General features: G+C 50.6%; 99 protein-coding genes (1 of these 99 cut by a window edge). 20 read left to right on the top strand and 79 right to left on the bottom strand.

Going from position 1 to position 115,343, the window contains the following annotated elements:
* Nucleotides 1-267 precede the first annotated feature (267 nt).
* From I2D94_RS02990 to srtB, 5 genes are all read right to left on the bottom strand, one after another.
* On the bottom strand, nt 268-2,391 hold the full coding sequence (locus tag I2D94_RS02990; RefSeq protein WP_195395562.1) for an AAA family ATPase: 2,124 nt from the start codon (nt 2,389-2,391) through the stop codon (nt 268-270).
* Between the two features lie 10 nt (nt 2,392-2,401).
* The gene (locus tag I2D94_RS02985; RefSeq protein WP_195395561.1) at nt 2,402-2,986 is read right to left on the bottom strand and encodes a hypothetical protein; all 585 of its coding nucleotides are present in this window, start codon (nt 2,984-2,986) and stop codon (nt 2,402-2,404) included.
* Between the two features lie 8 nt (nt 2,987-2,994).
* Nucleotides 2,995-3,945, bottom strand: a complete 951-nt coding sequence (locus I2D94_RS02980) for a hypothetical protein (RefSeq protein ID WP_072685082.1) — start codon at nt 3,943-3,945, stop codon at nt 2,995-2,997.
* A 247-nt stretch (nt 3,946-4,192) separates the two neighbouring features.
* Entirely contained in the window at nt 4,193-5,458 is a 1,266-nt protein-coding gene (locus I2D94_RS02975) for a hypothetical protein (RefSeq protein ID WP_195395560.1), read from the bottom strand.
* 224 nt (nt 5,459-5,682) lie between these two features.
* Complete coding sequence (gene srtB, locus I2D94_RS02970) at nt 5,683-6,456, bottom strand: class B sortase (protein WP_072685084.1); 774 nt, start codon at nt 6,454-6,456, stop codon at nt 5,683-5,685.
* 129 nt (nt 6,457-6,585) lie between these two features.
* Here srtB and I2D94_RS02965 point away from each other — a divergent pair, with 129 nt between their 5' ends.
* Nucleotides 6,586-7,131, top strand: a complete 546-nt coding sequence (locus tag I2D94_RS02965) for a signal peptidase I (RefSeq protein ID WP_159432814.1) — start codon at nt 6,586-6,588, stop codon at nt 7,129-7,131.
* Between the two features lie 174 nt (nt 7,132-7,305).
* Here the strand turns inward: I2D94_RS02965 and I2D94_RS02960 are convergent, their stop codons facing one another.
* From I2D94_RS02960 to I2D94_RS02935, 6 genes are all read right to left on the bottom strand, one after another.
* Nucleotides 7,306-8,265 carry a MucBP domain-containing protein gene (locus I2D94_RS02960; RefSeq protein ID WP_195395559.1) on the bottom strand — a complete coding sequence of 320 codons (960 nt, stop codon included), beginning with the start codon at nt 8,263-8,265 and terminating at the stop codon, nt 7,306-7,308.
* 1 nt (nt 8,266) lies between these two features.
* Nucleotides 8,267-9,037, bottom strand: a complete 771-nt coding sequence (locus I2D94_RS02955; protein WP_195395558.1) for a hypothetical protein — start codon at nt 9,035-9,037, stop codon at nt 8,267-8,269.
* 13 nt (nt 9,038-9,050) lie between these two features.
* Nucleotides 9,051-9,767, bottom strand: coding sequence for a hypothetical protein (locus I2D94_RS02950; RefSeq protein ID WP_195395557.1), 717 nt, complete (start codon nt 9,765-9,767; stop codon nt 9,051-9,053).
* A 3-nt stretch (nt 9,768-9,770) separates the two neighbouring features.
* Nucleotides 9,771-10,283: a hypothetical protein gene (locus tag I2D94_RS02945; protein WP_195395556.1), complete on the bottom strand. Its 513-nt coding sequence runs from the start codon at nt 10,281-10,283 to the stop codon at nt 9,771-9,773.
* A gap of 12 nt (nt 10,284-10,295) precedes the next feature.
* Complete coding sequence (locus tag I2D94_RS02940) at nt 10,296-15,467, bottom strand: Cna B-type domain-containing protein (protein ID WP_195395555.1); 5,172 nt, start codon at nt 15,465-15,467, stop codon at nt 10,296-10,298.
* 385 nt (nt 15,468-15,852) lie between these two features.
* Entirely contained in the window at nt 15,853-16,659 is an 807-nt protein-coding gene (locus I2D94_RS02935) for a hypothetical protein (RefSeq protein ID WP_072685091.1), read from the bottom strand.
* 170 nt (nt 16,660-16,829) lie between these two features.
* On the opposite strand from I2D94_RS02935, the gene I2D94_RS02930 reads away from it, so the two are divergent.
* The 4 genes from I2D94_RS02930 (at nt 16,830) to I2D94_RS02915 (ending at nt 24,798) form a co-directional block, all read left to right on the top strand.
* Nucleotides 16,830-17,168 carry a PadR family transcriptional regulator gene (locus tag I2D94_RS02930; protein ID WP_072685092.1) on the top strand — a complete coding sequence of 113 codons (339 nt, stop codon included), beginning with the start codon at nt 16,830-16,832 and terminating at the stop codon, nt 17,166-17,168.
* Nucleotides 17,146-18,804 (top strand): DUF1700 domain-containing protein, encoded by a 1,659-nt coding sequence (locus tag I2D94_RS02925; protein WP_072685093.1) that lies wholly within the window; start codon nt 17,146-17,148, stop codon nt 18,802-18,804. The genes I2D94_RS02930 and I2D94_RS02925 overlap by 23 nt, the downstream gene beginning before the upstream one ends.
* Before the next feature lie 113 nt (nt 18,805-18,917).
* On the top strand, nt 18,918-21,587 hold the full coding sequence (locus tag I2D94_RS02920; protein ID WP_195395554.1) for a PD-(D/E)XK nuclease family protein: 2,670 nt from the start codon (nt 18,918-18,920) through the stop codon (nt 21,585-21,587).
* Nucleotides 21,568-24,798 carry an exodeoxyribonuclease V subunit beta gene (locus I2D94_RS02915; protein WP_195395553.1) on the top strand — a complete coding sequence of 1,077 codons (3,231 nt, stop codon included), beginning with the start codon at nt 21,568-21,570 and terminating at the stop codon, nt 24,796-24,798. Before I2D94_RS02920 ends, I2D94_RS02915 begins: the two co-directional genes overlap by 20 nt.
* A gap of 570 nt (nt 24,799-25,368) precedes the next feature.
* Here I2D94_RS02915 and I2D94_RS02910 read toward each other — a convergent pair.
* From I2D94_RS02910 to I2D94_RS02740, 35 genes are all read right to left on the bottom strand, one after another.
* Nucleotides 25,369-26,412 (bottom strand): transaldolase family protein, encoded by a 1,044-nt coding sequence (locus I2D94_RS02910; protein ID WP_072685096.1) that lies wholly within the window; start codon nt 26,410-26,412, stop codon nt 25,369-25,371.
* Nucleotides 26,413-26,417: 5 nt separating this feature from the next.
* On the bottom strand, nt 26,418-27,080 hold the full coding sequence (locus I2D94_RS02905; protein ID WP_195395552.1) for an aspartate/glutamate racemase family protein: 663 nt from the start codon (nt 27,078-27,080) through the stop codon (nt 26,418-26,420).
* Complete coding sequence (locus I2D94_RS02900) at nt 27,077-27,952, bottom strand: ketose-bisphosphate aldolase (RefSeq protein WP_195395551.1); 876 nt, start codon at nt 27,950-27,952, stop codon at nt 27,077-27,079. The genes I2D94_RS02905 and I2D94_RS02900 overlap by 4 nt, the downstream gene beginning before the upstream one ends.
* Nucleotides 27,953-27,974: 22 nt before the next feature.
* Nucleotides 27,975-29,066, bottom strand: a complete 1,092-nt coding sequence (locus I2D94_RS02895; protein ID WP_195395550.1) for a PTS fructose transporter subunit IIC — start codon at nt 29,064-29,066, stop codon at nt 27,975-27,977.
* A 150-nt stretch (nt 29,067-29,216) separates the two neighbouring features.
* Nucleotides 29,217-29,534, bottom strand: coding sequence for a PTS fructose transporter subunit IIB (locus tag I2D94_RS02890; protein ID WP_072685100.1), 318 nt, complete (start codon nt 29,532-29,534; stop codon nt 29,217-29,219).
* Nucleotides 29,531-29,992: a PTS sugar transporter subunit IIA gene (locus I2D94_RS02885; protein WP_195395549.1), complete on the bottom strand. Its 462-nt coding sequence runs from the start codon at nt 29,990-29,992 to the stop codon at nt 29,531-29,533. The genes I2D94_RS02890 and I2D94_RS02885 overlap by 4 nt, the downstream gene beginning before the upstream one ends.
* Nucleotides 29,993-30,006: 14 nt before the next feature.
* A complete protein-coding gene (locus I2D94_RS02880; protein ID WP_072685102.1) occupies nt 30,007-31,527 on the bottom strand; it encodes a PRD domain-containing protein in 1,521 nt (506 codons plus the stop codon).
* Between the two features lie 292 nt (nt 31,528-31,819).
* A complete protein-coding gene (locus I2D94_RS02875; protein WP_195395548.1) occupies nt 31,820-32,443 on the bottom strand; it encodes a DUF4230 domain-containing protein in 624 nt (207 codons plus the stop codon).
* 198 nt (nt 32,444-32,641) lie between these two features.
* Nucleotides 32,642-33,598, bottom strand: a complete 957-nt coding sequence (locus I2D94_RS02870) for a ribose-phosphate pyrophosphokinase (RefSeq protein WP_006058059.1) — start codon at nt 33,596-33,598, stop codon at nt 32,642-32,644.
* 11 nt (nt 33,599-33,609) lie between these two features.
* Nucleotides 33,610-34,977 carry a bifunctional UDP-N-acetylglucosamine diphosphorylase/glucosamine-1-phosphate N-acetyltransferase GlmU gene (glmU, locus tag I2D94_RS02865; protein ID WP_195395547.1) on the bottom strand — a complete coding sequence of 456 codons (1,368 nt, stop codon included), beginning with the start codon at nt 34,975-34,977 and terminating at the stop codon, nt 33,610-33,612.
* A gap of 290 nt (nt 34,978-35,267) precedes the next feature.
* Nucleotides 35,268-35,960, bottom strand: coding sequence for a ChbG/HpnK family deacetylase (locus I2D94_RS02860; protein WP_195395546.1), 693 nt, complete (start codon nt 35,958-35,960; stop codon nt 35,268-35,270).
* 8 nt (nt 35,961-35,968) lie between these two features.
* Nucleotides 35,969-36,277: a PTS lactose/cellobiose transporter subunit IIA gene (locus I2D94_RS02855; protein WP_195395545.1), complete on the bottom strand. Its 309-nt coding sequence runs from the start codon at nt 36,275-36,277 to the stop codon at nt 35,969-35,971.
* Entirely contained in the window at nt 36,277-36,576 is a 300-nt protein-coding gene (locus I2D94_RS02850; protein ID WP_195395544.1) for a PTS sugar transporter subunit IIB, read from the bottom strand. The genes I2D94_RS02855 and I2D94_RS02850 overlap by 1 nt, the downstream gene beginning before the upstream one ends.
* Nucleotides 36,577-36,593: 17 nt before the next feature.
* Nucleotides 36,594-38,042 (bottom strand): glycoside hydrolase family 1 protein, encoded by a 1,449-nt coding sequence (locus tag I2D94_RS02845; RefSeq protein ID WP_195395543.1) that lies wholly within the window; start codon nt 38,040-38,042, stop codon nt 36,594-36,596.
* A gap of 1 nt (nt 38,043) precedes the next feature.
* Nucleotides 38,044-39,510: a sulfatase-like hydrolase/transferase gene (locus I2D94_RS02840; RefSeq protein ID WP_195395542.1), complete on the bottom strand. Its 1,467-nt coding sequence runs from the start codon at nt 39,508-39,510 to the stop codon at nt 38,044-38,046.
* 44 nt (nt 39,511-39,554) lie between these two features.
* Entirely contained in the window at nt 39,555-40,838 is a 1,284-nt protein-coding gene (locus tag I2D94_RS02835; RefSeq protein ID WP_195395541.1) for a PTS sugar transporter subunit IIC, read from the bottom strand.
* Between the two features lie 90 nt (nt 40,839-40,928).
* Nucleotides 40,929-41,819, bottom strand: a complete 891-nt coding sequence (locus I2D94_RS02830) for a PTS sugar transporter subunit IIB (protein WP_195395540.1) — start codon at nt 41,817-41,819, stop codon at nt 40,929-40,931.
* A complete protein-coding gene (locus I2D94_RS02825; RefSeq protein ID WP_195395539.1) occupies nt 41,795-43,660 on the bottom strand; it encodes a transcription antiterminator in 1,866 nt (621 codons plus the stop codon). Before I2D94_RS02825 ends, I2D94_RS02830 begins: the two co-directional genes overlap by 25 nt.
* 168 nt (nt 43,661-43,828) lie before the next feature.
* Nucleotides 43,829-44,701: a 4-(cytidine 5'-diphospho)-2-C-methyl-D-erythritol kinase gene (locus I2D94_RS02820; protein ID WP_195395538.1), complete on the bottom strand. Its 873-nt coding sequence runs from the start codon at nt 44,699-44,701 to the stop codon at nt 43,829-43,831.
* Nucleotides 44,673-45,548 carry a 16S rRNA (adenine(1518)-N(6)/adenine(1519)-N(6))-dimethyltransferase RsmA gene (rsmA, locus tag I2D94_RS02815; protein ID WP_072685106.1) on the bottom strand — a complete coding sequence of 292 codons (876 nt, stop codon included), beginning with the start codon at nt 45,546-45,548 and terminating at the stop codon, nt 44,673-44,675. Before rsmA ends, I2D94_RS02820 begins: the two co-directional genes overlap by 29 nt.
* Nucleotides 45,541-46,089 carry a ribonuclease M5 gene (gene rnmV, locus I2D94_RS02810; RefSeq protein ID WP_072685107.1) on the bottom strand — a complete coding sequence of 183 codons (549 nt, stop codon included), beginning with the start codon at nt 46,087-46,089 and terminating at the stop codon, nt 45,541-45,543. The genes rsmA and rnmV overlap by 8 nt, the downstream gene beginning before the upstream one ends.
* Before the next feature lie 209 nt (nt 46,090-46,298).
* Nucleotides 46,299-47,057 carry a response regulator gene (locus I2D94_RS02805; protein ID WP_072685108.1) on the bottom strand — a complete coding sequence of 253 codons (759 nt, stop codon included), beginning with the start codon at nt 47,055-47,057 and terminating at the stop codon, nt 46,299-46,301.
* Nucleotides 47,050-48,732, bottom strand: a complete 1,683-nt coding sequence (locus tag I2D94_RS02800) for a sensor histidine kinase (RefSeq protein ID WP_072685109.1) — start codon at nt 48,730-48,732, stop codon at nt 47,050-47,052. Before I2D94_RS02800 ends, I2D94_RS02805 begins: the two co-directional genes overlap by 8 nt.
* A 39-nt stretch (nt 48,733-48,771) precedes the next feature.
* Nucleotides 48,772-50,427, bottom strand: a complete 1,656-nt coding sequence (locus tag I2D94_RS02795) for an iron ABC transporter permease (RefSeq protein ID WP_072685110.1) — start codon at nt 50,425-50,427, stop codon at nt 48,772-48,774.
* A 3-nt stretch (nt 50,428-50,430) separates the two neighbouring features.
* Entirely contained in the window at nt 50,431-51,516 is a 1,086-nt protein-coding gene (locus tag I2D94_RS02790; protein WP_072685111.1) for an ABC transporter ATP-binding protein, read from the bottom strand.
* 81 nt (nt 51,517-51,597) lie between these two features.
* A complete protein-coding gene (locus I2D94_RS02785) occupies nt 51,598-52,644 on the bottom strand; it encodes an extracellular solute-binding protein (RefSeq protein WP_072685112.1) in 1,047 nt (348 codons plus the stop codon).
* A gap of 281 nt (nt 52,645-52,925) precedes the next feature.
* Nucleotides 52,926-54,167 carry a hypothetical protein gene (locus I2D94_RS02780; protein ID WP_195395537.1) on the bottom strand — a complete coding sequence of 414 codons (1,242 nt, stop codon included), beginning with the start codon at nt 54,165-54,167 and terminating at the stop codon, nt 52,926-52,928.
* On the bottom strand, nt 54,154-55,011 hold the full coding sequence (locus tag I2D94_RS02775; RefSeq protein WP_195395536.1) for an ATP-binding cassette domain-containing protein: 858 nt from the start codon (nt 55,009-55,011) through the stop codon (nt 54,154-54,156). Before I2D94_RS02775 ends, I2D94_RS02780 begins: the two co-directional genes overlap by 14 nt.
* The gene (locus I2D94_RS02770; RefSeq protein WP_195395535.1) at nt 55,008-55,406 is read right to left on the bottom strand and encodes a GntR family transcriptional regulator; all 399 of its coding nucleotides are present in this window, start codon (nt 55,404-55,406) and stop codon (nt 55,008-55,010) included. The genes I2D94_RS02775 and I2D94_RS02770 overlap by 4 nt, the downstream gene beginning before the upstream one ends.
* Nucleotides 55,407-55,718: 312 nt before the next feature.
* Nucleotides 55,719-56,537 (bottom strand): hypothetical protein, encoded by an 819-nt coding sequence (locus tag I2D94_RS02765; RefSeq protein WP_195395534.1) that lies wholly within the window; start codon nt 56,535-56,537, stop codon nt 55,719-55,721.
* A gap of 45 nt (nt 56,538-56,582) precedes the next feature.
* Nucleotides 56,583-57,371 carry a TatD family hydrolase gene (locus I2D94_RS02760; RefSeq protein ID WP_072685117.1) on the bottom strand — a complete coding sequence of 263 codons (789 nt, stop codon included), beginning with the start codon at nt 57,369-57,371 and terminating at the stop codon, nt 56,583-56,585.
* Nucleotides 57,356-57,778, bottom strand: a complete 423-nt coding sequence (locus I2D94_RS02755; protein ID WP_072685118.1) for an RDD family protein — start codon at nt 57,776-57,778, stop codon at nt 57,356-57,358. The genes I2D94_RS02760 and I2D94_RS02755 overlap by 16 nt, the downstream gene beginning before the upstream one ends.
* Nucleotides 57,779-57,788: 10 nt before the next feature.
* Complete coding sequence (gene mnmE, locus I2D94_RS02750; RefSeq protein WP_195395533.1) at nt 57,789-59,132, bottom strand: tRNA uridine-5-carboxymethylaminomethyl(34) synthesis GTPase MnmE; 1,344 nt, start codon at nt 59,130-59,132, stop codon at nt 57,789-57,791.
* Between the two features lie 582 nt (nt 59,133-59,714).
* Nucleotides 59,715-61,064, bottom strand: coding sequence for a glycoside hydrolase family 1 protein (locus I2D94_RS02745; protein ID WP_295769670.1), 1,350 nt, complete (start codon nt 61,062-61,064; stop codon nt 59,715-59,717).
* Between the two features lie 255 nt (nt 61,065-61,319).
* Complete coding sequence (locus I2D94_RS02740) at nt 61,320-62,114, bottom strand: IclR family transcriptional regulator (RefSeq protein ID WP_195395532.1); 795 nt, start codon at nt 62,112-62,114, stop codon at nt 61,320-61,322.
* Between the two features lie 144 nt (nt 62,115-62,258).
* On the opposite strand from I2D94_RS02740, the gene I2D94_RS02735 reads away from it, so the two are divergent.
* The gene (locus I2D94_RS02735; protein ID WP_195395531.1) at nt 62,259-63,488 is read left to right on the top strand and encodes a M20 family metallo-hydrolase; all 1,230 of its coding nucleotides are present in this window, start codon (nt 62,259-62,261) and stop codon (nt 63,486-63,488) included.
* Nucleotides 63,489-63,846: 358 nt separating this feature from the next.
* On the opposite strand, the gene I2D94_RS02730 is transcribed toward I2D94_RS02735, so the two are convergent.
* The 6 genes from I2D94_RS02730 to I2D94_RS02705 all read right to left on the bottom strand — a co-directional run bounded on the left by I2D94_RS02730 (nt 63,847) and on the right by I2D94_RS02705 (nt 68,394).
* On the bottom strand, nt 63,847-65,496 hold the full coding sequence (locus I2D94_RS02730) for an FAD-dependent oxidoreductase (RefSeq protein ID WP_195395530.1): 1,650 nt from the start codon (nt 65,494-65,496) through the stop codon (nt 63,847-63,849).
* Nucleotides 65,493-66,374, bottom strand: coding sequence for a MerR family transcriptional regulator (locus I2D94_RS02725; protein WP_195395529.1), 882 nt, complete (start codon nt 66,372-66,374; stop codon nt 65,493-65,495). Before I2D94_RS02725 ends, I2D94_RS02730 begins: the two co-directional genes overlap by 4 nt.
* Nucleotides 66,375-66,456: 82 nt before the next feature.
* Nucleotides 66,457-67,095: a hypothetical protein gene (locus I2D94_RS02720; RefSeq protein ID WP_195395528.1), complete on the bottom strand. Its 639-nt coding sequence runs from the start codon at nt 67,093-67,095 to the stop codon at nt 66,457-66,459.
* On the bottom strand, nt 67,088-67,744 hold the full coding sequence (locus I2D94_RS02715; RefSeq protein WP_195395527.1) for a hypothetical protein: 657 nt from the start codon (nt 67,742-67,744) through the stop codon (nt 67,088-67,090). The genes I2D94_RS02720 and I2D94_RS02715 overlap by 8 nt, the downstream gene beginning before the upstream one ends.
* A gap of 15 nt (nt 67,745-67,759) precedes the next feature.
* Entirely contained in the window at nt 67,760-68,134 is a 375-nt protein-coding gene (locus I2D94_RS02710) for a hypothetical protein (RefSeq protein WP_195395526.1), read from the bottom strand.
* Nucleotides 68,135-68,208: 74 nt separating this feature from the next.
* On the bottom strand, nt 68,209-68,394 hold the full coding sequence (locus I2D94_RS02705) for a hypothetical protein (protein ID WP_195395525.1): 186 nt from the start codon (nt 68,392-68,394) through the stop codon (nt 68,209-68,211).
* A gap of 183 nt (nt 68,395-68,577) precedes the next feature.
* On the opposite strand from I2D94_RS02705, the gene I2D94_RS02700 reads away from it, so the two are divergent.
* Both I2D94_RS02700 and I2D94_RS02695 read left to right on the top strand, forming a co-directional pair.
* A complete protein-coding gene (locus tag I2D94_RS02700; protein ID WP_195395524.1) occupies nt 68,578-70,002 on the top strand; it encodes a DEAD/DEAH box helicase in 1,425 nt (474 codons plus the stop codon).
* Nucleotides 70,003-70,143: 141 nt separating this feature from the next.
* On the top strand, nt 70,144-70,617 hold the full coding sequence (locus tag I2D94_RS02695; protein ID WP_195395523.1) for a hypothetical protein: 474 nt from the start codon (nt 70,144-70,146) through the stop codon (nt 70,615-70,617).
* Nucleotides 70,618-71,053: 436 nt separating this feature from the next.
* On the opposite strand, the gene I2D94_RS02690 is transcribed toward I2D94_RS02695, so the two are convergent.
* A complete protein-coding gene (locus tag I2D94_RS02690) occupies nt 71,054-72,508 on the bottom strand; it encodes a sodium-dependent transporter (RefSeq protein ID WP_195395522.1) in 1,455 nt (484 codons plus the stop codon).
* 231 nt (nt 72,509-72,739) lie between these two features.
* Between I2D94_RS02690 and I2D94_RS02685 the strand changes: the two genes are divergently transcribed.
* Both I2D94_RS02685 and I2D94_RS02680 read left to right on the top strand, forming a co-directional pair.
* On the top strand, nt 72,740-73,561 hold the full coding sequence (locus I2D94_RS02685; RefSeq protein WP_229056728.1) for a histidinol-phosphatase: 822 nt from the start codon (nt 72,740-72,742) through the stop codon (nt 73,559-73,561).
* Between the two features lie 194 nt (nt 73,562-73,755).
* Nucleotides 73,756-74,634 carry a VIT1/CCC1 transporter family protein gene (locus I2D94_RS02680; RefSeq protein ID WP_195395520.1) on the top strand — a complete coding sequence of 293 codons (879 nt, stop codon included), beginning with the start codon at nt 73,756-73,758 and terminating at the stop codon, nt 74,632-74,634.
* 407 nt (nt 74,635-75,041) lie between these two features.
* Here the strand turns inward: I2D94_RS02680 and I2D94_RS02675 are convergent, their stop codons facing one another.
* The 9 genes from I2D94_RS02675 to tdh all read right to left on the bottom strand — a co-directional run bounded on the left by I2D94_RS02675 (nt 75,042) and on the right by tdh (nt 87,775).
* Entirely contained in the window at nt 75,042-76,121 is a 1,080-nt protein-coding gene (locus I2D94_RS02675; RefSeq protein ID WP_195395519.1) for a hypothetical protein, read from the bottom strand.
* Nucleotides 76,122-76,225: 104 nt separating this feature from the next.
* Entirely contained in the window at nt 76,226-77,419 is a 1,194-nt protein-coding gene (locus tag I2D94_RS02670; RefSeq protein WP_195395518.1) for a hypothetical protein, read from the bottom strand.
* Nucleotides 77,420-77,610: 191 nt separating this feature from the next.
* Nucleotides 77,611-79,467 (bottom strand): ABC transporter ATP-binding protein, encoded by a 1,857-nt coding sequence (locus I2D94_RS02665; protein ID WP_195395517.1) that lies wholly within the window; start codon nt 79,465-79,467, stop codon nt 77,611-77,613.
* Nucleotides 79,433-81,253, bottom strand: coding sequence for an ABC transporter ATP-binding protein (locus I2D94_RS02660; RefSeq protein ID WP_195395516.1), 1,821 nt, complete (start codon nt 81,251-81,253; stop codon nt 79,433-79,435). The genes I2D94_RS02665 and I2D94_RS02660 overlap by 35 nt, the downstream gene beginning before the upstream one ends.
* Nucleotides 81,254-81,356: 103 nt before the next feature.
* On the bottom strand, nt 81,357-82,343 hold the full coding sequence (locus I2D94_RS02655) for a sensor histidine kinase (RefSeq protein ID WP_229056727.1): 987 nt from the start codon (nt 82,341-82,343) through the stop codon (nt 81,357-81,359).
* Nucleotides 82,340-83,011 carry a LytTR family DNA-binding domain-containing protein gene (locus I2D94_RS02650; RefSeq protein ID WP_195395515.1) on the bottom strand — a complete coding sequence of 224 codons (672 nt, stop codon included), beginning with the start codon at nt 83,009-83,011 and terminating at the stop codon, nt 82,340-82,342. The genes I2D94_RS02655 and I2D94_RS02650 overlap by 4 nt, the downstream gene beginning before the upstream one ends.
* A gap of 572 nt (nt 83,012-83,583) precedes the next feature.
* Nucleotides 83,584-85,311, bottom strand: a complete 1,728-nt coding sequence (locus tag I2D94_RS02645) for an FAD-binding protein (RefSeq protein WP_195395514.1) — start codon at nt 85,309-85,311, stop codon at nt 83,584-83,586.
* A gap of 224 nt (nt 85,312-85,535) precedes the next feature.
* The gene (locus tag I2D94_RS02640; RefSeq protein WP_195395513.1) at nt 85,536-86,729 is read right to left on the bottom strand and encodes a glycine C-acetyltransferase; all 1,194 of its coding nucleotides are present in this window, start codon (nt 86,727-86,729) and stop codon (nt 85,536-85,538) included.
* On the bottom strand, nt 86,726-87,775 hold the full coding sequence (gene tdh, locus I2D94_RS02635) for an L-threonine 3-dehydrogenase (protein WP_370544603.1): 1,050 nt from the start codon (nt 87,773-87,775) through the stop codon (nt 86,726-86,728). Before tdh ends, I2D94_RS02640 begins: the two co-directional genes overlap by 4 nt.
* 273 nt (nt 87,776-88,048) lie before the next feature.
* Between tdh and I2D94_RS02630 the strand changes: the two genes are divergently transcribed.
* Complete coding sequence (locus I2D94_RS02630; RefSeq protein ID WP_195395511.1) at nt 88,049-89,605, top strand: polysaccharide deacetylase family protein; 1,557 nt, start codon at nt 88,049-88,051, stop codon at nt 89,603-89,605.
* A gap of 160 nt (nt 89,606-89,765) precedes the next feature.
* Here I2D94_RS02630 and I2D94_RS02625 read toward each other — a convergent pair whose 3' ends face one another.
* From I2D94_RS02625 to rsmG, 4 genes are all read right to left on the bottom strand, one after another.
* On the bottom strand, nt 89,766-90,641 hold the full coding sequence (locus I2D94_RS02625) for a ParB/RepB/Spo0J family partition protein (RefSeq protein ID WP_072685142.1): 876 nt from the start codon (nt 90,639-90,641) through the stop codon (nt 89,766-89,768).
* On the bottom strand, nt 90,628-91,422 hold the full coding sequence (locus tag I2D94_RS02620; RefSeq protein WP_072685143.1) for a ParA family protein: 795 nt from the start codon (nt 91,420-91,422) through the stop codon (nt 90,628-90,630). The genes I2D94_RS02625 and I2D94_RS02620 overlap by 14 nt, the downstream gene beginning before the upstream one ends.
* Nucleotides 91,423-91,596: 174 nt before the next feature.
* Nucleotides 91,597-92,373 carry a nucleoid occlusion protein gene (noc, locus tag I2D94_RS02615; RefSeq protein ID WP_072685144.1) on the bottom strand — a complete coding sequence of 259 codons (777 nt, stop codon included), beginning with the start codon at nt 92,371-92,373 and terminating at the stop codon, nt 91,597-91,599.
* A gap of 12 nt (nt 92,374-92,385) precedes the next feature.
* Nucleotides 92,386-93,087, bottom strand: a complete 702-nt coding sequence (gene rsmG, locus I2D94_RS02610; protein WP_195395510.1) for a 16S rRNA (guanine(527)-N(7))-methyltransferase RsmG — start codon at nt 93,085-93,087, stop codon at nt 92,386-92,388.
* A gap of 471 nt (nt 93,088-93,558) precedes the next feature.
* On the opposite strand from rsmG, the gene I2D94_RS02605 reads away from it, so the two are divergent.
* Complete coding sequence (locus tag I2D94_RS02605) at nt 93,559-94,449, top strand: HAD-IIB family hydrolase (RefSeq protein WP_195395509.1); 891 nt, start codon at nt 93,559-93,561, stop codon at nt 94,447-94,449.
* A 109-nt stretch (nt 94,450-94,558) separates the two neighbouring features.
* Nucleotides 94,559-95,170, top strand: coding sequence for a hypothetical protein (locus I2D94_RS02600; protein ID WP_195395508.1), 612 nt, complete (start codon nt 94,559-94,561; stop codon nt 95,168-95,170).
* Nucleotides 95,171-95,773: 603 nt separating this feature from the next.
* Here the strand turns inward: I2D94_RS02600 and I2D94_RS02595 are convergent.
* Nucleotides 95,774-97,048, bottom strand: a complete 1,275-nt coding sequence (locus I2D94_RS02595) for a hypothetical protein (protein ID WP_195395507.1) — start codon at nt 97,046-97,048, stop codon at nt 95,774-95,776.
* Nucleotides 97,049-97,177: 129 nt separating this feature from the next.
* The gene (locus I2D94_RS02590; RefSeq protein ID WP_072685149.1) at nt 97,178-97,588 is read right to left on the bottom strand and encodes a hypothetical protein; all 411 of its coding nucleotides are present in this window, start codon (nt 97,586-97,588) and stop codon (nt 97,178-97,180) included.
* Nucleotides 97,589-98,024: 436 nt separating this feature from the next.
* On the opposite strand from I2D94_RS02590, the gene I2D94_RS02585 reads away from it, so the two are divergent.
* The 3 genes from I2D94_RS02585 (at nt 98,025) to I2D94_RS02575 (ending at nt 100,006) form a co-directional block, all read left to right on the top strand.
* Nucleotides 98,025-98,435 (top strand): hypothetical protein, encoded by a 411-nt coding sequence (locus tag I2D94_RS02585; RefSeq protein WP_195395506.1) that lies wholly within the window; start codon nt 98,025-98,027, stop codon nt 98,433-98,435.
* Nucleotides 98,436-98,481: 46 nt separating this feature from the next.
* On the top strand, nt 98,482-99,060 hold the full coding sequence (locus I2D94_RS02580; RefSeq protein WP_195395505.1) for a hypothetical protein: 579 nt from the start codon (nt 98,482-98,484) through the stop codon (nt 99,058-99,060).
* Between the two features lie 130 nt (nt 99,061-99,190).
* Nucleotides 99,191-100,006, top strand: coding sequence for an alpha/beta fold hydrolase (locus tag I2D94_RS02575; protein WP_195395504.1), 816 nt, complete (start codon nt 99,191-99,193; stop codon nt 100,004-100,006).
* A 160-nt stretch (nt 100,007-100,166) separates the two neighbouring features.
* Here the strand turns inward: I2D94_RS02575 and I2D94_RS02570 are convergent, their stop codons facing one another.
* Nucleotides 100,167-102,194 (bottom strand): alginate lyase family protein, encoded by a 2,028-nt coding sequence (locus I2D94_RS02570; protein WP_195395503.1) that lies wholly within the window; start codon nt 102,192-102,194, stop codon nt 100,167-100,169.
* A 10-nt stretch (nt 102,195-102,204) separates the two neighbouring features.
* Nucleotides 102,205-103,377, bottom strand: a complete 1,173-nt coding sequence (locus tag I2D94_RS02565; RefSeq protein ID WP_195395502.1) for a glycoside hydrolase family 88 protein — start codon at nt 103,375-103,377, stop codon at nt 102,205-102,207.
* Between the two features lie 110 nt (nt 103,378-103,487).
* On the opposite strand from I2D94_RS02565, the gene I2D94_RS02560 reads away from it, so the two are divergent.
* Entirely contained in the window at nt 103,488-104,246 is a 759-nt protein-coding gene (locus tag I2D94_RS02560; RefSeq protein WP_195395501.1) for an AraC family transcriptional regulator, read from the top strand.
* Nucleotides 104,247-104,268: 22 nt separating this feature from the next.
* Here the strand turns inward: I2D94_RS02560 and I2D94_RS02555 are convergent, their stop codons facing one another.
* The 3 genes from I2D94_RS02555 to I2D94_RS02545 all read right to left on the bottom strand — a co-directional run bounded on the left by I2D94_RS02555 (nt 104,269) and on the right by I2D94_RS02545 (nt 105,407).
* The gene (locus I2D94_RS02555) at nt 104,269-104,583 is read right to left on the bottom strand and encodes a TIGR04076 family protein (protein WP_195395500.1); all 315 of its coding nucleotides are present in this window, start codon (nt 104,581-104,583) and stop codon (nt 104,269-104,271) included.
* 315 nt (nt 104,584-104,898) lie between these two features.
* The gene (locus I2D94_RS02550) at nt 104,899-105,165 is read right to left on the bottom strand and encodes a hypothetical protein (protein ID WP_072685154.1); all 267 of its coding nucleotides are present in this window, start codon (nt 105,163-105,165) and stop codon (nt 104,899-104,901) included.
* Nucleotides 105,166-105,167: 2 nt separating this feature from the next.
* A complete protein-coding gene (locus tag I2D94_RS02545; protein ID WP_072685155.1) occupies nt 105,168-105,407 on the bottom strand; it encodes a helix-turn-helix transcriptional regulator in 240 nt (79 codons plus the stop codon).
* A gap of 109 nt (nt 105,408-105,516) precedes the next feature.
* On the opposite strand from I2D94_RS02545, the gene I2D94_RS02540 reads away from it, so the two are divergent.
* The 3 genes from I2D94_RS02540 to I2D94_RS02530 all read left to right on the top strand — a co-directional run bounded on the left by I2D94_RS02540 (nt 105,517) and on the right by I2D94_RS02530 (nt 107,845).
* Nucleotides 105,517-105,753: a RodZ family helix-turn-helix domain-containing protein gene (locus I2D94_RS02540; protein ID WP_072685156.1), complete on the top strand. Its 237-nt coding sequence runs from the start codon at nt 105,517-105,519 to the stop codon at nt 105,751-105,753.
* A 434-nt stretch (nt 105,754-106,187) separates the two neighbouring features.
* The gene (locus I2D94_RS02535) at nt 106,188-107,393 is read left to right on the top strand and encodes a helix-turn-helix domain-containing protein (protein WP_195395499.1); all 1,206 of its coding nucleotides are present in this window, start codon (nt 106,188-106,190) and stop codon (nt 107,391-107,393) included.
* 32 nt (nt 107,394-107,425) lie between these two features.
* On the top strand, nt 107,426-107,845 hold the full coding sequence (locus I2D94_RS02530; protein ID WP_072685158.1) for a hypothetical protein: 420 nt from the start codon (nt 107,426-107,428) through the stop codon (nt 107,843-107,845).
* Between the two features lie 345 nt (nt 107,846-108,190).
* On the opposite strand, the gene I2D94_RS02525 is transcribed toward I2D94_RS02530, so the two are convergent.
* The 6 genes from I2D94_RS02525 to mnmG all read right to left on the bottom strand — a co-directional run.
* Nucleotides 108,191-108,547 (bottom strand): FMN-binding protein, encoded by a 357-nt coding sequence (locus tag I2D94_RS02525; protein ID WP_195395498.1) that lies wholly within the window; start codon nt 108,545-108,547, stop codon nt 108,191-108,193.
* 132 nt (nt 108,548-108,679) lie between these two features.
* The gene (locus tag I2D94_RS02520) at nt 108,680-109,726 is read right to left on the bottom strand and encodes a ribonucleotide-diphosphate reductase subunit beta (protein ID WP_195395497.1); all 1,047 of its coding nucleotides are present in this window, start codon (nt 109,724-109,726) and stop codon (nt 108,680-108,682) included.
* 153 nt (nt 109,727-109,879) lie between these two features.
* Nucleotides 109,880-112,405 (bottom strand): ribonucleoside-diphosphate reductase subunit alpha, encoded by a 2,526-nt coding sequence (locus I2D94_RS02515; RefSeq protein WP_195395496.1) that lies wholly within the window; start codon nt 112,403-112,405, stop codon nt 109,880-109,882.
* Nucleotides 112,406-113,062: 657 nt separating this feature from the next.
* Complete coding sequence (locus I2D94_RS02510) at nt 113,063-114,271, bottom strand: glycoside hydrolase family 10 protein (RefSeq protein ID WP_195395495.1); 1,209 nt, start codon at nt 114,269-114,271, stop codon at nt 113,063-113,065.
* Nucleotides 114,272-114,328: 57 nt separating this feature from the next.
* Nucleotides 114,329-114,958 carry a hypothetical protein gene (locus tag I2D94_RS02505; protein WP_195395494.1) on the bottom strand — a complete coding sequence of 210 codons (630 nt, stop codon included), beginning with the start codon at nt 114,956-114,958 and terminating at the stop codon, nt 114,329-114,331.
* Nucleotides 114,955-115,343 carry the 3' end of a tRNA uridine-5-carboxymethylaminomethyl(34) synthesis enzyme MnmG gene (gene mnmG / locus I2D94_RS02500; protein ID WP_195395493.1) on the bottom strand. It continues 1,480 nt past the right edge of the window, so only the last 389 of its 1,869 coding nucleotides appear in the window; the start codon falls outside the window, past its right edge; its stop codon occupies nt 114,955-114,957. The genes I2D94_RS02505 and mnmG overlap by 4 nt, the downstream gene beginning before the upstream one ends.

The following is a 115,343-nucleotide window of genomic DNA, read 5'->3' as shown; positions in this document are numbered from 1 at the left end:
TCTTAGACGGTCGCTTTCCGCTTGTCAAGAAACTCAGGGATGTCGGCCGCAATCAATTTTGTTCATTTGCGAAACTTTCCAGTTTCTCAAGGAAACAGCGGCAGACGATCAAACCCTTTCCCCTCCCTTCCGCGCTTGCCACAATTTCTGATTTTAAACCTTGGCCCGCAGCGTTCAACGAAAAAGCTGCCGCAGAGGACAGCTTGTTTTAGTCTTGGAGACTTCGCTGATTTATCATCTTTCTCACCGCTGTTCATAGACCCGCATTCATGCGGACAGTTCGAGATCGAAATCTTCCCGAAGCAACAGATCCATTCGTGCCTGCGGGTCGCTGAGAATGCGGCGGGATTGGTTCAGGATCGCTTTTTCCACCGTGTTGCGGGCCAGACGGCCGTTGCCGCTGCGGGCGGCGGAATTCATCTGGACGGCGTTGAAATAAATCGTCAGATCATTCAGACAGCTCTCGTCGATCACATAATCTTTGCCCTGCGCCAGCGAAACAGCGATCTGCGTCAGTTCGCTGCCGGTGTAGTCGGCAAAATTCAGAATATTCGGGAACCGGGATTTCAAGCCGGAATTGGCGTTGAGGAATTCTTCCATCTCACGGCTGTAACCCGCGAGAATGACGATCAGATCGTCGCGGTGATCTTCCATGCCCTTAACCAGCGTATCGACGGCTTCCAGACCGAAGCTGTCGTCCTTGCCGCGGACTAACGAATAGGCTTCGTCGATAAACAGCACGCCGCCCAGCGCGGATTCGATGATCTGCTGGGTCAAAGGCGCGGTATGGCCGACATAGCGGCCGACCAGATCGCTGCGGCTGACCTCGATCAGCTGCCCCTGCGTTAACAAGCCGAGCGCCTTAAACAGCCGGGCGACCAGCCGGGCCATCGTCGTCTTGCCTGTCCCCGGATTGCCGGTAAAGATCATGTGGCGGGACAGCGGGGCGGCTTTTAACCCTTGTTTCTGCCGCAGCTGCGTCACTTTGTAATGTTCTTCCATCGACCGCAGCGTGTCCTTGACTTCCTGCAGACCGACGATCGCGTCCATTTCCTTGCGGATCGCGTCAAGATCGTCCTTTTCCAGCCGGATCAGATCCGAAATCGCCAACCGCTGGCCGTTCACTTCAAACACCCATTCCTGTCCCGCTTCTGCGCGGACCTTTAAAACCGGCTCCGGCTGCTTCAGGCACAGCTCGTTTAAGGCTGCGTTCAGCTGACGCACATCTTTTTCCAGAGCCAGTGCCCCGGCAGAGGTTTCCAGAACCGCCAGCCGTTTCTGCGCCGCATCGTCGTCCAACAGGAGCGTCACGTTCAGCTGTTTCTTCGCGGTCTGCACGCTTTCGTTTAATAACCGCTGATAAATCGTCAGCAGCACCTCCTGACTTAACGGCTGGGTTGCCGGCTGATCAAGAATCTGTTCCACCATCGAATTCGGGAAGTTCTGCATCAGTGCCTTGCGTGAAGTCGTCAGAAAGACGATATATTTGTTCGTCAGCTTCAAAGTGGACACCGTCTGCGTCACTAACGAGCTGCCGGCTTCCACCAGCTGTTTTCCTTTATTCAAAACGTAGCGCTTGTTTAACGTCACTTCTTCATTTTGACACAGCTTCATCAGCTGGTTGAGAAACGGCGGATACAGCGCTTCCGCCTGTTCGATCACGATCACTTCCGCCGGTGCGCAGGATGCCGCGTAAATGTCCTGAATGAAGACTTTTTCCTGATCGCTGCCGGCATAATGCGAGCCGTTGATCGTCACGACCTCCGCACTGGCCAGCCAGTGTTTTTCCGCCAGAATGTTGATCATCGTGGCCAGGGCCAGATGCCGGCCGCTGCCGGCCGGGCCGCTGATCACAAATACATTGCGCATCTGGTCCTCCGGCTGCCCGCTGGCCAACGGGCGGAAAAAAGCCCGCGCCAAATCCGCCAGAAACGGTTCCTGACCTAAAACGACGGTCTCCGTCTGTTTTGCGGCTTCCTGCATTCCATTCAGCACAGCCCGCAGATCCTGAGCCTGCCGCTTCTGATGATTCTCGACGTCGACCGAAATCCCGAAATCCTTCTGCACCTCGGCCTGCAGCTTCGCAAAATCCTGATCGGTAAACCCCAGATCGCGGGATTGATCGCGCAGGGCCTCTGCTTGTTTCTGTAAATCCTCGCTCTGCTGATGCAGGATCGCGTTGAGCTGATCGACGGCGTTTTCCGTCGTGCTCAGCGTATCCTCCGCTTGTTTCTGATGTGCCTGTGCCTGATCCAGACCCGTCTGCACTTCATTCTGACTTTTTTTAACCTGTTCAAGATAGTCTTCGGCCGAAACGGTATTCAGCCGGTGACCGCGGAACATCGAATTCATCAGCTGTTCCAGATCTTTTTTTTCATTATCCTTCGCCATGGATTATCCTCTAATAGACTTTCAGCGCGGCCGCAAGCCGGTCGCTGATCTCTTCCATCATCAAATCGCGGGACTGCTTCAACGCGCGCGCGACGAGCTTCAGGCCGTCGTAATAGCCCTCGTCATATTTATTGCTTCGCTGACGGGAATTCTGTTGGTAATATTTGCGGATTTCCTCGTCGACGATCTTTTCATACATCATCATATCATTCTGGTTGATCGCCATGCGGCGCAGATAGCGCTGAAGTGCATCCTGATGCCCATCGCGGTAATAGCCGCGCTGACGCGGAGGATACACGACGTTTTCCAGCATCTCCCGCACATACTCATAGCGCGTGCGGTAACGGCCGTGACGGCGATGCACGGCGGCGCTGACCGGACGTTTGCGGGTCCGGCTGCCGCTGAGACCCTTTTGAATCTCGCCGCTGATCAGATCGCTCATCGTATCGTAGCCCTGTTTGCGGGCTTCCTCATTGATCGTGTCGCGCACCATCTGTCCGAAATCGGCGAGGTTGGTATTCATGAAATCTTTATCATTGAAGTGTTTATCAAACAAATCATCTAAATAATCGGTGTTTTTACGTTTCTGACTCATGGATTCACCTACTTTCTGACGCCGGAGAGCGTGCCTTCCTGAACCAGACCATCTTTTTTCAACAGGGCTTCCAGCGTGGTCATGTCAGCGGATAAACTCATCAAATCGTCTTCCGCCATCGTCGCGCTGATCGTCTTCATCGCTTCGTTGATCAGAATGATCGTCTTGTTCAGGCGATCCTCCGCTTCATGGAAATCTTCATGATTGGACGCAGACTGGCCGATGTTCTTGTAATTTTCCAGAATGTCCAGCAGAATCGGCAGATAGTATTGATAGAGCTTGTCGAGCTTATCTTTATTCTCCGGGAATTTTTCCTCAGCGATCGCCAGATGTTTCAACAGCGCGCAGGTCTGGTACAGGCCGTTAGTGATGGACTCGTTAGCAATCTCGGTATTCAGAGCGTTGATTTTTTCAATATAGGCTTCCGCCCGATCCAATTCCGGCTGGGCCGGCTCTGCCTGCGGCAAATCGGCTTCTTCCGCCGGGACTTCTGGTTTCTGATCAGCCGTGGTCTGCGGTTTTTCTTCCGTCTGCGGCTGTTTGGCGAACTCCACCAGTAAGCGCAGAATCTCGTTATACAACCGCGGATAGCGTTCGCCGAACTCGTCGAGCGTGCCGATGCAGTCGTCGTCCTTCAGCAGGACCAGATTGCGCAGTCCGGTGTATTCCGCCTTTTCCGGCCGCAGGCTGATTTCTTCCAGCAGCGGCAGCTTTTCATGCGTGCGGAAATAGCGGCTCAGCGCTTCGTTGACCAGATCGCTCTGCCGGCCGGACAGACGCGTGCGGCTTTGTCCGGAAGAAGAACGCCGGCGGATTGTCTGCCGCTCCTCATTATTCTTTGTCACTGATTTATAAATGATGAAAAAGATGATCAGCGGAAAAAGCAGGCCGCTGAAGATCCCGCCAAATCCAAAGATAATCATAAAAAACAACACCGGAAATATCCAGGAATTTCTCATTTTGTTCCCCCTTGCTCAAGTTCTGGAGCGCTAGTCTGATTTTATAAACTCGCGTTTATTATACCATGATTTAAAACGTGTGCGCGGGAAATCGTTCACGCTTATGACGCTTCAAACCGCACTCAAGACAAAGATTTGAAAAGCGGCCTGAAACAGGCCGCCCGCAAATCTCAATCACCGATGAAATAAAGCTGAAATCCATCTATATCCTCCGGATTCCTGTTTTACCCCATTCCGGGAGTTCTTTCTATAACGTTGCCAGCCAGTCGCCGATCTCACGGATCAGCTGTTCTCCGGCGCCCTTTTCAAACGGACTGCTCATCGCTTCGTAGAACTGCTGGTCATAGGCGTTTTCATCCGCCATATACAGCGAATAGCCGTTGGTGTAGCCGATGAATTCCGCGTTCCAGCGCGCCTTCACCGGATTGCTCAGCTTGCTGAAAAGCTCGACCGGCACGGTGATCAGCTTGACGGAAGGCAGCTGAATGCAGGAAATTGACAGCGGGATCTCGCGCAGACCGGAAGCGTTGCGGCAGGACAGTAAATTATTCTCTGCACCTTCTTTCAGCGATTCCAATAAACGCAGTGCTTTGGCATCAGCGCCTTCCCTGCGTGCCTGTTTGACCTGTGCGCTCAGCGTCCTTACTTTTTCTTCCGCGACTTCAACCGAATCGAGGACCTTGGCCTTAACCATGAAGGTTTTCTGATGAACCTCAAGCGTCAGATTCGCGCCCGGGGACAGCGGCTCCGGCTGGTTCAGCAGCGTTTTCAGCTGATCGGCCGCCAGCTGCGCCATTCGCTCCATTTCCGCAAAGCTGGATTCCCGGCGGGTAAACCGTGTGCTCATATCGCCGCAGCTGCCGTTGACGAAGGCGACCATCTCCGCATCCGCGAAGCAGCTTTCCAACGCGCCCGGAAAGTCTGCGCTCAACATCAGATTTTCACCGTTGAGCACCGTCGGATGACAGGCCATGCGCGTCCACAGACAGCGTTTCTTATCCTGCGTGATCAGTTCCAGAACAAACGCGTCCTGATCGCTTGGCAGCGTTGGATCATGCCGGTCGGTCCCCAACCCGCTGACGGTACCGCGCAGAATCCGCCACGCAAACGGTTGTTTCTGCGTCCGCAGCCGCTCGACACCCGCCGCAATCCGCCGGGCGGTTTCCGTTACATAACAGGCGTTATACTCGCCGAAAACAGGTTCCAGTCCCTTTAGAATTCCCTGATCGCAGCGCACCGTGCCGCAGGGGCCGGAATGCGTATGCGTCGAAGAAAGGATCAGATGCGGCGCATGAATCCCCGTTAATTCCGCAATCTGTTGGTAAAGCATGGCGTCCGCCGCACACCAGTCGATCTGGATCCACAGCGTCTCCTGTTCCCCGCTGAACAAAAGCAAACGGGCATACAGCGGATCATGGGCAGTCTGTGCCCAGCGGATCTTGCCGAAGCCGGAAAGCCGGACCGGCAGCGCCGGGGTGACGTCGATTTTTTCAAAGCTGACCTGCATTGTCATATCAAAGTTTCCTCCCTTTTCCTTAGTCTATCATGGAGGCGCAAACCTGTCGAATAAATTATTCACAAATCATATATAATTATAGAATTTATTATTTTCTCCTGATAAATCTTTCCTCAATGTCCACAAGACGTGTTAAACGCGAGCACAGGTTTCAAGGATTTCCACGAAGCTCCGGTTTCACGATGCGGTAAAAAAAAGCAGAGCTGGATCGCCCTGCTTTCTCATGAATTATGCGGCTGGACAGACTCCAGCCGGGCATGAACGACAAACCGGCGCTCCCCGTTATCCGAACAGGTCGACAACGTCAGAACCGAATCCGCCCGGGTTGCTTCCACATCGGTTTTGTATAACGCCCGTTCATGAAAGCCCTGGATGAACTCCGCGTAGGTTTCATCGTGACCAAAGCCGATCGTATAGACGTTAAACGCGTCCGGCTGCGCATATTCAACGGAAAATATCCGATATCTCCGTGTTTCCGCAGGCAGGCTGATCGTAATCTCTCCGCCGAATTGGGAATAGAAATCCGCATTGGCATACTGCTTCAAGCTGCCGAACATACTTCCGTCGTTCATACTGTGACCATAGAGAATCGTATGCAGGTCGTTAAAGTCCGGCTGATTCTCCCATTCCATGAAAATCGCTCCATACCGGCTGACGCGGTCATCCCAGGTATGGCGCAGATAATATGTATCATCAGAGCCTTGAACGATCGGATAATCAATAACTTCCAATCCGGCAATGCGGATCCAGCCGACCACATGCTTTGACACGCAGCGCAGTCCGGCAAAATCCACAGAAAAGTCCGCAGCATCTTCAGAACCCGCCGGCTGCGCGCTCACATAGCGGCTGACAGCCTCTTCCCGGGCTTTCTGATGATTCCGGCTTTCCTCAATATAACGGCTAAATTGAAAAGCGCAGTAAACCAACACGCCGATGCAGACAGCCATACCGGCAAAGATCAAACGCTCCTGTCCGGTTTTTTTTCGTTGCTTCATCCTGCTCCCCCCTTTCTGTCTGAAGCGCTGACAACGCTCACTGACGTTTTCCTCGCTTCCCTCTGTCTTTTAATTTGACACTGCCCGTCAAATCGCTTTACAATGAAGATAAACGTTAGGAGTCTGAATATGAAAATACAACCGCAAATCAAAACGGATTTATCCTCGCCAGGACAGCGCCGGCTGAGCGTTGTCTATCATGGCGCCGGTCTGATTCTGATTTCAGTTTCACTGTTTCTGATTTTATTTTTGACCCTGCCCCCGCTTTCCGGGCTTCATCTTTACGCCATAACCAGCGGCAGTATGGAACCGGGTATTCCCACCGGCAGTCTGGTCTGCGCAAAATCGGCGGATCCCGCTGCCGTTTCCAGCGGCGAGGTCATCGTTTTCCGCGCAGGCGCGGCTTCATCCTCCGTCGTCACCCACCGGGTCGTGGAAAATCAATCGGAACATTCACAGTTGATCACAAAGGGCGACGCCAATCAGGCGGAAGACCGCGAACCGGTCGCGTATGCCCGCTTCATTGGCAAAGTCGTCGCGGTCTTTCCCGGGCTGGGCCCTCTGGCTTTGTTTTTATCCAGTCCTTCCGGCAAATTCATCATGCTTGCGCTGTTGGCGGCCGCCGCCCTTCTGATGTTTCTGGGCGATCAGCTGAAAAAGCCTACCCGGTCTTAGCAAGTTCATATTTCCATTCCTCTTAATCAGTCAGACAACAGAAGGACACCCTGCGATGTCCTTCTGTTTTTACTTCTGTTGTCCGTATCGTTTTTTCAGAATGGACCCGCCGGAATCCTTTCCATTTTAAATCATTCTGACGAGGAAATAAATCCGGACCGACTCTTTTCTCCTTTATTCCTCGCTGTCAGCTTCTTTTTCCTTCTTCATAACCACGATAATCAATCCGATCACAGCGATCAGGGCAATGATACCGCCGATCATGAAGAGATTCATTCCGCCTGCCGCCTGGCCGCCGGTTTGCGGCGTTACCGGTTCTTCCACCGTTTCCTGCTGCGGAACTTCCTGGCCGCCGTCCGTCGGGGTGTTGTTATCTTCTACAACTTCTACCGGCTGCTCCTGTTGGCCGTTATTGACCGGCGGCTGCGGATTGTTGACCTGAACCCCGATTGTATTCGTCACTTCTTCCGTGCGCGTTACGGTCTCCACGTTCGTGTTGGTCGTCGTGCGGACGGCGGAGGCTTCGTAGATAAACGTAAATTCATTCTCCGCGCTCTCCGCAGCCAGACGCGTGTTCTGAATCAGCTGCTGGCAAGCCGGCGTCGGCACATAGCCGTCGATGTTCAGCATGGCTGCCGAAATCGGATCGCCGATCGTGCCATAGAATGTCTGGGAAGCGGCCAGCGTCTGTCCTTCGGCGTCTTCGTAATGAATCGTGTAAGCCACCAGATTCCCCGGTACGCTGTACGCCACAACGTAGCTGGCGTCGCCTTTTACCGTAATGACTTCATTGTTTTCCACGACGGCGTCGCGCCCGCTCAGGCGGTAGCCGCGGACATGATATCGACCATCCGCGTGCGTCACCGCGCCTTCAGTTTGAACATTCAGCTGCACGGCGTCGCCATAATGCAGTCCGGAAATCGTCACTTCATGATCCGTTGCGGTTGCCTGAACCGGATTGCCGTTGACCGTCACCGCATCAGCCATGATTTCAGTAAAGGCTCCGGAACCGGAGGACAGCGTAAGCGAATAGCCATAGCCCTGATTTTCTTCCGCCCTCAGCGCCGCAGCCTGACTGGCGATCAACGAGCATAACGTCAGGAATGTGACAAGCGCCCGCATCATTTTCTTCATCTTACCGTTCCTCCTTTGCTTTTCTGCGTTTATAGATTCCGATCAGCACGATCAGCACGATCACCGCGCCAACGGCCAGTGCGCCGAGCAGCGGCAGCGAGCTTCCATCGGAAGTCAGCGGGGAAACAATCGTTTTCACCACGGTATTCACGATCGTGTTCGTTTTAGTTTCATTGACCGTTACGGTCGTCTCGGCAATCTCTGCCGCGAAGTACAGCGACAAGGCCGCTGATTTGCGCTGATAGGCGTTTAACAGCGTTTCCCCATCCAGTCCCAAGGTTAACGTTACTCTGGCCTGTTCGCCATCCGCCAGCGTATCCAGATACAGATAATCGCTGCCCAGCGTCGGATTGATCTGATTTAAGCCCGCGCCGCCTTCCGTGCTTTCCCCGCCGACTGAGCGGCTGTCGTACAGCACCTGGGTCACAGCTGAAGCACCCGGTTCCGTATAGGTTAACTGATAGGTATACGCGCCATCGGCCGCATCCGCTTCTTCAAAAATATCCAGAATATTGTTCTGAATGTACCAGTCTGCTTTTTCCCCGCAGACATTCTTCAGTGTAATCTCAATGCTGACAGTATCGCCCGGCTGCAGATCGCTGAAGGAGTCAGCGAAATCCGCGGCGGTATAATTGGCTTTCATCTTTTGCCCGTCAAACGCGACCTGCCATTGATCCGATCCAGTCTGACTTTCTGCGGATACCGGCGTTGCCAGCGTGATCAGAAATCCGGCGGCGATCAGAAAGCTCATGGCTTTTTTCATCATCTTCATGTTAACTTTCCTCCTATTCCGCCAAACTCAAAGTTCCATCATCCGCAATGTTGACCTTCACGCCCCAGGCGCTTAAGATCGCGTCCTGTGCGTTATTGATCTGCACGGCGTCCACTTCGGCGATCAGCTGAAGCTGCACGCTGTCCGCATCGTAATCATAAGAAGACACGACCGATCCATTTTCCGATCCGGTGTGGGTCAGGATTGAAGCGACTTTCGGATCGACGGAGATTTCTGTATTGAACATCACCGTTTCCGAAGCTTTTACAATGTGTTTTCCATAGAGAACAACCTGTTCTTTGTTTCCGGAGGCAGGAGCAACAATCCAGTCGGTATCCTTCAGCGACAGCCGAATCAGCGCCGGATCCAGTTCCGTTTCCGGAATCTCGGTCACCGTCGTCGATCCATCTTCGTTTTTGACCACTTTGACCCAGCGCCGGGTCACGATGACGCGGATATATTCCTCGACCTCGCCGGTATTCACAGCGCTGAGTTCTTCGGTGTAATTCTTGCCGGGAATGACGTTTTCCTTAAACGTATTCGTCAACAGTTCGCCTTCGTTGGGGATCAGCACGCCGTTTTCCACAAGCCCGACCGTTAGTTCGCTGGTCGCGATTTCAGCCGTATATTCTTCATTGCGGGCTGCCGGAACTGCCCGGGCCGCACCGACGCCCAGGGCGATGACCAGCACGGCCGCGCAGGCGATCAGACCATATTTTATTTTACGCACCGCTTATTCCCCCTTTTCCATTCCATGGGACCAGCTCAGGTTCCAATCCGGATGATCGCCGTCATAGAGCGCCTGAACGCTTTCATGAACGACGACGATCTGGAAATCCTGCGTCAGGCTTCCGGCCTTCGTTTCGTCGACATCCACCTGAACGATCGTGGTGCTCGCTTGCGGCTTCAGCACTTCTGTATAAATCCAGCAGTTTTCCGCTTCCTCCCAAACCCAGCCGGCGCCGGCAGTGATCTTGACATCCAGATTGTCCAGCGCAGGATAGAAAATCTGCAGCCGGACAAACGCTTCCGACGTTCCGGTATTTTTAATTTGAATCTGTTTATCCAATCCGTTTAAGATCTCGATGATCTCCGTATGGGAAGGCTCCAGCGCAACCGGAGCGGTGCCGGCAGCCGTCGTATAATCCGTGAAATAAGCCAGCGACGGATTGACGGCGAAGCCCAGAACGAGTGCCATGATCAAGGCGATTGCTCCGTAGGGCTTTTTCCAGAAATTCTTTTTCATTGGTACTCCTCCTTATTCAGCCTTCTCGTAAACCGGCGTGACTTCGATCTTTCCGTTGTCAACGGCATACTTGTTGATCACGCCGCTGCCGCTGTTCTGATTTTCGTTGAAATCGTTGACGGCCGTCACCTTCAAGCCCAGCCGGCGTCCGTTTTCATCACTCATCAATGTAACGCCTTCCGGCATCTGATCCGCCGACGCGCTCCAGAGCGAGACCGGCAGCTGGAAGGTATCCGCCCCTGCGGCATCATAGACGCTGCCGCTGTAAATTTCTTTCACTGTATAGTTCAGTCCGTAAGGGAGATCGTTGATTTCCACGGTTTCAGAACCTGCGCCGTTAAAAGTGAGCGCGACGATGTTGTTATAGGCTCCTGCCGGATTGTTTTCATCTTCCGGTGTGCCGGTGATTTCAAAGACGAAGGTTGCGCCTTTGTACGTTTCGCTGTAACGCTGCAGCTGTTTCTCAATCGCCAGGTTGACCTTGGCAATGTTTGTGTAGGCAATCTCGATCGCGTTGTTCATCACGACGCCGGAGGCCGTGCGGTCTTCCGTGAAGACCTCGTCAATGTAGACAAGGTAATCGCCTTTGGCTTCTTCGATGGAATATTCCGTTCCCTGCGTAAGACCTGTTAACGTAAACTGCTCGCCGCCTTTTAAGACGATCGTCAGGTTTTCCGAATCGTAGACCGGCTTCAGCTTGCCTTTCTGGCCGTCGGCCGACGTGATATAATAGGACAACTTGTTTTTTGTCGGACCCAGCTTGACTGTAAATTCAAACACCGCGTCGGAAGGCTGCGGCTCGATCACCGTTTTTCCAACAGAGAGGGTATAGTTTTTGACCTGCGCATCCTTGCGGTTATCCAGTTTGACCTGATAGAAATTTTCAACTTCGAATTCGCCGTTGAACGGTGCGTCGGCCTTGACCTTTTCGCTGATGATCGCCGAGTATCCGTCGATTCCCGCTTCCACGATCGTCCAGTCATGGCCAGGTTCCAGATTCGTCCAGATATAATTCCAGTTATTGTCCTCGGACAGGATGACCGAGGCGTCTTTGCGGGTCGTTTCATCGATCGATACGCCATCGCGCATGAGGTAGACCAGCACCTGATCCGGATGTTCTTTTAACGGTTTGCCATTGGCGTCAGTCCAGGTCTTGATCACCTGCAATGCCTCGGTATCGGAGCCGATCTGTAAATGACCGTTGTTGGCGATCGCGAAGCCCGGGCCGCCGCCCCGGTTTCCGGTCACGACGACGCCGTGCGCTTCGGCCGCTTCTTTAGCCCATTGTCGGGTCTGCTCGGAAGCCTGGCTGATCATCGAAAAGGAATTTGACGTATACTGGTAAGCGCTGCGGTCGAGCACTTCATCCGGATTGCTGCTGCGGACAAATGTGATCTCGCCGCCGCCCGGCGCAACGTCGGAAACGTAAACTCGATTGCCGTCCCGGCCGCTGTTGTGATAAATATCTGTGGTTCTGTAATTGTTCTTATCTTTGTTGTCGATGATCAGTGCGCCGTTGATCTCAAAGATCGCCGTTTCCCCAGTCGGGCAGGTATACAGCGCGCCATAGTGCGCATAACCGCTGGTCGAGCGGTTGCCGCTCGCATACAGGTTCTTCATTTCTACCGAAGCGTTCTGCTGGATCGAGATCGCACCGCCGCTGACATACATGGAATTGGCCGTGGATTCATTGTCGGTAAAGGTCGCAAGATAGATCTTGCCCTGCGACGAATATTCGTAACAAATACCGCCGCCTTCGCTGACGCTGGTATTCTGGGTAACAAGCGTCCGGCCGTCATACAGACCGAAGTTCACCGTTCCTTTATCGCTTACGTTGACGCCGCCGCCATAAACCGCGGAATGGTTGCCGATAATCGTACCACCGTCAAAGTTAACGACCGCCTTATATCCCTGGACATAAACGCCGCCGCCCAGCTTTGTCGCATGATTGCCGCGGATTGTACCGCCGGTCATGTTCAGCAGGCCCTGATTCACGATAATTCCGCCGCCGTAGTCCGCTACGCCGTTTTCAATCAACGTCGTTCCGGTGATGTTCAATTTGGCGTTGCTGCCGACCGAAATCAGCGAATTCCGGCTTTCAATGCTGGCGCCGTCCAGATGCGCGCCGTCCAGCGTCACTTCGCCTTTGATCTCAAGCAAAGAGGAGTCGTGGTGCTCGCTGCAGCGGACCAGCGTCAGTCCGCGCTGATTCAGAATTTCCTCATCGGCCGCCGTGACCGTGACGGTAGTGCAGACATAAATTTTATTCAGTCCCTGATCCTGCGCTGCCTGCGCCGCTTCCGCCAACGTCCGGGTTACCTGATCGTTTTCGCCGGTATGGAAGGTTTCGTCGGCTGCTAAATAAATTCGCTTCGGTACTTCCACCAGACTGTAATAGCCCTGATACATGTCCTTTAAATTTTTCTGCGTATAGAGGTTCAGCGTATAGATCGCGTCTTCCGTTTCCGTTTTCAAGGCCGATTCCGCGATGTTGATGGTCGCTTTGGCGGACGCGGTGTTCGCCGCCAGAATTTCAGAGGAAGCGCCGACAGCGCCGGCCTGACTGTTGACCATTGTATCGTGCGGCGTAAAGTTCTTGTAGATCCGCGTGCCGTCGTTCAAGTTCAGAACGGCTCCGGAGACCGGCGCCAGATACAGGCCGCCGCCAACGCCTTGATACGTCTTGTTCGCGGTATTGCCGGTAATGATCACATCCGCCAGCGTCGTCGTTTTGATCTTATTGAGATAAATCCCGCCGCCGTTATTTTCCGCCGTGTTGTTTTCAATCCGGCCGCTGATCTCGACGTGAATCTCGTTGGCGCCGCTGGCATTCAACGAGAGCGCGCCGCCATTGTATTTGGCACTGTTGTTGATCGCCGTGATGTTCTCGAATTGAAGATTCCGGTTATTCGGGATGGCGTTGATTAATACGGCGCCGCCGCCGTTGGTTGCGAACTTCGATGTCGCGGTCGACTGGTTCCCGTCAAAGAGCGTGTTCTGGAACAGGCAGTCTGCCGTCGGTTTATTCAGATAAATCGCACCGCCGCTGGACGCGGAATTTTGTTTGAATTCGGAATCCTTCACTACCAGACTGCTCTCGGTTACGTAGACCGTACCATTGCCTGAGGTCATATTGTCGTTGATTTTAACGTTTGTTAACGTCACCGGAATTTTCTCGGCAGAGATCGCTGCGCCATAGCTGCTCAAGGCTTGCGAACCGGTGATTGTCGTGCCGGCAATCTTCAGCGAAGCGTCAGCGTTTGTCTGTCCCTGGATACTCAGCGCACCGCCGTTGCCTCTGTTGGCCAGCGGTTTATTGTTTGCAAACTGCCCGCCGTTGATCGTGACGTTGAAGGTCGGGTTGGAGTTGGCGTTATTGATTGTGGCGTAGAGCGCGCCGCCGTTAGACAGATACCGGTTATCGGCAAACTCGCAATTTTCAACTGTCAGATCAATCGTTCTGCCAGCGGCCTGACCGTCGATGATCAGGGCTGCTGCGCCGCCATACTGCGCCAGATTTCCCCTGAACGTTGAATTGGTCAATGAGAACGCCAGCGTTTGATCGGCGTCGTCGGAGATCATGGCGACCGCGCCGCCGTAAACGACGTCACTCACCATTCCTTTGGCTGCGCCGTCAAACGTACAGGCGTCCACGGTCAGATTTCCGTTAACCACCAGCACCATGCCGCCTGCGGATTTTCGGTTGCTGTTGATCAAGATTGTTTCTTCGTTGTCAATGTTGTATCCGCCCAGAAATGTAACGTTCGTTACCGATACATCGGCTTCGTTGGCGGTAATCAGACGGTAAACATCCGCCGCCTCCATCGTTCCGTTTTCAATTTTCAGGGAACCGCTGCCGACGGTGATCGCCGATGCGCCGTTTGTCGTCCAGGTCTTTTCGTTCAAATGAATCGTCAGCTGCGCAAATTTCGCCTTCGGTACGGTCACGCTTTCGGCAACGTCAGTTTGAAGCTCGATCACCGGATTGGCATCGTTTGCCTGCGCGGCGGCGTTGATGGCCGCCTGCAGCGTCGCGTAAACGTTATCGTTATACCCGGCTGCCGCCTTCGTCGTCATCGTGATGACATAGGTGGAAAAGCTTTCTGTTTCAAAGGTAATTTCAGTAGTTTTGGCATTTTGCGCAGAGGCGACGACTTCAGCCGCCGCGTCGTCCGGCACGTGCACAACCTGCACTTCCGACTCCTGAGCAACTTCTGAAAGGGTTTCCGTCAGCGGCGCTTTCAAGCTGATATTGACGGAAACACCGCTGTCCGGCTCCACTTCTTCCCCACTGTTCACCGCGTAAAATGTAAGATCATAAGCGGCCAGAGCGACGAGGAGCTGCGTTTCATCCAGCGCGTCTTCAACCTGATCGGCCACGGCTTCCAGTGCCTCCGGCTGCGTAATCTTTTCAGCCTGCAGCCGGACTTCTTCACTAAATGCGCCTTCCGGTGCGGATACCGTGATGATTGCGTCTTCCGTTTCAGCGGTATAGACGGCGGCAGGCATGCGGGTTTCCTCTTTTTCCAGTGCTACGACGACAGTGACATCGTCTTGCGCTGAGGCAATGGAATATTGCACGGCTACTTTTTCAGCGCCGTCTGTTTCTGTTTCATCCGCCGTATTCATCGGCTCTGTCAGTTCATCGTTCACCATGACGCTGACGATCTGATATCCCTGAGCCGGTTCAACCGTGAAGACAGCTTCGTCTTCCGCATTCATGCCGGATGGGCCTTCGATCATTGCCGCTGCTTCCGGCTCGATCACATAGGTGATCTTGTAATCGAATGTTTGTGAATTTTCAAGATCGGGATTCAGGATTTCATCGCCCGCCGGCGTCGAAGTCGGCGTGACTTCCGGGGTGGCTTCCGGCGTCGAAGTCGGCGTTGTTGCCGGGGTGGCCTCCGGAGTCGAGGTCGGCATGACTTCCGGGGTTGCCGTAGGCGCGACTTCCGGGGTCGGCGTCGGCGAATTCACCGGATCAGCCGTCGCCGGAGTGTTCCCGGCTTCCGATTCCTGATCATTATTCTGACCCTCCCGCATTTCCGTATTCCCTTCGCCCGGCTGTTTCGGCTCAGCGCCTTCCGCCATGACGGACTGATAGTTTATTGCGGTCAGAGCCAACATCATGGCTACGCCGGTTTTCAACAGCTTATTCATCAGATTTTGTAGACTTCTTTGCATTTTCCTGCTCCTCTCAGAATATTTGAAACTTTTATACCGTGGAATCCGAATCCTTTGCACTCAGGATACCGGTCCTGGCGGATTCTTCTCTGTCAGTCCGTTACGGAAGTTCATCCTGGACCTCTGCGCGGACTGCCGCAGCGTCATTTTTTGATCAGATTTCCCGGGAAGGGGAAAGATCATTCGGTTTAAGAACCAGAATACCCGTTCTTTTTGCACTCGATGCACCTCCTGATGGTTATATCCTATCAAAGCGAGGTTATTTTTTGGTTAGATTTTCTACTTATTCCGGATTTTTTAAGCGATTGCTCAATGAAAAATGCCGAAACACAAAAAAAAGACAGTCATGAGTGATTTTCCCATGACTGCCGCTTGATTTACTGGATTAGATGCTTCTCCACAGTTCGCTGTAAGAGATGAACGGGATTTCGTCAGCGTTGATCTTCGCCTGATTGCGCTGTTTCTTGATGTTGCCTTCATGAACGTTCTGAAGCATGTCTTTATTGACCATGTACTGAACGTAAACCACTTTTTTCAACAAGAACCAACGAACAACCAGCGAATAGATCGCCGCTTCTTTGTCTTCCGCTTCGTGCAGCTCGGTTTCCGCATTTTCCCTGACGGCTTCCGCTTCGTCCAGCGCATCCTTCTTCAGCTGTTCATAGTTGGAGAAACGGCTGCGGTCCGCTTCCCGCTGCAGTGCGCCGGCCTTGACGCTGAACAGCTTGCGGAACGTCGCCAGAACGCCGTCGACACTCTCGGCGGTCACTGCGACCAGCTCGTTCTTGCAGTCGGCCAGGAAGCTGTATGGCTCCGTCAGCGTATAATAGAGACCCTTGGCATACAGATAGCTGCGGTCGCTGTGCTTGACTAAGATCAGCGCGCGTTCGGCATCGTCCTGCTTGCCATAAACGATGATCGGGCAGATCACCGGATGCCCCTGCAGCTTAAATGCATCTTTATACCGGATGATCTGATTGGAAATCACCTGCCGGTTGATATCGGCGCGCAGATTCACGCAGATCTTCAAATCATGATTTTCTTCAAACAGTGCGTGCAGGATATCCTTCATCGGCTGATCTTCGGAAGAATCAATGACTTCCAGGTAATCTTCCAGGTAGCCGTTGAACTCGCACAGCTCTCCTTCTTTTCTGACATCTTTAATTTCTTCTAAGATTTGATAAATTGCCATTTCGTTTGGTCCCCCTGTTTCGTTTCTTCTATATCTGTTTTATCACAATCAGGCAATAAAAAAAAGTAAAATTTGTCCCCAAGCCGTAAAAACTGGCAAAATTATCTTGTTTAGCTACTTGACAATGCAAAGTAGTGGGTTTAGCATGGTAATCAGAAGGAAGGATCGCCATGAACGCACAATTTAAAAAAGGCGTGCTCGATCTGGTCGTCATGGTTGTCGTCAGTCAGCACGACATCTATGGCTACGAATTGGTCAAGCGGGTCTGCGAAGTCGTCGAAGTCAACGAAGGCACGATTTATCCGCTGCTCAAGCGGATGACCAACGAAAAGTATTTCGAAACCTACCTGGTGGAATCTACCGAAGGACCGCCGCGCAAGTATTACCGCATCACCGCGCTGGGATTGACAACGATGAATCAGCTCAAAACGGAATGGCTGGCATTTTCCAAGCAATTAAATCTATTCCTGGAAGGGGGAAATCACGATGACCAAGAAGGAATTTCTTGATAAATTAGAACACAAGCTGCATCTGCTGAAACGCGATGAAATCCAGGATATTCTGGACGAGTATTCCGGGTATATCGACAACAAGCTGCAGGAAGGCAAAACCGAGGATGAAGCGGTCGCCGACTTCGGCAACCTCGACGATCTGGCGCGGGAAATTCTCAGCGCGTACAAAATCAACGAAAAGTACACCCGCGATTCAAGCCGGGATATCATCGACAATGTGGTGGACGTGATGACCCAGGGGATCGACTCCGTGGTCAGCTACTTCGCCGGACACTTCAACACCCTCAGCGTCGAGGCCATGATCCGGCTGATCGCGCTGGTATTGATCGCACTGGTGATCGTCGGTTTGATGAAAATCCCGTTTTCCCTGCTGGAAGCCCTGATCGTCAGTCTTCTGCGCGCCATCCTGCCGGGCTTTTTAGCGGCAGCTTTGAACTTCTTCGTTCGTCTGGCGATCAACCTGATTTATCTCTGCCTGGTCGTCCTGCTGATGGCGAGCTTTATTTCTCAGGGTTTGGAAAACAAGCCGGTCACCCTTCGGGATTTGTTTGAAAAACCGCTCCGGTTCAATTTCGGCAGGCGCCATGACGACGCCTGCTCTCCCCAAAGCGGCGTCCCGCAAACTGTAAATTCAAATCTTGCGAAGACGGAAAACGAAGCAGCGCAGCAGCGCAAAGAGGAAGAAGCCTTTGCCCAGGCGGAAACGGCGGCGAAGACGGAAGAGCAGATCGCAGCGGAAATCGACGAGGCGTTCAGTCAGGAATTCGACGAACCGCGGATTCTGGAAGATCCGATCGATCCGCTGATTCAGCCGCGCGGCCGTTACCCTTATTATAATAATGAGGAAAAAACGGCTGAAAAGCAGGGCTGGGGGATTGGAAAAATTGCCGCCCGGCTGATGATCGGGATCGTCCAGCTGATCACGCTGATGATTCTGATTCCGCTGGGACTGGGCGAGTTTGCGTTCTGCTTTGCCTTCGGCTTGTTGGTTTTCCTGTTATTTCAAGGCGCGAAGCTGTGGGGCCTCATGTTGATCTGTCTGGGTTTGATCGGGATTTTCCAGACGGCGGTCGCCGCCTTGTGGCGGATCGTGCATCCGGCGACGAAAAAACGGCCGCTGTTGATCGCGCTGATCATCAGCGTGGTGATCACAGGCATTGGCGTCCCCTTGACGATGGTCGAATTCTCCAGTTTTAAAGAGGTTCCGATCCGCCAGGATTTCCCGGAATTGTTTCAGCCGCAAATCATCCATCTGATGGAAACGGATGATCTGGACAGAGTTTATTTATCGTTTGCTTTTGACGAGATCGTTTTCCGCGAGAATCCAAAGCTGGGCTACGGCAGTTTGCAGCTGATCCTGCCGCCGGGCGAGTATGAACCACGCTATAACGACCAGCTTAATCCGCCGAATTACGAATATGTTAAAACCGTCAATATCGTTGCGATTCACGGCAGTTCGGACAAATTCCGCACGGCGCTGAAGATTCTTCTGCGGGGCATGCGGGAAGGAAAAACATATACAATGGACGACGATGGCATGCGATCGGCCCCATTGATCGTTGAAGCTTCGCATCCGACGCTTGAAAAACTGGCGATGGACGAGAATCAGACACTTTTGTTGATTAATCGCTGACAGACGAACCTGAAATTCGTCTGTTTTTGCGTTTTCAGGCAAGTTCTGGCTTTTGCCGCGGACGGGCTTCTATGATAAAATGAAGCATATTGAAAACAGCGGAGGCGATCATCATGAAAATTCCAAATTTACTGGCGCCGGGGTATTTGCACAGCCTGTTGATCAAAGCGAAGATTCAGGAACAGAACGGGCGGTTTCTGACGCATTATGCCCTCGGGACGGTATCCGGACTGATCCGTGCGCAGGCGATGGCAAATGAAAACGCGACGCGGGACAGTCTGATGGCGTCGATGCGGATTCAGGGGGCAGAGAGCGTTTGCCGGGTCTATCGCAAAATGGTGCGTTATCCTGATTTTCATCGCCAGCTGATTGCGTTTCGGCGACTGATGCAGGATTACGGGCTGACGTTGGCTGAGCTGCCGGAAAAGAGCGAAGGGCAGCGGGAATTGAAGGCGTTATTGGCCTTGATCGCCGATCTTCCTTTTACACATTTGCAGGAAGAACGTTTTCTCGCCGAAACCCAGACGCTCGATTTCAGCGGGGCCGAGTGCACGCCCGGCTGGATCGAGGATCTGCATCAGCAGCGTTTACTTGATGCTTTGAAGGCGCAGGGGCTGCGGTTCAAGCCGCTGAAGCAGGCGCAGCCGCGGACAACGCGGTTTTACAAGGCGCTGAATTCCCGGCAGGAAGCAGAGGGGCTGGCCCAGCTTTTGCTGCGCGAGCAATGGAAGCCGGAGGAAGTCATGATCATTCTGTGCAACAGTCAGCGCGACGGCGGGCTGGTCCGCTCCGTACTGACCCGTTACCAGCTGCCGGCGGCCCAGGTTGCTTATCAGAAACCATCGAAAATCCTGCGCTGCTTTGACGCTTTGGTGTCGCTGACCCGCGCGCCGTCAATCGCGGCGGTTCTGACAACGCTGCAGCTGAAAACCTATCCGACGTTGATTTCCGAGGCGTATGTTCAGTATCTGACACAGTTTGTTTTTGACCTGAACGATCTGTGCAAGCCGGTTTTCACGCATGTACAGCAGGCGCTGGAAAGCAACACACTGCTCAATATCATTGAAAAAGAAAATCTGCTGCGGCTGGAATCGCAGGCTCAGAGCGTGCATGAACAGCTGCTTCCCTGGCTGCTTCCGCTGCTGGAGGATGTCCCGCTGAGCGAAAAGCTCACCCGCTGCTATGAACTGCTTCGTCAGCATTCTTGCTTAAATGACGAATTGGAACGGCGGGCGTTATTAAATCTGAAGACCACGCTGGAGGATTGCTGGGATCTGCTGGAACAGCCGGGAGCTCTCGACATGTTCATGGCGCTGCTTGCGCAGAAAAAGCTGGAAATCAGCGAAGAAGTCGACGGCCGAATCGCGATCACCGATCTGAAGCATCCGCTTCCCTGCCGGCCGCTGACAATTCTTTTCGGCGCGGATCAGAATAGTTTCCCGGGAAATATCGCAGCCACCGGGATCTTTGACGAGGATTATCTGAAGACCACTTCGATGCCATCCCAGGCTGAGCGCTACGATCATTACACTCGCCAGCTGGAATGGATCTACACCAGCGCATCCCACTGCCTGATCTATTCTTACGCTGCCGGCAACTACGAAGGCAAGAGCTGGGACGTCGCGTTTGAAATTGAACAGCGCGCGGCCACCCGCGCCGTGCTGTGGCCGCTGGTTCAAAACGAGGTCTATTCCGATCAGCGGCATCAGCTATCGCCGGATACCGCCCGCCGTCTGTTTGCCCCGGATCATGTGCTGCGCGGCAGTATTTCTTCCTTTGAAACTTATTTCCAATGTCCTTATGCCTACTTCCTCAAAAGCGGTCTGCGCTTATCCAGAGGCAGTTTGACAACGGTAGATGCCGCCATAACCGGTACGATCCAGCACGCGCTGCTGGAACAGGGTATCCGGTCTCAGGGCAAGGCTTACGCCAGCCTCAGCGAAACAGAAATAAACGCGATCCTGAATCCTTATTTCCAGCAGCTCGACGCTCTGTTTCCTGATCAACATGCCGAAATCGACCAGATTCAGCGGCGGATGCAGCTGAATTTAAAGCAGCTGCTTCAGGCGCTGGCCGCCATGGAGGAAAACACTTCGTTTGCACCCGCCTTTCAGGAACTCCGCTTTGAAGAAGATCTGCTTGAAACCGGCGGCGTCACCGTGCGCTTAAATGGAATTATCGACCGCATTGACACCTGCCTCAACGACTTGCGGATTCTGGATTACAAAAGCTCCGCCAAAACACTCAGCGAAGCCAGGGTCAAAGCCGGACTCCAGCTGCAGCTGTTAACCTACCTGATCATTGCCGTCCGCAAGCTCGGGCTGCAACCGGCCGGCGCGTATTACTGTTCCTTAAAAAATGAAACGATCAGCGTCAGCGAAGCTTCGCTGAACGGCCGGCGTATGGAAATTGAAGACGTTGACCGCGATGAATGGATGAGCGAATTGCAAAGCAGCCATCAGCTCAAGGGCTGGACGATGAAGGAGTGCGAAGGTTTGGATTACGACGGCACGCACGTACAGGGACTAACCTGTAAAGACGGTCAGGTCAAAGTCCGAAGCCTGAAAGACTTCGACAATGTCCAGGCACTGATTCTGGAACTTTACCAGCTGTTGGTCCAACAGCTCAGCGCAGGCCGGATAGAGCTGGATCCGGTTGAAGGCGCATGTTTATTCTGTGATTTCAAACCTGTCTGCCGGCTGCGCAAAGCGCCGAAAAAACCGGCGGCGCTGGTTGGCAAAGAAGAAGGAAAGGAGGTGCGGGATGGCGATTCAATGGAGTGAGGAACAGCTCAAGGCGATTCATACGACCGATCATAACATTCTGGTTTCTGCTTCAGCCGGAGCGGGCAAGACAACCGTCCTGGTCGCGCGGTTAATGAAACGGATGCTCGAAGACCACATCAGCATCGACCGCATCGTCGCGATGACCTTCACCGAAGCAGCAGCCAGCGAAATGAAAAAACGACTGCTGCAAAGTCTGAACGACAAGCTGCAGGAACCCGATCTGGACGAAGAGGAAGCGCAATATTGCCGCCAGCAGCTGATCCTGCTGCAAAGCGCGCATATCAGCACGATTCACTCGTTCTGTCTGTCGATCATTCAAGCCGACTACGCCCTGATCGGACTAAACCCGGCCCGCATCCAGCGGATTTTTGACGATGCGGCAGTAGCGCAGATGAAGGAGCAGGCGTTTACCCACGCCTGCCGGAAGCAGATGGCGCAGGATCCCGCGCAGTTTACGACACTGCTGCAAACATTTTCCAGCCGCAGTGAGGATGTATCCGAGCTGAAGAAAGCGGTGCTGACGATCGCGGCCAAAGCGTCCGGGTCGCAGGATCCGCAAGCCTGGATCCGAACAGCAGCGGAAGCTTACGCGCCGATCGCCCGTCTCGATCAGCTGCCTTCCCCGGCAAAAGAAGCTTTCTTTGAAAGCTGCGCCGTAGAAGCGGGACGGCTGGAAGACTGCGCCGTCCAGATGCAGCGGATATTATTCGACGCGTATCCCGACAAAGAAAAGCAGGCCAACGAGGTTCTTCTATTCCTCGGCAAGCTGGCGCCGGCGATTCAAGCTGCGAAAAATTACGATTACCGGGAATACCGCCGCGCGTTGTTCGGCGCGATCCAGACCAAGATCAGTACGCTGAAAGACGCGCTGGATTTCAACGCGCTGCGCAAACAGCTCAACGCGCTGGCAAAGGATCTTGTCAGCCGGACCTATACCGAGGAAACCCTGCTTTCCGACCTGACATTGACCTATGCGATCATGAAGCCGTTAACGGCGCTGACGCTCGACTACCTTGCGCTGTATGCACAGCTGAAGGAAGCGCAGGAAGGGATCGACTTCGATGATATGGAACATTTCGCCTATCAGATTTTAACCGCGGAAAACAATCTGGCCGCGAAGCGGTATCAGGAGCGCTTTGATGAAATCATGGTCGACGAATTCCAGGATTCCAATGATCTGCAGAATGCGATCATCAATCTGATTTCCCGCGGCGCAAACGTCTTCCGCGTCGGCGACGTCAAGCAGTCGATTTACCGGTTCCGCGGCGGAAAGCCGCAGATCATGCGCAATTTGATGAACGACGCCCGGCCGGAAAATTGTTTTATTCACCTTTCCAGCAATTACCGTTCCAAGCAGATGATCGTCGATTTCAACAATGATCTGTTTCTGCGGCTGATGAACATTCCCGGCTGTTCCGATCAATACACCGATCACGACTGCGTAAAAACCGGCGCTCCGGCTCAGAAGCAGGACAACTATCCGGTTGAATTCCATGCGCTGATGACCAAAGCGCTGAAGGATCAGGATGAGGGGGCGGAAAATCTCGCCGCCAATCAGATCAAAGCGCAGTACATCGCCCAACAGATCTTAACGATGCACGAAACCTCAGACTTCCGGCAATGGAAAGATTACGTCGTGCTCGTGCGTTCCCATGCGGTTAAATCCCATTTGAAGCAAGCTTTCGATCAGGCAGGCATTCCTTATTACATCGACGCGAAAGCAGGGTTCTATCAATCGGAAGCAATGCAGATTCTGCTTTCCTGGTTTCGAATTCTGATCAATCCGGCCGATAATTTATCGTTAACCGCCGTGTTATCCTCTGACTTTTATCAGGCGGATGACGAGGAATTGGCACGTCTGGCAATGAAGCGGGAGCGCCGGCCGATCTTCGATATCCTGAAAGAAGAACATCATCCGCTGGTCGCTGACCGGCAGCGGTTAAACGACATCGCACAAAAGCTGGGATTGTGCGCTTTGCTTGACGCGCTGTTTCAGATTCATCACTTTTATGAAGAGCATTGTACCGCTCAGCAGCGGACCAACTGTGACCTGCTTCGCCAGAAAGCGGAACAATACAGCGCCGAGCATTCCGATTCGCTGACCGGCTTTCTCGCGATGATCGACCAGGTGAGCGAGGAAAAAACCTCCGAAGCCATTCCCGTTGGCAATGAGGACGACGTTGTCAAAGTGATGACCATTCACCAATCCAAAGGTCTTCAGTTTCCTGTCGTCTTTTACTGGGCGAGCAGCCGGATCGACATTATGGATAAAAAAGAAACGTGCATTGCGGATGCGGATCTGGGGATCGGCCTGCCGGCGCTGGAGCTGCCATGGCGGTTTAAGCGGCCGACCGCGATCCGGCAGGCGATCGAATATAAAATCACGCTGGAAGAATTGGAAGAAAATATCCGGATTCTCTACGTCGCCCTGACCCGGGCGCAGAATCAGATGATTCTGGTCGATACGATCAAAGGCGAGCTGCCGCATAAACCGGTAACGATGAACACGCTGCTGGAACGCAAAGGGACGACGGACCTGATTTTATCCGCGATGTGCGAAAGTAACTCCAGCTTCTGGAAAGTCCGGACGATTGAAGATCGCTGGGAGGTCCAGCAGCTTCAGCACCGCCGCAAAGCGGTCATCTCCCTGCCGCGCTATACGGAAGAAAAGCCCTTACCGGTCACCCTGACGCCGTCGGAAACAGAACAGACCGCATATATTCCTGCGCTGTTTCCAAAAAGTAAAGCTGTCCGGCCAGCTCAGCGGGGCATCCAGCTGCATGAAGCGGTGGAACACCTGCCGGAAGGAGATTGGACGGAAAGTCAGATCCGCGGCCTGCTTCCGGAAATAAGACGTTCTGACATCCTTCTTTTGCTTCAGCTGAACAAACAGCCGTTATTTCAGCACTGTCAAACAATGTCCGTTGAAAAGGAATTCTCCTTCGCCGTCCTTTCCGGCAACGAATTAATTCAGGGGCAGATGGACTATGTCGCACAGGATGAAAATGAAGTTATACTGATTGATTTCAAGAGTGATCGTCATGCCCAGGCCGACCAGTTAAAAATGTTGTATGCCCGGCAGATTTCAATTTATCTGCGCTGTCTGCGCGAAATGATTCCGGACAAAAGAATCCGCGCCTATCTGTACTCATTTGATCTTGATCAGTTCATCGAAATGACGCCTGAAGCTGAATTGGCAGCTGCGTAAAAACCGAACCCAAAGAAAAAGCGATCTGATCATCCAGCTTCGCTTTTTTTCATCTTCTTAAAATTAAACTCATGGGAACAAATCACAATTTTTCCCAATTCACTCCATGACGCTCAATGCTTAAGGATCGTTTCCTCCCGGGTCGTTTAAGCTGAAAGAATACCAGCCTTCACCCTGCGGATCATCAAAAATACTCTTTTATCAGAGCCACATTGATCATAAAAATAAATTATACCATGAAATGGTAACTGTTTTTTAATTTTAAATGATCACTGAGAAATTCATTGTTTATCGTTGATTTTTAATCCAAGCATTCATAAAAAAGCCAAATAGTATATCACTTTTTCTAATTCGTGCACGTTTTTGAATGATAACTCTGAATTTCATCGTTTATCGCCGATTTTCAAGATTATCATTCAAAATTAAGCGCAAAAATAAAAGCTAATATTATAACATATTTTTAATTCTTCGCACGATTTTGAACGATTGCGCTGAAATTCGTCGTTGATCGTTGATTTCCGGGGGAATCATTCAAAAAACCCTGACTGTTTTCAGCCAGGGATAATCAAATTAGCCGATTAAACTGTCAATCAAGGACTGCGCCTGTTTCCACGCCGATTCAAATGACGAACGGAACAGGACGACCGGTCCGAAAGCTTCGTATTCCGAAGGTTCGATCGCATGCAGGCAATAACTCTTACGGAAATCCGGGAGCTTCTCAAGCAGCTCATCCAGCACGGCGGGCGGCGTTGGCTGGGCAAACCGCTCGATCACCGGCGGATTCTGATCTATCAACTGATCGGCAGTCCCCTTCCAGTTGATCGTAACGCAAGCCTGAGCGCCTACCATCTCTGTGAAATGATGCAGTCCCCGCGCACCGCCGCCGATGAAGCCGACATCCGGATATTGGGTCCGGGTCATCGCATAGGTCTTTTTCGTAGCCGCAATACCGGCCTGAAACAACACATCTGAGGCGATGGCGACCTCCGTTTCCTGTACTGTTTTATACAGATATTCGTCCAGAATTCCCGTGATGTGCGAGTAATAGATTGGTGCCTTCCTGACGCAATGGCTTGTCGCTTCCGCATATACCCGACCGACATCCATGGCCTGACGAACCGACATCACCTCCGTCGCATTGATCGGTACGCCCTGAGCCGCCAGAATACTGATGGCTTTTAACCCTTCTTCCGTAACAGGAATCTTAATCATAATATTCTCGCCCGCTTCCCGATTGAACAACCCGGTCTTTACAATCGAATCGCAATCCTCATGGAACGGATCCCCCTGAATACTGACATATCCCCATCGCCCCTGCGACTGTTGATAAAGCGGTAAAAAGAGTTTGGCGATGCGGCCGACCAGCTCCCGCTGCACGGCGATCAAAATCTGATCCCGGGCGACGCCTTGATCCCGCAGCCGCATTATTAACTGTTGGATTTCCGGCAGCTCGCTTTCCCGCTGCATCATCTTCCAGACATACGCCGGATTCTGCGTACAGCCGCACGCCCCTTCCGCCAAGGCCCGCTTCGCCTCTTCCTGCGTCACATTATTGATCCAGAACCGCGTCGGCGTCAGTTCATTCACTCTGTGAAAATAAGTTTTTTCTTCCATGGACTTCACTCTTTCTCCTGCAGCATCGACCAGGCGCGCTCGATGCCTGAGCGCGGGCTGGTCAGCACTGGTATGGTCATTTCATTTAAATAAGGAAGCAAGGTGATCATGCTGCCCTGCGCCAGCACAACGACGTCGTTTTCTGCCGCTGCCCGCTGAATCATCGCCAGAACAATCCGGTTATGCTTATCCACATCCTTTTCTTTCATCAGAATGTCCAGCGCTTCCGCCGCCAGATATTCCTGCACGGCCACTTCCTTGCCCAGCCGTTGGGCAGTCGTCCGGATCAGATCGCAGCTGGGTTTTACCGTCGACGCCACCGTCGCGATTACGCCGATCCGCGCACCCAGACTCACTGCCTTTTCCGCCATCGGTTCGTCGACTCTCAGCGTGGGAATCGCCGTACACCGGCTGGCAATCGCAAAGGCTTCCCCGACCGAGGAACACTGATTGAAGATCAAATCAACACCTAATGATTCCGCCGACTGAACATAACGGCACATCCGGCTGATCACAGCCGGGGTGATCCCGGTGTTCCGCTTGACCTCCGCTAACAAACTATCGTCGATGATGTTGATGATTTCCACCTCCGGCATGATCTCTTGACACAAGGCTGTCAGATCCTGCAGCGACACGGCGCTGGTATGGATGATCGCCATCTTTTTCATAGAAATTTCTCCCAATAAGCAGACGCTTTGCCGACGCTGCCGAACAGCTCCATCTTGTGCCGGATGACCGCGCGCGCCGCTTCAAAACCCTTCGGCATCAAGGTTGAGAACTTGAATTCGCCGGTTTCATTCATGATTTCGTTCAGTTTCCGTGAATAGGCTGCCTTGTAATCGCTGGCAATGTTGACCTTGCGGATACCGATCTGACATGCCTGACGGATTTCCTCATCCGGATTATCTGAACCACCGTGCAGCACCAACGGCACCGGACTGACCTGTTTCAATTCTTTCAACAAGTCCAGCTGCAGTTTCGGCACGAAGCCTTCCGGATATAAGCCATGCGAAGTCCCGATCGCGACCGCCAGACTGTCGACGCCGGTTTTCGCTGTGAAATCAATGACTTCTTCTGGCCGGGTGTAGATGATATGATCGACTCCCCCTTCATCGGAATAGTTCATAATCCCGATCGTTCCGACTTCCCCTTCGACGGAAACGCCGACTAGATGGGCGAGATCGACAACCGCTTTCGTCTGGCGGATATTCTCCTCATACGGCAGCTCGGAACCGTCGAACATAACGGAAGTGAATCCGGCCTGAATCGCCCGCAGAATATCCTGCAGCGTGCGGCCGTGATCCAGATGCAGCACAAACGGAATCGGACTTTCCAACAGCCGCGTGCGGACATAGCTGTAAAATTCAGGGCCGCAGAAGTCAAGCTCATTGACGGCGATCGCGATGATCGTCGGCGCTTTCTGCGCTTCTGCTTCTTCCATGACGCAGCGGAAATTCGCGACCTCGGTAACATTGAAGGCGCCGGCCGCGAAGTGATGTTCTTCTGCGACGGCTAAAAATTCCTGCATGTTCATTAACATGATAAATCCCTCCTGTTTCTGATCAAAACGTGATGTTGACTTCGGCGACTTCGCCGTCGTCAGCCTGCGTATAATCAATGCCGTAAGCTTCCTGACTCGGTGTTAAACGACGCTTGAGAACAAACAATGCGACGCCCATGATGATGCTGCCAATCGCTAAAGCCGCGACGAATCCCAACGGGTTAGTGAAAGTTGGAATAACGAACCAGCCGCCATGGGCAACCGGACTCTCGACGCCCCATACCATGCACAGACCACCCGCAATCGAACCGCCCAGAACACTGGACAGCACCACCCGCCACAGATCGTTCATCGCCAACGGAATAACGCATTCGGTAATCATACATACCCCCATCGGGAAGCAGGCCTTCAGATTTTCCTTTTCATCATTCGTATAAATCGGCTTGCGGAAAATCTTCGCTAATCCCCAGGCGATCAGCACGCCCATCGGCGGAATCATGCACGCGACCATGTGGCACGCCTTCGGCCCATAAATTCCATCCGCCAACATCGCTGTCGTATATAAGGAAACCGTCTTGTTGACCGGACCGCCGAAGTCGAACGCCGAACCGGCCGACATGACGAAGCCGTAGACAAACTTGGAACCGGTTGACAGATTCGCCAGAAACTGCGTCATCGCCTCCATGAAATACGCGATCGGCGTCCCCAGCACCGTAAACATCAGCACGCCGCAGATCAGCGAAGCGAAGAACGGAATGATCAGAATTGGCATCAGGCCCTTCATCGAATCCGGCAGATGAATATATTTTTTCATGGCGTTGACGACATATCCGACTAAAAACGCGCCGACCAATCCGCCTAAGAAGCCTGCCTTGATTTCCGCGCTCACCAAACCGACGACCAGCCCCGGCGCAATGCCCGGCTTATCCGCGATGGAATAGGATATCGCGGCGCAGATGACCGGAATGATCATCGTGGACATCCCCAGATTGCCGACCTTGTAGATGATGTATGCGAAACTGCCGACGGCGTCCTTGACATTCGGACCGCCGAGAATGACGCCCAACGCCTGGCACAGCCCGGCGCCGACGACGACCGGAACCATAAACGAAATCCCGGTCATGATGTGTTTCTTGATGATTTTCCAATTCATTAAACTCTCCCTCTTTTCTTTTTAAGCTGGTTTGTTTTCAGACAAGGCCGGACCACCGTGAAGTCCGTTACGCCAATCGCTTCATGATCCTGTGGGGGACAAGTGTTCTTGTCCCGGACTTTTCACGGCGATGATCCGCCGCCATAGATCTCAGCGATGGTTTTTCAACGTCGCTTCGATCTTCTTTAAAAAGCCTTCCGTGTTGCGCATGACGTCTTCCGTCCGGCAGCGCACGACCGGTTTGCCTTTAAAGCGTTCTTCCCCGGTAATCTTGACGTCAACCGCTAGCAGCACGACGTCGGCCTCTGCAATTTCCTGCGCCGTCAGCTCGTCTTCCGCGCCGATCGACCCCTGCGTTTCAATCCGGCAAGGATAGCCGCAGACTTTCGCCGCTTCGATAATTTTCTTCTTGGTGATGTAAGTGTGCGCGATCCCTGTTGGACAGGCTGTAATTCCGACGATCTTCATTCCGATTCCTCCTTTCTTAAAACAGTGACGATTTCCTCAACCGTCCGGGCGTGATGGAGCGTGTCGATCACGTCCTTATCCAATAACAGCTGGGCGACATGGGACAGAAGCATGATATGCTGCGACATATCCACATCGCGAATCGCAAACATAATAATGCAGCGAACCGGTTTGTCGTCAAACGTTTCCCAGCTGACGTCGGCACGGGTGCGTCCGATCGCAATGACGCTGCGGTTCACGACAGCGGAACGGCCATGAGGAATCGCGATCCCCTCGCCGATTCCCGTCACGCCTTCCGCTTCGCGGTGAACCAGCTCGTCGATGAACGGCTGTTCCTCCCGGATCGCGCCGTTTTCATAAAGCATGCGCGTCATCTGCGTGAACACTTCCTCCTTGGTTCTGGCTTCCAGTTCCAGATTGACGTTTTCTTCCATTAATACTTCTCTGATATCCAACATAAGAGTCCCTTTCTTTATCCGTTCAGCAAGCGCCGGACTTCCTCGATATCCTTGGGATCCAGCAGCGCGGATACCGTCACGCTCGGACAGGAAATTTCAAAATCAATACCGACGGTCGTTAAGATGAAATCCAGATCGGCTGCCTTTCGGTGCTTCAGCTGCCGCAGCGAGATCACATCGACGATCTCCAATTCCGGAAAGACGGTCGCTACCCGTTTCTTCAACAAATGTGAGGTGCCGATACCGGTCGAACATACTAACAGTACCCGCTGGCGCGGTGTCTTCGGCTCCAGCGCCAGCTGGAAATACAGGCAGAGATAACACAGCTCATCCTCAGAAATAAAATGTTTTGGATAATACTTTTGCTTAAGCTCCAGCACCGCGGTTTTCACCTGCGCGTACATCTGCGGAAATTCCGCGATCGTCTTCTCTTTTAACAGACAGACGATCCGGACGTTGTACTGAATTCGCGTGATCATCGAATTGATATGCAGAAGCAGGCTGTAAAACAGATTCGCGTCCTGTGAAAACTGAACCTGCGTTTCCGCTTCCATCCGCTGAATCAGTTCCTCGCAGAACGCAAGAACTTCCGGCTGGGAGCATTGCAGCGTCTGACCGATCACTTCCCGCTGCGGCAGCTCACCGACCCCGCAGCCCATAAAATGGGTGTAAATATATAACAGCTCGTTAGGGGGAAACGTAATCTGTACTGCTTGCGAGAAATTCTGGATGCATGCGGCAATCTTTTCATAAATCAGCGGATTGATCAGCTTCGGATTCATCACGCCGCCGGGATTGATGTAGCGCCGGCGGCGCATCCGTTCCATCGCGATCAGGATGTGCGTAACAATATTGATATAGTAAATATCGCCGAGAATCACACCGATCGCTTCCTCGATCTCACCCACGCACTGTTCTACCTGACGCAGCGATTGAGCGCCGTAGATTCCGCTCAGCACCATCCGGTTTTCCTCGTTCAGGCGTGTTGGCAGTCCGCTTGGCGGCAGCAGTTGGAAATGGCGGCTTTGGTTCAGCACCTCCGTAACTTCATTGCGGATCGTCAACTCGCCTCCGGTGATGTACGTTCCCTCGCGCGTGCGGTTCAGCGTCAGTCCGGCTTCGCGGATCCGCTGCTCAATGGCGGCCAGATCGTTCACAATCGAACTGCTTCCGACATAATACGCTTCCGAAAGGCTGCGGATTGTCGTGGGCTGAGGCGCGTTGAGAAGCAAACCCAGATAAATCCGGCGTCGCCGGTCTTCCACGGAATCTCCCGAGCTCAGCCGATCCCCGCCGTAAATCCAGCGGTTCAGTCGGCCGCGATCCGCATTGCCGCAGTCCAGCACAATTCCCTGACTGCTGCGTAAGAGCGTATATCCCAGCGACAACCCCAGAATTTCAATGCGCTTGAAATCCCGTTGGATCGTTTTGATCGAACACCCAAAGCGCCGGGCCAGTTCCGGATTCCGCAGCGGTTCCGTCTGCCCCGCCAACAATCTCAAAATCTGAATTTGGCGTTCATTGAGATCTTCCATAGGCATTTCCTTTCTTCGGTTTCATCATAATCAAAGTCCAAACAAGAAACCATACCAAAACATGTCGCGGTTTCCCGGACAATTTTGGTGCTTCTTCGACGTTAAACTTCATCATGACACGGAAACTGCCGTGAAAAAAGTGGTAATTTTTTTCCATAACCAGAAACGTCCTTCGTGTTTATGCACTCTTTCAAAAGCGAAATTCAAACAAAAAAAAGGTTCCCCACTTCACAGGGAAACCTTGCTTCTTTTTATCTTTACCCTTTTGGATGCCGCTATTTGAAGCTGTACCTTACGCCGCTTTCGCTTCCTGAACCTGAATCGTATATTCCGGATTGGCCGTTGTCAACAGCTGGCTGATCACCTCGCCTGCTTTTTTTCGCGCTTCCTCAAGCAGACCGCCGTCAATCACCTTGTCTTCCATGACGATTTTCTGCTGCTTCGAGAATGCGGCGTAATCCGAAATACTGATCGGATTGAAGAGATTGTTGGATTCATCGTAGACCTCAATGCTCGCCTCGTCGACCTCATGGCTTAAAATCTGAGCCGGCGGCAGTGTGATCGTGATTGTCTTGTCCACAACTTCGATCTGAACGTCGTCCAGCCGCACCCCGGCTGTAATTTTACCGTCATACGCCAAAATAAAGCTGGCTTTGGTCAGCGGAATCGTCCAGCCGTTGAGATCAGCGTTTTTTTCAAATTTGCCCATATTCGTGTAATGATATTCCACCGTTGTCAGCTGACTGACGGAACGCAGCTGCTGAAACAAGGTGTCGCTGGTCACCGTCGTCTTGCCGGAATGACTGCGCTGCGCCAGCAGGACGCCGCCTAAGAAGCAAACTGCCCCCAGAATCAAAGCGACGATGGTGATGCTGATCATCTTGCGGATGATCGACTGATTTTGTTTTTTACTCATGAACCTGCCTCCAGCCCGGAATCGACAACCTGCGTCGAACTCTGTCGGTTTCTGTCGCTTTCATTATACCACGTCCGCTTTCCTCACGCTGACGCTTTTGCGTTTGACCAAAGAAAAAACGGGCGTTTCCTGAACCCGCGGCCCCGTTTTGCACAAGGGCGCGTCGTTTTCGGAAATTCCCGTTTTTGAGAAATCAGTTTAGTCGTTGAACAGATCGTAAACGGCGCTGACCGGATTCTTCAGCTGGATCGCTTCGATCGTCTTCGCCAGCATGTAGCCGACGGACAGCAGCGTGATCTTATCCGTGCCGTTCTTCTTTTCTTCGCTTAACGGAATCGTGTTGGTGATGACCATTTCCTTAATGTAGGAATTCTGAATCCGTTCGATCGCCGGTCCGCTTAACAAACCGTGCGTGCAGGCGAAGTAAATTTCCTTCGCGCCTTTTTCCTTCAGGATGTTGACGCCGGCAATCAGCGTGCCGCAGGTATCCGCCATATCGTCGACGATGATCGCGGTCTTGCCTTCAACCTCGCCGATCACGTTCATCGCTTCCGCGACATTCGGTTTCGGCCGACGCTTGTCAATAATTGCCATCGGCGCGTTCAGGCAGTCGGCCAGACGGCGCGCCCGAGTGGTTCCGCCATGGTCCGGCGAAACGACGACGACATTCTCCAGATTCTTGGAACGGAAATACTGGCCGATCATCGAAACGGCGCTCAGATCGTCGATTGGAATATTGAAGAAGCCCTGAATCTGGGTCGCATGCAGGTCAATCGTCACGACGCGGTTCGCCCCAGCAGTCTGAAGCAGATCCGCAACCAGCTTCGCGGTGATCGGCTGGCGCGCACGCGCTTTGCGGTCCTGGCGCGCATACCCGTAATACGGCATGATGACGGTGATTTCCCCTGAGCTGGCGCGCTTGCAGGCGTCGATCGCGATCAGCACTTCCATCAGACGGTCGGAAACCGGCGAACATGTCGACTGGACGATATAAACGGAACGGCCGCGAACTGTTTCCTCCGGCTCCACCATAATTTCTCCATCGGCAAAATGCTTAACAGAAATCTTTCCCATTGGTAAGCCCAGGTATTCTACGATTTCCTGAGCCAGTTCAACACTGCTGGACAGTGCGAAGACAATTGCATTCTCGATCATGTTTTCTCCTTTTATTTTTTCTCTTTGTTTTTGTAGATAAGACCATAACCCGGCTTGTTTTCCTGGCGTACGCGACCGATGGCCATATCCCCATCCGGCACATCCTGAGTCGCAGTCGATCCCGCAGCGACGACGGCATTTTCGCCGACCGTCACCGGCGCGATCAAATTGACGTTGCTGCCAATGAAGGCTCCGTCCTTGACAACTGTGTGGAACTTGTTTTTCCCGTCGTAGTTGACGGTGATGACGCCGCAGCCAATGTTGACTTTCGATCCGATCTCGCTGTCGCCCAGATACGTCAGATGCGCACAGCGGCTGTCGAAGCCGAACTTGGTGTTTTTGAATTCGACGAAATTGCCAATCCGGTTCTTACTGTCAACCTCGCAGTTCATCCGCAGATGAGCGTAAGGACCAATTTTAACTTCGTCATGAACGATGCTGTCGGTAATGCGCGAGCTGTCGACCGTGCAGTTCTTTCCGATCACGGCGTTAACCAGAAACGACTGCGGAAGGATTGTCGTCCCGTCGTTGATCACAGTGTTGCCTTCCAGATAGACGTTCGGATACAATGTGACGTCTTTGCCCAAGACGACGTCCGGTCCGATATACGTGCTGTCCGGATTGATCAGCGTGACGCCTTCCTCCATCCAATGCTCGTTGATCCGCTTCTGCATCCAGCGGGTTGCCTGCGCCAGCTCTTTTTTGTCATTGACGCCGCTGGCTTCAAAGCTGTCTTCCACAATCTTGGCCTTCACGCCTAACCCATGGCGGTTGAAAATTTCAACTAAATCCGTAATGTAATACTCCTGCTGCGCGTTGTCATTACGGATTTCTTTGAGATGCTCAAACAAAGCCTGATTGTCGAAGCAATAGATGCCGGTGTTGATTTCCGTGATTTTCCGCTGTTCCTCTGTGCAGTCTTTGAATTCCACGATCTTCTCAATCATGCCTTCAGCGTTGCGGATAATCCGGCCGTACTGTTTCGGATCGTCCAGCACTGCCGTTAACACGACCATGCCGCACTGATCCAGGGCGTCCAGCATCCCCTGATAGGTTGCGCTTTGAATGCAGGGACAATCCCCATTGACGACTAAGGTTTTTCCTTCTGCCTGGCTTAGAATCGGCGCCGCCTGCATGACCGCGTGGCCGGTTCCCAACTGAGGGGATTGAAGCACAAACTCACACTGCCCGCTCATTGCAGCTTCCACCTGTTCGTGGCCAAAACCAACAACGGTTACAATCTTATCGACCTGAATTTTTTTCAGATTGTCAAGGATATGCCCCAGCATCGGTTTCTGGCAGACCGGGTGCATCACCTTCGGCAGCTCAGAGTGCATGCGTGTACCCTTGCCCGCCGCCATAATAATTGCAGATTTCATTATCCATCGTCCTCCATAGTCTATTTTACTCAAACTCGCCCTTTAAAAAAAGCCTAAAGTGATGTTTTTTCCCTGGATTTCCTGTTTTTTACAGTTATTCCCAGCCTGTTTCCTTAATTCCAGTCTCCGGTTTCTGAATGAAGGGGCTTACATTGTGCTTTAGAGATCTTTCCTGGCTGAAAGGATACCTGAAAATCGTTCAGGTAAATCGATCTGATACGAAAAAGAACGCAGCGAAATCCTGCATCCTTTTTGTCTGTTTTATGATAGCCATTGGATCTATCCCGGCCTTAATAATGCGCAAGATCAATACCCTGCTTCGAAATGAAGGACTGGACTTCCGATGAGCAGAGAACATCCAGTTCCTGCAGCCGCTGCCAGTTGTACGAGCTTTCACGGTATAACTTCAGATCGCAGAAACCGGGATGTGTCATGATCTCGATATCTTCATTCAAATGCTCAGACAAGATCTGGATTAGAGTTTCGCGTGTTGCGGATGGTCCAAAAAATCCCGTAACGAATCGATAGGCGCTTCCCCGGCGGACAGGCAATTCATATTCCTGTGCCAGTTTCTGCGTGATCCGCAGCATCGCCTCGTTCATATCATGCACGCTGTGATGAGAATCCAGATGCGTGGGTTGGGTATTGAAGACGTCGATAAACCGATCGATCTGCGCTTTCCACTCCGTGTAGACTTCATGTTCATCCAGGGGCTGGGACACAATATCCGCCCGCGAAAGAAATCTGCCCTCGGCATCGGTAAAACTCGCTCCACCTGTCAAACTGGTCCCCAAGGTTAGTGTCAAATGCACGCCAAGTCTCAATTTAGGACAAGTCCTCGCAAGCTCCCGCGTCGTCTCGAGATCCGGCATATTGCACAGAACAGTCGTTGAGCGGATAATCCCCTGACGAACGCCTTCAACAATCCCCGCGCTGACAGCCGGCGTATAGCCGAAATCATCAGCGTTTATAACTAATTTCATTTTGCCGCCTATTCCATCTTTTGATAGACCGCAACGAATTCCTCAGCCAGGATTCCAAACGCTTCCGCACTCATCAGCTGGTCTTCCGCATGCATCAATAACAACGTGAACGGAATCGGCTCGCCGTTCGCTTCCTGCTGGATCAAAGAAGCATGGGCATGATGACCCTCGATAAAAATTTCCTGACCCTGTTTAATCAAGGCTTCCGCTTCTTCAAAACGCCCGGCTTTCGCCGCATGAATCGCTTCTATATAGGAAGACCGGGCGGTACCAACCGCGCTGATAATCTGGAAACTAATCAGTTCTAAGCCTTCCATTAGTCTTTTAATACCTCTTTTACCCGTTTGATGACCGCTTTGCCATCCATCATGCCGTAAGCGCGCATTTCAATTGCTTCCACCGGACAGCTGACCTGCTGACGGACTTTTTCGACATTAAACCGCACCTGCGGACCCAGTAAAACAATATCCGCGTCCTCGCCGCGAACCTTAGCCTCCGCCACCGGATAAGCTGCGATATCACATGCATAATTTTCTGCTTCAGCGGCAGCTTGCATTTTCTTAACTAGCGCGCTTGTGCTCATCCCAGCCGCGCATAACAAAACAATTTTTCGCATTATTTTCTCCTTTCACCCTAATCTAAATCTTCGCCTTGTGTGGCAATGACTTTTTTGTACCAGTCAAAACTATCTTTTTTTATCCGTTTCAGCGTACCCTGCCCCTCGTTATCCTTGTCTACATAAATGAATCCGTATCGTTTTTCCATTTCGCCGGTCGATGCGCTGACCAGGTCAATACATCCCCACGGTGTGTAGCCGATCAAATCGACGCCGTCCTCCAGTGCCTGCTGCATCTGCTGAATATGCTCGCGCAGATAAGCGATGCGGTAAGGATCATGAATTTTTCCATCTTCGCTGATCTTATCCACCGCGCCCAGCCCGTTTTCTACGATCATCAGCGGAATATGATATCGTCCGTAAATTTCGTTCAGATACCACCGCAGACCTTTCGGATCGATCTGCCAGCCCCAGTCGGAAGTCTGAAGATAAGGATTCCGAACACCGCTCATCATATTCCCGGCGCTTTGCGCATGTTCCGAATCGCTCGAAGCACAGCTGCTCATGTAATAGCTGAAGCTGTAAAAATCCACATGTCCTTGCTTGAGCAGCGCGGCATCTTCTTTTTCCTGATGAATTTCGATTCCGTTTTCTTGAAAGAATCGACGGGCAAAATGCGGATATTCGCCACGAACCTGAACATCACCGCAGAAATAATTACTCATTTGCATCCGTTTCTGCGCCGCTAACAGATCCTCCGGCTGACAGGTCAGTGGATAACAGGCATTGCCGGCGATCATACAGCCGATCTGGTTGTCGGGATTGATCTCATGCGCTAAAATCACAGCCTTCGCACTGGCGACAAACTGATGATGCAGCGCCTGAAAGCGAGCGGAGCGGACTACTTTGGATTCCTCCCCGGCGCCAAACATTAAGCTGTCCGCTTCCGGCAGAATTCCGCCGCCCATATATCCGCCAAAGCTGCTGGCTAAGATATTGATCTCGTTGAAGGTCAGCCAGTAACTAACCAGATCGCGATATTCTGTAAACACGGTACGGCAATAATTCAGAAAGAAATCAATACACTGTCGGTTTGTCCAGCCGCCATATCGCTCCGCCAGTGCAAACGGCATCTCATAATGACTCAGCGTGACCAGCGGTTCAATTCCATGTTTATGACATTCCTCAAATACACGTCGGTAAAATTCCAGTCCTTCCGGATTCGGAGTACTTTCATCCCCTTGAGGATAAATCCGGGTCCAGTTAATCGACATCCGGTAGACCTTGAATCCCATTTCGGCAAACAGAGCGATATCTTCCTTGTAATGATGATAGAAATCAATGGCTTCATGGGATGGGTAATGAACCCCCGGTTCTATGTTGCGGGTAACTCTGCGTGGCGATTGCCGATTGCCGGAAGTCATATGATCGGCACAGCTTTCGCCCTTGCCCCCAACATTCCATGCCCCCTCGCATTGGTTTGCGGCGGTGGCCCCACCCCATAAAAAGTTCTTTGGAAAACTCATCTTATCTCTTATCCTTTCTGTTCGGTACATAATCCGCAGTGCTCATCATAAATATCAAAGCCTTTCGCTCGAATTCAAGGATCACTTTTGAATACTTCGGATCATGAATCACATTATTCAATTCCATCGGATCTTTTTGTAAATCATAAAGTTCATCCTCTTCATACAATCGTTTTACATATTTATAGTGTTGATTTCTCAACATCAGTGCTTTGGTGTGTTCAGGTCCTTCACTGGCTTGAGTGGAGAGCCGCGGCCAATACTGCGATTGTGGGCCATGTCCCTTTTCCATACATTGTTCTTCACCATGGATCCGCCCGCCTTCGCAATGAACTTCGCTGCGGTGCGTATCACATCCCCGCAATACCGGAACCAATGATTTGCCAAATTGCGTATAATTCAAATCAATGCCCGTTAACTCCGCCACGGTCGCAGTCAGATCTGTCAACTCCGCCAAAGCCGGCGTAATCCGCGGCTTGCTTTCCAGGCTTTGCGCGGGACGGATGATCAGCGGCACATGGCATACCGGATCATCAAAACAATTCTGCACTTTTTCCGCAATGCCATAATCCCCGGTGTAGTCACCATGATCACTGAATACAAAGATATTTGTCTGCGCATCTAAACCAGTTTCGGTCAGCTTGGCTTTCAACTTGCCGAACAGTGCGTCAAACTTAGCGGTCATATCCAGATAGGTTGCCCGCAGTTCATTCCAGCGTTCCTCATCCCACTGCCCAAGCTGCTGCTTCTCATGAATTCCCTGAAGCATGCTTGGTTTTCCGTGTGTTTTTGATAAATCCGGCCGTCTTGGACTTAACGCTCTGCGATCCGTTAGCCCATAGAAAGGACGGGCGCAGCCATATGGCGGATGTGGAAAGCCCAGACTGACATACAGGAAAAATGGTTTCCTGTTATCCTCTGTACGCTTCCGTTCCAGATATTTTAAGGCATACGCAACAATCAGATCATCCATTGATTCCATACCCGGTTTCCCGGTGACATCCCCCATATAAAACGAATAATAACCATCAGTTGAAAAATCCGCGCTTTTTTTATTTGATTCTTGTGTTTTCATATGCTTGGCATATTGACGCAAGATCTCCGGGTCCATCCCGGAAAAGTATTCATCGCAATACACTGTTTTGTCGCGGTCGGAGGGAATCACATCATTGCGGCCGCACCAGATCACCTCATAGCCATTTTCTTTCATGATCCGCAGCAGGTTCGGTTCGTCTTCATTCTGTAAAAAATGCATCGTCCGATGACCCAGCGTATGCGGATACAAGCCGCTTAAAAAACTGCAGCGAGACGGAACACAAACTGGATTCTGGCAGAAAGCGTTGGAAAATGAAACGCCTTCCTGAGCCAAGGCATCCAAATGGGGTGTGTGCGAAGCGGGATTGCCTAAGTGATGCAATGTGTCAGCACGCATCTGATCGGCCGCGAAATAAACAATATTCTGTTCCATAATTTCTCCTTTATCCCTCTGTTGGTTTGGTTATTCCAACTTTTTTATTCCGCTGCTTCTGATTCTTTTTCCTGAGCCAGCGCCCGTTTATCAGCAACCAGGAAGAACGGGTAGTATAATGCCATATTGATCACAATCAGGACTAAACCCCAGACAAAGCCTGTCCAGTGAGCGTTCAGCAAAGCCATGCCGATCGGGCTAGGAATAAACATATTGCTCGATGCACCAGTAGGCCAGGCAACCAGTCCGATCGTCATGACCAGGCGGGTCAGCAACACGCTGATGACCGGGGATAAAATGAAGGGAATGCCCAGAATGACATTCATAATCATCGGTGTTCCGAACATCATCGGTTCAGTAATATTAAATAACGAGGTTGGCAAGGCAATTTTAGCCAGAGCTTTGAATTGCTTCGACTTGGCGATGAACATCAGTAAGTTCAAGGCTAACAAGCCGATCCCAGCACAGACAGCACTGCCATAGGCCCATTCTGGATAGGGAGCCGGCAAACCCGCCGCAAAGGCTGACTGATTGGCCGCCGTGGCTGCAGCCATAATCGGATACATCGCGCTGTTGACAAGCATGCCGCCGTGAATACCGAACAGCCAGAATATTTTAATCATCACCATGTAGATCAGCAAGCCGCCAAAGCCGCCGCCCACCTTCATTAATGGTGCCTGCAAAATCCCGTAGATCAACGCTTGTGCTGTTCCAAAGGAAGTCAACGACATCCCATATCGTATCGCTAAAAAAACAATAAAGGTTGCGCCGCCCGGAAGCATGTTCTCAAACATAGAAGCAACATTTGACGGAACGGAATCAGGCATTTTTATTTTCCAGCCGCGGTCTAAAAAGAAAACGTATAACCGTGCTGACAGTAAGCCAACAATAATCGCCAGGAAAATGCCTTGGGAACCGACCGCACTCAATGAAATCGCATTCTGAACCGTAGTTACCAGTCGTTCCCCGGTAGCAGGGTCAACCGCTGTGCTCGAGGCTGTGAGCGGTGTAAGAATCATAAACGAGCCGAAAGCAATGATTCCTGCCGCAAAGCCATCGCGGTTAAAGCTTTTTGCCAGGCAATAGGCCATCGCAAACACTACGTAAATCGCCATCAGATCGGATGTAATGGATACCGGAATAGAAAGTAATGTTCCTAATCCGCTGGTTGCCAGAAAAGTCTGCCAGGCGCCGATCGGGATCGATTTAATTAAATTGAAAAGCGATCCGGCGATTGAAACTGCCGCGATGCTCATAAAGCCATCCATCAGCACCTTCATGTATCTTTTCTGAGTGAAGCCGACAATTTTTTCTAAAAATTTGTCCATGTGAGGTTCCCCTTTCTTTCTGGCTTCACTTTATCGCATTTCCGCGGTGCTTTCATTATCATTACAAGCTCATTTTTGAAGGCCTTATTGCTAAAGAAAGAGACTAAGTACCATTCTCAAGATAAAAAACAGACAAATAACAAGGCTGATATATAACGTATCAGTCAAGCTAAAAGGAATATAACGAGAATCGAGGTCTATCGGAATTAACCGGCGCATGCCTTGATCCAGAATCATTGCCAGGCAGCAGATCGCAAATAAAAACGGACACATTCTTAAACTCAAAGCCTCGATGGGAATCCAGGCCAGATTATTGCGGAAAAGCAGGGTTACAGTTTCATTTCCCGCATCATTTACTGGTAGAAGCATAAAACAGCTGACGACACATAAGACAACACAAGCCATTGGCTGCCGATTTAATTTTAAGGCGTAATGATAGCCAATCGAAAAAATAAGATAAAACCCGATCATTTTCATCAGTGCCAGATTTAACCATTCGATCGGTTTCCAATCCATAACCGTTTTTAGTCCCCAGACAATTCCAGCTAAAACCAATATAAGGACCATATCTTTCAAACTCGATTTTATAATATCCATGAAAATCACAGGTGTGAACTTAACTTTAGGTGTTGCCTCACTGCGTCTTATTTTGCAAGATCCGCGATGGTACTTCATTATTTTTTCTATCACCCCAGAAATATTTTCTTGTGTCAGGGCTTCTTCATCCACATGCTCAATCGGAATTGCCAGATTATCCGCAATCGCACGGATCTGCGGATAAAAAACCTGTGCCTGTGGCGCAACTAAAATCAAATCACATTGTTTTGCCTTATCTTCCAGATTAAAAATACCTGTCGCTTCTATATGGTCTTTATAACCTTGTAATAAAAGCTGTTGCTGAAGGCGTTTTGCGAGGACATTGGTCGTAATGCCGCCGACACAAACCAACAGGACATTTATTGCAGAAATCGATTCAGACATGCCAACGCCTCCTCTTTACTAAGACAGGCTAAAAGTTCCCGGACAGATCCAGGATCGCTGACAAGCTGCGCGATTCCATCGTTGAGATGCTGGGATTGAGATGTTTCTTGTTTCGGAAGAATCATCAAAAGAATCATTCTGACACGTGTTTTTTTCCACAGAATCGATTTTTTCAGTGTCATCAGTGCCAGGCATGGATTTTTTGCATCATAGTCAAAGGGATGCGGCAGGGCCGTTTCCAAACCGATTTCCGTCGCGCTCAGCGCTTCCCGCTTCATGACCTGTTCCAGCGGATTGACAGCCAGGTTGGCCTCGGCGGCAGCGGCATTGCATAAAAAAGTTAAAGCTTCTTCTTTATCTTTCATTTCCATATTTAAGAATATCAAAGACACCTGGATTGGCACATAAGCAGTTTCGGCGGACTCGGCTGTGATATAGGGACTCACTTTTCTCAAACTGGTTTCATCCATAGTCAGATCAACATACACAATCGGGATGGACAATGATTCATTAATGGGAACCGTACTGAGAATACAGGAAAAGACCTCCGGATCTAAGGTTTTCAAATCAAAGAGTGATACCAATGTCATATTCTCTTCCTGGTATTGATAACGCTGCATCATTTTATACTGAATCAAACGGGCAGTCCCTCTCCCGGAAGCGCAGACAATCGCTATTTTCCGGGACCGGACAAAATTTTTCTTTTTTTCAAGGGCTAACGCAAAATGCAGCGCAAGAAATCCAGCTTCATTTTCATCCATAGACAAATGATATTGATTTTCAAGAACTTCTGCGGCACATAACGCAAGCTCATAGCCAGGACTCATGTCCCGCTTGATCTGACTCAACAGCGGATTGCTTTGCGGCAGATTATAGCGCAGTCTTGTCATCATCGGCTGAAAATGCAATGCTAAGACCGTTTTGAGATCCGCATCCTCCCGGAAATCAATCTGTTTTACCTGCCAAATCCGCTTGATTACCTCTTCAACACACTCCCAGACTTCCTGAGAAATATTCTGATCATTTTCAATAATCCGTTTACCGAGCAAATGCATCATGATATACTGAGTTTCATTCATCTCTACATGGATTGAAAATTCTTCTTCAAAACAGGCAACGATTTCCTGGGCCGCTTGCCATTCTCGCTCCATCCCTTCGGTTTGTTCCAAAAGCAGGGGCTGCGGGACTTGATTTCCGCCTACGATCCGGCGCAGGGCAATAACGCAGTGGTAACTCAAATTATAAAAATTGATGTCGTTGAGATGAAGCTGATATTTTTTCATAACCTGCCATAGAATTCGCTGCACTTGTTCAACAATCACGTCATCCTTCGGTTTATTGACTTTTTTCGCATAGTGATGAGCGAAGCACAAGCGTTTTGCGACTTCGTTCCCGATTAACATAATCCCGTATTTAGGACGGCTTACAACCTGCAGACCATATTCCTGCGCTGTTAATTTAATCTGTTTCATCAACCGGTCGATCGTCGCGCGGCTGACATACAGTTGCGCTGCGAGGTCTTCGATTCGCACATAATCTTTTTTCTGAATCAGCGTTGTCAGAATCGCATCTATTCGCATTTGATTTTCATCAGCCATTTCAGGTTCGATCAGATTCAGCTGGGTGAATAAGTCCAGCCGGTCTACGATCAGCTGAACTTTTCCTAATCGGCAAATCCAATGAAAACCATAATCCCGCTGCTCGGCTTCATGGGAATGAATCAACCGCTGAATTTCCTGCGGACTGATATTTAATTCTTTTGCCAGCTTCCGGATATTCACAGCCTGTTCCGTTCTGCTCATCCGATGAATCATTTCTATCCATAATTTCTCTGAATCCATCCTCAATCCACCCCTTTTGTTTCATTTTAGCATACTTTTTCTCGGCAGCAGAGGACAAAAAGAAAAGCAGATTTGAAAATCCGCATCACTCCTGTTTATTTCCTTTTCCAACTTCTGTGATCAATCATACATAGTTCGGTAATAAACAATCATTCTTTTCTTTTGAATTTACCTGTCATAACGCTTGTATGGAAATTCTTCCTGCGGCCGCAGCTCCGTCTTACGGATAAACGCCGCTTTCTTCCGCATTGCCGCCGCTCCTTTTTCCAACAGCTCCAAATCCCGCGTCAGCGCGAACACCGTCGATCCGCTGCCCGACATCAGCGCCCCGTCGAAGCCCAGCGCCAACAGCTCCTGCTTGATCGTCGCGATCTGCGGCACCAGCTTAAACGCGCTCTGTTCCAGCGTGTTGCCCAGCGATTGAAGCACACCGTCATAGTCGTTGCCGATCAACGCTTCGCGCATCCTGCGGCAGTCAGGATGTTCGGCACAGCTGAAATCGAGCGTTTCAAAGGCCACCTTCGTGGACACGCCCTTATATGGTTTCACTAACAAGAGATAAAACGGCGTATGCACGCGGAAATGTTCCAGATTCTCGCCGATGCCCGTCACAAACGCCGGGCGGCTGCGCAGGCAGAACGGCACGTCCGCTCCAACCTTCTTGGCGATTTCCACCATCTTGTCATTATCCATTCCCAGCTGAAGCATCTTGTTCAGCGCCCGGATCGCCGCCGCACCATCCGTGCTGCCCCCGGCCATGCCGGCCTGCGTCGGAATGTGCTTCTGCAGCGTGATCTCAAAGTTCTCCTTGAAACCATATTCCTCACGAAGCAGCTCGATCGCTTTCACAATCGTATTCCGCCGGTCTAACGGAAGATAGGGCACATTGCTTTGTAAACGCAGCTCGTCGCTGAATTCAAAGTTCAGCGTATCGTAGAGATTCACTGGGGCCATGATCATTTCCAGTTCATGATACCCATCCTCTCGCCGGCGCACGACGTCCAGGCAGAGGTTAATTTTCGCGTAAGCTCTTTGTTTCATACGTCACCTCATACAGATCGAGAAATTGATCCAGCGTCATCGTTTCCGCCCGCAGCGAAGGTTGTAAGCCAGCTTCCTTCAACAGTCGGGCAGCTTCATCCTTATCCTGCAGATATTCGCGGAAGTTGTTGTAAAGCGTCTTGCGGCGCTGTTTGAAGCACCCTTTGACCAGCGCGAAGAACTGTGCTTCATCCCGTGCTGCACGCTGGGGCAGTTTGCGGGTAAACTGCACGACGGCCGAGTCCACCGCCGGGCGGGGATTGAAAATCGTCTTGGGAATCTTCATCACTGTCTGAACCTGATACTGATACTGCACGATCACGCTCAGTGCATTGTAATCCTTCGTCGAAACCGCGGCGGTGAAGCGGTCGGCGACTTCCTTCTGCATCATCACGGTGATCACCGGGATATCCGCCTTACTTTCAAAGATTTTAAATAAGATGGGAGTCGTAATATAATACGGTAAATTGGCGCAGACCAGAACCTGATCCGACTGCGTTTTCAGCTTCGCCACCGTCGCATTCAGGTCTGCTTCCAGAAAGTCCTGATGTTTGACCTCAACGTTCGGGTAATCGGAAAGCGTATCGGCCAGCACCTCGATCAGGCGGTCGTCGATCTCAAACGCCAGCACCTGTCCGGCCACTCTCGCTAACTGTTCCGTCAGAGCGCCGATCCCCGGACCAATCTCGATCACGGCGCTGCGCGCATCCGCCTGGGATAACCGCGCGATCTTTTCCACGATTCCCGGTTCGATAATAAAGTTCTGACCAAAATTCTTTTTTGCGTACAGGTCATATTTCGCTAAGATTTCATTCGTTCTGGCCATTGTAGCAATGGGCTTATTCACCGGCGTCCCTCCGTTCTTCCAACATCGCTTTTGTGATTTTCAGCATATTCAGACGCTTCCACAACGTCTTGGCATTGGCTTCACCGACATGCCATCGGTTTCCAACTTCCCTGCGCCGCAGAGCGCTGTCCGGCAGGCCGGTTAATCCCAGCTCTACAAACTCCGACCAGCTCAGCGTATTTTCCCCATCCGCTTCATAAGTCAGGCAATGCTCCAAAGCGGCCAGAATTTCCTGTTTCCCGGCATGTTCCACACCGACCTTCCGTTTTCCGCGCACGATTTCCCACGCCTTACCCGAGGGCAGAAAAGCATTCTTGCAGCCGGGAACCGCATTGTTGATGCGCTGGCGAATCTGATCGCCCGGGGTATCCGGATCGGTAAAGATGATCACGCCGCGGGTCGTTGCCCACTGGCGGATCTGTTCCAGCGTCGCTTCACTCAGACCGGTGCCGCTGGTTTCCAGCGTGTCCACATCCAGCCAGCGTTTTAAATTAGCCGTATCTTTTTTTCCTTCAACGACGATAATTTCCTTGATCTTCATATCTGTTCCTCATTCCGATCTTTATTTTATCATAGTCTGGGATAACCACCAAATCAAGAATCAAAAGTCATTCCGTTTTTCCCAGATGATAAAGAAATACCCGCTATTTATTTGATATTTCTCAGTTTTAAGTTCAAATTCTTGCGTCATCAAAAAAACCGCCTGAACTATCGGCGGTTTTAAAGTATGATTATTTATTAATCAAATGTCTACGGATGATTCTTCTTATATTGCGTTGGCGAAACACCAATTAATCGTGTAAAGACTTGGAAGAAATATTTATAATCATTAAACCCAACTTGCTCGGCAACCTCATAAATTTTATCTTTTCCTTCAAGAATCCGCAAACAAGCTTGAGCGATGCGATAATGAATGAGGTAGCGATGCAATGTCAGACCGGTTTCCTGACGGAATAACCGATTAAGATAATCAGCAGAGACACCCATGCGTTCTGCTACTTCCTCATCCCGCAGACGCGATGCAAAATGATCCTGAATCCATTGAGCAGCTCGACAAACATAATCTGAACACCCCTCTGGAATCGTCATCAGTTCAAGTACAGACTGAGGCAGCGAAGCTCCTGTTTCCGTCTGTTTTTTATGGATCCGATCTATCAGTTTGATCAGAACGCTCTCCAGTTCTTTCCTGTTGAATGGCTTTAAAAGATATTCTGCAACCTGTAACGAAATCGCCTCCTGCGCATAACTGAATTCTCCATATCCTGTTAAAATCACAGCTTCATATTGTTCTTGTTCTTTTGATAAACGCAACATTTCCAATCCATCCATCACCGGCATCTTTAAATCTGTAAAAACAATGTCAGGATGATACTGATAAATCTTTTCCAATCCCTCTTTTCCATTCCGTGCCTCGGCGCATATCTGACAACCTAAACGGGAAAAATCCAAAGATTGACGAAAACCCTGACGCAAAATAATTTCATCCTCTACGATTAAAATTTTAATCATCCTTTTTTCCTCCCACTGCACGCATGGTCATTGTTATCGTTGTTCCTTCATGCAGCCGACTGTCGACCTGTACTCCGCAGCCGTTTCCAAAATGCAGTCGAATTCGTTTGTGACTGTTCATAATTCCGATATGTCGGTAATCCTCATGCAGCGAATCAAGATTTTCACGAATTCGCATAAGCTGGGCAGCGTCCATGCCTTCGCCATTATCTTTAACGATGACTTGTAATTTTTCCGCTTTTTGTACGATCTGAATATCCAGATGAAATGGTCTATCCTGAACAAATCCATGGGACAAGCTGTTTTCAATCATGGGCTGGATCACCATCTTTGGAATCCTCAGATTCGAGTGGATTGGAGCTTGAATTGTATAAAGGAACGAATCGCCAAGACGGATTTTCTGCAGCTGCAGATAGTCCTCAATATAGGCAAGGTCCTGATCCAGATCAACCATAGAATCCTCGGAGGCATCAAGCGAGTAGCGTAGTAATTTCGATAATCTGACAATCATATCTTCCGCTTTATCCTGATCAAACATAATCATATATTTAATCGTATCAAGCGTATTGAAAATAAAGTGAGGATTAAATTGAGATTGCAGCTGTCTGATTTGTGCAATCCGCGTCTGCTTCTGCAATTCATCATTTTGATCAATCAACTGCTTAACCTCATCAAGAATGCGATTATACTGTTGAGCGATCGGACGCATTTCATTTTCCTCTACCGGCAGATATTCCAGTTTGCCACTTTGCGCGTAATTTTGCAAAGAAAGGAAGAGGTTATCAACACTCCTCAGACTCGTCCGCGCCGTCATCCGACTGATCTTATTGATGAATATCGCACATAACGCAAATACCAGTAAGTATACAATTAATTCCATCCGCATTAAAGCATAAACGGATTCCAGCGGTTTAAGGATGCAGAGCGATAACCCAAACAGAGGAAGCTCAATCTGTTGTTTAAGCATTGTCTGTCCCTGTATTTGCACCAACTTCCAGAAGAGTGGTTTTTCATCCAATCGCTGATAGGGGATGAATTTCTGATCTTCGCTGAGCAGGACACGCTTGCTTCGATTAATTAAGACAAAATCGGAACTGACACGACTTAAAATTGAACTCAGCTGCCTCTGTGTGAAGTGATAAAACAGATATCCCAAAGTTTGTTCATCATCCCTGATACTGCAAGCCAGTGTAAAAACAATCGGATCCGTCGTCATCATTCCGGAATTCGTTGTACTTCCAATAATCCCTGAATGTTCATCAATTTCATAGTGCAGGACGGGATTTCCCCGATTATCCGGGATCGGTGATTTGTGAGTCGCAAGCACTTGCCCATCCCGACTTTCCAGATCAAAATAGGCCTCAAGCGGAAGACGGTTACGCAGAGAATATAAAATCTGATATACTTCGATAGCATCTTTTCCTTCTTTTAAAAAAGATCGGATATGGGGTTCCTTGCGGATGTCTTCCATTCCCTGACGGTAAGCCTGAAAATTCTCTGTAAGTTGTTCTGAAGCCTGTCTGGCTTCGTCAGCTGTCTGATTTGTCATCAGAAAAATCAACAGAAAAGGAGTGAAAACCAACAGGCAGAATCCCGATATTGCCACCGGGATCAAAATGGATCTAACCAGCTTCTGTTGAATCACTTTATGATAAGGAAAGCAGATTTCTTCCATACAGCTCCTCCTTACTATGTTTTCATTATATCAAATCATTTACAGTTCAATCTCACGCTTACCGGTAATTTTAAACACCAGCAGTAAAACAACAATAGTGGAAGAAATCAAAATTGTAGAAAGCGCGCTGGCAACACCGTAATTACCACGAATAACTTCCGTATAAATCGCAATGGTCATCGTTTTTGTTCCGCCTACATATAACATAATTGATGCACTCAGCTCACTGATGATGGATACCCAGCTCATCAGCGCACCAGACATAACACCGGAGAACATCATGGGCAGCGTAACCTTGATAAAAGTTTCAAATCGGTTGGCACCTAAACTTTGCGAAGCTTCTTCAACATTCAAATTAATCTGATGAAGAATCGCACTGCTGGAACGGATTGTATAAGGCAGTCGCCGAATGACGTAGGCTGCGATAATAATCATTGCGGATCCGCTGAGTAAAAAAGGTTTTTTGTTAAAGGCCAGAAGCAAGGCAATGCCCATAACAGAACCCGGTATAATATACGGGAACATTGTAATTGTATCCAATACTTTTGTCAGTTTGCTTTTGCGGCGTACGGAAGTATAGGCAATCAGCACACCCATAATCACAATCAGAATGATCGCGGCTGTAGAGAATACATAAGTATTGCGGATCGCATTTCCCATCGACGAGAATGCTTTACGGTAACTGTTGAACGAATATCCTTCCACGAATAACATGCCGTTGGTATTCTGGAAAGAATTGACCAATACAACAAAGATCGGAAGGACTGCCAGAAAAGCACATAAGTAGGCAAACAAATGTGACAGGACATTCTTTATTCCACGAGCAGGGCGAGGCTCAATCGGACGCAGCGCCGACATCTCTATTGTCTTTCGGTTGGAAATATACTGTTGGAGCAGGAAAATGATTGTCGTAAAAATAACGATAATCACGCTGATTGCGGCCGCAAATGCTTTATCCCTTCCCATTTCGCCAACAAACGAATTATAGATTAAAACCGGCAGTGTACGATAACCTTCTCCAATCAGCATCGGTGTTCCGAAATCCGCCAGCACCCGCATAAACACAAGTAAGCCTGATGCCAGCATCGTCGGCAAAATCAGCGGAATAACAATCTGAAATATTTTCCGGATCCCAACACATCCCAGACTTTCAGCGGCTTCATTTAAGGAATTATCCATATTTTTTAAAGCCCCCGTTACATACAAATAAACCAGCGGAATCATTTTGATCGTAAATACCAGCAGGATTCCTGAAAAACCATAAATACCCGGCAGCGTCACATGAAAGAATTGATTGAATACCTTTGTTACAACTCCGGCCCGCCCCAGCAAGACGATCCAGGCATAGGCGCCAATGAAAGGAGGGGACAGGACAGAGATGATCATTGCGATATCCAGCGCGCCTTTAAATCGAATCTTGACCGTGCGTGTAATGTAAGCCAGTGCCGAACCAAAGATCACTGTTAACAGGGTTACGGTCGTTGTAACCTTGGCACTGTTGATTATTGTATTTGTATAGTAACTTTTTGAAAAAAACTTTTGGAATGCTGCCAATGAAAAAACACCCGTATCAAAGTCATAAATGCTGCCAATAAAAATACGGGAAATTGGATAAATGAAGAAAAACGCAAAATAGGCGAAGCAAAGTAATGTGATCAGCGTCCAGCCGTCAATTTTCCATTTCCGGGTGCGCATATTCTACACCGCTTCTTTCATTAAGGAAAGTTCAGTTTCCTGATCAAAGATATTGACATGGTGAGGATCAAACGCAAGCCGGACATCTTCGCCAATTTCGTGGATCTTCTCACGCGCATCTTTCGATACCTCTATCACCTGTTGGTTGGGTAATTGGATATCGTATTTCATTGTCGTCCCTAAAAATGTCCGATCCATTATCGTCCCTTTAACTCCGCTATTACTGAAATCCATTTCATTAGGACGCACACAAACTCGAACGGATTGCGCTTCTTTGCAGGCATCAATCAGACGATTAGTCGCAAGAATTTCGCCATCTTCCAACATTACCTGTTTTTCATTCTGCCGTATCACGATTTTTCCATTCAATAAATTACTTTGTCCGATAAACGTCGCGACGAATAAATTCTTCGGATGGGCATAAATTTCTACAGGTGTGCCAATTTGCTGGATAACGCCGTGCTTCATGACCGCAATGCGATCTGACATGGACAAAGCTTCTTCTTGATCATGTGTAACATAAATCGTCGTAATTTTATATTGATGTTGAATTTCCTTGATTGCTGAGCGCATCTCAATCCGCAGCTTGGCGTCCAGATTGGACAGTGGTTCGTCCATTAACAGGACATCCGGTTGGATGACAATCGCTCTTGCCAGCGCAATTCGTTGCTGCTGACCGCCAGACATATTCGAAGGCATCCGGTCTTTCAAATCCGAAATTTGCACGACGTTTAACATTTCGTCCACCCTTCGGGACAGCTCTGGTTCTTTCACTTTTCTTTGTTTTAAGCCATATCCTACATTCTTCCCCGCGCTCATGTGCGGAAAGATTGCATAGTTCTGGAAAACCATCCCAATATTGCGCGTATGCGGTGGGAGATCGTTAATTCGCTTATCATTAAAGTAAAAATCTCCGCCTTCAATAGTATTAAACCCGGCGATCATCCGGAGCAAGGTTGTTTTGCCGCAGCCGCTGGATCCCAGCAGTGTAAAAAATTCGCCTTCTTTGACATGCAGGCAGAGGTCAGGAATGATTGTTTTATCGCCGAAACGTTTTACAGCATGTTCGATATTTATAGCTACACTCATCGTTGTTCTCCTTATTTAAAATAAGGAATTGAACTCCCATTCGATTCCTTATTTCCCATCGGTAATGATTCAAGGTCTTGATTATTCAAAAATAGAAGTATATAAATCAGTATATCGTTCAACAATTTTTTCTTTTGCTTCAGAAGACCACTGACTGGTAATTTTAATTGTTTTTACTTTCGTGATATCCTGCTTGTAATCTGCCAGTTTCACACCTGGACGAACCGCATTGGCCCCTGTTACTTCTGTCCCCATTAATGACTGACCATATTCACTGGACATAAAATCAACAAACAGCTTGGCATTTTCCATGTTCTTTGCGCCTTTGATTACTGCGACGCAGCTCATTTTAGGAACAACGCCTTCTTCCATATAAACAACACCGATATTGTCAATTCCCTGCGATAAATAGGTCTGTGCCGGTGTATCCCAGGTTAATCCTACAGCGTATTCGCCAGAGACTACACCTTTATGAATGGTTCCGGAACTATCAATAATTTTTCCATCCAGCTGGGTTAAAAATTGTTCAACATAATCCCAGCCTTCCTGTGATTCTACCAATTCATCATTAGTCGAGCCTTTTCCCATCGCAAGAAGCATGTTTTCCAGATGATTGTAAGCAGAAGATGAGTTTGCGGAATTCCCCATGGCAATCTTACCTTTGAGCTCCGGATTCAACAGATCGGCATAGCCTTTGATTTCAAAGCTGACCAGATTCTTATTATAAAGAATAACTGGAACATTGTAGTCAACAATCGTAGCATAACCGGTTGCATTCTTGAAATCGCCCATATCCTTGTCATTTTCAGAAATATATTCTTCAAAATAACTGGTATCGCTGACGACGTAATATTCGCCAAGCCATGTCACATCGGCATAGGGATTATCTTTTTCCGCCTGAATACGGGAATAGATTTCGCCTGAACTCGCTGTTACCGTTTCTACTTCAATTCCATATTTCTCTTCGAAAGCTGGAATCATGACATCCAGATTATCCTGAGCGGTTGGTGTGTATAAAACCAGTTTATTACTTTTGGTTTCACCGGTGTTTGGATTATCAGTCTTGGGAGTAGAACTACATCCGCCTAATACAAGTAGAGCACATAGAATCGCAATCAGTTTTTTCATATTTCCTCCTTTACGTTCCTTTGACTTCATTTTATGTGAAATGTAAGCGCTTTACCATGTGGAAAAACAGTCATTTTATCCTAAAATTCCGACTTTCACCTTGAATTCTCTCTCAATCTCCGTCAAACCTGATCTGAAAATCTCCGATCAGAAAAACCGTAAGACTGTTTCCTTATTCGTGATGTTCCAAAAAGAGGAAAATAGATGCTGAACAAACAAAAGAAGTTTCCCGGGATTTTTGATCCGCAGAAAACTTCTTCACTTTAAAAACTTCGGCAAAACTAAAGCGCACCCCGTCTGGCCTGAATTCCAAGCCATCTTCCAATCAGAATCAGACTGATAAGCAACAAGCCTGTCCAGAACCAGCCCGAATGCAAAAATAACAGGGCTCCCGCCGATGCCCCAGCCGCACCGAGGTTGACCGCAAAGAATCCGAAGAAATAACAGATCGATCCCTTATCCAGGTCATATTCAGACCCAAACGTCAAACTATACGCGACAAACGCCAGTGTGGCGCAAAGCGAAATCCCGACGGCCTTCCAGGTCAGCGGCAGAGCCAGGCTGCCGAAGGGAATGAACAGCTGCGTTCCCAGGATGATCAGATCCATAATCCACAGACTTCCAAGCACGAAGCCCTGCGCGATCAGCTGACCTGCCAGCCTTTTTTTCCGCGAGGCCGGGATCAGGTTCAACGCATAACCTCCGCTTTGAAACTTTTTCGTCAGCTGCCAGCTGGCCGCAAAGTCGCCGACAAAGAACACCAGATAGACATAGCTTCCGTTCAGAAAGATCAGGAAGAGCAAGGCCACCAAGAGTTGAAGACCCTGATCCCGGGTGCGCCGGCGTTGATTTTTGCCATGCAGCCTGATTTCCGCCAAATCCAGAATCCCGCGCAGTGGTTCAGAAATACCCGGAAATTCCAGCTTGTCGAAGGAATCCTGCTTCTCTTTTCCCATCAATTCGATGCGGGTTAATCCGATTGTCAGAGCCAGCACGACCGCCGCAGCCAGGATTAACGATAAAGACAACGCTTTATTACTGATTTCCAGCGCACCGATGACAACGATTAAAATAAGCGCATTGTAAATCATCGCGGTTTTCCAGGTACTGAGCGCTTGTTTTTCTTTCTCCCAACGCAGGACAATCCAGCCATACATCGCCCAGAAAACAACGGCGATCCACGCCAAGACACCGGTCAATCCCGGACGGCGCATATTCATCACCAGACCGCAGCCGCCGACTAAGCCGATCCAGGTCATCGTTACTGTAACAAGCAGAATGATCTTGCGATCCCGGTTGGAAAGCGGCAGCGTCTCCAGCATCCTTCCGCTGGCTTCCTCCTCGCCATCACGCCAGTCCAGCATTTTATTGGTAAAAATGATCGCGCCGAACAACAACGGAAACAGGGCAAGCGCAACACTCCCCGAAGTCAGAATCAGGGAGAAGATGACCATCCCCAACAGACCGCCGTTGCATTGAAACCAATACCCCCAGGCCAGATACAGCCGATCAGAATTCTTCATACGTCAGATCCTGCGCCAACATGATTTCTTCCAGTGTCGCGGGGGTAAAGACTACCGGAAGATGCCGCAGCTGCGCCGCCTGGGTACACATGCCTTCCCAACCGGTCTCCGTCGGTTTCGGTTTCAGCACAAAATCCTTCATTTCCTTCGGCATTTTTCCTTCGCAGCGGAAATGCTGCCAATTCTCCATCAAAATTTCCCTGGACGCGGAGAACTTCACATGGCCGTTTTCCAGACAGGTCACATAATCCGCGATTTTATCCAGATCCGCTGTATTGTGCGTGGAAAATAATAACGAATGATCCTCCTGCTGCATGAACTCATATAACAGATCCAGCACTTCCCGCCGCGACACCGGATCAAGATTCGCCGTCGGCTCATCCAGAATCATCAGCTTGGGATGATGCGATAAAGCGAAGATAATCGAAAGCTTCACTTTCATCCCCGCTGAGAATTCGCCGAACGGTTTGCCTAACGGCAAGCGGAACCGGTTGAGCAGCGTATGATACAGAACTTCGTCAAACTGATCGTAAAACGGTCCGATCCGGCGCATCAGCTTCATCGCATGGTAGGAATCCGGAAATACAAACCGGTCGCTGACTACGCCCAGCTGATTTTTAATCTGCCGCTCGTTCTGATCCATCCGCATCCCCAGCAGCGCGCAATGCTGAGCACGTGCGGGCGTACTGTCCAGCAACGCTTCAATCAGCGTCGTTTTTCCCGCTCCATTGCGGCCGATCAAGCCCATGACATAACCGCATGGCAAGTCAAAATGATCAATGAAAAGATCAAAGTCCGGATAATGCACCCGCAGATTCTCTGCGGAAATCGCGTTTTCAGTCATAACTTCTCCCTCTTTTCCTGAATGACAGTTTTTTGTGCCTGATCAAACAAGGTCTGGATCTGCGGCAGCGTAAGTCCCAGCTTCAATCCCTTATCCAGTGTCGCCTGGAATTCTTCGATCAGCTGTGCTCCCGCCTGTTCCTGTACCCGTTGAACATCCAGCGGACAAACGAAACAGCCCTTGCCCTGACGTGTCTCAATCATCCCCGCTTGTTCCAAATCATCATACGCCCGCTTTACGGTGATGATCGCCACCTGCAGCTGTTTCGCCAGCTGGCGGATCGAAGGCAGCTGATCCTGCGGACGCAGCTGTCCCTGACAAATTGCCGATCGAATCGCGTTTTCGATCTGCAGATAATTCGGATCATTTGAGCTGGAATTCAGAAATATGCGCATCGTTCTTCCTCCACTGTTATTATAGAATAGACACAGTTGATTTGCAATAGACACCCCAGAATATCGGCTTGAAAATTCAACGGTATTCCCCCTGATGCAAATCTTTCTTCTGTATTCAACTTAATTCCTTTTAACAAAATTCCTTAAAATTCCCATTGCTTCATACAAAAGTATAAAATAAGGATAATGAAGAAGGAAAATAAAAATCGCTTTGCAAAAAATAAAAAAGACATCCTGCCCCGCAGAATGCCCTCGTTCTCTTATGCCTGGTTTGATTTTATTTAGCCGCGCCCGCGCCTGCCTTCAACGCTCTCAGTTGAAGCGGCAGCCGTTGGCCCGTTTGCGGCCGAAGTCCACGATCGAAACTTTGACGTTGGAGCGTTTCCCGTTGCGCACGCTTGGATAATATTCTGATCCGGTGAACAGGTCGATCGTCGATCCCTGCACCGCGCCGCCCCGGTCGGCCACCACTGCCAGGAAAGGTTCTCCCGGCGTCAGCCCCTGACCGTTGAACTTGTGATCGCTGATTTCCACTAACGTGCATAACGGCAGCGTTGAGGATGCGGCGATCAGATAATAGCCGTCGTAAGTAATCCCGTCTTTCCATGTACCGTCAGACTGACGCACCCCGGTCGTGCTGATCGCGATGCCGGCCGGCGTTCCCCCGCCGCACCCGACGCAATCCGCCCCATAGGAAGTCACGCGGCTGGAATAGAAATACGCTTCCTCCTTGACCTCGGAGCCATAGCTCATAACGATCGGCCGAGCTTCGATGACTTCTGTGGAATAGGGTACCAGGACACGCGACAACAAGTTGCCCTCCTGGTCGTAGGTCATTTCATAGGTATCGTTTTGAACCTTCGGACTTCCGTCGTCCGTTTTGGAGATCATCCAGGAAACGCCGTTTTCCGGAATTTCCTCGGGATGGACAAATACGGTATCCTGCGCTTCCAGAAACGTCGTGATCGTCTCCTGCGCTGTCCGGTACGGAAGCGGTTCTTCGCTCGCGGCTCGCGAATAACTAAAGGTCTGCAGGATCAGTGGTGTCTTGACTTCTTCCGGGATCATGATCAATGCGGTCATGCCCAGACCCAAGCATACTAAAATTCCAAAAAGCACTGCTTTTTTCATTTTATTTTCCTCCTTTCACCAGAGATCGTAGACTCTTCTCTTATTTCAGAGTTCGTCTTGCGGGTGGAATAAAGCTTGATAGTTATCCCAAAGACTCTGTTTCAACGTTTCTTCCTCCATTCCGCGCAATTCCAGAATGGTTTTCGCGGTCAGCGGAAGATACATCGGCTCGTTCCGTTTTCCCCGATAAGGAACGGGCGTCAGATAAGGACAATCGGTTTCAATCTGCAAATGTGCCAGATCCACGTCCGCCGCCACCTCTTTCGGGGTCTTGGCGTTTTTGAACGTGACCGGTCCGCCCAGACCGATCGTATAGCCAAGCTTGACGAATTCTCTGGCCATTTCCCGGCTGGAGCTGAAACAATGGATAATCCCGCGGCGGGCAGCGGGATGCTCGCGCAGAAGGGTCAGCGTATCGTTGATCGCATCGCGGCTGTGGACCAGAATCGGTTTATTGACCCGGTTCGCCAGCTCGATCTGACGGATAAACGCCGCCTGCTGCTGAGGATGATTGTCTTTATCCCAATAATAGTCCAGGCCGATCTCACCGACGGCCGTGACATTCTCATTATAGACCAGAGTTTCGAGTTTATGCCAGTCTTCTTCCGTAAAATCGCGCAAATCACTGGGATGAAAGCCCACCGCGACGTCAAAACGCGCGTCTTCGGCCTTCATTTTCAAGGCGGCTTCCGCTTCTTCCAGCCGGCAGCAGACGATCATCATCCGCGCGACGCCGGCATCCAGCGCCCGCTGGCGAACATCCTGAGCCTCGCCAATCAGATCCGCACAGGTCAGATGACAGTGCGAATCAATCCAGCCTAAAGCTTTTCCCATACCGAGGTGCCTGCCATCCGGTCATGCAGCGAGCTGTGCTGATCGGAATACGCGAGAATCGCGGAGAACAAACCCAGAATCCAGATCTGCAGCGAGAACGCCTTCATCACCCCGCGGATCAGGCAGTCGCCGAAGGACAGCGAACCCTGTTCCTTCTCGACTTCCAGCTTCATGATCAGCTTGCCAACGGTACCGCCGGCGAAGTAAACCATCGCCGCCTCATACAAAGCATAGACAATCACGAACAAAAACGATGTCGAAAACAGGAATCGGAAATGATGGAGAAACGGCAGCCAGCTTAAAATCCAGCGGATTAAGGAGAACGCCATTTCGATAATGCCGACCGGAATTCCGATCAACAGACTGTCGATAATCAAAGCGATAACACGGTTGATAAATAATTTCATGAATGATTCCTCACTTTCCTAAACAAAACTTGGAGAACAGCGCATCCAGCAGGTCTTCCCGGCTGGCTTCACCGACGATTTCTTTGAGCGCCATATAGGCGGCCTGCAGGTCGATTGTCACTAAATCCAGTTCCGCGCCTTCCTGCAGCGCGTTGACGGCCTGCGCCATGGACTGACGGGCCTGACGGGCCAGCGCGATCTGGCGCTCATTCGCCAGCGACGGCAGCTCCAGCATCGCGTGATGGTGTTCGTAGCGTTGGTTGATCTGTTCGATCAACGGTTCAATCTGATTCTGCGCGGCACAGATGGAAATTGTACCCGAACGATCCTCCGCCTGCGGCGCGAGATCTTTTTTATTAACAACGACGATCCGGTTGCGGCCCTCGGTCAGATCCAGCAGGCGGCGGTCCTCGTCGTCCTGCGGGCGGCTGGCGTCCAGCACGATCAGGATCAGCTCCGCTTCCTCCAGCGCCTTCATCGAGCGCTCGATGCCGATCTGTTCCACACGGTCCTCGGTTTGGTGAATTCCGGCGGTGTCGATCAGATGAAGCGTGACGTTGCGCAGATGGATTTCCCCTTCAACCAGGTCGCGGGTCGTCCCGGCGATCTCAGTCACAATCGCCTTGTCTTCCTCCAACAGGGCGTTGAGCAGACTCGACTTGCCGACGTTTGGCTTGCCCAGAATGACCGTCTTTACGCCTTTTTTCATGATGCGGCCGCTCTCGGCGCGCTGCAGGATTTCATCCATCCGGATTAACCAGGACCGCGCCTGGGGCAGAACGCTTTCCCAGGTTAATTGTTCGGCATCCTCGTATTCCGGATAGTCGATATTGACCTCGATGTTGGCGATGATATTGAGCAGCGCTTCGCTCAGCGGCTCGATCAGACGGCGGATACTGCCGCGGATGCCCTGAATCGCCAGCTGCGCCTGTTGGGAAGAATCGGCGTCGATCATATCCATGACCGCTTCGGCCTGCGTCAGATCAATGCGGCCGTTTAAGAAGGCCCGGCGGGTGAACTCACCCGGCTCAGCCAGCCGTGCACCCTCCGCCAGTACCAGCGCCAGAATCCGCCGGGTAATGTAGCGTCCGCCATGCCCGCTGATTTCCACAACGTCTTCGCGTGTAAAGGTTTTCGGTGCACGGAAAACCGTCAGCAGCACCTCGTCGACAGCTTCCTTACTGATGGGATCAATGATATAGCCATACCGGACGGTATGTGTCGGCTGATCGTCCACCCGGCGGCTGAACAGTCGTCCGGCAATCGCCAGACTGTCCGGGCCGCTGATCCGGATCACCGAAATCGCGCCGTCCTGCAATGCGGTAGAGATCGCCGCTATCGTATCGTTCAGCATTCTCTCACCTCCGAAATGTTCATGGTACAGTTTACCATATTTTTTGGATTTGCCTAGTGAAATCCTTCAATCTCCCTTTAAAATAAGGGATTCTTAAGATCTTTTGGAAATTATTTCCGACGATTTAAGAACTTTTTAAGATTCCATTCCCTCTTTGTCCGGCTGAGTCTGAAGACCAAAATATTCACTTTTTACAAAACAATGGGGGCGAATCGTCATTCCCTGAAATCCTTCTGTTTGAAAAGACGCCGCGCCGTTTCCGCACAACACCGGGGATGTTTCTTCCTTCTGTGCAAAAGAAAACGGTCAATCCCCTGCCGTCTCAGGTACTGACCGTTTTGAATGACGTGAAATGATTTTCAGGCAGAGCGCCGGCCATTTTCAGAGTCCTTCGCCACGCTTGCCTGATACTGCCCGAAATCCTTTACGGCTTCTGGCATCCGCCTGATTTCTCAAGGTGCCCGGAAATGAGCTGGGTCTAATCCGTCTTGGACAGCGCCGCAAACCCATTGCTTTCTGAATCCGCACGCCGATCCCTGCAAATAGCCGGTTGCTTGCCGCTGGACACGGCGAATTGCAGCGTTAATCCCGGTCGCTGTGAGCGATAAAGTCGCGGTACCAAAACCAGCTTTTCTTTGGAATCCGCTTCAGATCGTGATCAAAATCGACATAGACCAGACCATACCGCTTTTTATAACCGTTAATCCAGCTGTACACATCGACGTTGCTCCAGGCATAATAGCCGATCACATTGCAGCCTTCCTCCCGGGCCTTCAACATCCAATGGAAAACATTTTTCATGAAATCGATTCGCTTGTCATCGTGGATCTCACCGTTTTCATCAACTTCGTCGTACAGCGCGCAGCCGTTTTCCGTGATGAATACCGGAATATCGCCATACCGCTTTTGAATCCCCTTAAGCATGTCATAGACCGTTTTATGATAGATTTCCCGGCCCCATTCATCCCGCGGCAGAGAGAAATCATAATCGCTTTCAAACCAGTTTTTGACAACCAGTCTTTCCAGCACTTCGCCTTTTCCTTCATAATCGCGGTAATAGTTCGTTTCGCCGCTGACATACGGCTTAACCAGCGTCCGGGTATAACAGTTCTGACCCAGAAAGTCAATCGTGTTCTCGCTGAGAAGTTTCAGGTCTTCCGCTTTAACAAAGCTCAGATCAATGCCCGCTTCCTCTAACAAACCGGGTAAATCTTCCGGGAAATGTCCCAGAATCGCCGGATCGGTCACCCACAGATTTTTAAACAGGTCGCCGCGATGACGGGCAATCCGATATTCCTCGGTGTCCAGCAGCGTCTGAACGGTATTGGTCGTATGCACTATGCCGATTTTAGAGTTCAGCTTCCGTTTTCTGAATTCCGCAACCGCCCGGGCATGCGCGATCACCAGATTGTAGCCGACGTGGCAAAGCTCCTGCACGCTGTGATGATTCGGCGGATACTTTCCCTGCAGATAAGCACAGTTCGCATTGTGCGTTATTTCGTTGATCGTGACGTAATACGGAATGGAATCGCCGAACAGATCGAAAACCATCCCGGCATAGCGGGCGAAATAGGCCGGGAACTGATCGTTGAGATATCCGCCTTCCGCCTCGATCCATTGCGGAATATCGTAGTGCAGCAGTGTCACATTGGCGGCAATGCCGTGCTTGCGGCATTCTTCCAGCACGCTGCGGTAAAACGCCACGCCTTGAGGATTGATCTGCCAATTTGACGACGGGATGATCCGGCTCCAGGACAGGGAGAAACGGAAGGTGTTCTGATTTCCCTTTGCCAGCAGTTCGATGTCTTCCTTATAGCGATGATAAAAATCATTGGCGACGTCGCCGGTGATGCCTTTGGGATTTTTATCCGGATCGTGGACAAACGCGTCCCAGTTGCTTTCCCCTTTTCCTCCTTCGTTCCGCGCCTTCACATTGATAGGCCGCAGTTGCGGATCCCCACAGAAAATCTTCTTTTTTCATGATTACCTCCATTACCGCGCATAATGCGGTTGCAAATATTGCATGAAAGCAAGCTAAGTGGCTTTGCTTTCCCACTTTCTGCTCCTGTTTATTCTTTGCCCCGCCTGTTGGGCTGGCTTAAACACAAGACTTTGAATTGATGTTTCATTCGAATCTGACGGTTTTTCTTTCTTTTCCTTTTATAAAAGAAAGCTCATCCTTATGGATTAAAATAACGAATCAACTTCCTGTTGCGAGAGATGAGCAGCGATCGCCTGACACGCAGCGAGCAGCTCCAGCAAAACGTCTTCCTGCTTCATCCGTAACAGCGGTGTCGGCGCCACCGTGCTCAGCGTCCCCGCCAGATGCTGCCTCGCCGTGATGATCGGTACGCCCACAGCGCTCATGCCGATATCGGTTTCCTCATTGACCGTCGCATAGCCCTGACGGACTATCTTCTCGATTTCCTGCCGGAAAACCGCGCGGTCCGTGATTGTATTCGGCACAATCGCTCTGAGATCCAGCGCCGAAACCAGAAGATTCCGTTCCGCTTCCGCCAGCGATGCGACGTACAGCTTGCCGGACACTGAAGCGTGCAGCGGAATATCTGCCCCCATTTTAGGACTGTAAGTATAAAACGTTTGGGTTGGTTCCACGACGTCTACCGTATAGATCCGGTTGTGCAGAACAATCTGAAGCCAGATATTCATCTGATGCTTTGCCGCGATGCGATCCATATATGGAAACGCACAGGTCCTGAGATAACGGACATAACCTTCGCTGACCCGATTGGCCTTCATCAGAAATTCATAACCGAGGAAAAAGCGGTTGTTCTTCTCACTCTTGATCAGATAACCGTTATTCAGCAGCGTCATCACCAGACCCCGCACCGTGCCGACGTTCAGATTCAACATTTCACTTAATTCTGTCAACGTCAATCCGTTGGCGGATTGATCAATGCACTGAATGATGCTCAGCGCCCGTTCAACGGACTGAATCGTCTTGCCATTCTCCTGATTCATAACACACCTCATCTTCAAATCTTTATCCTTGTTCCAGGGCTGATAAACGACATTGACTTTCCCTGGGCTTATCGTTATAATAAAACCAAAAGTTGATATTGTCAATTTTTTCTTGACATTATCATAAAAACAGGAGGTTTATCTATGGCTGATCGATTCCGTATTCAAAACAATCTGGAAACACTCCGTGATTTCAGCGCACCGGGCGAGGAAGGGACGACCCGGCTGAGCTATACCCCGGCTTACCTGCAGGCCGTCGATTATCTGAAAAAAGAAATGGAAGCTGCCGGATTGCGGACCTGGGAAGATGGCGTCGGCAACGTCTATGGCGAATTGAAGGGAACCGATGAAACCGCCCCGGTAATTCTCTCCGGTTCCCATCTCGATACCGTCCGCTGTTCCGGTTATTTCGACGGTCAGGCCGGCATCGTCTGTGCTTTGGAAGCCGCAAGAATGTTGAAGGAAAGCGGAAAACCGTTAAGAAGCTCCTTTCAGGTTCTGGCGACAATCATGGAGGAAGGCGCCCGGTTCCCGAATCTGACCGGCAGCCGCTATATCGCCGGTGAAAATGGCGAAGCTCAGCTGGATACCTTGCGGGATCAGGATGGCGTTACACTGCGGGAAGCAATCCGGCAATGCGGCTTTTCAGGCAATCTGGAAATGACTTGCAGAAAAGCGGATTCGATCAAGGCATTTTTGGAGCTGCATCTCGAACAGGGAATTCGATTGGAAAGCACGCACACCGATCTGGGCATCGTGGAAACGATCTATGGCTGCCGCTGGTTCACAGTCGCGGTGAACGGTGCGACTTCTCACCCTTCTACTCCGATGAATTTAAGAAAAGATGCGGGCATCGCCGCCTGCACCTTGATCAGCGAACTGGCCGCGCTGGTTGAAGAACATTATCCAAACCGGGCGACGGTCACCTTCGGAAAATTTGAAAATCATCCAAACGAGATCAATGCCGTGCCCGGACGCACTGTGTTCTCCGTTGATTTCCGCAGTGGAAAACCGGAAATTCTAAATGAACTGGAAGCTTTGTTAAAAGAGAAGCTCAAAGCGATGGAATCCCGGTTCCGCGTTAAAACGGAGCTGACGCTGTATTCGGACGTTCCGCCGACGCCTTGCTGCGCAGAATTTTCAAAGATCTTGGAAGAACAGGCGGCAGCCCTGCATTTCAGCACGCTCAGGATGGATTCCGGAGCAGGCCATGACGCGATGATCTTCGCCAAACATTGGCCTGCGGCCATGATCTTTGTGCCGAGCCATAACGGACTGACCCACTGCCCGAAAGAATGGACAGACTATGGAAATCTGGCCAAAGGAGCCGATGTTCTCTGTGCCGCTATACGTCAGATCGACAAGCTGGATTAATCGCATCCGTAAGCTTCAAAACAGGATGCCGGCTTGATCACAACCCTCTCCGCTCCCGATTTTACCGGTTGGATTTCTCACGGAATCCAACTTTTTTTCAGCGATTTCCGCTTATACGCAGCTGGCTGTGGGCACTGATGTCCCCCGGGTTTTCTTTTCGGCCGCAAAAAGATCGCAGCTTGCCCAACCTGAGGGACATGGGATATCCGATCAGATCAACATCAGCCTGTTTGATCTGATCGGAATGGGAAACGCAAGGAAAGCAAGAGAGAGCGTTTAGACAAACAAAATTCACGGAAAGATAAAATAAAAACTGGAATCACATGGACTCCAGTTCGTTTAATCATTGGGATTGCACTTATTTTTTCAGCAGTTCGCTGACCGCTTCGCCGACAAACTTGCCAGTGTTGACGGAATAGCCCATCGTGTTGCCTGGAAGCAGGAACATGTAGCTGTCGCCGTAAACCGTGCAGGAATCGGTGCCCGCCGAATACAGACCGGTGATGACCTGATCGTTCTGATCGAGCACTTCCAGATTGGAATTGACCTTGATGCCGCCCAGCGTGCCATAGCTGGATGGATAATACTGCGCCGCATAGAACGGAGCGGTCGTGATCGGCTTGAGATACGCCGCACCCTTGCCTAACGGATCGTAACCGTCGGCGCACAGCTGATTGTATTCCTCAACCGTTGCCGCCAGGCCCTGCGGATCAATGCCCATCTTGTTCGCCAGTTCTTCCAACGTATCAGCTTTGACGATCGCCGTGTAACCGGATTCTTCCATCGTCTTGAAGTTCGCGTCAAATTGTGTGAAGTCGTCGGTATTCCAGACCCGGCTGGTGAAATCGACATGATTCGCCTCAACATAGCTCTGTTTGATCGCCTCATCGAGAATCATGAAGCCGGTGTTGCCTGTCTGATTGCGCAGCGAGTTGCCGGTATAGGTCGTGTTCTGCACCTGTTCCTCGTTGAAGAACCGCTTGCCTTGTTGATTGACCATCAGGTTCGGCTGCTGCATGACAAGCTTGATATCGTTGGTATAAGCTCCGGTCGAGCCTGGCTGGAAGATATCGAAGATCATTTCCTCGATCATCTCCGATTGCTTCACGCCGGCATTCCACGCCATCTGGATGCCGTCGCCTTCATGTCCCGGGAAGCGCATGCCGAAGAAGTCCTGATCGAGATTCAAAGCGAATTGTTCCTTAACCCATTCTTCGTTGTTGCCAAAGCCGCCGGTGGCGATCAAGGCCGCATTGCACAGGAAATGATAGCCTTGCTTGCCATCCGTGCTGACGGCGCAGACGCCGCTGACCTTGCCGTTTTCCGTTTCCAGACGGCAGGCCGGGGTTTCCAGGTAGAACTCCACGCCCAGTTCGCGGGCCCGAGCTTCCAGATGATCGGTCATGGTCTTCGCCTGACCGCCGCCGATCACACCCGTTTCTGATTTGACAATGTGCCAGGTCGGATAGGATTTTTCAAAATAACGCGCGGCTTCTTCAAATTCGACGCCCATTGATTCGATCCATTCCAGCGTTTCCTTCGATTCCTCGAAGTACCGGCGCATCAGCACGCAGTCGGTGCGGTAGTGCGTGTACTCCGTGAACATGTTGTACATCGCGTCCAGATCCAGTTCTTCTCCCTGCGCTTTCTGCAGCTCAGTGCCGATCGCGAGGATGCCCATGCCGAATTTTGCACAGCCTCCGGTCGCGCCGGTTTTCTCTACCACAGCGACGGACAGGCCGTTTTCCGCAGCTTTCACGGCGGCGCACAGGCCGGCCGGCCCGGCTCCGACAATCACGAAATCCACGGTTTTCTCTGTGATCGCATCTGCGGACAGCGCGGTATATGGCGCATCTAACGCAGCGGCGATGGTGTCCCCCGTGACTTCCGGCGATGGTGTCGATGTTGTGTTTTCATTGGTGCTGCAAGCCCCCAGCAACCCCAGTGCGCCCATGCCCGCGGCCGCGGCCAGGGAGCTTTTCAGAAACTCTCTGCGAGATAAGTTCATCTCTGATTCCCTCCTAACGTTTCTGGAACCATTTTAGGGTATACAGGTACTGTACAGGCAAGTGATATTTTTAACAATCCTGAAACGGAACGTAACATTTGTGATATTCGATCGTCTTGCCCTCCTGGGTGTGGACCAGAATCAGACTGGTGCTGACAAACGAGTGCACCGTCTTGCCGGAGGCGATCACCTCGTCCCGAAACGCCAGCGCTTTTTCGATCAGCTGCCCCGGCATCGCGTCCCATTCGCAGCACACGCAGCGAACCGCTGCTTTTGAGGCTTGCAGCTTGCGCATTTTCGGATGCAATGGAATCCCTGCCGCCCGCATTGGCTTCGATGATCCCCAGACTGGTGACTGAATGCCAGCCGGAAGGTCCTTCGATCAGATCGGCATGAACACTGGTCAGAGGCATTGCCGCGATCAGCGCTTTGAGCGCCGACAGATCGGCAGCCGTCATCTTTGCGAAAGCATCCGCGCTCAGAACATAATAATCCGGACATTCCTCAATCACCGTGCGCGGGAATTGGCACTCCCGGAGAACCCGCTGGTATTTTCGCAGCTCTTCCCGCTGACGCATCAGCCGTTCAATCTGCACATCCAGTTCCTGTTCGCGTTTCGTGATCTGAGCCTGAATTTCCGGCAGCGTCAGTTGGGCTTTTTTGACAAAGGTATGCAATGTTTCATCCAGCGAAAACGACATCGACGCATAACGTCTTAAATAGAACAGCTGAAAGATATCGTCGACGCTGTACCAGCGGAAATCATGTTCGTCCCGACGCGGATGAATCAACCCTTTCTCTTCATAAAAGCGAATGGCTCCGCGCGTATTATCAAACAAATCGGAAACTTCCTTGATCGTAAACCAACCGTTTTTCACGACGATCACCTCGTTTTGATTGTATCATGAAAAGGCTTGAAAAAGGCGTTATAAAGCAGTGATTAAGTTGGGCGCTGGTTTTTTACGGCTTTGGGTTTGCGGAGAAGTCCAGTCCCAGCCAGGGAAGCTCCGCCAGCCAGATCAGATTGAGCAGATCGAAAAAGCTAAGCATCCATTCGCCGTTTAATTCAGGATAAAAAACGAATAGCCCATAAACGCTGACGATCGCCAGCTTGACCGCAACAAATCCCCAGCGGATCTTTTTTGCCTTGTTTATATACAACGCCGCCAATCCTGCTTGAAAAAGAAACGCGGCGGACTGCGCAAGTCCGATCGGCAATGCAAGGCCCAGCATTCTCTTCAAAAATTTCAGAATCAGCGTATGTGGAATTCCGGGGATCTCCAGCAGCAGCGACGCCGCAAAATAACCGTCATCCAGCGGCATCAGCGTCATTAAAAACAGGAGAACTGCCAGTCCTGAAGCAAAGCTTGCGATGTGGTATTTTGCATCGCTGATCCAGAATAAATAAAGGCCCACGATCATCAACCCGACCGAAATCATGATAAAAGAAATCCCCGGCTGAACCCACGGCTCGCCATAGAATCGCAGGGAATGAAGTTCCGGCCCCCAGCTCAGCCAATAGCCCAGCGACAGCGACAAATAGATCAGAAGCCAGCTGCCCGCCCGGTATAAGATCATTCTGTATCGCGAATTATTCATCTGTTGATCCCTTTTCTGCTTTCAAACTCCGCTTTGCGGGAGTGTCCACCCAAATCCACGGAATTTCCGCCAGTCTGACCAGCGTCAGCATGCTGAAGAAGCTGAGCATCCAGGTTTCAAGGACATTGTAAAAACAGAACAGCGCATAACCGCTGATCACCGCCAGCCGGGATGCGATACATCCCCAATGGAGCTTTTTAATATATTTGAAACTCAGCACGATCAAAACAATCTGAAGTAAAAATAGAATTCCTGTGACCGCTGAAATGGGGATGATAAGACCGGTAATCACTTTAATGATCTTTAAAATTATCAAATAAGGAAGTGCTGGTAAGGTACAGATCAGAAGAATACCTAATAATCCATCATCGTAGACTGCTACCGCTAATAAAACAAGCTCCAATACCAATCCCGCAGCGAATCCTGCCAAAGCGTGTATGGAATCGCTGAGGATAAATAAGACCGCTCCCAGAATCGACATTCCTATAAGAATAAGGAGCGTCGGCATTCCCGGAATGATGCGGACATCTCCATAAAAGTGGAAAAATCGACATCCCCCATTAAAATGCCAGCAGCCCAGCACGAGGGATAAATAGATTAGCAGCCAACTACAAATGCGGCATAAAATTGTCGGTCCTTGTGAGTTCATTTTTACTTCCCACTTTCATTTTTCAATCCAGCGCTGTATCCCCTGAATGATTTGTTCCGCAATGAGAATTTCGATCAGAACTTCCAGAACATAAGGATATAACGTAAGCATTCCGCCATGGATCGTACCGATCGCAAATACATTCGCCAGAATCGTCATGCGAACCGCCGTCCAGCTCCAATGAACTTGTTTTCTGACAATCAAAACAGACAAAAGAATTCCGCAGAGCATACAAGTCAGAATGAAAGAAAGGTAGACATCAGTCCAATGCGCACGACTTTGAGAAATAAACAGATATCGCATGCTTAACGGTGAGAGGAAAGCAAGGATACTGGGAAAATCAGATTCGTTAGCCCATTCCATTGCCCTGATCAAAACAAGCGTCGTCATAATCCCCGCCACGGCTGTCCGCAACTGAAAAAACGGAAGTTTCTTTCTGAATAAGAAAACAAAGATCCCGGCGGTCAATCTGCGGTCAAAACGGTAAAGACCAATGCAGGGGAAGGCTTTTGCAGCATCGGTGAGAAAGGACTTGTTCCTAAAATTTTCTGATACTGCGATGCATATCCCCACCAGACGACGCAGACGCCGGCCAGGATCACAGAAAATAAAATGGCTGACGAAATAATCCGGTCTTTCCGCTGTTTCATTCGATATCACCCCAGATTCTTCCTTTTTTCATTGTAGCATGGCCGCTCATCAGAAAACCTTACGATAACATTACATTTGTAGACCTGATTGAATCCTTGTGTTTTTAGTCTTCTGCTGATATGCTGAGAGCCAGACTTATTGATCTTATTCTTTATTATAAGAAATGACAGGAGGTTCTCCCGATGAATAGCAACAACGTATTTGAACTACTGGAAGCCGATTTGCGTCAGGCGGTTGAAGCGCTGCACTACACGCAACCCACCCCGGTTCAGGAACAGGTGATTCCCGCTTTTCTTCAGGGACGGGATTGTCTGGTCCAGGCGAAGACCGGCTCAGGAAAAACCGCAGCCTACGCCCTCCCGGTTTGCCAACAATGTCATTTTGAAGACCGGCTTCCGCAGGCGTTAATCCTCGCTCCGACGCGTGAGCTGGCTGATCAGATCACTCAGGAAATCCAGAATTTCAGTTTGTTCCGACGTCTGACGTGTGTACGGCTGGTTGGCCGGCAGCCGATGAAAAGTCAGAAATACCAGCTGAAGCAGCGAGTTCAAATTGTCGTCGGTACCCCGGGCCGGGTGTGGGATCATATAGAACAGGGAACGCTCGATCTCTCTCAGCTGAAAATGGTCGTTCTGGATGAAGCGGATCAGATGTTCTCGCTGGGGCTGACAGAAACCGTTCATCAGATTTTAGAAAAGCTTCCTTTCCCCATTCAAACTTGTTTGTTTTCCGCAACCCTAAGTCCGGAAATTTTACAGTTGGCGGAAATCACGGTTCACGATCCTTTGATGATCCAGATTGATTCGCCTCGCCAGACAAATCAGAATATCCGCCTGACCTCGTTGACGGTTTCCAACACTGAAAAACTCACGGGTCTGCTTCATGTCTTCTCCACAATCCAGACACCCTCCGCGATTGTTTTCTGCGACCGGCAGGTGATGGCGGAAGAAGTCGCAGAACAGCTCAAGAAAAAAGGGGTTTGTGCGGATGCCCTGCACGGCGGGATGGAACAGGATCAACGGTTTGCCGTGCTGAAACAATTTCGTCAGGGACAGCTGCGGATTTTATGCGCGACTGACGTAGCGGCGCGGGGTCTGGATATCGACGGTTTATCGCTGATCGTGCATTGGGATCTGCCATTGAATCTGGAATCCTTCATTCACCGCTGCGGGCGCTGCGGACGGATTGATCAGCCGGGTACCTCGGTTGCCCTCCTCACGCCCAATCAGCAGAACCGCTACTCGTCCTTCCTGGAAACGTTGGAAATTCAGGATGAAACTTTCGAACTGGATCCGTTGGATGATCACTCAGGATTAGCGCATTGGAAAACAAAGAATCAAAGCCAGCCGGAGAAAGCGGCTGAACTGAAACAAAACAAAGCGACGATCTTAATCCGGGCCGGCCGGCAGCATAAGCTGCGCCCTGGTGATTTTGTCGGCGCTTTATGCAGCGTGGGGTATCGTGCAGAACAGATCGGAACGATCGAAGTACAGGAACGGGTGACCTTTATTACGCTGATTCAAGCCGATCCACAGCCGTTAATCCGAGCGGGAGAGCTTTCTGTCAAAGGCAAGCTCCGCCGGGTTGAGCGCGCCCGTTCTCTCTAATCAAACGAAGTTCATTTATGCCAAATTCTTAAAACAGAAGTTTTTGTATTGGCTTACGTTAAACACAGAACTTCTGTTTTTTGTTGATATGAAAGATGGTATAATTTCTCCATCAATGAGAACTGGATAGGGAGTAGGAACATGCTTACGAGTGAAGAAGAACTCTGGAAACAAGCCATGCAGTTGATTATTCCTGCAGCGCCGGCTTTGCTGACCTTTGTCATGGTATGGATTATTGAGATCATTTTGCTTAATAAAAAAATTATCGGATGGGGACAAGAAAAGAAAATTGAAAAAGCAAAACAATCAGGGCAGGTTGTTGACGCAACGATAACAGGCAGTCAAAAAAGCTACTATTATGCGGATGGTAGTGGAATCGAAGCTGTGCGGTATGCGTATTCAATAAAGGGCAGACGAAAGAGAACTAAAATAGTCCAATTTCGAGTAGATGGAAGAACTACTTTTCCAGAAACAATCAAAATTTACTATCTGGGAAAGAGAATCTATACAGATTACGACAATCCAAAAGGAATTCCCAACTTTCTGTTCGTGGCCTTGCCTTTTATAATGGCCATGTTGGTTTTAATTTTGACTCAGCCTGAACTCATAGGCTGATCTTCAAATATTCATCAAAACAAAACAGAAAACATAAGATAACTCGCCACTGAGCTTGAAAGGAAAATCTGGGATAGATATTGGTTGTATTTTTTCGATCAAGAGAAATAAAAATCCACAAAAAATATCTTTATGCGGACATTGGGAAGCGGTCGTTGGAAATTATTTTCTTACTCAGGCAGGCAATCCCAAAGCATTTTTCCGTGAGTCATTTCGTGAAGTATTGCCGGCTGGACAAAGAATAAACTGGCTGGAAAAGGAAAGAGAAATTGAATTTTAGAAAACATGGAATCAGTTCAGTCCCATATTCCGGCGTGAGTCTCGATTCCCGCGAAGTCTGGCTGTTCCAAATGAAAAGAACGTCCGCAAAGCACAAAGAAAACCCCCGTCCAAAATCAACTCCCTGATAGAAGAGTCAATTAGACGAGGGTTTTTATTACGATTTACGCTGACTCAGCCAGGCGCTCAGCGGGAACATCATGATGCCGGCCACGATGATTAACGGCAGCCAGAACTGCGCGAAACCGGTGAACTTGGCATAGTAGCCCTGGAAAAAGATGAAGATGACAATGCACGGCAGACCCCAGCGCAGATAACCGCGGATCTTCTCTGGAAAGCGCAGCCCTTTTCCGGCGTTCGCTTCCTCGATGAACGCATCCCAGCCCCAGCCGCATTTCCGCGTACAGAACATCAGGTAGATCAACGAACCCAACGGCAGAATGTTGCTGGAAACGATGAAATCCTCCAGATCCTGAATCGTGCTGCCGGCGCCCAACGGCTGGAAGCCGCTCCACAGATTGAAGCCCAGCGCGCAAGGCAGTGATAAGACCAGAAGCAGAATAATATTCATCCCTACCGACATCTTCCGCGACATCCCTGAATCCATCGCGAAGGCCACGATATTTTCAAATACCGCGATGATCGTCGTCAGCGCGGCAAACGACAGGAAGATGAAGAACAACGTTCCCCAGATCTGCCCGCCAGGCATCGAGTTAAAGATATTCGGCAGCGTGATGAACACCAGTCCCGGTCCGGAATCGACAGGAATGTTGTAAGCCGCTGCGGCCGGAAAAATGATCAGTCCGGAAAGCAGCGCAACCACGGTATCCAGCGCCATGATATTTAAGCTCTCGCCGAACAGGCTGCGTTCTTTACCGATGTAGCTGCCAAAGATCGCCAGCGATCCCATACCGATCGACAACGTGAAGAATGCCTGACTCATCGCCGCGAAAATGACGTTGCTGATGCCCGCCTCCAGCATCCGGTTAAAATCCGGAATCAGATAAAACTTTAATCCTTCGATCGCATTCGGCAAGGTCAGCGAACGAACGCACAGCACGATCATGATCAGAAACAGGCAGGACATCATGACCTTGGATACCCGTTCCACACCGTTCTTCAAGCCTAACCGGCAGACCAGAAATCCCAGCAGGACCGCCAGCACCATAAAACCGATCTGCTGCGCCGGGGATTTCAACATGGCGTCAAACACCCCGGACACGTCCGCTGCTTCCAAACCGTTCAGACTGCCGGAACTCATTTTAACCACATAGTTCATCATCCAGCCGCCGACCACCGTATAGAACATCATCAGAATGTAATTGCCGCTGACCGCCATGGCTTTAAACCCATGCCAGCGCGTCCCTTTCGGCTCCAGCACGTCGAAGGAATGCGAAACTGATTTTCGCGACGCCCGGCCGACAGAAAATTCCATGACCATAATCGGCAACCCCAGCAGGATCAGGAAAAACAAATAGATTAAGACAAACGCACCGCCGCCATATTGGCCCGTGATGAACGGAAACCGCCAGACATTGCCCAGACCGACCGCGCAGCCAGCCGATATTAAAATAAATCCCAGCCGGGAAGATAACTTTTCTCTTTCTTTCATGGTTGATAAAATCCCCTTTTTCTCCGCTATTGTATCATAGAATACAGGCGCTGTCTTTAGCCAAAATAACCCGGAACTCCCGGATTCTGATCGCATTCTCCGCTGAATCAGCCTGCTTTTCAAAGTTCGGGATCAACCGCTGCCGCGGAATAGGAAATAGGATTGCTTTGATGCCGGACATCCGTTACACTGAACTTAACCTGCACGATGCCGGTCAAAGGAGAACTTACCATGCAGAAATTCAATTTGCACACGCACACCTTCCGCTGTGGTCATGCCAGCGGCACTGATGATCAGATGGTGCTCAGCGCGATCGAGACTGGTTTTGAGCTGCTCGGTTTCAGCGATCACATGCCCTATCCCGAGCTGCATCTGCCAACCTGCCGCATGGCCTATGACCAGCGTCAGGAATACGTTGATTCCATGATCAAGTTAAAAGTCAAATATCAGGATCGGATCACGCTGCGGTTTGGTTATGAAGCGGAGTATCTTGAGGATCATCAGGAACTGTTGGAACAACTCCACGGTGAAGTCGATTATCTGATTCTCGGTCAACATTTCAAAGCGATCGAAACGAATCCAGCTTATGAGCTGGTCTATGATTACGACGCCTATAATAATGATGAAGACGTGCTGTTCTATGCCGATCAAATTGAAAAAGCCGTAGCGACCGGCTGGTTCAGTCTGATTGCCCATCCGGATTACTTCATGCTTGGCCGCCGCACCTTCACCCCCGCCTGCGCGGAAGCGGCCAAGCGGATCTGCACGGTCAGCGCAAGGATGGGGATTCCGTTGGAAATCAACCTGAACGGCGTACATTACGGCCAGCATGAATACCGGATCAGCACGACTGATCCAGCATCCACGGAAACGACCTGCGCCTATCCGTTCCGGAAGTTCTGGGAGATCGCCGCCGCCATGCGGTGTCCGGTATGTTATGGATGGGATGCGCATGCACCGCTGGTACTTCAGGATTTCAGCCGGGTTGCGATGGCGGAAAAGCTGCTTGAAGGACTGCCGCTGAACTTTATCGACTGCTCGCCGGTTGATTGATTCTCCCCTGACTGCCGCTCTGATTTTCGTTTTCTGCCCTTGCCGCAGCCGCTTATTTTAAGCTGGGAGAACTTCCGCGGTGTTTTCGCTTTTGTTTGCCGGATATCCGCCTGTCCGCCTGTTTCTTTTCCATTCCATTTTGAATTCTTCCGTCAAATAGTGTAATATGAAGTACAGAATAGGGGGTAAACCACATGAATGAATGTTCCGGAGCTGCCCTGAAAACCCTGATTCGGATGCAGCAGAATGAAATTGACGAATATCATATCTATCAAAAAATCGCAGCGACGGTCAAGTCGGAGGAAGACCGCAAGATCCTGCTTCAAATTGCCCAGGAAGAAGCCTCGCATGGCAAGCTGTGGGGAAAATATACCGGCTTGCAGCCCAAGCCGAACACCGGCAAAGTGTTCTGGTACAGCCTGCTTTCTAAAATCTTTGGCTATACCTTCGCTCTGAAACTGATGGAAAACGGCGAGGACAAGGCGGATAAAGCCTATACGAGCTTAATTCAGGAAATCCCGGAAGCCGAGAAAATCGCCGAGGATGAAGAACGGCATGAACAAGCCTTGCTGGCGATGCTTGACGAGGAACGCCTGCAGTTTGTCGGTTCGATGGTGCTGGGCATGAACGACGCCTTAGTCGAGCTGACCGGAACGCTGGCCGGCCTGACCTTCGCCCTGCAGAACAACCGGCTTGTCGCTCTGTCCGGTCTGATCACCGGCGTTTCCGCGACCTTCTCGATGACCGCTTCGGCCTATCTCTCAGCCAAGAGTGACAATGACCCGCAGGCTGTCAAATCATGTCTGTATACCGGCGTCATGTATATGATCACCGTCGCTTTGATGAGCCTGCCGTATTTACTGCTTCCGGCGGAAGCCTACATCCCGGCGCTGATCGCGCTGCTAGTCACAGTGACGCTGATTATTCTGGTGTTCAATTATTATATCTCTGTCGCCAAGGACTACAATTTCAAGCAGCGGTTTCTTGAGATGTTTGTGATTTCCGGCTCGGTCGCCGTGATTTCCTTTCTGGTCGGTCTGGCGATCAAAGCCTGGCTGGGCATCGACATTTGACCGCAGACATCACAAGTTCCTTTTCCTGCCAACCAACCGGGTTAAACACAAGCCCGGTTTTTCTTTTTCCCTCTGTCTCTGCTTTTTCCGGCCTACGCCTTATAATGAGGACAGGAACACTGATCAATATATAAACAACATCCACCCCGGGATCCAGGGAGGGAGAATGAAGAATGAACCCTCTTTTCTTTAGAAGGATGATTCATGCCTGATCAACGGTTTATCCTGTGTGTCAAAAAAGGCTGCGCCGTCAGTGGGGGTGGAAAAGCAGTGCAACGCGGGAGAGGGAATTCAGATCTTTCCTTGCACTGCTTTTTTTAAAATCATGTTTTTCACTGCACCTCAGACTAACTCGTTTTAACAAAAAAAAGCAAGGCGGAATTTTAATCCATCCTTGCTTTTTCTGTTTATTTTCCAATCTGGTTCGCGTAGAAATCGACCAGCTGTGTCCGCATCTGTGCTACGACCTCTTTCGCCCAGGCATAGTCCTTTTTCTTTTCCTTACTGCCGACGGCGTTTGCGAAGCGTTCCGCCAGATCCTGACCTTCATAGAACGGAACCGCAACGTCGACCACCTTCCGCTCCGGTGTTTCTTCGAGAACCGCGTCGCTGCTCAGCTTGGTGATCAGCACGGTCTGATCCTGAAGGTTGAAATAGCTTTCCGGTTTCAGCGTATCCTTGTTGTACTGCTGGACGATGAAGACCGGCAGCGATACCGTTTCTTTTCCCTTTTTGTTAAAGCTCAGGGAAACGACATACCCATCGCCGTTGAGCGTCAGTCCGTCGATGGACTGGAATGTGCGTTCAATACCGGACGGGAAGGACGTCTGCTTGAGATACGCGACCGTCACCTTCAGATTTTCGATCTGCTTGCTTTTGGCGTCCAGATCGCTGAATAAAGCGGGACTCGGTACGCGGTAATCCTGAAGCATTTCGCCGACCGCGGCAGTTTCGTCGTAAACCCAGCGCGTCATCTGATCCGCGATTGTCCGCTGATCTTCGCCTTCTGTGCGTCCGATCAAATTGTTCATATTGACTAAAGACACTGTTCCGTTAGTCCAGATCTGATGTTCTTTTAACTGTTCCGCGTTCCAGCTGCCCTTGCTTGTGGTCAGCGGTTTGGCACTCATCGCTTCCGCAGTAAACAGCTGGAAAATAGACAGCCCCGGATTCATTTTGGTTCCGGCCAGGATGACCGTGCCTTTCAGACCGGCCTTCTTCGCTTCCTCGCACGCGTCCATCGTACAGCCGTCCAGTGTTTCCTCGCTGATCGACAGCCGGACGGTTTCCGAAGCGATCCGGATTGGCGCGGTCTGCGTGATCTGCAGCTTCGCCGACGCCAGGTCAATTCCCGGCAGTTCGTTGTTGATCACTTGTTCCTCGGGTGCCGGAAGCATGCCGTCCTCGGTGGGCTGCGGCTTCTCCTTATTCTGACAACCGCTGATCAACAAGATCAGCACCAAAGCTGCTGCGACTGTTTTTTTCATTTCCTGCACCTCGTTTCCGCTTTTATTATAAAGGATAACGTTAAGGAATATCTTAAATTTTACTTACGACTTATGAAATTTTTATTAGTAAATTCTGGCTGCGCTCAGCGGAAGCGGAAGAACTCCTGCACGCGGCGGGCATAATGACCCAGCACGATCAGATGATGATTCCCGATCGGCTCGCGCAGCAGCGTGTCCAGTCCCTGCGGCAGGGAAACCCGGATCTGTGTGCGGCACAGGTGTTTTTCGTTCAGATTTTCGACAATTTCGCCATCCTGGACAAAGTAACGGTCCATCAGCGCGGAACACTTGAAGACCGTCGCGTCGCCTTCTCTTAAATGGCCGGCCAGCGCAACGCCCAGATCGGATTCAAAGTGCGTCATCAGCCGGAAAGCGCTCGGCATGGTCAGCGGCAGCGTGCAGTGCGCGAAGATGATCTGTTTCTGATGGGAGAGAATCCGCGACGGATTGCACATGAAGACCGGCTGATCCGTCAGCTTGCCGATCAGCGTCATCGCGATCAACGACGGCATATCGCCTTCGCAGCCGCCATAAACGCCCTCGGCGTTGAGAATTGCCAAGGCAAGACAGCCGGTGCTCTTGACCGGACCTAACAGATCGAAGCAGCGAACCGTGACTCCGGCCAGCTGATATTTCTGACAGATCCGCTTGAGCGCGCCGTAGATTTCCAGTGATTTCTGCATTTCCGCTTCCGGCCATGGCTGTTGCCGCAGCTGCCGGGTATATTCGTTTTCTTCCACTTGATGTTTTTCAATCTCCGCAAAGAATTCCTCCATCGAAATCGTAACGAGTTCGATACCGGTTTTCTCCCGGACGGCCTGGGCGTCTACATGACTGGAGATCAGCCAGTCTGAAGGTTCGCCGACGCTGCCCAAGCGCAGCCCCTGCAGCTCCCGCTTGACTTTGAACACCTGAACCAGATCCGCTAACCGGGCTGCGGTATCGTCCAGATCCCCATGCAGGATTTCCGCCTGCACGCCCTTCTGGCGCAGATAGGACAGGATTTCCATCGACGCCGCCAGCGAATTATTTTCGCCGGAGGTCAACAGGAAAACAGGTGCCTTTAAATACGGCTCCAGCTTGAGGAAGCGGCCCTCCGTTCCGCCCCCACCCACAAACACAACGGTCATCGCTTCGTCTTTCAAGGCTTCCGCCGGCACGATTTCCAATGTGTGGCCGCAGCGTTTGGATAGTTCCTGCAGATAGTTCCGGTTCAGCACATCGCGGTCTTCCATATCCGCGTTCATACTTTGTAAATAGCCAATTCCAATCTTCATGATAACCCTTCTTTCTTTAGTTTCATTGTAACCTTACCCCGGCTAAAAAACAATCAATCTGCCAGACTTCATCCTCTGCTTTCCCACTTTACCCACTCTTTTACCACTTTTCGTCAGGATAAGAAAAAGACCGGGAAAGCGAACAGTTTCTCTTCGCTTTTCCGATCCGTAAGGCGTGGCCTGCCTTCCGTTTATGCTTGCGATCCAATCATTTCCAGCGTCTGCGGAGGATGCCGGTAATATTGCGCCTGCGCTTCCCACAGTTCCTGATACAAGCCCGGCTGCCCGGCCAGCTGATCATGGGTTCCGCGCTGGACGATCTGTCCGTGGTCGAACACGACGATTTCATCACAGAACTTACAGCTGCTCATGCGGTGTGAAATAAAGATCGAAGTCTTATCCTTCACCAGTTCGTTAAAATTTTCATAGATTTCCGCTTCTGCCAGGGGATCCAGCGCCGCCGTCGGTTCGTCGAGAATCACGATAGGCGCGTCTTTATACAGCGCCCGGGCGATCGCGGCTTTCTGAGCTTCCCCACCGCTGAGCAGGATGCCTTCACCATTCTCTTTACCCAGCAGCGTCTTCAATCCCTTTTCCATACCCGCGACTCTGGCGCTCAGTCCGACTTCCTCCAGCACCTGCATTGCTTTCTGTTCATCGACATGGGCCGAAGCCGCCAGATTTTCGCCCAGCGGCATTTCCATCAGCTTGAAATCCTGGAAAACGACGGAGAAGATCTGAACGTATTCTTCAAACGCGTATTTCCGGATATCAATCCCATTCAGCAGGATTCTTCCCTCTGTCGGTTCCGCCAGCCGGCACATCAGCTTGATGAACGTCGTTTTCCCTGCGCCGTTGCGCCCGACGACCGCAAAGTGTTTCTTCAGTTCCAGATCAAAGGAGATATCCTTCAGCGCGTTTTCACTCTGGCCCGGATAGCGGTAAGAAACATGATCGAAGGTCAGATGATATTCGCCGTCATCCCGTTTCTCCACCGGCAGCGTCCCTTCATAGCTCATATTCGGACGTTGGATGAAGGCTTCATAGCTGTTGAGGTATTCGTAACGGTAGGCGATGTTGTTATAGCTGGCCGCCAGTGTGACTAACGAGGTCGTGAAGCGCAGAATCGCGTTGGCGTACAACATGACCTCGCCGATGCCGATGGTACCCTGCATCGCGATGATGCCGATGACCAGATAGGTCATCCCGGAAGCCAGCTGCGTCAGAAAGGTGATGACGCCGTTGATCTTGCCGTTGGTTGTGCCCCAGGCAATATAAAGCCGGGAGCTTATCAGCGTCTTGTCAAAGAGTTCCATCAGGAAATCCTTCATTTGATATAACCGGATATCCTTGCCATTTTGAATACTCATTCCCAGATTGCCGATATACCCGCACATCGCGTTGTTATGGACGTTATCCCGTTTCATTTTCTGAAGCAGTCTTCCCGCTTTCGCGCTCAATCGTGATCCGATCACAATGACCACCACATATACAACGAAAAGGAAAATTAAACAGCCTATCGGCAGCCAATAATCCTGCGCCCGCGTAAAAATCTGAAATAACAAAACAGCGACAAAGGCCAAAGAATAAAGCATGGAGAAGAACATCGTCAGAAATTGAAGCAGATCACGAAGCTGTTCCCCCGTACCGCCACCGCCGTTACTGCCTTGATCCGCCTTGCGGATTTCGTCGATCGTTTCTGCTTTTTCCAATTCTTCATATTCAATCTGATAGGCTTTTTCAAGAACACGCTGACGGATTTTGTATTTTGACAGATCGCGCAGCTTAAGAAAACGTTGATTCAAAGCCTTACTGCTCAACCCCAGAATAACGCTGAAACCGATCATCCAGTAAACGTTCTGCATTGCCTGCGGAAATTGACCGGTGATCAGGAAATTTAAAATCTGAGCGGAGAAGTAAATCGGCAGAAAGGGCACGGCCGCCGTAATCGCAGCGGTCAGGATTAGATAGGCGATCACATGGGGTTCGCTCTTCTGCATCATCCGGATGAATTTACAGGTTTCCTGCCAGGCTGTTTTCAAACTCATAGACTTCCCCTCCTTCCTGATAATATTGGCTTTGAACTTCAAACATCCTGGCATATTTGCCTTTCCGCTTCATCAATTCCTCGTGGGTGCCATCTTCCACAATCATCCCGTGTTCAAGAAACAGGATCCGATCGCAGAACTGGGTAGAGGACAGACGATGGGATATAAACAACGCCGTGTGGTCTTCGACCAGATTGTTCACCATTTTATACATCTCACTTTCAGCGATCGCATCCAGCGCGGCGGTCGGTTCATCGAGGATCAGCATCTTCGCTTCCTTATATAAAGCCCGTGCCAGAATCAGCCGCTGAACCTCGCCTCCGGAAAGTTGAATTCCGTCTGTGTTCAGATCTTTTCCAAGATAGGTTTTTTCCTGCAGCGGCAGACGACTGACCTTCTCCCAGAGATTCGCCCGCTTCAATACCTCGACCACTTTTTCGCAATCCGTGTTTTCCAGATTTTTGCCGGAGATGTTTTCAGCGATCGTCACCGACATGATCATCGCATCCTGAAACACCACCGCCAGTTGTTTTTGGAACGCTTCCCGGTTGTTCTCCATTAGCTCCCGGCCATTCAGTAAAATCCGGCCGCTGTCCGGCCGATACAGGCCGCACAACAGCTTGACCAGCGTCGTTTTGCCAGCCCCGTTAATTCCTACCAGCGCAACTTTCTGCCCCGCTGGGATCGTCAGATTAAAATCATCCAGAACCTTGCGTTGTTTGTCATATTGAAACGATACATGATCAAAGGTAATGGCCATGGATTCCGATGCATCCTGAGGTTCCGCATGTTTTGCATGAACCACTTCCGATTCCGTATAATCGCGGTAATAACCAATCCGCATCAGATCGTTGCTCAACAACGATATCATTTCGCTGATTGTGGAAAACCATGTGGAAAAGCCGCTGATCACGCCTAACAGAAAGACAAATTGCGCGATGCTCATACCGTGCATCAGACTCAGAATCAGCCAGCTGTAAGCCGCCAGATCCCGGACCGCCTGAATGAAAATACCCGCCATGTCATAAATAAAATAAGCGCTCCGGACCTTTCCTTCAATCTTTTCCAGCCGGCGGATCAGGCTTCGATAGAATTCAGCCATCCAGTTTCGCATTCCATATAAGCGGATATCCTTCCCCGTTGCCACATTGTAGGTTTCCTTATGCAGATACCAGATTGACCGCACGATCTGACCGGACTCCTCCATGGTCGCCGCTTCTTTTTTCCAGGCATAGTGATAAATAAAATATTGAATTACCGATAACCCCAATAACAGGCCGATCAGCTGAATGTTCGTCTTCCCGATAACCAGAGAGTACAACGTTAAGCCGAAAAGGTTCACGGCCAGCTTGATGTTGTGGTGGCAAAACCCTTCCAAACCGTGATCGTTGGACGATAAACATTCCTCCGTTTTCGCAATCTGGATCTGTGTTTTATAATCTTCCACATTCTGATAGTCCCGCGTAATCGTGCTGCGGAACATTTCACTCCAGAACTTTTTTAAACGAAAGAGGATAAACTGTGTTGACGAGCGACTCTCTAAAAAGGTCTGAATACCGTTGATCATGCCGTAGACTAAAAACGCGCCGAGACAAACGAGGATCAAAGTCTGCACGCCGGCCTGTTGTTCCAGACAGGCAATGATCAGCGACGGCATGAACACTCCGACCAACGGCGTTATGGCGGAAAACAGTACCTCGGCGATTCCGTAATATATTAATTTCCGGTCAAAGTCCCACATTTGGGAATAGACCAGATGATAGGTGCTGCGCACACTGTATTTCATAATGACGCCCCTTCCTGTCGTTATCTTCATTTTGATTATAAAGAAAAACAGTGCCGAATAAGAAAAAAGTGCACGAAATGCAAAATTTCATGCACGAATGGTCTTATAAAGGAAGCATAATTTCCGTGACGAAGATCCCTGGCTCATTCTTGCGGTTGATATACCCGCCGTACTTCTCCACTTCCCGATTGATGCGCAGTAAGCCATGCCCATGGTTGCCTCGTTTGTGCGTGATGTATTCATCATCCATCTTCCGCACCACCTCCGCGGTCGCATTGGCAACGGAGATGTAAAGCTGCTGCTTAAAGACGCCGATATATAAACGGATAAACCGGTCCGACGCCAACCCTTCGCACGCTTCCATCGCATTGTCGATCAGATTTCCCAGAATCACGCACAGATCCAGATCAGCGACAGTAAGCTGACTCGGCACGGTCGCTTTGTAATCCAGCGCGATCTCTTTCTTGATCGCCATCGACAGTTTTGAATTCAGGATCGCGTCGACGTTCAGGTTGCCGCTGTCCACCAGTTCATAGACGTCTTCCAGATCCTGTTCCAGTGCGTTCAGATAGTTCTTCGCTTCCTCGATTTGATTCATCCGCAGCTGGGCTTTCAGATTCTGTAAATGATTGTGATAATCATGCCGCCAGCCGCGCATAATCTGATAGATATTATTGACTTCCTCCATCTGCTGAACCAGAATTTTATTCTGATATTCCATCATCCGGTCTTCATAACTGCGCCGCAGCAACCGCTGGTTTTCGCAGCCGATGCCGTAAAGCAAAAGGCTGATCATCAGAAAAAGCAGAAGCTGATCCTGCAATACACCGCAGCCGACGAGGAAAAGCATACTCACGCCGATCACCGCCAGAATCGCCGGCCGGCTCTGACTTCGCTGCTGTTCAAGGACAAGACAAAGCAGATAAGCAACGCAGAAAAACGGCAGAAAGGAGCGGGTTCCCATATAACTGAGCGCCGCGCCGGCCAGCACCGCCAGATCCAGCGCCAGACTTTTTCGCTGAAACCGCAGCCAGAGCAGAATCATCAGCCCGATTCCCGGCAAACACTCCACAAGATAAACCGCGATCATAAGCCTGTTCCTTTGTTATATTGAATGAACGCCTCGTTGACAATCTTTAACTGCGACCGGGCGACCGGCAGCGTAAACGGACCCGCAGAGATATCTTCACGGCGGATCTGATCCACCTTGGCGATATTGACCAGATACGAACGATGAATCATCACAAACGTTTCGTCCAGCATCGCCTTCAGCTCCCGGATGCCGATCTTCTCTTTCTGCCGATGATCTTCAAAAACAAGATGACAATAGTGGGCTTCCGCTTCCACATAAATTAGATCATTCAGGTTAATCCGGCTTCCGTTTAATAAAATCGAGTGCTGAGCTGCGGATTGAATTTCATCGAGGATCGCGAACAACGCCGCATCCTGAACTGGTTTGATCAGATACCGCAGAGCTTTGACCTCATAACCCTCAAACACATACTCCTTGATCGCCGTTAAAAACAAGATCGGTACCTGCGCGTCAGTCTGACGGATCTTGCGCGCCAGCTCCATCCCGTTCTGTTTCTTCATCTGGATATCGAGGATGATCAAATCAAACGGATATCGGCCGTCGCACTCAAAAAGCATCTGTTCTGCACTTTCATACCAGACCAGATCTGTTTTGCCCCAACGGCCAAGCGATTCTTCCAGAATCGCTTTCTGAGTTTTTTCATCTTCACAATAAGCGATTTTCATAATTTCATTTTATAATGTTCTCGATCTTCGCACAAGCCGGAATTCAAGCGTGAAGGAATAAGCGAGGTCGATTATTTCTGTTTTTATGGAAAACTATCGTCAGGCAAATAAAGTGTAACGCCTGTTTCTGATCGCTCCGATTGCATTGAAATCCATTTACGACTGTTTTATGGTTTGAAATTACACATTTTTCTAAAAAGCTACGCTGACCAATCCGCGCTTGAAGAATAAATGATTCAAGCGATCACGCCTGATCAAAGTAGCGGATTCAACGGCTGAGATCAGATTTTTACCGGGTTTAGGACAGGAATAGCATTTCCATACAAAGAAGCAGGCAAGATAAAGCTTGATATAAAACGTTATCTTGCCCGCCCTTTTTATTTTTGCCCAAATCCGATTAAGAACCTGAGATCAGCGGGCTGCCTGTCCTTTTTACGGTTTTGCTTTGCGTAAAAATTAAAAAACAGACAGAACAAAGCTTGATATCTCTGTCCTGTCTGCTTGTTTGTAAGAAGTTTCAAGTCTTTCCCCCAAATCGGGTGAGAACCTTAAACAACGTTTTAAGTTCAGATTTATTTCAGTTCTGCCGCAGCGTTTTCGCCCGCGACCTTACCAAAGACAACCGACTGGGAATATCCGCCGGACTGCCATGTCACTTCACCGGAAGCATACAGACCCTTGACGACAGTACCGTCTTCATACAGAACCTGCGCCTTTTCGTTAGCGACAACGCCGCCCTTGGTCATGTGATTTGCCGGTTCAACGCGAACGCCGTAGTACGGACCTTCCGCATCCAGCGCACGGGAAGGAACTTCGCCCAAGACCGCGTTTTCCGCGCCCGCTTCCGCATCTGCGTTGTACTGTTCAATGCTGGCCTTCAATCCAGCAGCATCAACACCCAGCGCTTCCGCCAGTTCTTCAACCGTCTTGCCTTCCGCATAGTAGCCCAGACCGACATGCTTGCGGATTCGATAGAATGAATCGTAGCCCGTCTTATCTGTGATATAGAAGGCCGCGCCATCCGGCTGACCCTGAACCATCGCTGCGCGATCCAGTCCGCCGTTGTTGTCGTTCAGCAGTTCGCCGGCTTTGTTGACTAACAGATTCATGTCCGCACCGCCTGTCAGATCCCGGCGTGGAACGATGATGTTGGAGAACACGCTCATCTTGCCCATGTTTTCCATCTGGAAGCCGTTCTTTTCAAAGACTTTGACAAAGTCGCCCGTCGTGCCCATCTGGTTCGACGTATTCATGACTTCGTAGCCCGGAGCATATTCGGCTAACAGCTCCTTGTTGCTGCAGAAGCCGCCGGTAGCGATGATGACTGCCTGCGCGTTGATGTCATACGATTCGTTATCGTTGTTTGTGACTTTCACGCCGATGACGTCCTTGCCGTCCAGAATCAGATCTTCACCCTTAGTGCCAGTGCGGATATCGACGCCCAGTTCCTTCGCCGTCTTTTCCAGACCTGCCTGAATGACTTCGCCGGAATACTGGTTGTCTTCCGCCATGTGGTTGGTTCCGCCATAGTTGTAGTTCAGCTCGACGCCCATCGCGCGCAGCCAGGCATCCAGTTCGTTTTCCTGGTTGGCCCAGACTTCGATGCGTTCGGCGCTTTCGCCGGATTTCGACTTGCTTTCAATGAAGTTTTCGACCTGATTGACCGTCCATTCCTCATTGCCCGCTTTTTTCTGAGCTTCGGTATTGATGATATCGAAGAAGTTCATATCGAATTTGCCGTTGCCGCTCAGGATATCCAGTTTTTCAACCAGAATCACGTTGGCATTCGCGTTGGTCTGCTTCGCGCCGATGGCTGCCGCTAATCCCGAAGGACCGCCGCCGACAACGACGATATCGCAGGTTTCCGCTTCACGCTGAGACGCTGGTTTTTCCGGTCCCTGCGTGGTCATCGTGATGTCTTCCACATCCATGCCCGCCTGCTTCATCGCATCCGCAACCGCAGCCTTCACGCCAAACGACGAGAATGTCGCAGCCGTCACGCTGTCAACGACCGGCGAGTTGGCTTCCAGAATTCTCTCTTTAATCACCGGGAACGCGCGATCAATGACGACATTGGTTTCGTGGCTGTCCACCAGCTCGATGTCCGTAATCTTCTGATCGGCGATCGTGACTTTCAGATTCATCTCTCCGCCATAACCTGTACCCTTGACGTCATAGACGCCGGAGTTTGCCGTGTCAGGAGTTTTTTCCTGACTTGGTTCCGCAGGCGTATTTGAGCAAGCAGTCATGCTTGCCGCTAATAAACCCGCAAGACCGACCTTCACAAATTTGTTGTTCATGTTTCCTCCTATGTAGATCTCCTCTACAACCCCTATTTTACAGAAATCTCTCCATCCGTCAAGTGAATATAATCACAAAGATTTCACAAAATAAACACAATATATCCAGATCATGGCTTCACTCTGAGGCTTTCTTGATCTTTCTGGAATCATTTTCAGGAACTGAAAAGTTTTTGGAAATGAAAAGAAACCCGCTTTCTGCTCGAAAACGGGTCTTTTTTGCTTTATTTTCGCATTTCTTCGCGGACTTCGCAGAAGCAGCGGACAATCGTGTCGATGTCTTCGCGGGTATGCGCGGCACTGACCTGCGTGCGGATCCGGGCTTTCCCCTTCGGGACGACCGGATAGGAGAAGGCGACGACGTAGATGCCTTTGTCCATCATCCGTCTGGCCATTTCCCCGGCGGTCTTTTCATCATAAAGCATAACCGGTACGATCGGATGCACGCCCGGGATGATATCGAAACCGGCGTCCGTCATTTTCTGACGGTAATAAGCGGTGATGTCTTCAAGATGATCGCGCAGCGAGGTATCGGCTTCCAGAATCTTGAAGACTTCCAGCGAAGCGGCGACGATGGCCGGCGCCAAGGTGTTGGAGAACAGATACGGGCGGCTGCGCTGACGAAGCAGATCGACAATTTCCTGACGCGCCGCCGTAAAGCCGCCGGAAGCCCCGCCTAACGCCTTGCCCAGCGTGCCGGTGATGATGTCCACACGCCCTTCCACGCCGCAGTATTCCGCCGTTCCCCGGCCATGCTTTCCGACAAAGCCGGCGGAATGACTGTCGTCGACCATGACCAGCGCATGAAATTCGTCGGCCAGATCGCAGATGGATTTCAGATCGGCGATGATGCCGTCCATTGAGAACACACCGTCGGTGGCGATCAGCTTAATCCGTGCTCCGGCTTCCTCCGCGGCGATCAGCTGCTGCCGCAGATCGGCCATGTCATTGTTTTTATAACGGAAGCGCTTGGCTTTGCATAAGCGCACGCCGTCGATGATGCTGGCATGATTCAGCTCATCGCTGATCACCGCGTCCTCCGGTCCCAGAATCGTCTCGAACAGACCGCCGTTGGCATCGAAGCAGGAGGAATACAGGATCGTATCGTCCATGCCCAGAAAGTGCGAAATCGCCGCTTCCAGTTGTTTGTGGCTGTCCTGCGTACCGCAGATAAACCGCACGGAAGCCAGACCGTAACCCTTTTCCTCATACGATTTCTGCGCCGCCTGAATCAGACGCGGATCGTTGCCCAGACCGAGATAGTTATTCGCGCACATGTTGATGACCTCACGGCCATCTTCCAGTCTCACATGCGCGGATTGGGGTGTGACGATCGGACTTTCACCTTTGAACAAACCGGCTTCTTTAATGTCTTTGACTTCCTGAGCGTAATAGTGCAGCGCTTCAATCTTATTCATTCTTTTTCCTCCTTCTGCAGCGAACTCCAGTCCAGCACCACTTTGCCGGATTGTCCGGAGTTCATCGCCGCGAATCCTTTTTCATAATCCTGAATATCGAACCGATGAGTGATCACAGCGTCGATGTTCAGGCCGCTCTGCAGCATCGTCGACATCTTATACCAGGTTTCCCACATCTCCCGGCCATAGATGCCCTTGATCGTCAGCCCGTTGAAAATGACTTTTTCCCAGTTGATCCGGGCGTCCGCTTTCTGTAAGCCTAAAAGTGCGATCTTGCCGCCGTTTTTCATGTTGTCGATCATGTCGTTGAAGCCGGACTGCACGCCGCTCATCTCCAGACCGACGTCGAAGCCTTCCTTCATGCCCAGTTCACGCATCACCTCCGGCAGCTTCTCCTGAGCGACGTTGACCGTGCGGGTCGCTCCGAGCGTCCTGGCCAGATTCAGACGGTATTCGTTGACATCCGTGACGACGACATGCCGCGCTCCGACATGGCGGGAGATCGCCGCCGCCATGCATCCGATTGGCCCGGCGCCGGTGATCAGCACATCCTCGCCGATCATATTGAACTGCAGCGCTGTATGCACCGCGTTGCCTAACGGATCAAAGCATGAATATAATTCCTCGCGGATCGACGGATCGCAATGCCACGCGTTTTTCGCCGGAATCACGAGGTACTGCGCGAATGCGCCGTTGCGGTTGACGCCGACGCCCTGGGTGTTGCGGCATAAATGCGGCTGCCCCGCCAGACAATTCCGGCAATGGCCGCAGGTGATATGCCCTTCCCCGCTGACAAGGTCGCCAATCTGGAAACCTTCGACATTCTCGCCAACCTCGACGATTTCCCCGACATACTCATGCCCGGCGGTCAAGCCGATCGGAATTGTATGCTGTGCCCATTCGTTCCAGTTATAAATATGCACGTCGGTGCCGCAGATCGACGTCTTGCGGATTTTGATCTTCACGTCATTTTTGCCGCATTTCGGAATTGGTACCTGTTTCAGCGTTAAGCCGACGTCTGCCTTATCCTTCACTAAAGCCCACATCCATTTTCCTTCGCTCATCTTGTTCCTCCTTCATTCTTGTAAGCGGTCTCTTTGATTTTATAGTGCCTTAGTTTCCAGTGAAATGCAAGACACTTTTTTGAATTTGTCCGCAATATAAAGACAGTTCTTCGATTTATCCGCGATGCTTTCTGAAATTTGTGAAAACTCGTTGAAAATGAAAACTTTCCTCTGATTTACGCCCGGCTTATCTCTGCTTTTTTCATGATTCGACAAAATTCGGCAACAATAAAAAGGAGAAAGGAGGAATCGTGATTGAAAATCGAAGCTAAAAACACGAAGCGACAGCACCGGAGTTCCCGCCTGCCAATCCTGTTGTTCAGCATGGCAGGAATCGGCGCAGCAGTGGCCGGATCCCTGTTTCTGAGCACACAAGGCTGGTCAGAAACCACGCGCCCCAGCTTCCTGGAAGCAGAAGACCGGCAGTTGGATCAGGCGCTGCATGAAAAACAAGACGCGGCAGAAATTGTCGTTTTCTATCCGCAGGAACCGCAGGCTGTCCAAGCCACAGCCCGGCAGCAGGCTGGCTTGTTGATGAGCGCGTTGTCAACGGCATACGCCGAGTGGCCGGCTGCCAGTCAGGAAGATCCAAAACCGATCCTGATCAAAGCGGATTATCATACTGAAGCTTTGGCGCAGAACGCCATGTCGGTTGTCTATTTAATTCAGAAAAAAGTCGGCGATCATATCGAGGAAGAACACTGGGGTTACATGCTTGATCAACAGACAGGGGAATTGATCGGCGCAGAACAGGCTTTCGATCAAACCGGGCTGGAGCGGATCTCCGCGCTTTTCCGGGATGCGATGAAAAATCAGGAGGCTACCCGCTCCCTCGCATACACGCTGCCGTTTATTCAGGCCAGCGCCCCGCGGGCAGAGAATTTCTCCCGGTTTTATTCTGAGGGGGATCAACTGACATTCCTCTTTGATCTTCCCGTCCCCGCAGAGACGTTAAAGGAAAACGGCGAAGCTGAACGGGAAGAAGAAATAAGCCACGACGAAGTCAATATTGACGCAGAAAGTAAATTGGATAAAAGCAAACAGGAAACCTCGGAACAGGAATCAATCCATCTGGACCCCGAAAGTCCGCTGCAATGGTCGCTGGACCGGGCGCAGCTGGGTTCTCATTTTCTGTTAAAACCTGCGGAAGACAGCGGGAATCTCTTCATTCCTCCAAGAACTGTCGATCCTGACCGGCCGATGGTGGCGCTCACCTTCGACGATGGTCCGCACCCCAAGAATACGCCGCGGATTCTGGAAGCTTTGCGAGCCAGCGACGGGGCATGTACATTTTTCATGGTTGGGACCAACGTCGAGCTTTATCCGGACGTTGTCAAAGCGGTTGCGGAGAGCGGCAGTGAAATCGCGTCGCATACTTACAGTCATCCGAATCTGACCAAACTGTCCAACGATCGCCTGAACTATCAGCTAAACCGCGTCAGCGAACTGGTCAGCGAGTTAACCGGCCGCCAGATACAGGTCAAAACGCTGCGTCCGCCCTACGGCGCTGTCAGCGAACAAGTCAAAGAGGCTTCCGCTGTGCCGCTGATCTTGTGGAGCATGGACACGCTGGACTGGAAAACCCGCGATGCACAGAAAACGATCAGCCATGTCCTTGAAAACGTGGAAGACGGCGATATCATTCTGATGCATGACATTCACGCGGAATCTGCGGACGCCGCCGCAGCGATTATCCCGCAGTTGACCGCGATGGGTTATCAGCTTGTCACCGTTCAGGAACTGATGGAAGCAAAGGGACTGGAAATGGTTCCGGGACAGAAGATTTTCAGCGGTCATCCCGCTTCGCAATAATGGATCGCAAAACGCCAGCTTGCTTTAAAAGACCGGCCGCAAGCTTCTGATTGCCTTGCGCAGACAAGCTTTCATGGTTAAAAATAATCCATGAACATTGAAAAAAGGCATATCCCCGTCTGACGTTCGACGCTTGGATATGCCTTTTTTGATTTTCAGTTTACGATTCCGTTTCTTCCAGACAATGAATCAATTCCAGAATCCGGTTCAAATCCTGCGTACCGGAATACTGAATCACGATCTGTTTCTTATCGACCTTGACGCGGGTCTGCAGCTTGTTCTGCATGACTTCCTCAACATACAACAGATTCGGGTCTTCCGCCTTCTTGGCGGCCTTCGGTTTCGGTTTTTCCTGCCGTTCCTTGACCAGCCGTTCCACCTCGCGCACAGACAGACCTTCCTCGGCGATCTTCATCGCCAGATCATAGGCTTCGCCCTCATCCTCAATCGTGACTAACGGGCGCACATGCCCCATTGACAATTTATTCTCCGTGACCAGCTGCTGGACAGATTTCGGCAGCTTTAACAGTCGCAGGGTGTTGGTGATGTGTTCGCGGGATTTCCCGACGCGCTGGGCCAGTTTTTCCTGCGTGTAGTCCAGCCGTTCGATCAGGCGCTGATATGCCTGAGCTTCTTCAATCGCGTTCAGGTCTTCGCGCTGGATGTTTTCCAGCAGCGAGATTTCCATCATCTGTTCTTCGGTGAACTCCATGACGATCGCGGGAATCGTCTTCAATCCTGCCTTCTTACTGGCGCGGACGCGGCGTTCACCGGCGATCAGCTCGTAGCCTTTGACCGATTTGCGCAGCAATACCGGAGTGAAGACGCCATGCTCCTTGATTGACTGAGCCAGCTCGCCGATCTTCTCGTCGTCGAATATTTTACGCGGCTGGTAGGGATTCGGCCGGATCTCCGACAGCTTGATCTCGCTCTGGCGGCTTTCGTCGCCCTGCTGGATCTCCTCGATCACATTGCTTAAATCCTCGCCGAAAATGGCTCCCAGGCCTTTCCCCAGCCGGGCTTCATCCTTTTTCATTGGCTTTTGCCTCCTTTGCGTTATAGGAAATGACTTCCTTTGCTAACGATGCGTAGGCCTTGGCTCCTTCCGATTTTACGTCATATTCAAAAATCGTGGCGCCGCGGGAAGGCGCTTCCGACAGCTTGACGTTGCGCGGAATATACGTCTTATATACCCGCTCCTTGAAATACCGCCGGACTTCCTGCTGGACTTCGACGCTCAGCTTGGTCCGCGCATCAAACATCGTCAATAATACGCCTTCGATCATCAATTTATTGTTGAAAAGACGCTGTACCAGACGAATCGTCGACAACAGCTGCGTCAACCCTTCCAGCGCATAGTATTCACATTGCACCGGGATGATCACCGAATCCGCGGCCGTCAGGGCGTTGGTGTTCAGCAGTCCCAGCGAAGGCGGGCAGTCGATGATGATGTAATCGTAATCGTTCTTCACGGCGACCAGTTTGTTTTTCAGCAGCTTCTCGCGGCCATATTTGTATTCGACCATTTCCAGATCCGCCCCGGCCAGGTCAATCGTCGCCGGCAGGATATCCAGCGGCGGAATCTTCATGGTTTTCACAGCGTCTTTCACTTCCACGTCGCTCATAATGACGTCGTAAATACTTTTTACAAAGCTCTGGCGGGTCGCGCCGACGCCCTGCGTCGCATTGCCCTGCGGGTCAAAATCGACCAGTAATATTTTTTTGCCGAGATAGGCCAGTCCGGCGGAGAGATTGATGCTCGTCGTCGTTTTTCCGACGCCGCCCTTCTGATTGGCGATGGCAATGATTTTTCCCATTTTTTCACATCCTTTTATCTTGATTTAATCCTCACTCGGTATTCACAGAGCATAATTGTCCCCCAGCAAGGTAGGCGAACCTTCCTGTCTTACAGGCAATCTGTTTTATCCATCGCCTGTTGACCTCTGGCCTGTTTTTGTCAGGACCTTCCTTAAAAGTATGGGGTGTCTTCCTTATTTATTGGGAAACTTAATGATAATCCGGACGTCGTTGTCCGTTTCTGCTTCCTCAGTTTCAATCGCGATCCCGGTGCGGCGAACCATCTCCACCGCCTGGTAAATTGTGTTCACCGCGATTTTAATATTGCGGGCAAATCCTTTGAAGACCGGTTTCTTCGCTTCGGTTTTCGGCTGCGGTGCTTCTTTCATGCTGGTGATCAGCTGTTCTGTCTGACGGACGTTCATGCCCTTCTTTACGATTTTTTCATAGACTTCCCGCTGCTTTTCCGGCTCCACCGAAAGCAGCGCCCGCGCATGGCGTTCCGTAATCTTACGGGAGGAGATACCTTCCTGAATTTCATCCGGCAAATTCAATAACCGCACCTTGTTTGCGATCGTGGACTGGGATTTTCCCATTTTGGACGCCAGTTCTTCCTGCGTCATGCCGGCAGAGCGCATGATCTGGATGTACGCCTTGGCTTCTTCGATGGAAGTCAGGTTCTCGCGCTGAATGTTTTCCACTAACGCCAGCTCCGCTAATTTTTGTTCGTCGGCGCTCATGACATTGCATGGAACTTCGCTGTATCCGGCCAGAATGCAGGCTTTGTAGCGGCGTTCCCCGGCAATGATTTCATACCCGTCTTCGTCTTCCCGAACCGTGATCGGCTGGATCAGCCCATTCTCCCGGATCGACTGCGCCAGCTCCATCAGCGCGTCTTCGTTAAATTCCAGCCGCGGCTGGTGACGGTTGGGATGAATCTGCTCGATTGATATTTCCCGAACTTCTCTCATAAAAACACTCCTTTACAACGGACTCTTTTTGATTTTCGCATAGGCGCGCGGATACTGCGGCGGCGTGGTTCTGACCTTGCGGTAGGTCAGATTGACGCGCGCTGAGCCGTCCTGCAGATGGACTTCCTCTGCCTTTTCCAATTCCGCGCCCAGAATTTTCGTCGCTTTTTCCGCCTCGGCTTGTTCTTCAAATCCGGCGGCCCCCTTCATGGCGACAAAGATTCCATTCTTTTTTACTAACGGCAGACACAGCTCCGACAGCACGCGCAGATTGGCGACGGCCCGCGCCGTGACCAAATCAAACGATTCGCGATGTTCTTTCGCGTAGTCCTCAGCCCGGACATTCAAACATTCGACATTGTCCAGCTGAATCTCGCGGCATACTTCCTTGAGAAAAACAACCCGCTTGTTCAGCGGTTCTAAAATTGTGATCTTCATTTGAGGATTCATAATTTTTAACGGCAGGGAAGGAAAGCCCGCGCCCGCCCCGACGTCGCACAGGTGGACAGCGTCCAGCGCCATGCCGGCAAACGGAACCAGAGAATCATAGAAATGCTTTTCCAGCACTTCCTCCCATTCCGTGATGGCAGTAAGATTTATTTTTTCATTCCATTCCCGCAGCAGCTGCGCATACCGCACAAACTGATTCTGCTGAACAGCGGAACATTCGATTTTCTTTTGCCGACAGGCTTCGATAAATTCTTCCCATTTCATACTGCATCCTCCGCATGGGTTATTATAGCAAAATTCTCTCCTGTTCTAAAGCACTTCTTCCCATGAAATTGATGTTTCATCGTTTTTCATCGCCAGGATTTTGCTTTCTTCTGAAACACGTTATGAGTTTTTACATCAGGAGTTTTCTTTGATGAAGAAGTTCTGCCTTCCTTTTCGGATTCTTTTCCGACTGAACTGCCTGATCAAGCGGAGGCAGGAAGCGCTGCATCTGTCTTTTGCGGATGCCGGATTGATTTCGATCTGACTTTCGCGGGTTGGTTTCATAAAGCCATTTCCTACAAGGTTTTCCTTTGCGGCCGGACTTTGATCGCAACGGTGAAAGATCTGTTTTGTTCCTTATACTAAATAAGGAGAAACTGCCGCGGATCAGGAATCCGGTTTGCCTTTCTTCAGCGATTGTGATACCCTGTTTTTAACGGATTTTTTCAGGGAGGAAAGGAGAAACCACAGATGAAGGACAGAAAACCAATCCGGCTGATCGCCAGCGATCTGGACGGCACGTTATATCATGGAGCGCAGGAACTGGGGAAAATGACGCCGGCCAACCGGGATGCGATCATCCGCTGGAAGGATGCGGGCAATCGGTTTTTGATCGCCACGGGAAGACGGGCATGTACGCGTGAGGAAATCATCCGCGATTACGCTGTCGACTGCGATATCATCGCCTGCAACGGCGCGAAGGTGATACTGAACGACCAGCTGTTATGGAGCCGGGAAGTCATGCCGCCGGAGCTGAACGAGCTGTGTGATTTGTGCGAACCGTTTCGCGATGAATTGGATTTCGTATTGGATATCGACATCACCGAGCGGATCACCTATCAGGCTGACAGCCTGATTCAAAAGCGATTCCCAGAAGATCTTTACCTGCGGCAGGTCCGCGATTATTTGAACCAGCCGCAAACCGCGTATCCCAATAAGATTTTTATGATCCTGGCCGATCCGGCAAGGCTCCCATTTTTCCTGGATTACTTCGGCAAACATTTCCAAGGCCGGCTGGCCGTGACCAGCAGCGGTCCGGATCTGGTGGAAATGAGCTGCGCAGGCTGCAGCAAGGGAGCTGCTTTATTGGAGATTCTGGATCGGTTAGGTCTGGATCGGAAACAGGCCGCCGCCATCGGCGATGAACAGAACGATCTGGATATGCTGCAAAGCATTCCATATGGCTTCGCGATGAATTCAGCCCGCCCGGCGATCAAAGCTCAGGTTCCTTATTCTGTCGATTCGGTTCATGATTTGATCGACGCCTGTCTGCGGTACAATGCGGCATGCGAACAGCCGTCCGCCGCAAATGATCGAAATTTTCCCGAAAACTTCCGATCTTCCCACACTTCAATCTACTAAACAATTCCTCTCGGACTTGTCTCTGGTCTTCAAATTTCAGTCTTTCCTGTAAAAAACGCAGGTCTGTTTTCAAATGCAGCATAGATCATAATAAAAGGAGAAAACAATCATGAAAAATAAACTGTTCCGCGCTTTGGCGCTATCCGGCCTTGTTGCCCTGTTCACTGCCTGTCAATCCACACCAACCGCCACAGCACCGTTAAGCGTGTCGCCGCACACGCTTTCCGAAGATACCCAGACTCTGCTTGATTTAATGCCGCAAGGGGATTCCACCTTCTTTTTTGATTTGCACCTCAACGAGACCGTCGATGGGCTGGAAGTTCAGAGCTGGACGTTAAACGCGGATCATCAATGGCAGGAGGAGGCCGGCGGCGGAACCAGCGGGATGCTTGAACACGACGATAAAATCCTGATGATTCAGGTTTTAGCCGATCAGTCCCGCTTTGCCTGGTCTTGCGGCGGCGTGTCTTCCCCGGGCGTCCCGATTGGCGAAGACGGTGCTTATTTCACTTCAGACTGGGGAGCACGCGGAACGGATCGTCTGGATGAAACCATCGACGTTCCGTTGAACCAACCGGTGCCGCTGCTTTTGATACTTGAAAAAGATGGCGGCAGCGATGGACAGCTTTCAATGGAGGTCAACGATCTGATGCAAAGTTTAGAACACCCGGAACAGGTCGATGCCGACCGGGCTTTGTTGATCACCGTCAAGTTTCGATAAAGGAAATTCAGATCATCCATTTTTAAAGAATGAAGATCGAAGGTTTTGGCGTTTATGCCAGAACCTTTTTTGATGTGAATTGCCAACATGAACAGGATTTCTTTCTTCTTTCTTCATTAAAAGCGCTGTTTCGCACGAAGATGCAGGTACAATTTTTACAGTAAACCAGAAAAAAGCCTGGTTCACCCAGGTTTTAGTACAAAGCAATGTCCGCTTCAATCTGAAGCATTGCCACAAATTCAGTTGTTTTCCATTTTTCCAAGTAAATTATCCTTGTTCAGCTTATTTTCTATACTGAACATGTTCAATGACTAGAAATAGGACAGTCATTATAAATGTCAAGCTATTCAGTATTATAAAAACGTTCGCCAAAAAATCCATATCTCTGAAGATATAACTTGTCAGAACGGAGCACAGGAGTAATAATGCAAATATTGCGCTTTTTTTCATAATTAATTCACTCTCATTCTTTAACATGGGAAATCTGATTTTTATTTTTTAACAACTTATAGATCCGTATCTGTGTATACGCAATCCTTTTGCCATGTTGGATCTTTTCCGCCTTAGTAAGCAAGGAAAACATGATCCGCCAGGAAAACAGAACTATTGCCGCAAAGTATACGTCGCCTGTTGCCGAACTTCCTCTTTTGGAAGCAGCGCCCGGACAGCGTGCAGTAGTTCAAGTACCCCTTCCCGCTGCCCTTCATCAGGAAGAGTCACGGTGATCAACGTCAGCTGTGCGCCGCAAATAATCTGGGCCGCAAGCTGAAGTTCGTCCTTGGACGCATACCAGCCATACCGACAGACGCCCTCACCCGCCTGGAATTCCTCGATATCCTGGACTTTCTCAAATCCCTGCTCAAAGAAAATCGCATCTCCCTGATTGCGGGAAAACCCGGTGATCTGCCAGAGCGGACAGCGCGGGTCGCTTCCATCTGTCCATAAATTGATTCCCCGGCCTTGTTCCGTCTGCTTATATTCATATTTATATTTCCCAGGGAATACAAACTTGACGTTGCCGAAATCCTGCGTGATCCGGTCCCGGCGATACCCGATCTTTGTTTCATAGCACAGCTCAGGAACCCCTGTCAGATCCAGCGGATCTTTGCCATCCAGCTGACAAAGCTTGTAGTACGCTTCAATCGGAAAGGGCAGCGTTCGGTCCATCATCAGCGCCTGTTCCAGATGGGAGAAGATAAATTCGTTGGTCTGCCGATCCAGCTCACTGCGGGAAGACGGCGCGAAATAACAATGCTCCCACAACTGGTTCAACGCACAGTTCCGGTAATACAGTGCGTCCTTGATCGGATTCTTCCAGATAAAGAACTGATCGGCGAATGCCTCGATGCCGTCTTCCAGCTTCTCAGCCAATGCGGAAATTGAAAATCGGCCCATGTGCGTGATGATCGTGCCGGGAATTTCCCGGGGCATATATTGATTCAGATCCCAGCATAAGCACAGGCTGGTATATTCATCCTCTTCCATCTGATGAATCGGAATCGTCGTCAGCGTTGCCAGCCAGGGATAAAAATGATCCTCTACCATTTTCTTAAAATCATGGTAGATCATATATTCCGCTTCATCCTCAAACAGAATTTCAAGATTCAGCCGATCCGCCAGCGTCTCAATAAAATCAGCGGCCGCTTTGTGCAGCCCCGGTCCCGCCGGCGTCGTCACGCACTCACCTGACATGATCCAATGATTCATCTCTTCCTGTTGGAATTGAATTTCCAGAATTCCAATCGGGCAGAACGATAAGCTCACGCTGTTTTCATCCGGAAAAGCCGGGATGTTCCACTGTTCCGCCAAGTCCATAATTTCTTCCCGGACTTCACTTACATCCTGAATCTGAGCCTCAAACGAAAGTCCAATACTCATCGCCAACCCTCCTGTTCTTTCTTTTTCTTATTATAACATATTCCCCACGCCGCATTTCCATCCGCAAAGAAAAGCGAGCTTCCATCTTTCCCTCGATGTGCCCGCTTGTTTCGCTATGATTCTGTTTTGTTATTCCGCTGCGCTCTTTCCAATCACAAACGCGTACGCCCGTCCCGGCTGCGGATTCAATTCTTTATAGACGCTGTCCACCTCGGTAAAATCATGCACCGGTACATAGATTACATCTTCCCAGGTCAGCTCCGGATTGTGACAGACGAGGAAGTCCTCAACCGCGATCCGGTGATCATGAACGCCGACGATCGTGATATGATAGGACGTTTCATCTAATTCATTCCAGCCTTCCAATAAGCCACCCTGCGGCAGCGGATCTTTATACAGAAACAACAGATATTCCGAACCGTCGCGGCCGCCGTAATAGAAAGAATGTCCGATGAATGTTTTTCCATCCTGCGCTTTGTAGAGAAGCACGATGCGCTCAAATTCATCCAGACTGGTTTTGACTCTAAACGTTTCAATCATTGTTCATCACCTCTTGATTTCAGTATAAATAGCCTGCCCCAAAAGCTCAACTATGATTTTTCAGGTTTACTAAACCTTCCATATTTTACAGAATGGATTTTTTCCCTTTCATTCTTCTGTATTTCAAAGATCGCTTCCCTTTTACAAATTTCGTTGGTAAGATGGAAGCAGGAATTTGTGTGATTTACGAAAAAAAGTGTGGCTTGCCTTATCATTCAGAGAGAAAGTTAAAGGTGAAAGCATGAAAAAGAATATCCTAATACGCCGAAGTTCGATAATATTCATCCTTTTCCTGAGCCTGCTTGCGCTGTACCGGACGGCAAATATCCATGTCATTCAGGAACGGACGAGCGATCATCCCTGTTACTGGTTGTCCGTTCAGAATTCACCGCTTCTATTTCCAAATTTCAACAGGCAGTTTCAGGCCGAGGATGATATGACCTTTCTCAGCATGGACATCAAAACCCGTGAGTTCCTTCCTGGACTGGCTCTCTTTTCTTCACCTTGGGGGATCGTGGGGGATTACTGGGTTCGGCTGAATCCAAAGGGTCCGAGTTATCCGCTGACCGTGCTGGAACAGCATCGCGATCACCAGCCGCTCAGCTGTCAATTCGCACTCACGTCCGATCTTAACCGCACGTTGATGCAAGAAGAAAACGGCGTTCTCTGGTTTGAACAAGACGAACCGGTTAACAATTCTCAGTCTGAAGTTCGATTCGATCGAATCTGGACGCTTCAGACACGCACCTATGAAATTCAGATCTCTGCCTCTGATTTCCTGATCGAACGGATTCAGCCGACCGTTGAGAAAACTTTTCGTCACCTGATCGAAACTCAGACAAAATAAGCGAAATTCTGATTTTAGTTACGCTTTTAGAAAGTGAGAATACCTTATGAAAAAACATCGCCTCCTTCTCACCATTCTGCTGATCCTGCTTTTGTTAGTCGGCGGTCTGATCTACCGCAACGACAATATCCGGGTTCTGAATTCCATGGAAAATCCGGCCTGCACCGGCCTCCAGGTTCGCAGCGCCCCTTTCCTGTTCATTGATACTCAGCGGCAATTTCAGGCTGGCGAGGAGATGAAGGTGATTGAAACCCTGATCTGGGCAGAAAATTTTACGCCTGTCTTAGCCCTGCCTTCCGCTGCCACCGCCAGCTATACCACCTACCAAATTCTGCGGGAATCCGGTGAACCTGTGCTTTTCTATGTGAATGAACAAAAGCGTGATCAAGCTTGCGGTCTGTCCACGATTTTCAGCGGTCCCAGTGAAACGCTCCATGAATCTGACGGTGTAAAATGGACGGAACAAACCATGGCGGTTTCAGATTCCGCTTCATCCGGCTATTCTGCATCTGTGATCTGGACGATCAGGAGTAACGACCGTTTGATCGTCATTGAGCTGCCCGACATTCTGCGCGATCTGATAAAACCCGCAGCTGAGGAAACATTTCTAAAATTAGCGGTCTGATTATTTCCCGGGAAAGTGCTTGGTTCAAGTTCTCTGACTCTGATTTATGGAATTCAAATAACCGCCGTCCTCAGCACATGTCCGGGAAATACAAAGAAGACAACGACTTCGTTCATAAGGGGGAATTTTGATGTTCACTTCTGCTCGCAGCGCCCAAGTTGCCGTCAACGGCGATACGATGAATTATCTAGTCTTTGGAAAAGGTCCAAAAACACTGGTCATTCTGCCCGGATTAGGCGATGGACTGACCCCGGTTCATGGTCAGTTTCAGGCATTCGCTTTTGCGTTCAGCTATCGGCGGATTGCCCGGCATTTTAAAGTTTATTTGTTCAGCCGCCGCAATACGCTGCCCCCAATCTATTCCACGCGGCAGATGGCTGCCGATCAGGCGCTTGCCATGAAAGCTTTAGGCATTAAAGCCGCCGCCATTCTGGGCGTGTCGCAGGGTGGGATGATCGCCCAGTACCTCGCGATTGATTATCCAAAGCTTGTCAGCCGCCTTGTTTTGGCCCTCACCACAGCACAGCCCGGACAAACAACCCGCGCCACCCTCCAAAGCTGGATCCACATGGCAAAACAGTCGGATTATTCCGGTTTGATGACGGATACGGCTGAAAAGTCTTACTCCGACGCCTATCTCAAAAAATACCGCCGGCTCCTCCCTCTGCTCAGCCGATGGGGGAAACCCCAAACCTTCGACCGGTTTCTCACGCAGGCTCAGGCTTGTCTTGATCATGACGCGCTGGAAGAAATCCATCGGATCTTTTGCCCGGTCTTCGTGATCGGAGGCGAGTGTGATCACATCGTTGGTGTTCAGGCTTCCCGCGATCTGGCTGAAAAGCTGAACACGGCATCTCTTTTAATTTATCCGGGCTTGGGTCATGCCGCCTATGAGGAAGCCGGTGATTTTCAACAACGGATCCTTGATTTCTTATCTCAGGCATAACGATCTGCCAAGGTTGTCCCCTGCGATCATCATAGTCTGGCGGTGCATCAGTGCAAAAGAAAGACTCCCCCTCATGCGGATTTCTGTCAATCCGGTTGAGCGAGAGTCTTTTATACTGCTTTCAATTCTTGATTCTAAACTGATTCCCTTGACAGTCCGCTTAATAAGCCAGCGTGGTGCCCCACTGTTCTTTATCCAGTCCGGACCAGACGATCACATGTCCCATGCCCTGACGCTCGTTGATCAGCACGACGTCAGACGGTCCCATGTAATCCTCATGCGCGATCATCACGGTGAACTGATCGGCGCCCTTCTGGATCACCCAGCCTTCCGCGACCGATTTCGCAAACGGACGATCCTGCCGGCTGACCAGACTGACCGGAGCCGGCACCGCGAAGCACGGCGCTTTTTCCCCTTTCGGGTTGAGTGAGAAAATCGTTGTGATCGAAGTGAAACCCGCTTCGTTCAGCTCGGTTTCCAACATGACCGACGGCGTCGTCGTATTGTAATGCAGCGACAGCCGCGTGTCCGTCAGCCGGACTTCAGCCTGCTCCGCCAGCGTCAGCACTTCGCAGTCGCTGTTGTTCAGCGTCAGTCCCGCCGTCTGCCCTTTTAATGTAACCTGAGCGTCCGGCGAGAAATGCCAGCGCTGCACAATTTTATGCTTATCCTGCGGGTTGGCATAAATCTCGTCATGCACAAGAATCAGATCTTCCCGCAGCCAGACCACCTTCCGGCTGAGCACCGCGCTGCCGGTTTCCAAATCCATGTAGCCTAACGCCGCCCCCTGCGCCAGCCGGAAGCTGCCGGCTTGACTCATCTGTGTGTTCAGCGACCAGGAGCGCTTATGATATCCCCAGGAACGCTTGCAGCGAATTGACGGCTGATTGTCCAGCTCGATGACATTGTGCGCCTTCGGGCCTTTAAACTCATACCGTTCCGGCTTATCAACATACGTCAGCCGGCCGCTGTCGCGCACGATATCCTCGCCGCGGTAAAACAGATCGACATGCAGCTTGTCCTCATGGGCATGCCCGCCGCCATGGACGCCGTTGGTGAAATGCAGCCACGTTTGATCCGCGGAATCATCGCTGTGCCAGAAAATATGTCCGCTGTCCGGGAAGATAACGCTGCGCTTGCCGGAGGGCATGGACGGCATGGAAGCATACGCCTTCGCCGCTTCCACCCCCAGATCAAACACACAGTCAAAATCAAACTCCGGATACCCGGCGGCTTTCCAGGCTGGATTGTTGAAGCTGACAGCTGCTTTGGTAATGATGTCGCGCACGTCAATATCATCGCTGTCGCCCATCGCCATTTCAATCCCATCCGGTTTGCGGTGTTCGACGCAGAAGTCGATCATTTTCGCCAGCCGTTCATTATATCCAAAAGGCAGCTCGATGCCGTTGCGGTCGGCCAGAATCTTCACTTCCAGAAAATCCTGCGCGACCTCGTTGTGATACATCGTCGATTGTTCCCAATGCACGCCGTCCGGATACACCTGCCGCTGCAGCTGCAGATCCAGCCGGCACAGCGCTTCCCTGCGCATTTCCTCACTGAATGGATGTTCCGGCATCAACAAGGCTGCCGTAAACAAGCCGTGGTTTTCCAGCACGCCCCAGTTGGAAATGATCTTCGTGCTGTTCCAGACTTCGGCGATGAACTTTTCCTGCTCGAGGATTGATTCCTCAAACAACGAACAGAAACTGTCGGTCAGCGCCGGACTGTCGCGAAACAGACAGAAAGCCTTGATCCACAGATTCATCCGGATTCCCGTTTCCAATGTCCGGCAGGCGTTGGCGCAGTCCGGATCGCGCAGGTTGATCTGGCAGATCCAGCTCTTGCATTGTTTGACGAACGCCTCGGCGTATTTCTCATCGCCGGTCAGCACATACGCCTGTCCCATCGTGATCCAGAAATGATGGCGGTTAAACGCAAAGATCCATTCCGGGTCATCCGCCGGCTGATGCAGCCAGTTGATTTCCTTTTCAAACACGACCGGAATTTCCGTGTATTCCATATCCCAGCGCAGATCGAAACGGAAGCTCTGTGCGCAGGCTTCGTCCGCCCGGGCGATGATCTTGTCAATCTGATCCTGCGCGCAATGGGTTAGAACATAGTCCTTCACCGCCGCGGTGTCATTGACAAAAAATTGTTTCTTCTGTGCAAAAAATTCGCTTTTCTTCATGCTTTGCTCCTTACCAATACCGGTTCCAGTCCGTCACCATCCGCGTCAGGGCTTCCATATAATAGTAGTCGCCCCAGCTGCAGCACTCGTCAACACCCTTATTGCGGCAGGTGTTGGTCGGCGTGTGGCGGTTATAGGTGCTGTGAAGCAGGATGCCGTTGGTCGAATCCCAATCCTTAACCTCATAGTTGTCGATCAATGATTTCATCATCTGATACGCAAGTCTCGTATAGTATTCCGCTTCTTCTTTGTCCAGCACTTTCGCCGCTTCCAGAAAGCCGCAGATCACGATCGCCGCTGAAGAGGAATCGCGCGGTTCACTGCTTCCGTCGGTAAAATCGAAGTCCCAGAACGGAACCAGATCCTTCGGCAGATGGCGCAGATAGTAATCGCTGATGTGGCGGAACAGCTCCAGGTATTCCGGATCCTGCGTGTATTGATAGCTCAGAATCGTACCGTAAACGCCCCAGGCCTGCCCGCGCGCCCATGCGGAATTATCGCGGTTGCCCTGATGCGTCACGCCCTTGAGCGGCAGGCCGGTTTCCGGATCGAAGAAATACGTGTGGATCGTTGAGTAATCCTCACGCACGACGCACTTCATCGCCGTGCGGATATGCTTATGCGCGATGTCCGCAAACTTCGGATCACCGGTCACTTCGCTCGCCCAGTACAACAGCGGCAGGTTTAACAGACAGTCGATGATCAGCCGGTAGCTGTCCTTATCGCCCATCTCGCCCCAGGCCTGAATGAATTCGCCTTTTTCCTGAAAGCGGGTGATCAGCTTCTCCGCCGCCATGATCGCCGCTTTCTTCGCCGTTTCATCACCGGTCAGCTTGTAGCCCGCGACGCAGGACAGAGAATACAGGAAGCCGAGATCGTGATGATCGACGCTGAATTCCTCATTGATCCGCTTGTAGAAGTCCTCCACCTGAATCAGTGCGGCATACTTGAAGATGTTCTTTTTCGTGTGTTCATAGGCCAGCCAGATTTCGCCGGTCCAGAAGCCATTGGTCCAGTCCTTATTGATGATCGGCTGGTAGAATAAATCGTTGCTGCTGGCAGCCTGATATTGATACGTGAACGCAGGCAGGTTTTTTTCTACCTGAGCGCAGGCACGGTCCAGCGCGGCGGTGATTTCTGCTTTTGCCGCCAGGGGTTTATCTAAAAATTGAATACGGTCCATGAACGGGAAACCTCTCTTTCTTCTCTGTCTTGAGTTTATCATCATTTTTCGCTATGATAAATAGGAAGGTTAAGGTTTTTTTGTATAAATTAAAGAAAGAAGGAAGGGAAATGCAGGATTTCAGCGTGACGTTCCGCTATGCAATTCAACGGGAATGTACTTTAGAATGGCGGGTGAAGCGGGATCGCATCGACTACAACAACCTTGTGTTCATATTAAAGGGAAAAGCATTGTATAAAATTGACGATAACGAACAGGTTCTGACAGAAAATCAGGTGCTTTTAATCCCGGCGGGCAGTCTGCGGGAGGCGGAGCGGTTTGCGGAGGAGCCGCTGACGCTGCAATCCTTTGATTTCTTCGCCGATCAGCCGCTGCCGGCCTTGCCTCAGCCGGTTCTGACCCTGGATTCGCTTGATTTCTATCTGCCGTTATTTCAGGATTTCAACCGGCACTGGCTGACGGAAAAGCCGTTATCCCGGCTGCATTGCAAAGCGGTGTTCTATCAGATTCTGGACGAGCTGTACCAGACAGCCTGGGCGCAGCAGGAGAATCCGCATGTCCGGCAGATGAAAAGCTACATCGAATCGCATCTGACGCAGACCATCACGATGGAGGATCTGGCATGGGTCACCGGCTTGAACGTCGTGTACTGCGGGGCGTTGTTCAAACAGGAAACCGGCGTCACGGCGCTACGCTACTGGCGGACGCTTCAAATCCGCAAAGCGGCCCAGCTGCTGCGGGAACCGGATATCTCGGTCAGCGAAGCGGCATGGCAGTCCGGCTTTGATGATCTGTTTTATTTCTCCAAATTATTTAAAGAGATTCAAGGCGTATCGCCGAAGGTGTATCAGCGGCGGCATCCCTTATAAATCCTTATCGGTAATAGTTAACTCAATCCGCGTCCTCGTACAGTGCTTCAATATAGAAGCTGACTGGACGGAAACCGTCGTTGCAGGAGATCATGGCGGAGCGCGGATTTTTCATCCAGCCTTCATAAAGATTTTCCCCGCCGTGGGCCAGCGTCATCACAAACGGGGACAGACTCGACCAGGCGCTGTCGCACAAGCCTTCCGGTTTCATCCAGCCGTTGGCGATAAAGACCTGCCCTTCCCGCAGATCGCAGGCGTGCAGCATCGGATTTTCATAGCGCGCCATCAAGTCGGTATGTTCCGTCACTTTCACTACGGTAATTCTGCATTTTTTCATAACTTCTCCCGCTCCTTCCTTGTTTTCATTGCAGCACCGGCTTAAGAACCGGGGACCGGAAGGATTTCCAGCTTTCGCTTTCAATCCTCTGCCGGATGAATCAGTGAGCTGTGCCTGGGGCTGCTTCAATGCATCCTGCCTGGATTTATTCTGTACGAACCTTTCCGCTGAAGATCAAAAAACCTTGTCTTTGCGGCAAGGATTCGTTGTCTATGATGCAATGTTTATCACAACTTCATTTCAGCCCCCGATCGCAATGCCTGTCGGCGGGCTCGGATCCTCTGCCGCCCCGCTTTCCGATCAAGTTCGCCATCGCTATTGGGGACTTTGATGTTGATTGCGGATCTCGTTGATTTCATCAATATCGTCGAAGCATTGGGAATCAAAGAACTCCTTGAGCGAAAGATTCAGCGCCAGACAGATACTGTAAATCGTCGGCATATACAGCGTTTCCTGATCCTTCGACATAAAGCTGGAAATCGTGCTGTTGCCGCAGGCCTTCTGACTCAGCGTGCTTGGATTCAGATCATATTCCCCGCATAATTCTTTAATTCTGATGCGTAATGCTTCACTAAATTTCATCGTTATAGTCCATCCTCTAAATTGTCGAATAACTCGCTGTCGAAGAATTGACTGAACGACATATTGAACGCGCCCAAGATCTTACAACACGTATGAAGCGTCAGATATTTATCCGGCTCCCGTTTATAATTGTAAAATGTATTTTTACTGACTCCGCTGACCTTGGCCAATTCATAATAAGTCCAGCCGCGTTGTGCGCGGAGTTCGTCGATTCTCTTAAGCGTCGCTTCGTTCAATTTCATGCCATCGCTACCTTTGTATCAACACTGAATTAGTCAATAACTTCCAATTCCTGCTTTTATTATAACTAGCTGCATGATAAAATTGGTTTGGAGGTTATGTGCTAACATTATGATAAACAAAGGTATTCCCGACGTCGGTTCCACCGTCCGTCAACTCCGGATCGACAAAGGCATGACAATCGAAGCCCTTTCCCGCATAACTAAAATTAAAATTGAAGAACTGACTTGCCTGGAACAAGGCGGAAACTGCCCGGTTCCCGATTATTTCGTAATCCTGACGGCACTGGGTTATGATTGGGACCAGATCGTCGACCTCCTGCAGCGCGGTCAGGCCCGCTTCACCTGAATTCCTGCCACAGAAAGCTGCCGATTCCCAGGTTGGAACACCTTGCGCAACAGAAAAGAAAAGAGGATGATCCGCTTCGGTTTTCCTTGACTTAGATTTCGGCATGGAAAGAAATCTGCGATTTCCGATATGATTCCGGATTTCTCATTTCTTATTTCCGTCCCGTCATCGCCAAGGAAGCGAAGCGCAATCATCCCGTGACCGTTCAGCTTAAATGCCTAAAAACTGGTAAAAACCAAATAAAGGAAAAGTACCTGATAAAACAGATAAGTAAATTAAATTCATCCCTGATTACTCCTCTCTTTTCAAGTACTTGATATAAAAATTATATTATCGGAACTCACTTTAAACAAGGAAACACGCTTAATAAAGATCGCTGGAAACTCGGCGCTGCCCTGCGGCGTTTTGATAAAATTTACAGTAAAGGAGAGCGAATGAAACAGATCAACGCTTTAATACGGATAACCCGTCTGAAAAAAGGAATTAAAGCGGCGGCGTTAGCCCATGAATGCCATATCACAGCCAGTTATTTAAGCCAGATCGAATCGGGAAAGGAGGTCGATCCGGCAATCACCTCGGCAATTCTGCGTCAGCTGGGGATTGGAATCAAGAAGAATAACAAACAGATTCAGAAATTTGACAAGCTGATGGATGATCTGATCACGGCGGCGGCTTTTTACGATGCAGTCACGATGAACACACTGTTCGATCAACTATCCCAATCGGAATCCAGCCTTATGGAATCTGAGCTGGCGCTGAAATTCACGCTGGCTGCCTTTATCACGCACGTCGTCAATAAAAATTATGCACAGATCAAAGAAACGCGGGATATCCTGAAGCAATGTGTAAAGCTGTTGACTCCCGAACTGCTTCAACTTTATTATCTGTATCTGGGAATGTCTTTTGCGGATGTCCGCGGCGATCTGTTTAAGGAATACACGCTGAAAGCGCTGAGCATGAAAGAAAAAGAATCCGTAACTTCGATTGCGCACTACAATCTGGCTATCTGCTATGCCCGGGAAAACAACCACTTTCTGGCGGACAAGTACAATCTGAAAGCCCAGCGCTCATTTCTGGATGAACAGAATTACCTCCGGCTGATTTTCAGCAAGTCTTTTGAAGCCGTTCTGTATTCTGAAAATGGAATGTTTGAGGAAGCGTTGGAAATTTCCACTTCCATTCTGGATCAGACGATCATAAAGATTCCCGAATTTCAGCGGAAACAGGTGCTCCAGAATATTCTTTTTACCTGCATTCTGGCGAAAAAATATGAAGAAGTTCAACGCTATTGCATTCGGTATGCAGCCTCTGTCGAACTGACTGATTTTCACCGCGCCATGCAAGCCTGGGCTTTATATAAATTAAATCAGATGGAGGAAGCAGCGGCGCTGATTAAAACCTGCCATCAGGACAAAACCAATCCTTTTTCCTCGCAGTTTATCACGATCGTCAATCTGACGCTGGCGCAGGAGGAAGTCGAATTGCAGCATCAGCTGATCCAATTCCAGAAATTTGCGCTGAAGCTGGGCGACGATTTATCCGCCAAATTCATCACTGAATTGTTATGTGAATCCTATCTTCGCAAAAACAATTATTCCAAGGCTATTTACTATCAGAATCTGGTTGACCGCAAAAAATAAACGCGGTCATTTCCGTGAGAAAGGGGACAATTATGCTTGAAGGGGTACAGGAGCTGTTTGAACAGCTGGCGAAGGATAATCAGGTGAGCGTAGAGGATATTCAATCCGATTTACAGAAACGGATTGACACGGCATGGGCGGATCAAAATGAATCCTCCGCAGTGCTGCGCCGGTTTTTCAAAGACAAGAAACCGACCGCTGTTTTTTTCCTGTTTGCTTTTGATCAAATCCAGAAAATGAATGATCAGATTCAGGAAATCATCGAAGAAGTTTATCTGACTGAAATGAAGGCTGGCGGGAAGTCCTCAGTCGAGGTGACCGGAGAGCTGGATGCCGATCAAATCCAAGATCCGATCGAGACCTTTCTGGCTATTTTAAATTGTCTTCAAAGCAATGCGCTGATCATCGAAACAATTCGTCAGATGGACTGTCTACCACAGGAAAAGGATTGAACTTTCCAATCGTTCAATCCTTTTTTTGAGTTTGTTTGTCAGCAACGATCACGATCAGCTTTTCAAGGGGGTAAAGCGCTTTTTGCCAAGCGCTTTCCCTTTGTTCATGTTTCTCTTTTTGATTTCAAGCTTCATTTCCGGGGGGATTTCCAGGCAAGGATGCTGCTGACCCGCCTTATTAATTATCCTCTGTTTCCGCACTCTGTCTTATGCTTCAAAAAGTTCTGGATTGTCTGACAACCTTGGAACATAAAAAAGGGCTGACTTTTGTTCAGCCCCTTTTCCTCACTTTCAAATTCAGTTGTTCACGCTTTTAGAGAAAGTGTGTGAGGTTTCTTAAAATCCTTATTTCGCCTGATCTAAGCACTCAGTAACGCCTTTGATGACCGCGTTAGAAGAGTTGGTAGCGCCGGAAACCGTATCGACTTCCGCAGAGTTGGCTTCGACGATCGCCGCGCAGATCTTTTCCATCGCGACATCGCCCAGACCTGCAGTTTCGGCCTGTTCCGGAGTTGTGACGCTGGCGATCTTGCCGCCTTCAATCTTAACTTCGACAGTAACGTCGCCGTTGTTGCCCTTCTGTGTGGAGGTGTATGTGCCATCTTTGTAGCCAGCAGCGTCGCCGCCCTTATCCTTGCTTCCGCAAGCGCTCATGGACAGAACCATCATGCCAGCCAGAGCCAGTGCTAAAAACTTTTTCATGGTTATTTCTTTCTCCTTCCAAAAATATCGAACATTGTCGATGGTTTAATCATATCAACACCCGTTTCCAATGTCAATTCCTGAACGCTTCGTTCTTGTGAAAAATCGCTTTAAATTAAAGATATCAGCGGCTTACAGGTCGTCCTTGAGGGCGGAAGCCTTCGCATAAGCGCTGGAGCGGGCTTCGAAGAAATCGGTTTTGATCAGATTGGCATTGGCATACTGACTGACCCATTTCATCGACGCCGGTTCTTCCTCTTCGCCCGGATAAAGAATTTCCAGATGAATTGCCCGGGCGCGCAGGTTGCCGAGATAGCGGATGTAATCGCGGATCATCGTTTTGTTCAGCCCCGGGATCTCATCGCCCAGAATTGCGCAGCCCCATGCGATCTCCTCTTCGACGCCCTGTTTCAGCATATCCCGGTAAAGCTGTTCCAGTTGCGGCGTGAACAGCTGCGGCTCCTCCTTGCGCAGCTGTAGAATCATGCTGCGAAACAGCCACAGGTGGGTATTTTCATCGCGATTGATGTAACGGATTTCCTGCACTGAGCCGGGCATCAGTCCCATCCGGCCGAGATTGTAAAAAAACATGAATCCCGAGTAAAAGTAAATTCCTTCAAGAATGTAATTGGCGATCAGCGTCTTCATCAGCTGCACCGGCGTGCGTTGTTCCATGAACTCATTATACAGCCCTCCGATAAATTCATTGCGCTTCAATAGCCGCGGGTCGTTTTTCCATTGGTACAGGATCTCTGTGCGTTGATCCGGCGAACAGAAGGAATCGAGCATGTAGCTGTAACTCTGGGAATGCACCGCTTCCTGAAAGGCCTGAATCGTCAGGCACAGATTGATTTCGTTGGCCGTGATCACCTCGGCGATGTTGGGCAGGTTGGCTGTCTGGATACTGTCGAGAAAGATCAGAAACGACAGTGTTTTATCAAGTGCGGTCTTCACTGCCGGTTCCAGCTTGGGATAATCCTTGAGATCCTGTCCGAGGTTGATTTCCTCGGGAATCCAGAAATTGTTCATCGCCTGACGATACCAGTCCGATACCCAGCCATATTTCAGCGTGTTGAAATCATTGAGGTTGGTCGTGTTGCCGTTGATCATCCGGCGCTGGCGGACGTCGGTATCGCCCTGGGCGTTAAACAGCGCTTTGCGTTTGAGTTGTTCTGACATCGTGGTTCCTCCCTTGATCTGTGACGGTGGTCTTGAAATGAAGATTGATGTTTTAGAGATGGTCCTGAATTGAAGATTGATTCGTGATGGGATGAGGAAGATTCCGCCAACAGGCAGAGCTGCGCCATTGGACAAACCTTGTCTGATTGGGAATCAGGCGGAACAGGACTCACATTCTTCCACTTCCAGCGACTGGCTGCGGACGTAATAAAGCGTCTTCACGCCTTTCTCCCAAGCCAGAATCATCAGGTTCAACAGATCCCGCAGGGAATAATCGGTCGTAATATAAAGATTGACGGACTGCGCCTGGTCGATATGCCGCTGCCGCACGCCCGCGGCCCGGACAACCCAGGTCTGGTCGATCTGATGAGCTTTCTTGTAATACCAATAGGTTTTTTCATCCAGCTCAGGAGCGACGCGCGCAATGATGCTGCCCTTTTTCTCTTCAAGGAAAAACTTGTTCATGATCGGATCAACGCCCGCGCTGGTGCCGGCAATGACCGAGGTCGAGCTGGTCGGCGCGATTGCGAGCAGCCAGCCGTTGCGTAAACCATCCCGCGCCACTTGATTAGCCAGCAACTGCCAGGCGTCGGAGGTGTAGCCGCGCTTGGTAAAATAAGCGCCGGTTTGCCAGTCGGAGCCTTCAAAATAGGCATACCGGCCTTTTTCCTGAGCCAGCCGCAGACTGGCACGGATCGCATTGTAATTGATTGCTTCAAACAGAGCGTCGGCCGCTTTCAAATGTTCGTCAGACTCGAAGAAGATCGAACGCTTCGCCAGCCAGTGATGCAGGCCGCTGACGCCCAAGCCGATCGCCCGGCTGAGCTTGGCCGTATGCTGCGCTTGGGGCAGCGGGTAGGCGTTGAGATCGATCACATTGTCAAGCGCCCGCACGGTCACTTCGATGACCAATCGCAGTTCTTCTTCATCTTCGGTATTCAGCCGGCCAAGATTAAGGGAGGCGAGGTTGCAGACGACCATCTCTCCAGCTTTTGCCTGTTCGAGGATCACCGTTTCCCCATTGACCTCCGTCAGCCGGGTCTCAATTTCTCCAGCCGGCGCGATGTTCTGTGCGATTTCCGTGCATAAATTGGAACAGTAAATCACACCGCGGTGAGGATTGGGATTCATCGCGTTGACAAGATCGCGGTTAAAGACAAATGGCGTGCCGGTTTCAGCAGCCGATTTCAGAATCAGCCGGACGAGGTCCTTTAATAAGATCACGCGTTTTTCGATCCGCGGATCGGCAATGCATTCCTGATAGCGCTGTTCCCACAACTCGCCAGTGCAATCTTCCAGCGCATAGCCTTTCACCTGCCAAATTTGATGCGGGTCGAGCAAATACCAGTTCTGATCCAGATTTTCCTTTGCCATCCGCCAGAACAGATCCGGATAGCACACTGCCGGGAAGACATCGTGCGCCTTCATGCGATCGTCGCCATTATTGGTTCGGATCTGAAGGAATTCCGGCAGATCCCGATGCCAGCAGTCAAGGTAAACCGCGACGGCCCCCTGACGCACGCCCAGCTGATCAACCGCTACCGCGGTATCATTGACCAGCCGGATCCAGCGCAGCACACCGCCCGCGGCGCCCTGAAATCCCCGGATATCACTGCCGGAAGCGCGGACCTTGCCGAAGTACAGGCCCATGCCGCCGCCCTGTTTGGAGATTTGCGCAAAGCTGTCGAGCGACTTGTAAATTCCCTTCAGAGAATCCGCAACGACGTCGATAAAGCATGAAGCCAGCTGTGCTTTCGGCTTGCGGGCGTTGGCCAGCGTCGGCGTCGCCATCGTGACTTTCAGCTGACTTAAGACATCGTAGATTTTGATCGCCCATTCGACGCGGTTTTTTCCTTCCGGAATCGCCAGATGCATCGCGATCCCCATAAACATCTCCTGCGGCAGTTCCAGAACTTCACCCTGATGATTGCGGATCAGATAGCGTTTGATCAACAATTCCAGACCGCTGGCGTTGAACAGCTGGTCGCGGTCGTAGTCGATCGCCTGTTCCAGCCGGTTTAAATCGTTATAGCTGTAATGCTCGGCTAAGCTCGCGTTGATCAAACCCTGCGATTCCAGATATAACAGCTTCTGGGCCAATGTGCGGATCCCCTGTTGCTGCATCCGCTGGCTGACGGAGCGGCGCAGCTTGATCATCATAAACCGGGCCGCGGCCATTTCCCATTGCGGCGTGTGCGGACTGATCAGCTCGATGCAGGCGCGGATCAGATTGTCAAGCTGCTGGGAGCGTTTCATCTTCTCCTTGGAAAAAGCCTGAACTTTCTGAATCAAAGCGTCAAGCGACATCGCCGGCTGAGGAAAATCACGCTGCAGCTGACGGCAGGCGGCCAAAATTTCCGGATCCGGAATGATCCGGCAAAGCTGATCAATCTGATCGCGCAGCCTGGCATGTTCCTGACGGTACAGGATATAGTGGCGGGCTTCTTCATAACAATCCTGACGCATTAACGCCTGTTCCACCCAGTCCTGAATTTGTTCGACGCTGACCGGGGCCATTTCCGCCGCAGTGCGGATCTGGACTTCTACCTGATCGAGAATGGCTTCCTTCTTCATGTCCGGCAGCGGATGGCCCACGCTGTCAAAAGCCGCGCTCACCGCCCGGCTGATTTTCCGGCGATCATAGGCTTGAACGCTTTGATCTCGTTTGATGATCTCCATTTTGATTCTCCTTTTGCATGATCTCTTGTCCCGGTTTCCGTTTCAAATATTTCCGGGCGTTGGTGTGCTTATTATACAAAAGTTGTCCGCGCAAAGGAAAAGATATGCCCGCGATTTTCGAAGCGGGGCTAAAGGAAAAACAGAAGGTTGGATCGGAGGCAGGGCCGGGAATCGAAAAAGAAGGTTCTATATCTTCTAATTTCATAAATTTTAACGTCGGTGGAAACCAGTGCTTTTTTCTTGAACATAAAAAAAGGGTTCTATAAATTTTCGTGTTGGTGGAAACCAGTGCCTTTTTTATCTTGAACATAAAAAAAGACATAGGTAAGAATTCCCGTTACAATAAAGTTACCACACCATACAGAAAGGAAATCTCACTATGTCCGTTACTTATTTTATCTTATCTGCGCAAAAATTAAAAGACCCGTATCTTCATTTCTCGAATGTTGGCTTCTTTTCCCAATCCATTCGCAGCGTGGATTCCCCTGTCTTTTCCGGTTCGCTTTTCCAGACTTCACCGCCTTTCTGACCTCACGCTTTCACCAGTGACAACGTAAGGCCCACAAGCACAAAACCGTATTCTTTGGCTTTTTTCGCATAAAAAACACCGGGACATTACCCCAGTGTAAATTCAGATTTTACTCTTGTGATCGCCGATTATTTTGTCTCAATCATCAGTTCCTGAAGATTTTCCAGCTCCTGACTGACCCGCTGCGCATTTTCTGCGGCGGGCTGGAACAGTGAATTGTAGCTGAAGATGGAGAAGCCGGCCACATCCGCATGATCGCGCAGCTCCAGAATCTGCCGTTTCAGGATATCGTTGTGCTGCTGCCACTCAAACTTGCCTTCCTTGGCATAATTGTCCACGGTATTGATCTTATAGGCGGCCAGCCCGACGATCAGTTCGGTCGAAGTGCCCTGGGTAAGGTCTTCCCATTGTTTCAGGCATTGATCAAACGGCAGCGTGCCGTGCTCATAGCCGAAATAGATCTGCGGAAGAATGTAGTCGAGATAGCCGTCGTGGCGAACCCATTCCCGGACATCGCCATAAATGCTTTCCACCGAGTATTCCAGATTGCCGGCCGGACTGATGCCGACCTGAATCGTTTCATCAACCTGTTTCACCGTGGCGTAGAGACTGGCCACCATCTCATTGATGTTCTGCCGCCGCCAGTCGCCCAGCGACAGCTCCCCTCCGGTTTGCCGGTATGCCTGATAAGCGGGTCGATCAAAGCTTTCGCTGACACCGTCGGGATAGAAATAATCGTCCAGATGCAAACCGTCGATCGGATAGTTCTGCGCCAGTTCTTTCGCCACCGCGCAGATCAGTTCGCGGACCTCGGGATAGGCGGGATTGAGATACCAGCGCTCGCCTTCCGCAACGATCCGGGTGCCGCGCATCGCGGTGTCGTTAAGCCACTGGCCGATCACGGAGCTGGCAGGAATCTGACTTTCCTGATCGGTGCGGAACGAACGCATCGGATTGATCCATGCCTCGATGTGAAAACCCGCTTCATGGGCCTGCTTGACAAACAGCCCGAACGGATCATAATTCACATTCTGACCGATCTGACCGGCGACATATTGCGCCGCCGGATAGTATTGCGAGGGATAATAGGCATCGGTGAAGGCAGATGCGTGAACGTAGACCGTGTTGAAGTTCATGGTTTTCAAATTTTCCAGCATTGTCTTGACGCCCTGGATGTACTCAGCTTCACTGCGGTTGTCCAGAATTGATGATAATTCGATGTAGGAAATCCAGGCGGCCCGGACTTCGCCCATTTCTCCGGTTTTTTTGTGCGGATGACAGCCGGCAAAGATCAGCAGGATCACGAAGACGGCGATCAGGATTCGTTTTATGTGCATAAACTCGCTCTCCTTCAACCTTACTTTATGCGCGGCCGGGTATCCTTATGAAACGGTTCAGGCCGTCTTGCCGGTAATGAACTCGCTGTACGGCAGCGTTTCGATCCAGGCGCAGAAGGCCCGCCATTCCGGCAGCCGGTGCGTGCGGCGCTGCAGATAGATCGTTTTGAGCTGACGGTAGTTGGTCGTCATGCGAGCGGTAAGACGGAAGCCGCAGGGATTGGAATAGAGAATCTGCAAGTAGCGTTCGTTCAGCTCCGCCTGCAGCGTCTGCTTTTCCGCAGGATCTTCCGTTTCCTTCATCCGGGCCTGCAGGTCGTTGTAAGCCTGGACTTTTTCCTTCATGATCTGAACCATCCGCGGATCGACGTAATCAATATAGGCGCTGTCCAGATCAAATTTCGTAATCCGGTGCATCGTCGACTGACTCGATACGAAGTCGAGGAAATGGTAGCGCTCGGCTTCCACCCAGGCTTTGTTGGTCAGCGTCAGATCCATCTGCACGATGATGCCGTTCATAAAATTATCGTGGCCTTCGCCCTGCTTGCTGGTGGCGAGCTTGACGACGGTCGGGGTGACGTCCTCGCTGATCTTGCCCAGATCGGTCGCCATTGGGTATTTGCTTCCACGCACGCTTTCTTCCAAGCCGTAAACGTGGACGCGGGAAATTACTTCTTCATAGTTCATATTTTCTGTTCCTTTCTGTGACGTTGTTCCAGAACCATCGCGAGCATCGCAATGTCGGCCGGCGACACGCCGGAGATGCGGGAAGCCTGGCCCAGAGTGTGCGGCTGGATCGCCTTGAGCTTCTGGCGGCCTTCCAGCGAAAGATGCTGCACCTGATCGTAGTCCAGATCTTCCGGCAGGACCACATGATCCATCGCCATCATCTTCTCCGCTTCCTTGCGGGCTTTGTTGATATAGCCTTCATATTTCAGTTCGATTTCCGTCTGTGCGGCGGCAGCGGCGTCGAATTCAAAATCCAGCGCCGGTTTCAGCATCGCCACGGTGATGTGCGGCCGGCGGACGAGTTCCTCGGCGCTCACCCCATCGGTCAGCGCGGCATAGCCGA

The organism is Holdemania sp. 1001302B_160321_E10, assembly GCF_015552275.1.
Taxonomy (GTDB): Bacteria; Bacillota_I; Bacilli_A; order Erysipelotrichales; family Erysipelotrichaceae; genus Holdemania.
The sequence above is the reverse complement of the archived record's forward strand: the minus strand, read 5'-3'. Positions and strand labels throughout refer to the sequence as shown.

Excerpts from the sequence above, each read along its gene's own strand:
- I2D94_RS02990 (WP_195395562.1), bottom strand. The coding sequence starts at position 2,391 with ATGGCGAAGGATAATGAAAAAAAAGATCTGGAACAGCTGATGAATTCG.
- I2D94_RS02985 (WP_195395561.1), bottom strand. The coding sequence starts at position 2,986 with ATGAGTCAGAAACGTAAAAACACCGATTATTTAGATGATTTGTTTGAT.
- I2D94_RS02980 (WP_072685082.1), bottom strand. The coding sequence starts at position 3,945 with ATGAGAAATTCCTGGATATTTCCGGTGTTGTTTTTTATGATTATCTTT.
- I2D94_RS02975 (WP_195395560.1), bottom strand. The coding sequence starts at position 5,458 with ATGACAATGCAGGTCAGCTTTGAAAAAATCGACGTCACCCCGGCGCTG.
- srtB (WP_072685084.1), bottom strand. The coding sequence starts at position 6,456 with ATGAAGCAACGAAAAAAAACCGGACAGGAGCGTTTGATCTTTGCCGGT.
- I2D94_RS02965 (WP_159432814.1), top strand. The coding sequence starts at position 6,586 with ATGAAAATACAACCGCAAATCAAAACGGATTTATCCTCGCCAGGACAG.
- I2D94_RS02960 (WP_195395559.1), bottom strand. The coding sequence starts at position 8,265 with ATGAAGAAAATGATGCGGGCGCTTGTCACATTCCTGACGTTATGCTCG.
- I2D94_RS02955 (WP_195395558.1), bottom strand. The coding sequence starts at position 9,037 with ATGAAGATGATGAAAAAAGCCATGAGCTTTCTGATCGCCGCCGGATTT.
- I2D94_RS02945 (WP_195395556.1), bottom strand. The coding sequence starts at position 10,283 with ATGAAAAAGAATTTCTGGAAAAAGCCCTACGGAGCAATCGCCTTGATC.
- I2D94_RS02940 (WP_195395555.1), bottom strand. The coding sequence starts at position 15,467 with ATGCAAAGAAGTCTACAAAATCTGATGAATAAGCTGTTGAAAACCGGC.
- I2D94_RS02935 (WP_072685091.1), bottom strand. The coding sequence starts at position 16,659 with ATGGCAATTTATCAAATCTTAGAAGAAATTAAAGATGTCAGAAAAGAA.
- I2D94_RS02930 (WP_072685092.1), top strand. The coding sequence starts at position 16,830 with ATGAACGCACAATTTAAAAAAGGCGTGCTCGATCTGGTCGTCATGGTT.
- I2D94_RS02925 (WP_072685093.1), top strand. The coding sequence starts at position 17,146 with ATGACCAAGAAGGAATTTCTTGATAAATTAGAACACAAGCTGCATCTG.
- I2D94_RS02920 (WP_195395554.1), top strand. The coding sequence starts at position 18,918 with ATGAAAATTCCAAATTTACTGGCGCCGGGGTATTTGCACAGCCTGTTG.
- I2D94_RS02915 (WP_195395553.1), top strand. The coding sequence starts at position 21,568 with ATGGCGATTCAATGGAGTGAGGAACAGCTCAAGGCGATTCATACGACC.
- I2D94_RS02910 (WP_072685096.1), bottom strand. The coding sequence starts at position 26,412 with ATGGAAGAAAAAACTTATTTTCACAGAGTGAATGAACTGACGCCGACG.
- I2D94_RS02905 (WP_195395552.1), bottom strand. The coding sequence starts at position 27,080 with ATGAAAAAGATGGCGATCATCCATACCAGCGCCGTGTCGCTGCAGGAT.
- I2D94_RS02900 (WP_195395551.1), bottom strand. The coding sequence starts at position 27,952 with ATGTTAATGAACATGCAGGAATTTTTAGCCGTCGCAGAAGAACATCAC.
- I2D94_RS02895 (WP_195395550.1), bottom strand. The coding sequence starts at position 29,066 with ATGAATTGGAAAATCATCAAGAAACACATCATGACCGGGATTTCGTTT.
- I2D94_RS02890 (WP_072685100.1), bottom strand. The coding sequence starts at position 29,534 with ATGAAGATCGTCGGAATTACAGCCTGTCCAACAGGGATCGCGCACACT.
- I2D94_RS02885 (WP_195395549.1), bottom strand. The coding sequence starts at position 29,992 with ATGTTGGATATCAGAGAAGTATTAATGGAAGAAAACGTCAATCTGGAA.
- I2D94_RS02880 (WP_072685102.1), bottom strand. The coding sequence starts at position 31,527 with ATGGAAGATCTCAATGAACGCCAAATTCAGATTTTGAGATTGTTGGCG.
- I2D94_RS02875 (WP_195395548.1), bottom strand. The coding sequence starts at position 32,443 with ATGAGTAAAAAACAAAATCAGTCGATCATCCGCAAGATGATCAGCATC.
- I2D94_RS02870 (WP_006058059.1), bottom strand. The coding sequence starts at position 33,598 with ATGATCGAGAATGCAATTGTCTTCGCACTGTCCAGCAGTGTTGAACTG.
- glmU (WP_195395547.1), bottom strand. The coding sequence starts at position 34,977 with ATGAAATCTGCAATTATTATGGCGGCGGGCAAGGGTACACGCATGCAC.
- I2D94_RS02860 (WP_195395546.1), bottom strand. The coding sequence starts at position 35,960 with ATGAAATTAGTTATAAACGCTGATGATTTCGGCTATACGCCGGCTGTC.
- I2D94_RS02855 (WP_195395545.1), bottom strand. The coding sequence starts at position 36,277 with ATGGAAGGCTTAGAACTGATTAGTTTCCAGATTATCAGCGCGGTTGGT.
- I2D94_RS02850 (WP_195395544.1), bottom strand. The coding sequence starts at position 36,576 with ATGCGAAAAATTGTTTTGTTATGCGCGGCTGGGATGAGCACAAGCGCG.
- I2D94_RS02845 (WP_195395543.1), bottom strand. The coding sequence starts at position 38,042 with ATGAGTTTTCCAAAGAACTTTTTATGGGGTGGGGCCACCGCCGCAAAC.
- I2D94_RS02840 (WP_195395542.1), bottom strand. The coding sequence starts at position 39,510 with ATGGAACAGAATATTGTTTATTTCGCGGCCGATCAGATGCGTGCTGAC.
- I2D94_RS02835 (WP_195395541.1), bottom strand. The coding sequence starts at position 40,838 with ATGGACAAATTTTTAGAAAAAATTGTCGGCTTCACTCAGAAAAGATAC.
- I2D94_RS02830 (WP_195395540.1), bottom strand. The coding sequence starts at position 41,819 with ATGTCTGAATCGATTTCTGCAATAAATGTCCTGTTGGTTTGTGTCGGC.
- I2D94_RS02825 (WP_195395539.1), bottom strand. The coding sequence starts at position 43,660 with ATGGATTCAGAGAAATTATGGATAGAAATGATTCATCGGATGAGCAGA.
- I2D94_RS02820 (WP_195395538.1), bottom strand. The coding sequence starts at position 44,701 with ATGAAACAAAGAGCTTACGCGAAAATTAACCTCTGCCTGGACGTCGTG.
- rnmV (WP_072685107.1), bottom strand. The coding sequence starts at position 46,089 with ATGAAGATCAAGGAAATTATCGTCGTTGAAGGAAAAAAAGATACGGCT.
- I2D94_RS02805 (WP_072685108.1), bottom strand. The coding sequence starts at position 47,057 with ATGATTAAAATTTTAATCGTAGAGGATGAAATTATTTTGCGTCAGGGT.
- I2D94_RS02800 (WP_072685109.1), bottom strand. The coding sequence starts at position 48,732 with ATGGAAGAAATCTGCTTTCCTTATCATAAAGTGATTCAACAGAAGCTG.
- I2D94_RS02795 (WP_072685110.1), bottom strand. The coding sequence starts at position 50,427 with ATGCGCACCCGGAAATGGAAAATTGACGGCTGGACGCTGATCACATTA.
- I2D94_RS02790 (WP_072685111.1), bottom strand. The coding sequence starts at position 51,516 with ATGAGTGTAGCTATAAATATCGAACATGCTGTAAAACGTTTCGGCGAT.
- I2D94_RS02785 (WP_072685112.1), bottom strand. The coding sequence starts at position 52,644 with ATGAAAAAACTGATTGCGATTCTATGTGCTCTACTTGTATTAGGCGGA.
- I2D94_RS02780 (WP_195395537.1), bottom strand. The coding sequence starts at position 54,167 with ATGAAGAATTCTGATCGGCTGTATCTGGCCTGGGGGTATTGGTTTCAA.
- I2D94_RS02775 (WP_195395536.1), bottom strand. The coding sequence starts at position 55,011 with ATGACTGAAAACGCGATTTCCGCAGAGAATCTGCGGGTGCATTATCCG.
- I2D94_RS02770 (WP_195395535.1), bottom strand. The coding sequence starts at position 55,406 with ATGCGCATATTTCTGAATTCCAGCTCAAATGATCCGAATTATCTGCAG.
- I2D94_RS02765 (WP_195395534.1), bottom strand. The coding sequence starts at position 56,537 with ATGAAAAAAGCAGTGCTTTTTGGAATTTTAGTATGCTTGGGTCTGGGC.
- I2D94_RS02760 (WP_072685117.1), bottom strand. The coding sequence starts at position 57,371 with ATGGGAAAAGCTTTAGGCTGGATTGATTCGCACTGTCATCTGACCTGT.
- I2D94_RS02755 (WP_072685118.1), bottom strand. The coding sequence starts at position 57,778 with ATGAAATTATTTATCAACCGTGTTATCGCTTTGATTATCGACAGTCTG.
- mnmE (WP_195395533.1), bottom strand. The coding sequence starts at position 59,132 with ATGCTGAACGATACGATAGCGGCGATCTCTACCGCATTGCAGGACGGC.
- I2D94_RS02740 (WP_195395532.1), bottom strand. The coding sequence starts at position 62,114 with ATGAATCAGGAGAATGGCAAGACGATTCAGTCCGTTGAACGGGCGCTG.
- I2D94_RS02735 (WP_195395531.1), top strand. The coding sequence starts at position 62,259 with ATGGCTGATCGATTCCGTATTCAAAACAATCTGGAAACACTCCGTGAT.
- I2D94_RS02730 (WP_195395530.1), bottom strand. The coding sequence starts at position 65,496 with ATGAACTTATCTCGCAGAGAGTTTCTGAAAAGCTCCCTGGCCGCGGCC.
- I2D94_RS02720 (WP_195395528.1), bottom strand. The coding sequence starts at position 67,095 with ATGAATAATTCGCGATACAGAATGATCTTATACCGGGCGGGCAGCTGG.
- I2D94_RS02715 (WP_195395527.1), bottom strand. The coding sequence starts at position 67,744 with ATGAACTCACAAGGACCGACAATTTTATGCCGCATTTGTAGTTGGCTG.
- I2D94_RS02710 (WP_195395526.1), bottom strand. The coding sequence starts at position 68,134 with ATGACGACGCTTGTTTTGATCAGGGCAATGGAATGGGCTAACGAATCT.
- I2D94_RS02705 (WP_195395525.1), bottom strand. The coding sequence starts at position 68,394 with ATGAAACAGCGGAAAGACCGGATTATTTCGTCAGCCATTTTATTTTCT.
- I2D94_RS02700 (WP_195395524.1), top strand. The coding sequence starts at position 68,578 with ATGAATAGCAACAACGTATTTGAACTACTGGAAGCCGATTTGCGTCAG.
- I2D94_RS02695 (WP_195395523.1), top strand. The coding sequence starts at position 70,144 with ATGCTTACGAGTGAAGAAGAACTCTGGAAACAAGCCATGCAGTTGATT.
- I2D94_RS02690 (WP_195395522.1), bottom strand. The coding sequence starts at position 72,508 with ATGAAAGAAAGAGAAAAGTTATCTTCCCGGCTGGGATTTATTTTAATA.
- I2D94_RS02685 (WP_229056728.1), top strand. The coding sequence starts at position 72,740 with ATGCAGAAATTCAATTTGCACACGCACACCTTCCGCTGTGGTCATGCC.
- I2D94_RS02680 (WP_195395520.1), top strand. The coding sequence starts at position 73,756 with ATGAATGAATGTTCCGGAGCTGCCCTGAAAACCCTGATTCGGATGCAG.
- I2D94_RS02675 (WP_195395519.1), bottom strand. The coding sequence starts at position 76,121 with ATGAAAAAAACAGTCGCAGCAGCTTTGGTGCTGATCTTGTTGATCAGC.
- I2D94_RS02670 (WP_195395518.1), bottom strand. The coding sequence starts at position 77,419 with ATGAAGATTGGAATTGGCTATTTACAAAGTATGAACGCGGATATGGAA.
- I2D94_RS02665 (WP_195395517.1), bottom strand. The coding sequence starts at position 79,467 with ATGAGTTTGAAAACAGCCTGGCAGGAAACCTGTAAATTCATCCGGATG.
- I2D94_RS02660 (WP_195395516.1), bottom strand. The coding sequence starts at position 81,253 with ATGAAATACAGTGTGCGCAGCACCTATCATCTGGTCTATTCCCAAATG.
- I2D94_RS02655 (WP_229056727.1), bottom strand. The coding sequence starts at position 82,343 with ATGATCGCGGTTTATCTTGTGGAGTGTTTGCCGGGAATCGGGCTGATG.
- I2D94_RS02650 (WP_195395515.1), bottom strand. The coding sequence starts at position 83,011 with ATGAAAATCGCTTATTGTGAAGATGAAAAAACTCAGAAAGCGATTCTG.
- I2D94_RS02645 (WP_195395514.1), bottom strand. The coding sequence starts at position 85,311 with ATGAACAACAAATTTGTGAAGGTCGGTCTTGCGGGTTTATTAGCGGCA.
- I2D94_RS02640 (WP_195395513.1), bottom strand. The coding sequence starts at position 86,729 with ATGAATAAGATTGAAGCGCTGCACTATTACGCTCAGGAAGTCAAAGAC.
- tdh (WP_370544603.1), bottom strand. The coding sequence starts at position 87,775 with ATGTGGGCTTTAGTGAAGGATAAGGCAGACGTCGGCTTAACGCTGAAA.
- I2D94_RS02625 (WP_072685142.1), bottom strand. The coding sequence starts at position 90,641 with ATGAAAAAGGATGAAGCCCGGCTGGGGAAAGGCCTGGGAGCCATTTTC.
- I2D94_RS02620 (WP_072685143.1), bottom strand. The coding sequence starts at position 91,422 with ATGGGAAAAATCATTGCCATCGCCAATCAGAAGGGCGGCGTCGGAAAA.
- noc (WP_072685144.1), bottom strand. The coding sequence starts at position 92,373 with ATGAGAGAAGTTCGGGAAATATCAATCGAGCAGATTCATCCCAACCGT.
- rsmG (WP_195395510.1), bottom strand. The coding sequence starts at position 93,087 with ATGAAATGGGAAGAATTTATCGAAGCCTGTCGGCAAAAGAAAATCGAA.
- I2D94_RS02605 (WP_195395509.1), top strand. The coding sequence starts at position 93,559 with ATGAAGGACAGAAAACCAATCCGGCTGATCGCCAGCGATCTGGACGGC.
- I2D94_RS02600 (WP_195395508.1), top strand. The coding sequence starts at position 94,559 with ATGAAAAATAAACTGTTCCGCGCTTTGGCGCTATCCGGCCTTGTTGCC.
- I2D94_RS02595 (WP_195395507.1), bottom strand. The coding sequence starts at position 97,048 with ATGAGTATTGGACTTTCGTTTGAGGCTCAGATTCAGGATGTAAGTGAA.
- I2D94_RS02590 (WP_072685149.1), bottom strand. The coding sequence starts at position 97,588 with ATGATTGAAACGTTTAGAGTCAAAACCAGTCTGGATGAATTTGAGCGC.
- I2D94_RS02585 (WP_195395506.1), top strand. The coding sequence starts at position 98,025 with ATGACCTTTCTCAGCATGGACATCAAAACCCGTGAGTTCCTTCCTGGA.
- I2D94_RS02580 (WP_195395505.1), top strand. The coding sequence starts at position 98,482 with ATGAAAAAACATCGCCTCCTTCTCACCATTCTGCTGATCCTGCTTTTG.
- I2D94_RS02575 (WP_195395504.1), top strand. The coding sequence starts at position 99,191 with ATGTTCACTTCTGCTCGCAGCGCCCAAGTTGCCGTCAACGGCGATACG.
- I2D94_RS02570 (WP_195395503.1), bottom strand. The coding sequence starts at position 102,194 with ATGAAGAAAAGCGAATTTTTTGCACAGAAGAAACAATTTTTTGTCAAT.
- I2D94_RS02565 (WP_195395502.1), bottom strand. The coding sequence starts at position 103,377 with ATGGACCGTATTCAATTTTTAGATAAACCCCTGGCGGCAAAAGCAGAA.
- I2D94_RS02560 (WP_195395501.1), top strand. The coding sequence starts at position 103,488 with ATGCAGGATTTCAGCGTGACGTTCCGCTATGCAATTCAACGGGAATGT.
- I2D94_RS02555 (WP_195395500.1), bottom strand. The coding sequence starts at position 104,583 with ATGAAAAAATGCAGAATTACCGTAGTGAAAGTGACGGAACATACCGAC.
- I2D94_RS02550 (WP_072685154.1), bottom strand. The coding sequence starts at position 105,165 with ATGAAATTTAGTGAAGCATTACGCATCAGAATTAAAGAATTATGCGGG.
- I2D94_RS02545 (WP_072685155.1), bottom strand. The coding sequence starts at position 105,407 with ATGAAATTGAACGAAGCGACGCTTAAGAGAATCGACGAACTCCGCGCA.
- I2D94_RS02540 (WP_072685156.1), top strand. The coding sequence starts at position 105,517 with ATGATAAACAAAGGTATTCCCGACGTCGGTTCCACCGTCCGTCAACTC.
- I2D94_RS02535 (WP_195395499.1), top strand. The coding sequence starts at position 106,188 with ATGAAACAGATCAACGCTTTAATACGGATAACCCGTCTGAAAAAAGGA.
- I2D94_RS02530 (WP_072685158.1), top strand. The coding sequence starts at position 107,426 with ATGCTTGAAGGGGTACAGGAGCTGTTTGAACAGCTGGCGAAGGATAAT.
- I2D94_RS02525 (WP_195395498.1), bottom strand. The coding sequence starts at position 108,547 with ATGAAAAAGTTTTTAGCACTGGCTCTGGCTGGCATGATGGTTCTGTCC.
- I2D94_RS02520 (WP_195395497.1), bottom strand. The coding sequence starts at position 109,726 with ATGTCAGAACAACTCAAACGCAAAGCGCTGTTTAACGCCCAGGGCGAT.
- I2D94_RS02515 (WP_195395496.1), bottom strand. The coding sequence starts at position 112,405 with ATGGAGATCATCAAACGAGATCAAAGCGTTCAAGCCTATGATCGCCGG.
- I2D94_RS02510 (WP_195395495.1), bottom strand. The coding sequence starts at position 114,271 with ATGCACATAAAACGAATCCTGATCGCCGTCTTCGTGATCCTGCTGATC.
- I2D94_RS02505 (WP_195395494.1), bottom strand. The coding sequence starts at position 114,958 with ATGAACTATGAAGAAGTAATTTCCCGCGTCCACGTTTACGGCTTGGAA.